Here is a 115,343-nt window from a genome sequence, read left to right on the forward strand (position 1 = left end):
TTTAAGAACCCTCCCATATCGCAAATACTTAAATCCATTTTTATTCTCCTTTATTTAACTTATATCGGTTAATTTGATAAAAAATTGATAAGGAATTTATCTTGAAAAATACATTGAAAAAATTAAGGAATTTAAAATAGGAATTTCAAGTTTTATTTTTTAGTGATTGTTTTTTTGAATTGAGATATTTTTTAAATTATTTAAGGGGAAGGGAAGGAGACTTGAATTGCGAAGTCGAACCTTGCCTTCCCCTTAAACCCCTTCCCATCCACTGACAACGCTACTACCCAGAAAAATTGCCTAAAACTCATAACCTTTTTATTCGCTTACGCTCATAAAAAGCCAAATGAGTTTTTTAACGGCAATTTTCCATTATTTTTTACTGTAATTTTGTTCACTAACGCTCACAAAATTACTTTGAAATTCTTAGTTTAAATTCTTTTATTTTTGTGATAGAAATTTGTAGAATTTAAAATAGGAATTTGAAATTACGATTTGTGTAATTTCAAATAAGAGTTAAAAAGCTTTTGTTTAATTTTCTTATATTTCCTTGAAAATTAACGCTGATTGTGTTGTTTTCTACATTTGTTACTTTGCCTATGCCAAATAATTTATGAGATACTAAAGCATTTATTTTAAACTCTGAGCTTTCTTCTTTTACTTCTTCTTTTGCTTTAATAAGCATTATCTCGCTTACAAAAATACTTGGATTTGTTAAATCGTATTGAAAATAAAATTTCTTTTTAGCTCTAGTAATTGCTACATATAAAAGCCTTCGCTCTTCTTCAATATCAACCCCGCCACCCATAAAAGCACAAGGCATTTTGCCATTATCACAATCAATCAAAAATACATAAGAAAACTCAAGCCCCTTGCTAGCATGTATGCTTAAAAGATTTATGCACTCATTACTTTCTTTTAGGATTTGCTCTTGTAAGATGATTTTGTTTAAAAAATTAGTAAGTTTAGTAATATCAGCATTAAAGCCACATTCTCTTCTAATAATATCAAAAAACACCGAGCAGTTTTCTTCTCTTGCCTTTACATTATCAAATAATTTATGAACTTCTAAGCCTAATAATTTATTTAAAAATAAAGCAAATTTATCTTGTGTGTTAGTAAAAAGCTCCACAAAATCATTAATTTCTTTATTTTTAAAACTTGCTAGATTATCCTTTAGGCTCTCAAGTAAAGAAAGCTTAGTAGCGTTTGCCTCTAGCTTTTCTAAGGCTTTTTCACCGAACTTTCTTTTAGGCATATTTATGATTTTTTTGAAAGCTAAATTATCATTATGATTAATATAAAGCCTTAAATAATTTAAAAGCAGTTTTATCTCAGCTCTTTCAAAAAACGGCACCGAGCCTATCACTTTATAGGGAATATTTTCACTAATTAGCCTAGGTTCAATGAAGTTTGCACTCATATTCATTCTATAAATAATACAAATCTCACTAGGTTTTACATCGTTTTCTATAAGTTTTTTTATCTCATAAACTACTTCATGATAATTTTCAAGTCTAGTAATATCATCATCTATTTTATTATTAGTAAAAAGCTCTTTTCCATATCTTGATTTATTGTTTGAGATTACATTGTTTGCATGAGTTAATATAGTTTTCGTGCTTCTATAGTTTTCTTCAAGTTTTATTATCTTTGCACCCTTAAAATCATCAGCAAAACCTAAGATATTTTGCACCCTTGCATGGCGAAATGAATAAATGCTTTGATCATCATCGCCAACTACTACTATATTTTGATGAGCCGTGCAAAGTAGCTTTAATAATTTTAATTGAGCTAGGTTTGTGTCTTGATACTCATCTACCATTATATAAGAGTATTTTTCGCTAACTTTTTTTGCAGTTGCAAGGTTTTGCTTTAAAATATCGTGCGGTAAAATGATTAAATCATCAAAGTCAATTAAATTATCTCTAGTTAAAATTTCTTCGTATTTTATATATATTTCGTGATTTGTATTTGCTGTTTCAAATTCCAAAGTATTTTTTACTTCTTCTATATAAGCAAGAGCTTTTCTTGTTTCATCGTTTAAAAATTCTCTTTCTTCTTTTAAAATTTCTTTATCTTTTTTATCTTTTACTAAGAAATTAATATCATCTAGCCTAATTTTATCTAAGACTAGGCTTTTTATAATGTCTTTTTTATCATCAGTATCAATTAGCCTATAATTTTTTCTTCTACGCCCATCAAGTAATTCTATATATTCACTCAAAAACTCCATTCCAAAGCTATGAAATGTGCTAAGAGTTGGCAAATTTCCACTAAAGCCAATATCATTTAGCATTGAAACTGCTCGCTCTTTCATAGAAGCTGCAGCTTTATTTGTAAATGTAAGGCTTAAGATTGATTCAGGACTAATTCCAACTTCACTTATTAGATAAACTAATCTACTAATCATAGTTTGGGTTTTACCTGTTCCAGCACCTGCTAAAATTAGCAAACTTCCATCTACAAAAGTAGCCGCCTCTTTTTGAGCGGGATTTAGTTTATCTAAATAACTCATTCACAAAACTCCTGAACCATTTTTGAAATTTCATTTATACCTAATTGCCAAAACTCATCACTATTTAAATCAAGACCAAAAAGAGCAACTAATTCGGCTGGTGATTTAGAACCCCCACTTGCTAAAAACTCAGTATAAATATCCACAAAATTAGGGCATTTTCCACTCTTATAAAGTCCAAATAAAGCTAAAACTAATAATTGCGCATAAGAATACGCATAGCAATAAAACGGCGAATGTATAAAATGCGGAATATAGCTAAACCAATATTTATATTTTTTGTGTAATTTTACGCTAGAGCCAAACATTTTTTGCCCTTCAGCTAACCATAAATCGCAAAGCTCATCTACACTTAATTCGCCTTCGTGATTATGTAAAGCAATTTCGAAATTTGTAAAATTAATTTGTCTAAAAAATGTTGCGAAAATATCTTCAATTTTACTTGCTAGAAGTGCTTTTTTCTCCTTTGCACTAAGCGTATCTTTAATAGCGTCATAAGTTAGCATTTCAGCAAATACACTAGCAGTCTCAGCTGTGGTTAATGGAGTGTTTGCATTAAAATATCCAAGCTTTTGCCCAGCTAAACTTTGATGAATTAAATGTCCTAATTCATGAGCTAAGGTAAATAAATCTCTTCTATTATTTGTATGATTTAGCATTACGAATGGTTGTGGATTTATACCATAGCTAAATGCTCCACCACGCTTATTTTTAGCTGGATATACATCAAGTGCATGATTATCCAAAGCTTTTTGCATAATATCAGCAAATTTTGGACTAAATTTATTAAATGTATCTTTTACAACTTTACAAGACTTTTCAAAATCCCAATCATTGCTAGCGTCAGAGTAAAGCGGTGCGTATCTATCATAATCTTTTAGCTCTTTTAAGCCTAGAATTTCACGCTTTTTATTATAATATTTTTCTACTAAATGATAATTGCTTTCAGCAACTTTGATTAAACTCATAACGCTTTCATCACTTATTTGATTGCTTAAATTCCTTGCTCTTAAAGGATTTTCATATCCTCTTAATTCGCATTCGGTTTTGTGATGATTTTTAATCATATTAAAAATAAAGCTTAGAGTTTTGATATTTTTCTTAAGTCCTTTTGTAAGTGCGTCGGCAGCTCTTTTTCTTAAAGCTCTATCAGGACTATAAAGTTTGCTTAGCAATTCTTCTTCGCTAATTTTTTCTAAATCAAGCTTAAAAGTAATATTGCTTAAATACTCATCAAATAATCTTGAAAAGGCTTCATTTCCATTTACGCTCATTTTCATAAATATTTGCTCGTTACTCTTGCTTAGCTGATATTTTTTGCTCTTTAGCCAGTTATTTAGCATATATGAGTATTCGTTACTTTTGTTTGCAATTTCTTGTGCGTTTTCAAGTTCACAAAACTCAATTTCAAAAAATACTAATTTTGAAGAAATTTTCGTACAAATTTCGCTTATTTCTTGCAAAAATGCTCCGTTTGAGCTATCTTTTGCAAAGTTTAAATAAGCATAAGCACCAGCCTTGCTAAGTCCTTCGTAAATATTTTCTAATTCTTTAATTCCTATTTCAAATTCCACGCATTCGTTAAGCTTGTTTTCATATTTACTAGCAAAATCATCGGCTCTTTTTTCTAAATCTTTTAAATTATCATATAAGTCTTCTTTATTTTTATAAATTATGCTTAAATCCCATTCCATTTTAAACCCTACTTAAATCTATTTGTGTATCAGAGCAAATCGCAGAAAATAGCACATCAGTTGAGCTATTTAGTGCAGTTTCAACGCTATCTTGAATAACACCTATTATAAAGCCAACTCCAACTACTTGCATAGCAATATCATCGCTTATTCCAAATAACGAGCAAGCAAGTGGAACTAAAAGTAAAGAACCCCCAGCAACCCCACTAGCCCCACAAGCAGCAAATGCAGCTAAAAAGCTTAATAATAATGCCTGAGTAAAGCTTACATTAATTCCTAGAGTATGCACAGCCGAAAGTGCTAATATAGCAATGGTTACAGCTGCTCCTGCCATATTGATGGTTGCACCTAGTGGAATTGAAACTCCATATAATTCTTTATCTACATTTATTTTTGAGCAAAGTGCCATATTTACAGGAATATTTGCAGCCGAACTTCTAGTAAAGAAAGCATAAATTGCAGAATGTTTTAAACAAACCCAAACCAAAGGATAAGGATTTTTCTTAGTTACAAAAAATACTATTAAAGGATTTATTACAAATGTTACAAATAGCATAGTGCCAACCAAAACTACTAATAACATCGCATAATTTGCCATTGTTTCAATTCCTGTTCTTGCTATATTTGAGCTTACAAGTCCAAAGATTCCAAATGGTGCTAAGCGAACAATAAATGCTACGATTTTAATAGTTCCTTCGTTAATATCTATAAAAACTCTTTTTACTTCTTTTGAACAAGTCTTAAGTGCAATTCCTGCTGCAATTGCCCAAGTTAAAATACCTATATAATTTCCGTTAGCTAAGGCTTTTACAGGGTTTTCAACCATACTAAATAATAAATCTTGAAATACTTTAATAACACTACTAGGTGGGATCAAATCAGTATTTTGTGGGATTTCTAAAATTAGTTTTGTAGGGAATAAAAATGACGCTATAACAGCGCAAACAGAAGCTAAAAATGTTCCTATTAAATATAAAATTATAACTTTTTTAATTTTCTTTGTTCCATCTCCGTATTCTCTAGTAGAAATCGCACTAAGCACTAAAATAAATACTAAAATGGGAGCAATAGCTTTCAATGCACCTATAAAAAAATTACCCAAAAGTGAAGTAAAATCAACCAAACTAGGAACAAAAATTCCAACAATAACACCTAAAATAATGCCTATTAGTATTTGCACTATTAAATTAGTGCTTTTATACCTTGTAATAACTGAACTTAGCATACTCATAAACTCTCCTTAAAAAGGAAAAAATATAGCAAATCACTCTTACAAAACATTAACTATAAAGGCTAAAATTAAGCAAAAATTTATTATAAAGGATAATAAATGTATTTATTTACAAGTGAAGTAGTTAGTGCGGGTCATCCTGATAAATGTGCTGATATCATTGCTGATAGCATAGTTGATTTGCATATAAACTATGATAAAAATGCTCGTGTAGCAAGCGAAGTATTCGTAGCTGGTAAAAATGTAATAATCGGCGGAGAAATCAAATCAAATTTAAAAGTTAGTCAAGAAGAATACGAAGAATTAGTAAAAAACGCTTTAATTAAGATAGGTTATAAAGAAGATTCATATTTTAGCAAGGCTGAGTGCTTACACCCAAGTGATGTTAAAGTGCAAGTTTTATTAAACGAACAAAGTAATGATATTAATCAAGGTGTTGATCAAAAAGACGGCGAAATAGGAGCAGGAGATCAAGGTATGATGTTTGGCTTTGCTAGTAGTGAAGCGCCTGAATTTATGCCTGCTGCAATTTATTATGCAAGATTAATTTGCAATAAAGTTTATGAATACGCTCTAAATAATCCGCATGAGTTTGGAGTTGATATTAAAACTCAAGTTACAATTGATTATGAGAGCAAAGAAAATTACGAAAATTGTAAGCCTAAAAAAATCCATACAATAGTAGTTTCAGCTCCAAGTGTGAGCTCTTTAAGTCTTGATGAGGTTCGCACAAAAATTATGAGTTTAATAGAAAACTCAGGCTTGCCAAAAGAATTATTTAATAAAAATGATTGCATTATTTATATTAATCCAACGGGTCGCTATGTAAATCACTCAAGCCTTCATGATAGTGGTCTTACAGGTAGAAAACTAATAGTAGATAGCTTTGGTGGGTATAGCCCAATAGGTGGCGGAGCACAAAGTTCTAAAGATTATACTAAGGTTGATAGAAGTGGGCTATATGCTGCAAGATACATTGCAAAAAATATCGTAGCAAGTGGCTTAGCTAAAAAGTGCATAGTGCAAATTAGTTACGCAATAGGTATTGCAAAACCAACAAGCGTAAATGTTGATTGTATGGGAACAAATACAAGTGTAGATGATAATATTTTAAGTGCATTTGTTGAAAGCAATTTCGCTTTAACTCCTAGATGGATTAAAGAAAAATTTAGATTAGATGAGCCAAGCAAAGCAGGATTTTCTTATGCTGATGTGGCAACTTACGGACAAGTTGGCGTTGCATCATATCCTTGGGAAAAGCTTGATAGCGTTGAGATTTTTAAAAGTTTAGCGAAATGAAAGTAGGAGTTGTTGGATTAGGTGCAGTTGGCAGTGCAGCTTCTTTTATGATTGCAAGTTGCAATATAGCAAACGAACTTTATTTGTTTGATAAGATTCAAGGTCTTGCACTTGCAAGTATGCAAGATCTTGAAGATTCGTTAGAATATACGAATTCAAATTCTAAAATAATTGCAGCAAATAATTTAAGCGAATTAGTTAAATGTGATGTTATTGTTCTAGCTTATACAGCTTGTATTGAGCCTGATAGAACGCTTGAGCTTAAGGCAAATTATGAACCTTTAAAAGAAATCATTAAAGGTTTAGATGGTTTTAAAGGTATTTTTGTAATCGCTACTAATCCAAACGATAGCATAGTTTATTATGCTCAAAAATTAAGCAAAATTGATGCTACAAAAGTAATAGGAACAGGAACTACCCTAGATAGTGCAAGAGTAAAGATTGAGATAGCAAAAAGAACTAATGTTTCGTATAAAAATATAAATGCTTATATGTTAGCAGAGCATGGAGATACTCAGTTTTTATATGCTAGTAATGCTAGTATTGCGGGTAAAAATATAAGCGAATTTAATTTAAATTTAGAAGAAATTGAAAATAAAGCTCGTTTTAAAGGCGGAGAGATTTTTAAGGTTAAAGGCAAAACGGAATTTGGAATAGGAAGTACGATTGCAAGAATTATTAAGGCTATTAAAGATGATGAGAATTTAATCACTCCTTTAAGTTTCGTTCAAGGCAATTTAGCTTATTCTCGCCCTGTTATTTTAGGCAAAGGTGGGATTAAAAAAGTTCTTGATTTAAACCTAAGCGAAAGCGAAAAAGAAAAGTTAGAAATTTCAAAAAACTATATTTTAAAAACCATAAACTCAGTTGTTAATTTTTTATAATTTTTGTTTAATATACCTTTAAGATATTAAAGGGGTTAAAATTGTTAGAAAACGAAACTAGAACAAAATATATTGACATAAAATTAGAAAACGCTGGGTGGCTTAGGGAAAACATTAAGAAAGAGTATTATTTCACCGATGGTAGGATACTAATCGGCGGTAAGCGTGGGGCTAGAAAATTCGCTGATTATTTACTACATCATAAAAACAACAACCTTGCAATAATAGAAGCCAAAAGGATAGGCAAAAGCTGCCTTGACGGCTTACAGCAAGGCAAAGAATATGCCAAAATCCTAAATATCCGCTATGTATATTCAACCAATGGGCGTGAGCTTTATGAGTATGATATGCATTTATCAAAGGGCGAATTTATAGATGAATTCCCAAGCCCTGATGAACTATACCAAAAAACCTTTGGCGAGTTAGCAAAGCAAAACCTTTTAAGCCAAAAAGAGCTTGTAGTAGAAAACAAACAGCTAAGATATTATCAAAAAATAGCCGTTGATAGCGTGATAAAAGGCATTTTACAAAACAAATCAAGAATGCTTCTAACCCTAGCCACAGGCACAGGCAAGACCACGATAGCCTTTGCGATAGTTACAAGACTACTTAACGCTGGATGGAACAAAGATAGCGCCAAAAGAAAACCAAAAATCCTTTTTCTATGCGATAGAATAAGCCTAAGAAATCAAGCCTTAGGAGAGTTTAACCCCATAGAAAATGACTGCGTTAGCCTAGAATCAAGCCAAAAAGACGGCATGATAAAAAGTGCAAATGTGTATTTTGGCATATATCAAAGCCTAGCAAGTGAAGACAAAAATTACAATGAGTTTTATACTAAATTTCCAAAAGACTTTTTTGACCTTATAATCATTGATGAGTGTCATAGGGGTGGAGCGAACGAAAACGGCTCATGGCAAGAGATTTTAAAATACTTTGAAAGTGCAACCCAACTAGGCTTAACAGCCACACCAAAAAGAGATGATAATGTGGATACTTACAAATACTTTGGCGAAAGTATCTATAAATACAGCCTAAAAGACGGCATAAACGATGGATTTTTGACCCCGTATAAGGTAAAAAAGCTAAGCACAAGCCTAAGCGATGGCTATATTTATAGCACTGGCGATATAGTAAAAGGAGAGCTAGAAAAACCATGCTATAAATTTAGCGAGTTTGAAAAAAACATAAGCATACCAGCCTACAACGACCTAGTAGCAAGGCTAATCCTAGAAAATATGGAAGATTCTATGGATAAGACCATCATCTTTTGTGCTAATCAAAAACACGCAAGTGAAATAAGACACTACATTGATAAACACAAAAGCGTAAATCACAACGACTATTGCGTAAGGGTTACTAGTGATGAAGGTAAAATCGGGCTTGATTATCTAAACCTTTTTCAAGACAATGACAAAGCCTACCCAGTGATACTCACAAGCTCAAAAATGCTAACCACAGGAGTAGATGCTAGAAATGTTAGAAATATAGTTTTGCTTTCAAACATCGCATCTATGGTAGAGTTTAAACAAATCATAGGTAGAGGAACTAGAGTTTATAAAGGCAAGGATTTTTTCACGATAATTGATTTTACTAACTCAACCGAGCTTTTTTATGATAGCGAGTGGGACGGCGAGATGATGAGTGATGAGCCTATCAAGCTAAAGCCAAAGAGCAAAGAAGAAAAAGAACCGAAAGAAATCTCAAAAAAGCCAAGCAAAGATAAGCCAGTGGTATATCTTGGCAAATACCCAAGACTAGAAAAGGTAGAGACAAAATACATCCTAAATGATGATATCCCACTAGATACAAAAGAGTTTTTAGAAGCAGTGCTAGGCAAAGTTAGAGCAGTCGTAGCAAACGAGCAAATGCTAAGGCAAATTTGGAGTGAGAAAAAAAACTAGGCTTGAGTTTTTAAAGACTTTAGAAGCAAATGGCATAAGTGATGAAGACCTAGAAGAGCTAAAGCATATACTAAATGCTGATGATTGTGATTTGTATGATGTGTTTGCTTATCTTAGTTTTGGGGCGTTTAAAAAGAGCAGAAAGGACAGAGTGCAAAGTCTTAAAAATACGGAGTTTATAAAGGATATCAAAGATGATAATGCTTTGGCTTTTATGAATTTTTTGCTTGATAAATACGAAAGATTTGGCATAAAAGAATTTGACGCAGGACTTGGCACCTTGCTAACAAATAGCACGCTAGATAAGGACAAAATCGCACAAGGCTTTGGCTCAAAAGAGCTACTCAAGGCAAGTTTTGAAAAGCTCCAAGAAGAGCTTTTTAGGGTATAAAGGAGATTAAATGATAAAGCAATTTAAAGAAATTAATTTTGGTTCTTATAAAGATTTTAAATGGAAATGGACTGATGAAAAATATAATTTTAATAAAATAAATATTATTTATGGTCGTAATTATTCAGGCAAAACTACCCTTTCAAGGATAGCTAGAAGTTTTGAACTTAAAAATATTCATAAAGACTTTGGCGGTTCTAGCTTTAAAATATCTTTAGAAAATGGTGAAATCACTGAAAAAGATATAGAAAATCACTCACTAAACATTAAGGTTTATAATAGTGATTTTATAAAGGACAACCTAAGCTATTTATATGATGACAATGGAGATATAAAAGGATTTAAAACTTTAGGAGAAAAAAATACAAATCTACTTAAAGAAATAGAAGAATTAGAAAATAAGCTTGGTAAAAAAAGCTCTAATGAAGAAAACGCAAGTGGTTTGTATTTAGAATTAGAAATTTTAGAAAAAGAATACGAATTGGTGAGCAATGATTTAAATAAAAAGAAGAATGATTTAGAAAAAGCATTAACAGATAAAGCAAAAAATATTAGTGCAAATCGATATCTTGTAGAACATGGTAAAACATATAATAAGCCAGATTTAAAAAGAGAATTAAAGTATGTCTTAGAATATTATATGCAAACAGATTTATTGAGAAAAGTTATCGATATTAAAGAATTGGAAAATTTATATGATAAACTAATAAAACAAAATAATAAGTATAAAAAAATAGAAGCGCAACGGCAAGTAAGTTCTGAAACAACAAAACAAAAAAATAAAGAATTAGAATATATTATTAATGAAATTAATGTTAGCTCTATTGGTAGATATATCAAGATTAGCTACAATTATGATAAATTATTATCTGAGTTAAAGCATTTGATGAAAAAATTAAAAAACAACTCTTTTACTATAAATAACATTGAAAAAGAAGAATTAATAAGAATAATTAAATATGAAAAATTAGAAAAAATTGATTTTAAAATTAATTTTAGCAATGAAGTATTTTCAAAAATTTTAGAAAAAGTAAAATTATTATTATCTACAAAAATAATCGATCACTTTAATATAACTGTTGAACTTAGAAATTGGTTAAAAGATGGAGTTGCAATACATAATAACGATAATAATATGTGTAAATTTTGTCATAATAACCTATCAAAAGAAAGATGGGGTGAGTTAGAAAATATTATAAATTTTAAAATAGAAGAAGTTCAAAAATTGCAAAATTCATTAAAAAATATTCAAAATAAAATTAATAAGTCAATGCTTAATGAAGAATATCTATTAAATAAACTTACAAAATATAATTTTTATTCTCATTTACAATTAAATTTTGAAAAAAAGGTTAAAACATTACAAACACGAATTAAAAAGTATAATAAATCCCTTACCTTAATAAAATCAAATATAGAAAAAAAATTAAAAAATGTTTATGAACCGATAATTTTAAACAACATATTTGATAACACAAAAGGTGTATTTTCTGTTTTACAACTTATAGATAAAATATGCAATACAAACAATATGTATGGAGAAAACTTAGAAAAAGAAAAGTTAAAAACTTTTGAAGTTTTGCGATATGAAGAAATAATACAATATTATTTTGATAGTAAATATGGAATAAAAATAATAGATATAAAAAATCTTGAAAATAAAAAATATAGATTAAAGAATAATATTGCTACAGTTAAGGAAAAAATAAAAGAACAAAAAAATGAAATTAAAGCCAAACAAAAAATTCTTTCTCACCTTGATTTGTCAGTAAAAAATATAAATAAATATTTAAAATCATATTTTGGACATAATGCTTTAGAAATTGAGATTGGAGAAGATAGTAATGAAAGGCAAACTTTTACTATTTTAAGAAACAAAAAACCAGCAAAAAACCTAAGCGAAGGCGAATGTAATTTGGTAGCTTTTTGCTATTTTATAGCGATTTTAAAAGCGGAAGATAATACCTTAAAGCCTATAATTTGGATTGACGACCCTATCTCAAGCCTTGATAATAACCATATCTTTTTTATTTTTTCTCTTATAGAGAATGAGATAATACGAAAAGAATTTGATAATCAAATATTTATATCTACTCATAATTTGGAATTTTTAAAATATTTAAAAAGGTTAAAGAAAAGCAAACCTAAACAAAACGATGAAGATAAAACCGAATATTATTATCCACAATATTATTTGATTGAAAAAAATATTCATGAAGATATAGAAACAAGTGAGATTAAAAAATTGCCTAAATACTTAGAAAAGTACACAACAGAATTTAATTATCTTTTTGAACAAATTTATAATTTTAGATATATAAATGATGTAGAAAATGAAGATTTAGAAGCTACTCTTGTTTATAATTTTGGAAATAATCTAAGAAAATTCCTTGAAATTTATTTATTTTTTAAATACCCAAATAATTTTGAAAGCTTAGATAGGGAACAAATTGAAAGATTTATTCACGATACATATCAAAATGATAATCTTGAAAGAAGTCAAAAAATAATAGCGAGTATTATAAATAGATATCAAAATGAATATTCACATTTAAGAGATATGTTAGATAGAGGGATGCAACCTATTGATATAAAAGAGGCTAAAGAAATAGCTAGTTTTCTTTTAAAAGTAATGAAAAAAAATGATAAGAAACAATTTAAAGCCTTAGAAAGAAGTATAAGTAAAGCAACAGTTGGAACAGAAAATAAGTTAGAACAAAAAGGTGATAAATGACAAAATTACCGAATGGTTGGGAAGTTAAAAAGCTTGAAGAAGTTGCCACAATAGTAACGGGCAACACTCCAAGCAAAAAGAACTTGGATTTTTATGGCAATGATTATCCATTTTTTAAGCCTAGTGATTTTGATAGTACATATGAGCTTACAACAGCAGGAGACAATCTTTCATCATTAGGCTTTAAAAACGCTAGACAATTACCACCAAAAACCATACTTGTAGTATGTATAGGCTCGCTTGGTAAGGTTGGGCTGACTAGGGTTCAAGGTAGTTGCAACCAACAAATAAACGCAATAATCCCAAACGATAATTTATTATCAGAATATGTTTATTATTTTTGCATTTCACCTAGCTTTCAAAAAACAATGTTTTTACAAGCACCTAAAACCACCTTACCTATTTTAAATAAAAAAGAATTTTCAAAGCTTACAATAACATTACCACCATTAGAAGAGCAAGAGCGTATCGCAAAAGAGCTAGAAAGCAAAGCAAATACCATAAAAGAGCTAAAAGAGCTTTATACAAAAAGGCTAAAAGATTATGAAGAGTTAAAAGAAAGCTTACTAGACTTAGCCTTTAAGGGTGGGTTGTGAGTGGAATTTAAATCCGTAATTTAGCTTAAATTTCGTTTGTTTGGAAGTGGAATTTGAATTAGGAATTTCGTTTGTTTATAATTTCAAACAAGTTACATTTGAGTTAAAAATACACGAAATAAATTTTAAGCTTGATATGTTAAAAAATCTCGTAATTTTTAACATAAAAGCCTAATATGTTAAAAAATTAACATATCAAAAAGATATAAAAGGACAAAAATGCAAAACAAAATAGACCAAATAACAGACATTTTAAGGCGTGATGATGGCATAAGTGGGGCTATGCATTATACGGAGCAAATTAGCTGGATACTATTTTTAAAATTCTTAGATGATTATGAAAAAGAGCTTGAAGAAAAGGCGTTTTATGATGATAAGGAGTATGTAAGCATACTGGAAAGCAAATTTGCGTGGAGCAGTTGGGCAGCACCTAAAAAAGAAGATGGCACACTAGATACCAAAAACGCCCTAAGCGGTGATGATTTGACTAATTTTGTAAATAATGAACTTTTTGTCTATCTAAAAAGCTTTAAAAATAACGATGATTTTAAAAGCATTGAGTATAAAATCGGCGGTATTTTTGAAAATATTGACAACAGAATAAGCAGCGGACACACGCTAAGAGATATCATAAATATCATTGATGAATGTAGCTTTAGCAAAGATGATGATGCGTTTGCATTAAGCCTAGTGTATGAAAAGCTTTTAAAAGATATGGGGAGTGATGGGGGAAATAGTGGGGAGTTTTATACCCCAAGACCACTTATAAAAGCTATCGTTGAAGTGATAAACCCAAAGGCAAATGAGCGTGTGTATGACCCTGCCTGTGGTAGCTGTGGATTTTTGTGTGAGAGCTTTTTGCATGTGATGAGAGATAAAACAAGCCTTAGCAATGATGAGATAGATTTTATGCAAAATGACGCCTTGCACGGCAAGGAAAAGACCCCGCTAAGCTATGCAATGGGTGTGATGAATATGATTTTACACGGCATAAAATCTCCAAATATCATCAAAACAAACACGCTAAATAAAAAAATCACCGATATAAGCGAAGATGATAGATATGAAATAATCCTAGCAAATCCACCATTTGGTGGCAAAGAAAAAGAGCAAATCCAAAACAACTTTTTAGTAAAATCAAACGCCACTGAGCTATTATTTTTACAACATATCCTAAAAAGCCTTAAGATAAATGGCAGATGTGCTGTGGTAGTGCCTGAAGGAGTGCTGTTTCAAAACTCAAACGCTTTTACTAGTGTAAAGCAAGATTTGGTAAATGAGTATAATTTAGAGTGCGTTTTAAGCCTTCCTAGCGGGGTGTTTTTGCCTTATAGTGCTGTAAAGACTAATGTGCTGTTTTTCTCGCTTGGTAAAAGGTTTTTAAATGATAGTGATGAGGTGTATTATTATGAGCTAGTGCCACCTTATAAACTCACTAAAAATAAGCCTTTAGAATATGAGCATTTTAAAGATTTTCTAGCTTGTGTTAAAGAGCGTAAAATCACTGATAATTCTTGGCTTGTAAGTAAAAGCGAACTTGCTAGTAAAAACTATGATTTAAGTGCAAAAAATCCAAACATAAAAGAAGAAAAAGAGCTAAGAAGTGTAGATGAAATTCTAAGCTCACTTAGCAAAAACCTAGAAAAATCAAACGAACTTTTAAAGAATTTGAAATAGGAATTAAGATGATTAAAAAAGACTTGATTATATTTTCTAATTTAAGGCAGATAAAAGATTATATAAAAAATCTTAAAAATGATGGTTTTTTTGCGACTACGATTAGCATTAATGAATTTTTTCAAGATTACGCGATAAATGATAAAAGAAGAGCGACTGAAGTAGAGCAAATCATCGCAATGAATAGGGCTTGTAATAAAACTAAAGATTATAAAAAGCTTAATTTTTCAAATGATTTTTTAAGTTTTTTAAAAAATAAAGAATATTTATTCTCATTTTTTAGCGAATTAAATAGCCAAAAAGTAAGCATAAATGATTTAAGAAATAATGATTTATATAGCTTTTTTGATGAATATTTAGACATTTTAGAAGAGTGTTTAAAGCATTATAAAAATGAACTAGATAGCCAAAATTTATATGATGATATAACGATTAATGAGCTTAGACCTAATTATTTTTTATTAAATCAATTTAAATCAATTACCTTTTATTTAAACGGCTTTTTAAAGCAATATGAATTAGAGTTTTTTGAAAAGTTATCAAATGAAACTAATGTAAAAATCATCACAAATATAAGCGATTACAACGCAAATTTATTAAAAAAATCTTTTAAAATAGACTTTAAGCCAAATCATACTTATACTTTAAGCTTTAATAATTCTTGGCAAATCTTAGAGCAAACTGGGCTAAATTATAATAACACTATAAAAACTGCTTCGTTTAAAAGCTCAATTTATCAATACATTTATGCACTTAGTTTAATTTCAAAATATTATCAAGATGATAAACAAATCGCACTTATTATGCCAGATGAAAGTGTTGCAAGTAGCTTAAAAGCTCTTGATATTCATAATTATTTAAATATAGCAAGTGGGCTAAACTCAAACGAAATCGCACAAAAACTAAATGCTATTTTAAACGAAGATGAAATAGCAACTTTACAAAAAAAATTGCTGGGTTGTATTGAGCTTAATAAAAATGATTTTGATAAATTAAAAGAACAACTATTAAGCCTTAGTAAAAACGCTGAAGTTAAAGAAATCTTAAAAAATCGCTTAAATGAAATAAAGCTTTTAAATGATGAGTTTAAATTAGACTTTTCGCAAATTATAAAACTACTTGACGCTAATAACATTAAAATTTCTCATACAAACGGCGGAAATGTTGATGCTCTAGGAGTGCTAGAAAGTCGTGGAATGAGTAAGGATATAGTAATCGTTCTTGATTTTAACGATGATTTAGTGCCAAAAAGAAGTGTGAATGAAATGTTTTTAAACAACGCAGTTCGCACAAAGGCTGGGCTAATTAGCTATGCTGATAGAGAAAATTTACAAAGACATTATTATAAAGAGCTTTTTAATGCTAAGGAAGTTTTTGTTTTATACCTTGAAAACGAAGAAAAATCACCTGCTAGAATGCTAAAAGATTTTAATTGCCAAAAACAAATCGTAGATGAAAAAGGGCTTATAGAGTCGTTTTTAAAGGCATTTAATGGCAAAACAAAAGCAAATGAAAACATACTTGAGCCTGATTTAGAACTTATAAAAAATCATGATTTTTTTGCAGAGCCACTGAGTTTTTCAAGATTATCATGCTATTTAAACTCGCCTTATGAATATTATTTAAAGTATATTTTAAAATTAAGCGAGCCAAGTAATTTAAACGAAAAAGCAGCAATCGGGCTAAAGGTTCATGAGTTTTTTCAAAATGCTGATTTTAAGAATTTGAAATCGGAATTTGAAAAAGAGCTAAAAGATAATTTAAGCCCTATTGATTATGCTTTAATATACGATAATTTAGATGAAATCGCGTATTATATTAATAATAATCAGCCAAGTGCAAAATGTGAAGAAAAAATCTCGGGTAAAATCGCAAACATTAATGCCTACGGGATTGCTGATAGAATAAATGATGAGCTAATAATTGATTATAAGACTTCAAACAAGCCAAACTCAAGTAAAAATCATGAAAAACAATTAGCATTTTATGCAATGCTTTTAGATAAGCCTTTAATACAAACAGCTTTAATTTATCTAAAAAGCACTCGTGGGGCTGTGCTTGAATGCAATAGATTTGATAAATTATCTAAAGAAATTGAAAACGATATCGCAACGCTAAAAGATGGCTTTATTTTAGATAAAAACGAAAACGCTTACGGCTATTATCATCTAATAATCAATAAAAAGGACAGAGCATGAAACATATCGCATTATCAGCAAGTGCTGGAAGTGGCAAGACATTTACCTTAAGTATTAGATATATTGCTCTAGTTTTAAGTGGTGCTAGTATTAATGATATAGTAGCTCTTACATTTACAAAAAAAGCTGTAAATGAGATGAAAGAAAGAATTACAAATGTATTTTTAAATCTTGAAAATAGAGCTGCTGAACTAAAAGTTTTGCAAGATTCATTAGGCTTAAGTGCAGAGCAAATCATAAATACACGAAATAAATTCTTAAAAAACTTTAAAGAAGATGAGCTTAGGATTTATACTTTTGATAGCTTTTTTTCTAAGATTTTAAGGCTTTTTGCAACTCATGAGGGCTTAAGCGTTGATGCGGAATTAATTGATTATTTAGACATTAAAGAAGAGTTTTTAAAGTCTTTAGATACAAATGAAGCCATAAAATTAGTAAAAGACTTAAAAGATTTTAATATGAGCTTAGGAGATTTTTTAAACTGGCTTGAGAGTTTATATTTAAATTACACAGGCGAAAAAATCATAAATGATATAGAAATTATTAGCCCTTTTGATGAGTTTTTAAGGCTTAAAGATAATTTTACTGGAGCGAATAAAAAAGTTGATGAATGGCTTGGCAAAATTACGGATTTAAATTCTTTACTTTCTAGCTCACTTTTAGACGCTAGTAAATCAAATGTGCAAAAAGCCCTAGATTTGCCAACTTTTGCAGCTGCTTATGAAGAATTATTATCAATCGTTGCTAAATATTACGGCTTTTTAGAAAGCAATCAATTAAAATTATGCTTTAATTACTTAGATAAATTTAGCGAAGTTGCGAAAAACTATCATAAAGAGCAAAATATTTTAAGCTTTAGTGATGTTGCGATTTATGTTCATAAAATATTGCAAAATAAGGATTTAAAAGACCTTTTTTATTTTAGACTTAACTCAAACTTAAGCCATCTTTTAATAGATGAGTTTCAAGATACTTCAGTTATTCAATATGAAATAATTAAGCCTTTGGTTGAAGAAATAGTGGCTGGAATTGGCATAGATGATAAGCAAAAAAGCTTTTTTTATGTAGGAGATAAAAAGCAATCAATTTATTCATTTAGGGGTGCTAAGCAAGAAGTATTTGATTTATTTCACAAAAACAAAACCTATAATATAACCTTGCAAAATCTTGATACCAATTATCGCAGTAAAAAAGCCATAGTAGAGTTTGTAAATAATAATTTTAAAAATCTTTATGATGATTATTACGAGCAATTAGTTGCAAGTAAAGAAAACGGAGCTGTAAGCAAAATAATCACCGAAAATTACTTAAGTGATGTTTATAAAAAAATTGCAAGTTTGCTACAAAATGGAGCAAAATTAGATGATATTTGCATACTTACAAGAGATAATGCAAATGCAAATGAAATAGCTAATTTTTTAAATGAATTTGGCTTAAAAACTAATGTAAATAATAATTCTTTGTTGGTTTCAAAAATGAGCGTTAGGGTTTTAATAGAATTTGCTAAATACTCTCTTTTAGAAGATGAAATTTATGGCTATTTTGTAAAGTCTGTGCTAGGCAAGGATTATTCAAAGCTTAAAATTGATATTACAAAAAGTGCTTATGAGATTTATAACGAAATAATCACTCATCTTGATTTATGTAAAGATGAATATGTTTTAGAGTTTTTAGATGATATTAGCTCTAAAGATTTTTTAGATACTATTTTTAATCTTAGCAGCAAACTTGCATCAAGCAATGAAGCAAAAGGCATAAATATTATGACAATTCATAAGAGTAAAGGCTTACAATTTGAGCATTTAATCTGCGTTCATTTAAGTAAAAATGCTCCACATGATACAGGGCTTAAAATTGAATATGATTTTTCTAGCCACAAATGGTATGGCTTTAAAAAAGACGCTAGTGCTATTAGAAATCTTAGATGTGTATATGATAAAGATTATGCAAAAAAGCTTGAAATTTATGAAAACACGAAAAAAAATGATGAGATAAATACCTATTATGTAGCTTATACAAGAGCGATTAGCTCACTTTGTATCGTTATGAATGAAGGAGCTGGGCTTAATGGGATTAATTATGCTGAAATTACTAATGAGAGCTTAGATGATGATTTGCTTAATTTTAGATATAAAGAAAATGAAGCAAGTGTTATAAATATCAGCTATGAGTTTAATCCTTGCGTGCCACTTCAAAATGTAAAGGCTAAAGAGTTTAGCACTGATGCGATTATGCTAGGAAACGCATTTCACTATTTTTGTGAATTAAGCGATTTTAATGATGAAAGTTTAAATGAGTGCTTAAGACTTGCATATAATAAGTTTAATCAAGTGGATTTTGATAAATTAAAAAAACTTTGCGAAGATTTGCTTAAATGCGTGGAGTTTAAAGAACTAATCAAAAATCATAATTTGGTTAAAGAATATAACTTTTTGTATGAGAATAAAGTGAATAGAATAGATTTATTAGCTATTAGTGATGATGAGATTAAGATAATTGATTATAAAAGCTCATTTTTTAATAAATCTTATGAAAAACAGCTAAAAACTTATGAAAGCTTTATAAAAACTAATTTTTCTAATCATAAAATTAGCTCTTATGTAGTGTTTTATGAAAATGAAAGTTTTAATATAAAAAGAATTTGAAATTCCTATTTCAAATTCTTTGAAAGTTCTTTAATAGCAAGAGAAGAAAGCATTAGCCCCATTGAGCCTGTCATTCCCATAAACGAGCCTAAACCTTGACACATAGGCTCTTCTTCACTATAAGTCATTTTAAACTTACCTTTAAACTTGCGTTTTTTAAGCTCAAGTCTAACAGCTTTAGCTAAAGCACACATTTTGGTTTTATCCCAGTTAGCAATTTTTATTTTTGTAGGATCAATTCTTTTTGCAGCTCCACCAGAGCTAATAAATTTAATTCCTTTTTCATAGCAAATTTCAGCCAAATCACACTTAGCCTTAACATCATCAATACAATCAATCACTAAATCAAATTCTTTATCCTTTAAAAACTCTAAAAAGCTTTCTTTAGTAATTAGTAGCTCATAACAATTTGCATTATAAAACTTAGCAAAAACACTAGCTTTACTAAGCCCTGTATTTTCAGAATGTAGTTGGCGGTTGCAATTTGTTATATCAAAATAATCCTTATCAATTCCGCTTACATTAATCCCAACTCTAGCAAGTGAGCTAAAACACATTCCACCAACGCCACCAAGCCCACAGATTAAAACTTTTTTATTTGTTAATTCTTCGTAATTTTCGGCAAATAAAAGCCTTGACCTTGTATATTTATCATTCATTTTCTAGCCACTTCTTAACTTTTTTTATTTCTTTTTTTGCTGTTAGGTTTAGCTTTATTGGGGTTATACTTGCATAGCCACGTCTTACGAAATCAATATCATCATTACTTGCTTTTACCTTGCTTAAATCATACAAACTATCTAGCCAATAATATTCTAAGCCCCTAGGATTTTTTTGCATTTTGCTTGAGAATACATATCTCATTTTACCCATTTTACAAACTTTATAACCTTTATAATCACTCTCGCAACTTGGATAATTTACATTTAAAAATCTTCTTTTTTTAAGTGGATTCATCTTAAGTAATTTTAAGATTAATTTAACGGCAAGTTTGCTTGAACGCTTAAAATCTACTTCTTTTTCGTAAAGTTGTGAAAAAGCAATAGCATTTACTCCACATAAAACGCTTTCCATACAAGCAGCTGCCGTGCCTGAATAAGTGATATCTTCGGCTAGATTTGCTCCATTATTAATCCCACTTACTACTAAATCAGGCAATTTGTCCTTAAAAATAGTGCAAAATGCAAGATTTACGCAATCACTCGGAGTGCCATCTTTTAAAGCATAATAATTTTTCTTCATTTTTACAAAGCTTAGTGGGTGATTTAGGGTTAGCGAATGTGCGCATGCACTTTTATTAGACCAAGGAGCTACTACAAAAACTTCTAAATCTTTAATTTTTTTAAGCCTTTTTCTAAGAGCAATAAGACCTGCTGCGTCGTATCCATCATCGTTTGTAAGAAGTATTCTCATATTTTACCTTTTCATATCAAAATCTATAAATAAGCCTATTTTTTTATTATTATTTAATAATTCTAATCTATATCTCATAGTGCTTAATAAGCATGAGCTTACTACAAAAATGCTTTCATAATCACCATTTTCTAAGCGTATAAAATCAGCTTTTATTACTCCCATATCCATATTAAGCCCGTATAAATTAAGGCTTAGATTATCGTATTTAGGTAAGCCTTTAATTATTAATTTAGATTCTTCCATAAAACGAATAGGGCGGTTTAGTATCTCAAAGCTAATTTGCTTTCCTTTAAAGCTAACTTCACAAATATCTTTATTTATAGAGCATTTAAGTGGAGTATTTAAGTAATTTTCATCAATTTTTTCATCATTACAAGCAATAAAAAAAAGTGCTATTAATATTAAAAAAGCTTTCATTTTTTACTCCTAAAAACTGCAACTAAACTAAAGATTAGCAATATTAAAACACTAATTATTAGCCACATAGGTGAATTGAAATTACTTTGTTCTCCTGCATAAGAATGCTTGCCAACTAGATAATAATTAACCCCAAAATAAGTCATTAAAATTGAGCCAAAACTCCATAAGCTAAGCAAACTTTTAATAAGTTCTGATTTTAATTTTAAATGAACTAATATTGCATAAATTAAAATACTAATTAAAGACCAAGTTTCTTTAGAATCCCAGCCCCAGTATCTTCCCCACGATTCATTCGCCCAAATAGCGCCTAAGAAATTGCCACAAACTAATAATAATAAACCTAAAAGATTTGCTAAATGCATTTGAATTAGTGCTTTTTCGTAAGGTCGTTTTATGATAATACAAACTAATTTTACAAATGCAATCAAAGCACTCAAAGCAAAAAAGCCATAAGAAGCTGTAATTAAGCTTACATGAATGCTAAGATAAGGGGAATTTAAAACAGGAATTAGGTTTGTAATTTGTGGATTTATATCGTTTAAATGAGCAGTCATTAATACAGCAACGCTAAGTAATAAACATAAGCTTAGCAAGAGATTTTTTCTAAATACAAGTCCAGCAAAAACAGAGCTTAAAGCAATATAAATTAAACTCTCATAAGTATTGCTAAGCGGAGCAAATCCAGCCACAAAACCCCTTGTAATGATTAAGGCTAGATGAATTATAAAAAGAACTAAGCTTAAATAAAATATGATTTTGCTTTTATTACTTATAAAAAATAAAGATATGAAAAATAATATCAAATAAGCTAAACATAGATTATAAAAAACATCATATTTATTAAGAAATATTTCAGCTTTTATTTGATTTTCGCTAGGTAAAAAATCTTGCATTTTTTGAAGATTTTTGATTTTTTCTAAAGCAATATTAGCTTCATCATAATTGTTTGTTTTTTTAGCAATTAATAATGCGCTTAAATAATCATTTACAAGCTTTTGATTTTCTAAGCTTACATTATTTGCAAATGGGCTTTGCAAGTGATTTTCGTTTGGCAATATTTTGAATAATTCTCCTGTGAAAATTAAATAAAGAATATTTACGCTTTCATCAACTCTAATTAAGTCTTTATCATAATCATTAAAATTTGCTTCGCCTTTTGCATAAGTTTTTTTAAGCTCATCTTTTAATTTATAGCTTGAGCCTTCGTAAAAATCGCTAAATTTTGCTTGTTTTTCGCAGTTTAAAAACTCTCTTAATTTAGGATTTTTTACCTTTATTAATCTTGCTTCATTTACATAATTAACATCACTAATTAGCCTAAAAATCTCGCTACTTGCATTAGATATATCAGGACAGCCTATTTTATTGCATAAATTTTTTGAATATGAATAAAATGGCAAAAATCTGTCATTGTAATCTTGAATAATTAAAGTGTTTAAATTATCTATATGATTTGCTCTTAAATTAGTGCTAAAAAATACTAAAAATACTAAGCTTAAAGCCTTAAAATAGCTTATGGTTTTTTTGCTAAATAGATTTAAAAAGCAGCCTAAAAATAATAAAAAATATCCTATATAAGTAGGGGTTTTGCCTAAATCTTTATTCGCACTTAAAATTGAGCCCTTTAAATCTTCATCGTATGAATGCTGAAAATACCTAATGCCTTTATAATCAAGCACTTTATTCATAGCGATTTTTGTATGAATGTTTTTATCTTTATCAATTATTACAATTTCGCTCTCATAATCTTTTGGACTATTGCTGTTTGCATAAGTTATTAGATTAAATCTTTTTAGATAAATATCAAAATCAAGCTTTAAGCTTTCTTGGCTCCACAATATTTCATAATCATTTATTTTAATACTATCATTTAGAGCTAGGATTATATTTTCTTTTGATGATCCTATTTTAAATTCCACTTTAATTGCTTGTAAATTACCCCCACTCATACTAAGAGCGTCTTTTGAATGAACTAAATAATTTAAAGCAGAAAATGAAAAATCATCTAAAGTATATATTCCATCTTTTAGCTTAAAATCAAAATCAAGAATTTGATTTAGGAATTTGATTTTTTCATTTGTAGCTACATAAAACTCATTATCTTTAATATAAAAATTTACATAATTATTTAAGCTTGTTTTATTAAAGCAAAAATTAGTTTTGCCAACTAAAAGACAATCATTATAATTAATCTCAACATCGCTATATCCACTTGCGAAGTTAAATCTTAATTTTAAATAACTTGGGTCGTTTAAATTATCGCTTTTTACTTTAGTAAGACCTGCTTCATTACTAAAATCTAAAAACTTTAAACTAGCATTATTTAGCTTTAGGCTTTCGTTTAAATTATCCGTGCTAATTATTTCATCATTATGTTTTAAGATTAATTTGGTTTTAGTGCTTTTAATCTCGTTAGCTTTATTATCAACTCTTAAATGAATTACCCCTTCAAAGCCAAAAAAATGTGTAAGCACTGCACCTATAAAAATAAAAATAAAAGAACTATGTATTAAAAATAATGAAAGATTTTTATAAAGTTTATATTTAAATATACAAAAAATTGTGCTTAAAAATAACAAAATCATAATTAAGTAAAAATACCAAGCATTATAAATCAAGCTATTTGCATAAGCTGTGCCATTTTTGCTCTCAGCAAAAGTTGCAATCATACACAAAAATGCGAATATAAACATATAAAATAAACTAAATTTTAAAGAAAAAATCTTATTAAAAAACTTCATAAATTGCTAACCTTATTTTTAAAATCTTTATTAGTTGATAAATTTTATTATCTAAACTTAAATTATTATTTTATAATAAAAGCCTTAAAAAATAGAAAAATTACAAAATTTTATTTCATACTATTTATATCTTATTTTAAATTTATAAATTATATTTATTTTTTTAAGTTTTTTTAAGAAAGCTTTAAATGAAAATGGACTAAACTTTAGTTCCAAAATATTTTTTAAGGAGAATGTTATGAAACGATTATTGGTGCTTAGTGCCTGTATTAGCTCAATGCTATTTGGTGTTACGCCGCAAGCTGATGGTATAGAACCTAGAACTCTTCATGATTATGTAAATCAAGAAACTGATTTTATAGAGTTTTTAAAAGATCGTCACCCTATGTTTAAATACGAAAAAGAAGGCAGATTAGTAGGAAAATATTCTATTTCAAATCGCCAAGAAGAATTCGTAGAATTTGGTGGTGCAGCAAACTATGAGAAAGACAAAGGTCATGGTGCTTCAATTACATATCGCTTAGGTATGGAAAGTATTTTAGATTATCCAAACAAATTCGTTGGTCCTAAAAAATGTGGAGAATGCCACCCTGCACAATATGAAGCTTGGCAACGCTCACGCCACTCAAAAGTTATTCGCTTTCCTGATGAGCTAGAAGAAGCAGGAGGAGATCCTAAAAAGCCTATGTATGGAAGTAGCGAAGCTACAATTTTACCTAAGGGTGTTGAAGCTGATGATGTATTCGTTATCGTAGGAACTCCTAGAACAAAATATGGTTTTATTGATAAGTGGTTGGTTCGTGGAACTTATCACATTGAAGATGGAAAATTAGCTGATGGAACAGGTAAAATGGTTGCTGGTGGTAATCAATTCTCACGCCTTTGGGTTGAATCACTTACACCTGAAGTAGCGAAAAAAATAGCTGAATTTTCTCCAAATTTCCCTACAAAATTAGAAGATTTTGGCAAACAAACTTCAAGCGTTTGGGGAATTAACTCTTATGGTTCTACTTATAAAGAAAAGATGATGTTTCAACCTGCATCTGCATATTGTGAAGTTTGCCATAGCTTTAAATTTGACTTCAAATCTAAAGAAGAGTTTTTAGCAGCAATCGGTAATAAAGATGAACTTAGAAAACACGCAATTTCTAAAGGAATTAGCTGTGAAGAATGCCACGGAGCAGGAGCTCATCTTTATGGAGCAAGAGGTGCTGGTATGCCAAGTAACTGCGAAAGATGTCATCAAAGATTTGCTTATGATAGTGAAGACGCTAAGATTGATCCAAGAAAGCCATTTAATAGCTACTTTAAATCAGCATGTCCATCTTGTGGAACAGAAGGCTCACAAATGTATAACACAATGCACTATGATAAAGGTATGAGATGTTCAACTTGCCATGACCCACACGAAGTTACAGCAAATGATTGGAAAGACCCATATACAAAAGTAGGGCTTAAGAAAACTTGTAGTGATTGCCACGAAACTCAAGCTGATATGTTTAAATACGGCGGAGCACACTCAAAGGATAATTGTACAGGTTGTCATATGCCAAATATGATGAGTTGTGAAAACTTTGCAAGCGTTCAAAACCCTGATAAAGGTGGATTTGATAATGTTCGTGCAAGCCATATTTGGAAGATTTATGTAGATAAAGACGCAAAAACTCTAAATCCACCAGCAGGCAAGCCAAGAGACCCACAAAATACTAAGGGTTGGACAATTGCTAGAAAAGATGGAAAATTCTTCGTTGATTTAATGTGGAGTTGCGGAAGAACTAGCTGGAGTGATGTAAATCTTGTTGGGCCTGGTGCAAGCGGATGCCATAGTGCAGTTCAATCAACTTTACCAAAAGAATTACACTTTACAGACCAAGAGCAAATCTATGATAAGGTTATGGAGTGGCAATTACCTGTTAAAGAAGGATTTAAAAAACTTGAGCTTGCAATTCGCAAAATTGATAGAGAACAAGCAAAAATGGATAATTTAAGCACAAAAGTTAAAGCTGAAATTATTCTACTTACAAAAGAAGCAAGAACAATTTATGAAAAAATTGAAAAAGACGGCAGCTGGGGTGTGCATGGTCCAAAATATGCTCTTAAATTAATAAATGAAGCATTAGTTTATGCACAACAAGCTCAAGATTTATTAGATGGTAAGAAATAAAAGGCTAGGGGTTTTCCTAGCCTTCGTGAAAGGATAAAATATGTTGTTAAGACTTATTTTTGCCATCTTTTTAAGCTTTAACCTTTTTGCATCAGAAGGCGATTTTGCAGTAGTTGATGGGGTAATTCCCATATCTATGGCTGATGTAGAAAAAGAATTAGGTAAAAAAGATGTTTATATATTTGATGCAAACACAAAAGAAGAAAGAATAAAATACGGCTATTTAAAAGGCTCTATTTTTATTAATACTCCTGAATGGGTAAGTTTATTACCTAGCAATAAAGATGCTAAGATTATTTTTTATTGTTTAAATAGAATGTGTTATGCAAGCTCTGATGCAGCTTTAAAAGCACAAAAATTAGGCTACACAAATGTTCGTGTAATGCTTGATGGAATTGAAAGCTGGATTCTTAGTGCAAGACCTATTGAAAAAGGCGGAATAAAACCACTTGTAAAAAGCTATGATATAAATAGTTGGCATGAAGGTAGTGAAGTTAGTAGTTTTAAAGATGAGTTACATAAAAATCTAAGATTTGGTAATCTTCCTGCTTGTAGAGATTGTCATGGTGATAGTGGAAAAATCAATGAATTAGCAAATGATAAAGATAATGTAAATAATAACTGCTCAAGCTGTCATAAAGAAGTAAAATCTGAGTTTAGCGGAAGTGTTCATGATAAAAGAACAAATCCAAGAGAAAAATCTCCATCATGTTCGGATTGCCATAATGTGCATGATAAACAACAATTAACTTCTTTAGCTGTTAAAAAATTAAGCGATGTTAAATGTGGAAGTTGCCACGAAAAAGAACAAAAGCATTATCATGAAACATTCCATGGTAAAGCTATGGTTTTAGCACAAGATGGTGAGAGTAAAAAAATAGCTGCTTGTTTTGACTGCCATGGAGCACACAATATTCATAAACCTGAAGATAAAAAATCAACGCTTTATGGTGAAGCAAAAATCAAAACTTGTGAAAAGTGCCATGAAGGTGCTAATGCTAACTTTAGTGATTTTATAGCTCATGCTGACCATACAGATAAAGAGAATTTCCCATTACTTTATTGGGCTTATGTATTTATGACAGGGCTTGTAATTAGTGTATTTGCATTCTTTGGCTTACACACGTTCTTGTGGAGTATGAAACTAATTTATATGAGTATTAAATATAAAGATGAGTGGCGTGCAGCAAAAGAAAAAATGCATAAAGATAAGGTAAATATTAAACGCTTTAGCACATTGCATAGAATTCAACATTTCTTCGTAGCTTCAAGCTTCTTAGGACTTAGCTTTAGTGGTTTACCACAAAAGTTCTATACAGCTCCTTGGGCGCAAACTATGATTGATATGATGGGTGGAATTGTAATGGCTACTAAGATACACCACTTTAGTGCATTTATTATGATAGCAGTGTTCTTAAGCCATATTGCTGAAGTAATTTATAATTCTTGGATTAAGCGTGACGCTATTCGTGATGCTAATGGAAAACTAAGCTTTAAATTATTCTTAGCAAAATTATTTGGACCTGATAGTTTAATGCCTAGAATGCAAGACTTAAGAGATGTTGTAGCTCACTTTAAATGGTTTATTGGTAGAGGCGAAAGACCTAAGTTTGATAGATTTACTTACTGGGAGAAGTTTGATTATATAGCAGTATTCTGGGGTATGTTTATTATAGGATTTAGTGGGCTTGTATTATGGTTCCCTGTTGAATTTACAAAGATTTTACCTGGCTTTATGCTAAATCTTGCAACGCTTGTGCATTCTGATGAAGCACTTTTGGCTACTGGATTTATTTTTGCAGTTCACTTCTTTAATACTCACTTTAGAGCTGATAGATTCCCAATGGATATGGTTATATTTAGTGGAGAATTAACAGAAGAAGAATTAAAGCACGATAGACCTGAATGGTATGCAAGGCTTAAGGCTAGTGGAAAATTAGAGAGCCTTAAAAATGAAAGCAATTCTTTTGCTAAGTATTTTTATTTTGCAAGAGTTGTTGGATTTTTAATGCTATTTACTGGACTAATTTTTCTGTTCTTGATAATTTATGCATTTGCAGATATGTTGATAGGTTGAGTTGATGAAAAATAAAGATGCTAATATAATTTTAAGTTTTATGGCTTCTTCTTTAGTTACTGCAGCACTTATTTTAAGTGCTTGCGGTAACGAGAAAAAAGAGCCTGAAATGGTGGTTAAGGATTTTGTGCTTTTATGTGAAGCTGGAAAAATGAATGAAGCTTCAAAACTTCTTGCAAAAAAGAATAATGTAGATTATTTTAAGAAGTTTCAAGATAAAGGTAAGGATATGATTTTTATAGATTATGATTACAAGGGTAATGATGATACTATTGAAATGAGCTTTACTAAGAAGAATAAAAGTAGCGAAATAGCTGTGGTACAAGTTGATACAAATTATAAAATACAGCAGCATAAATTCAGTAAAGATGTGATTTTACACAACGAAAACGGCGAGTGGAAAATCTACGAATACCCTTCGCTATATCCTGTAAAGGTTAAATAGGAATTTCAAATTCCTATTTCAAATTCTTAAAAAAACTTTGGAATTTGAAATAGGAATTAGGATTTTTAATAAATTATTTAATCATTATAAAACTTCAAGCTTTTGGTATAATCTTTCAAAAACAAAGGTTTAAAATGAAAGATATTATAAATGAATTAAAACAAGTTTTTGAGTTTGAAAGAGAGATAAACGAAACTAATATAGCATTAGATGAAACTCAACAAACACTCACAATAAAAAATATTGCGATTTTAAAAATATTAAACATTTATAAAAACAAATATAGATTTAATTTTAGTAATACAACTTTCAAAGTAAATATACTTGAAATACTGCAAAAGTACAATATGGATAAAATTAAATTCCTAGATTGTATTTTTTTAAAAGAAAATCAATTTCTAATAGAAGAAAACGATCAAATTAATTTTGATATTGAATTTTTAAATTGCAAATTTAATGATAATTTTAGCTTATTTGGTTTGAAAATTCAAAATGAAATAAGTTTTGAAAATTCTACTTTTAAAAGTGAAATAAAGAAAATAAATATTAATTTTGAAGAAATTGATTTTGCAAATAATGTAATTTTTAAAAATACTAAATTTTACGGAATTACAAAATTTTTAGCTTGTAATTTTGAAAAAGATGTTGATTTTAGTAAAACATATTTTTACGATGAACTAATAGTATCAGCTTGTGAATTTAAAAAATATGAAAAATCTTGCCTAAATTTCACAGATTCTAATTTTTATAACCAAGTAGAATTTTCAGATTGTAAATTTTATAATGATGTAAAATTTATTAATTTAGAAAATGGTCAAGAAAGCAATATTGATTTTAATGATTTTGATATTTCTCACAGTATATTTTTTGCTAATTTAGATTTTACAGAAACAAAATTTTATCAAAATATTAGTTTTGAAAAGTGTCAAATAAATGAAATAAAAGGTCTCAATAAAACTTACTTTTACGAACAAGTTGGGTTTGAAAATTGCAAATTTAATAAAAATATAGATTTTAGTAATTCTAAATTTAAAAATTTATTTTCATTAAAAGAATGTAGTTTTAAAAGTCTTGCTAATTTTGAAGAATGTACTTTTGAAAAAGATGCTAATTTTGAAAAGGTTATTTTTTATTCTCATGATATTGACTATGAAGGTGTTGTAAATCAAACAAGATTTACAAAAGCTACTTTTATGGGAAAAGCTGATTTTACTAAAGTCTCTTTTAATACTAGACCAAGTTTTAGTAAGACAAAATTTATAAAAGATGCTATATTTAATAGCATACAGCCAAGTCATCATATATATTTTAAAGATTCTGAATTTTTTGAAAATGCTGATTTTAAAAATATTGAAAAGCTAAACCACTCTTATTTTGATAGGGTAATTTTTCACAAAAATGTTGATTTTACAAATACTAATTTTATTGATTATGTAAGCTTTACTCAAGCTAGCTTTAAAGGTTCCGCATATTTTAATAATGCTATTTTTAAAAACTTTATAAATATGTCAAATTGTACTATAGATGATGTTGTAAGTTTTTATGATGCTAAATTATATTATACACCATATCTATCAGGTGCAAATATAGATAAAAATGCTAGGTTTAATCTAATGTATATTAAGCAAAATCATAAGATTGATATAGAGCAAGCCGTTGATGAATATATGGAAAATCTAAAAGAAGATAAAGAACACATTAGAAAAAACAAAGAATATGGCAAAATAGAAATAGCTCAAGGTTTTAGAGAGAGTTTTCGTATACTTAAAAGCTATTTGATAACTAACCATAATTTATTAGAAGCTTCATTTTATAGGGTAAATGAGTTAAAAGCAAAAGAGCTTGAAATGGATTTAACCAAATATAAATTAAGTCTTAGTGAAAAATTAGAAAAAAGATTATTTCAGTTATATAAAATAACTAGCAATCATCATTCAGATTTACTCTTAATAGTATTTACTACTCTTAGTGTAATAGGTGGGTATTATTTATTTAGTATTGCAGTAGAAAGTTGTTTTTTTGGTTTTAATTGTGATATTATAAATATAATTAATTATGGGTTTTATTTTTTAGTATCTATTGTATTGTGTTGTATTGTTTTTGCTTTTATTGAATGTTATTTTAATATCAAAATTTGCCTATATGGAATTAAGCGTTATGTGGTTTTTGCACTTATTGCTAGTTCATTGTGTGGAATAATTCAGGCACCAAGCATTATCACTCCATTTATAGGAGTATTTTCAGATAATGCCAAAAATTATTTTTTAAATAAAGCCATAATTAATCTTGAAGATTATCAATCTATAAGTATTGCAAATAGGCTAAATCCAACGGCAATTTATCTAAACGAAAGTCAAGCTAAAAAAGATTTATTAGCTAATAAAGACATAATAAAAGAAGATGAACTTATTTTAAATGCTTATAATGAAGCTTTACTAAAAGGTAAAAATGCTGATGAGTTTATGAGTAGAATTAATATAATTTATTATATTCTTATGATTTTATGTTTATTTTCTTTACAAAAAACAGCTAGAAAAAACTCTATAATTCCTAATTAAATTCCTATTTGAAATTCTCAAATAGGAATTGTGATTTTTAGCCGTCTGCGTTGATTTTTGCTATTAGTTCGTTTAAAACTTTTTCGGCATCTTCGTGAGATACTTGGCAAGTGCCTGCTGCTTCATGTCCGCCTCCGCCGTATTTTAGCATTAGCTCTCCGATATTTGTTTTGCTAGTCCTATTAAATATGCTCTTACCTGTTGCATAAACCATATTTTGACCTCTAAAGCCTAAGATTTTATGAATAGAGATATTGCATTCTGGATAAAGCGCATAAATCATAAAGCGATTGCCCGGATAAATAATTTCTTCTTTGCTTAAATCTAATACAACTAGATTTTTATATACTTTTGAGCATCTTTTTAATTGTTCTTTAAATTCATTTTCGTATTTTTTATATAAATCACTTCTTTCAACAACATCAGGTAATTTCATAATATCATCAATTTTGTGATTTTTGCAATAATCAATTAAATCCATCATAAGGTTATAGTTGCTTATTCTAAAGTCGTGAAATCTTCCAAGACCAGTTCTACTATCCATTAAAAAGCTTAAAAATTCCCAACCTTTAGGCTCAAGCACATCTTCCATTAAAAATTGTGCGCTATCAGCTTTATCAACTGCAACCATCATATCATCCCATTCTTTAGGGAATTCTACGCCTTGTTTAGTGTAATAATCATACACAACTCTAGCAGCACTTGGTGCATCAGGTATTATAATATGATTATCAGCCTTACCATTTCTAATACTTTCGCTTTCATGATGATCAAATACTAAATGTGCATTAGGGCAATACGGCAAGTTTGTTACTATATCATTGCTTGTAATTTCTATTGTGCCATCTTGCATATCTTTAGGATGAACGAATTTAATATCGCTAATTAAATCCATATGTTTCAATAATACAGCACATACAAGTCCATCCATATCACTTCTAGTTATTAATCTATATTTATTCATTATTTTTCCTTTGCTTTTTGATTATTTTTAAATATTTTATGCTATTTGATTGCATTTGTTTTACTTCATAATAGCAATGTTCGTCTTCACAACGCTCTTTTTCACTAGGAACATGCCCTAAGCGATTGAATATATATCCGCCTATGGTTAGCTCTTCTAATTCATCATCGTATTTTATATCAAGCAATTCTTCAACGCTTTCAATATCAAGCCTTCCATTTACGATATAAATATCATCGTTTATTTTTCTATAATCTTGTTCTTTTTTATCGTGCTCATCATTAATATCACCTACTAATTCTTCAATAATATCTTCCATAGTAAGCAATCCTGCAGTTCCGCCGTATTCATCCATTACTATTGCTGTATGGATTTGCTCTTTATTCATTTGAACTAGAACCTTTGAAATACTGATATTTTCAGGAACAAAAAGAACTTTTCTAACACATTCATTTAGGTCTTTATTTTGATTATCTAATAAATCTCTAATATGAATCATACCTAATACATTATCTTTACTAGCATCTATGAAAGGAAATCTAGTGTGTTTATAATCATGAACTATTTTTATATTTTCTTCATAAGTATTGCTTTTGTTTAAGCATATCATATCGCGTCTTGGAGTCATAATCTCTTTAGCTACAATGTCGCTAAAATCAACTGCATTTTGGATAAGTTCAGTTTCAAATTCATCTAAAACTCCACTTTTTTGGCTTTCACTTGCTATAAATTTAATTTCTTCTTCAGAGTGAGCTGCGTGCTCGTTTGTTTTTATTCTTAACATTTTTAAAATTGATAAAGATAAAAAATCAAATGTAGCAATAAAAGGTGCAAAAATTATTCTAAATAAATAAAGTGGTCTTGCTATCCATAATACAACGGTTTCAGTCTTTGCTATCGCTATACTTTTTGGAACAATTTCGCCTAAGACAACATGTAAAAGCGTAATTAATATAAAAGAAATAACAACAGAAACACTATGAATTGCGATAGGATTTACATTAAAATTAGATAAAAGTTTGTTTAATAAAACTGCAACAGAACTCTCGCCCAACCAACCAAGAGCAAGTGAGCTTAAAGTAATTCCTAGCTGAGTAGCTGATAAATAAGTATCTAAGTTTTTATACATTTCTAAAGCTAATTTAGCGTTAGTTCTTCCTTGATTTACAAATTCTTCTAGCTTACTTTTTCTAATTTTTACAATGCTAAATTCAGATAATACGAAAAATCCATTTAAAAAAACACAAAATAATGCTAAAAACAGCATTAAAGCTGTATAACTGGGGTCCAAAAAATCTCCTTTTTTCAAAATAAAAACAAAAATTATAAACTCACAAGCTTAAAAATAAGTAAGTAAGATAAATAAAGCTATTTTTTAGATAATTTGCTTAGGAATTTCATTTAGGAATTTGAAATTCCTAATTTAAATTCTATAAATCAAACATATGATTTAAAGGGCCTCTTCCAGCACCTAATTTTGGTGCGTTTTCCATAGCGTTTTGAGTATAAATTTTTGCATTTGCAACTGCACTTAATTTATCTAAGCCATTTGCTAGATTTGCAGCTATTGCAGCGCTTAGAGTACAACCTGCTCCGTGGTCGTTTGAAGTTTGCAAGTTTTTACCACAAAGTTCGTGAAAATCTTTTCCATCATAAAAATAATCTACTGCTAAATCAAAATATTTTCCACCTTTAGCCAAAACGCTTTTAGCTCCTAAATCAATTAGTTTTTTAGCTGAATCTTTTAATTTTTCTTTTGAATCAATGCTAAATCCGCAAAGAAGTTCAGCTTCAAGTTTATTAGGTGTTAAAACATCGGCAAATTGTATGAATTCTTCTACATATAATTTAAAATCTTCATCGCCAATTAATCTAAACCCACTTTTTGAAAACATAACAGGGTCAATTACTATATTTTCTGGCTTAAATTCTTTAAATTTTGCAGTGATTAATCTAATTAAATCAGCATCTCCCATTAAACCTGTTTTAAGAGCTTTTGGTCTTATATCATTAAAAACTGCATCAAATTGAGATGCAACAATTTCTTTATCCATAACACAAGCACCATAAACACCTTGAGTATTTACAGAATAAACACCTAAAACCACTGCCATTCCAAAAGTTTTATGCATTGTAAAAGTTTTTAAATCAGCCTCAAGTCCGCTACCCCCACTGCAATCACTACCTGCAATCGTTAGAACTGGATTTAACATATAAGCTCCTTAATATGAATTAGAAGCGAAATAATACTTAAAAATTTATAATTTTATTATAATATTTGCCTTTTTTATTAATTTTTTAGGAACAAATATGTTTAACATTGATATAAACTTATTTTCATACATTAGCGTTAGGGCGTTTTTAGCTTTTTTATTGTCTTTTTTTATGACTTTAATTATTATGCCACTTTTTATTTCTTGGGCAAAAAACATAGGTGCAAATCAACCTATCTTAAGTGACGCTCCAAAAACTCATCAAAAAAAGTGCAATACCCCTACAATGGGTGGAGTGATATTTTTAGGCTCAACACTTCTTTCAAGCCTTATTTTTGCTACTTTTAATGTTTATAGTATTTCTGCGTTTTTGTGTTTAGTGTGTTTTGGTGCGATTGGAATTATTGATGATTTAGGTAAGGTTTTAAAAAAGGCTAATAAAGCAGGGCTTAAACCACGCTCAAAAATGCTTTTAATGATAATTGCTTCATTAATTACCTTACTTCCTATTATGATTTTTAGTGATTTTAGCACGGAACTTTTCGTTCCTTTTTATAAATATCCAATAATAGATATGAAATATTTTGCTCTAATTTTTTGGATTTTGGTATTAATTTCAAGCTCAAATGCCATTAATCTAACCGATGGTCTTGATGGCCTTGCTTGTGTTCCTAGTGTGTTTTCTTTATTTACATTATCTGTGTTTTTATATCTTAGCTCTAATGCTGTGTATGCTAATTATTTATTATTACCTAAGGTTAGTGGTGCTGAAGAATGCGTTGTAATTGCACTTGCATTAATTGGTTCTTTACTAGGCTTTTTATGGTATAACTGCCATCCTGCGCAAGTATTTATGGGAGATAGCGGTTCGCTTACATTAGGGGCTATTGTTGGGTATTTAGCGATTATTTCAAAGAATGAAATTTTACTTATATTAATAGGTTTTGTTTTTGTGTGCGAGACATTAAGTGTTATTTTACAAGTTGGAAGCTTTAAGATTTTTCATAAAAGAATTTTCAAAATGGCACCTATTCATCATCATTTTGAGCAAATCGGTTGGAGTGAGAATAAAATAATCGTTAGATTTTGGCTGATTGCGTTTTTATGCAATGTATTTGCATTAATTACTATTAAATTAAGGTGAGATTATGTTATCAATGTTTGGGTATGGAAATGTTGCTAAAGCAATTACTAGCACTTACAAAAAAGGCGAGTGGAATATATATGATGATAAATTTAGCGTAGCTAGTGAAGATGAATTTGGCAATAAACTTTTGCCTGTAAATGAGTTTAATCCTGAGCTAAGTAGCATTGAAGTTGTAAGTCCTGGAATCGCACCTAATCATATTTTATGCAAAAAGGCAAGAAATCTTACAAGCGAGATTGATTTTTATAATGAAGCATTAGGGCTTAGTATTTGGGTAAGTGGAACAAACGGTAAAACTACAACAACTGAGATGATAGCTCATTTATTAGATATTGAAGCTGGAGCAAATATAGGAAAACCTTTGGCTTTAATGAATCTTAAAGCACCTTTAGTAGTGCTTGAGATGAGCTCTTTTGCTCTTCATTATACTAAGGTTGCAAGACCTGAGCTTTATGTATTACTTCCTATTTGTGATGATCATATAAGTTGGCATGGAAGTTTTAGCAATTACGAAAAAGCAAAGCTTGATTTGATTTTTAGAATGAATAAAACTGCTAGCGTAATAGTTCCTAAAAAATATGAAAAATATTTAGAGAATGCAAAATGTATTAAATATTTTTATGAAAACTCAAGCGATTTAGCAAAAACTTTTGATATTGATTTAGCTAGATTAAATTATAAAGAGCCGTTTTTATTAGATGCGTGTTTAGCATTAGCAGCTACAAAAATAATTAGTAGTGAGATTAAATATGATAAATTAAGTTTATTTAAAATCGGTCGTCATAGGGTTGAGGTATTTAAAGATAGTAAAAATAGAACTTGGATTGATGATAGCAAGGCTACAAATATTTCCGCAGCACTTGCAGCGATTAATAGTTTCAAAGAACCCCTGCATTTAATTGCAGGTGGGGATGCTAAAGGTCAAGATTTAAATGAGTTTTTTAAATATTTACCTAAGAATACAAAGCTTTATTTAATAGGAAAGACAGATTTTAGCGACATTGCAAAGGCAAACGGATTTAATCCTATTAGAACGAATTTAAAAGAAGCTGTTGCTTTAATATATAAAGATTTAAAAATAGATGAAATTGCATTATTAAGTCCTGCGTGTGCAAGCTTAGATGAGTTTAGCTCATATGCTGAGCGTGGGGATTTATTTATAAAATATGTGAAAGAGCTTGATGTTTAGTTTTTTAAGACTTGCAAAAAGTGCTTTAATAAATAGCGATTATGAAATAAAAGAAAATAAATTAATTTATAAGAATAAAGAATTTTTATTGCAAGATGAATTAAAAAATCCTAATAATACTTATTTCGTAGTTGCTATTGATAGAGTAATTTTATTTAAGAATAAAGATGAAGATAATTTTAAAAATGCAAAAGCAAGGCAAAAAAGAGCAATTTTTATTACATTTACAATATGCCTTGCGCTTTTTATAGCATTATTTTTCACGGAATTTGAAATAGGAATTTCGTTTTTAACAATTGCAAGTATCGTGGTTTTTATACTTTCTATTTTAAATTATTCATTTTTAAAACAACAAATTTTTGCTTTAGAAAATATTTTAAGCAAAGTTTAAGAATTTTTGCATATAATTCAAGCTTTTACTTCAGGTGGTTGGATAGCTCAGTCGGTAGAGCAGCAGACTGAAAATCTGCGTGTCGGCAGTTCGATTCTGCCTCTAACCACCATTTTTATTTTTCCCCATTTTTTATTTTTAATCTTTTTTATTTTTTTCTAAGTATTAAATATTTTTCTTTATACTCCTGCAATGATTAAGGCAAAAAAGAAATTCGGACAAAATTTTTTAAAAGATGAATTAGTAAAACAGCAGATCATCCAAGCGATACCCAAAGATTTAAAGTCAATTTTAATTGAGATTGGGCCTGGCTTAGGTGATTTAACTGCTCCTATACTTAAAAGTGGTTTTAAGCTCACTAGTATTGAAATAGATGATAGTTTGATACCTATTTTAAATGAGCGTTTTAATAAAGAGATTTTAAGTGGAGATTTTACATTAATTAATGCTGATGTTATGAGCGTGAAGATTAGTGATGAGCCTTATTTTATATGTGCTAATTTGCCGTATTATATTAGTTCGCAAATTATCCTAAATGCTTTGTTTGATGATAACTGCACAGGTATGCTTGTTATGATTCAAAAAGAGCTTGCTGATAGATTTTTTGGCGATGATTATTGTGCTTTAAGCGTAATTACTGAATTACTTTGTGAAAAATCACTAGTTTGTGAAGTACCGCCTAGTGCTTTTGTGCCTATGCCGAAAGTAAATTCAAGCGTAATTAAGCTTATTAAAAAGCCAAGTTTAATGGATAAAAAGGATATAAAAGGCTTTAATGCTTTTATAAAAACAGCCTTTAATCAACCTAGAAAAAAAATGCTAAGCTCATTTTCAAATAAAGAAAAAGTAAAAAAAGCATTAGATTTATTAGGAATAAACGAAAATGTAAGAGCTCATGAGGTATCGGTTAAATCATTCTTAGAAATTTTTAAATTACTAAAGGATGACAATGAGTATAGATGAATTAAATAAGACAAAAATAGCTAGAAGTTATGAAAACGCAGAAAATGAAGATGAACTTTTAGAAGAATTAGAAGAAGAAATTGACGAAAAAAAATCAAAAAAGAAGAAAAAACGCAAGAAAAAAATCTTACCAGCTTCTTTAAAAGGTGATTTAGATTGGCAAAAAGCTTTAGCTGAATCAATGAAAGCAAACGAAAAAGCTCAAGAAAAAAGATTAAGCCCGTGGATTAATTATAAAGGTAATGCTAGCGTGAAATTCACTCCACTTGGTGGGTTAGGTGCAATAGGTGGAAATATGAGCGTAATTGAATATGAAGATGAAGCAATTATCATTGATGTTGGAATGAGCTTTCCTGATGCCGATACTTTAGGTGTTGATATTGTAGTGCCTGATTTTTCATATATTAGAAAGATAAAAGATAAGGTTAAAGCTGTATTAATTACTCACGCTCATGAAGATCATATCGGAGCGATGCCTTATTTTTATAAAGAATTTGATTTTCCTATTTATGCAACTCCGCTTCCATTAGGAATGATTTCAAATAAATTTAGCGAACACGGACTTAAAGATAAGTGCAAATTATTTAGACCTATAACAAAGCGTGAAATATATGAAATCGGCTCATTTAAGGTTGAGTTTATTCATATAACACATAGTATTATTGATAGTTGTGCTTTAGCTATAAATACACCTGCAGGAACTATCATTCATACAGGAGATTTTAAGATAGATCACACTCCAATAGATGGCTATGCGAGTGACTTACATCGTTTAGCTTATTATGGCGAAAAGGGAGTTTTATGTCTATTTAGTGATAGCACTAATAGTTACCGCGAAGGTGTAACTAAGAGTGAAAGCACTGTGGGGGCTACATTTGATTTAATTTATTCACGCTGTAAAGGTCGTGTGATAATGAGTACATTTAGCTCAAATATTCACAGAATTCATCAAGCGATTTCTCAAGCTCTAGTTTATAATAGAAAAGTTTGTATTATAGGCCGTTCAATGGAAAGAAACTTATTTACAGCAATTGAGTTAGGTTATTTAAAATTTGATAAAAAGATTTTCATAAGTGCTGATGAACTTGATAAATTCCCTGACGAAGAGATTTTGATCATTACTACTGGCTCACAAGGTGAGAGTATGAGTGCATTATATAGAATGGCAACAAGTGAGCATAAACATGTAAAGATTAAGCCAAATGATCAAATAATAATAAGTGCAAAAGCAATTCCAGGTAATGAAGCAAGTGTTTCAGGTGTGATTGATTTATTAATGCGTCATGGAGCAAGTGTTGCTTATCAAGAATTTAGCGAAATTCACGTAAGCGGACACGCAGCTGCTGAAGAGCAAAAATTAATATTAAGATTAGTAAAACCTAAATATTTTCTACCTGTTCATGGAGAATATTCTCATATTAGCAAGCACAAAGCTAGTGCTATTGCTTGTGGTGTAAATGAAAGAAATATTTATTTATTAGATAACGGCGATCAAATGGAAATAAGCTGGAATAAATTAAGAAAACTAAAGAGTGTTAAAACAGGAAAGACTTATATAGATAATCAAGTAGATAGAGAAGTTCAAGATGATTTATTAAATACTAGAAAAAATCTAGCAGAGCATGGAATAGTTCAGCTAAATCTTCATATAAATATGGGTGCAAAAACTCTAAATCACGCACATATTATAAATTTTGGTCTTGTATCAAATAAACTAGCTCAAGATTTTGGAACTGATGTGAGTAATTACATTAAATTATTCATTGCAGATGCAAAAGAAGGCATTATGAAAGACAAAAAAGCTTTTGAGCCAGCACTAAGAAACGCACTTAAAAAGTATTTCTTTAAAAAGTATAAGAAATATCCATATTTATTATTAAATATACATTAAGGATAAATTATGCTAGAAATTGCAAAAAACATTCTAAAGCGAGAAGCTTTCGCTTTAGAAGAAGCGGCTTTAAGTTTAGATGAGAGTTTTATTAAAATTGCTAATTTAGTTAATGATTGTAAGGGCAATTTAATAGTGGTTGGAGTTGGTAAAAGTGGCATAGTTGGACGCAAAATTGCTGCTTCATTTGCTAGTTGTGGAGTAAAGTCGTTTTTTATTCATGCAAGTGAATTAATGCACGGAGATTTAGGAAATATTTCTAAAGAAGATTTAGTAATTTTAATTTCATTTAGTGGAAAAAGCGAAGAAGTTTTAAAAATTATTCCTTTTTTAAAAGATAGAGCTTGTACTTTAATTAGTATTTCACAAAGTAATTCTCCACTAGCTAATTCATGCTTATTTAATATCGCAACAAATTGTAATGAAGCAATCACAAACCTACCTGCACCAACTAGTTCAACAACTCTAACACTAGCTTTAGCAGACGCATTACTAGCTTGTGTAATTGCTTTAAGAGATTTTAGTGTAAGTGATTTTGGTATAAATCATCCTGGTGGAGCTTTAGGTAAGAGATATTATGTAAAAGTAAGTGATTTAATGCATAAAAATAATCTTCCTATTATTAATAAAGACGCTAATTTAAAAGAAGCAATTTTATGTATGAGTAAGGCTAGTTTTGGTTGTGCTTTAATAGTTGATAATGAAAAATTACTTGGATTTTTAAGCGATGGAGACTTAAGAAGAGCAATGGCAAAAGAAGATTTTTCTTTAGAACAATTAGCCTTAACATATGCAAGTAAAAATCCTAAAACAATAATAAAAACAGAGCTAGCTCACAAGGCGTTTTCTTATATGAAAGAGAACAAAATATCTATTTTAGTAGTTGTTGAAGATGAAAAAATAATAGGTTTATTACAATTATTGGATGAGTGATGAGACTTAATAAATTTATTGCACACAATAGCAAATATTCAAGAAAAGAAGCTGATAAGCTAATTAAAGAAGGTTTAGTAAAAATCAATAATAAAGTCGTTTTAGAAGATTGGAGCGAAGTTGAAGCTAGTGATAAAGTTTTTGTAAAAGGTAAAAGAATTTATAAAAAAAGCGAATTTAGCGTAATCGTATATCACAAAGATAAAGGCGAATTGGTAAGTCATAAAGATGAGCGTGGAAGAGCTTTGATATTTGATAATTTACCAAGAGATTTTAGACATTTTAATCCTGTTGGAAGACTAGATTACGCATCTACTGGGATGCTTTTATTAGTTGATAGTCCTGTGATAGCTGATTTTTTAATGCAAAGTAACCTAGAGCGTGAATATTATTTGAAAATTAAAGGAACAATCACAAAAGAAGTAATCAATGCTATGGAAAATGGGCTTGAAATTGTAAATAGCTTAAAAGGAGCACACCCAAAAAGCAAAATCACAAATCTTAGCCTAAAGCCATTTTTAGAATACGAAATATTTGGAAGTAGTGGCGGATATACAAAGCTAAGAGTTATAATTGATGAAGGTAAAAATAGAGAGTTAAGACGTTTTTTTGCTGAGTTTGATTTAGAAGTTGTTGAGCTTAAAAGAGTAGCTTTTGGTAGAGTTGATTTAGGTGTTTTAAAACCTAAAAAATATAGATTTTTAACTAATAGCGAGTATGAAGACTTAAGAAGCTTTTTAAAAGAAAATAAGGTATATTACTAATGAAAAATTTAGAGAATTTGTATCAGGAATTTAAAGAATTAAGACATTTTATTCATCAAAATCCAGAACTAGGATTTAATGAGCTAAATACAGCAAAATTAGTTGCAAATAAGCTAAAAGAATTTGGATACGAAGTTTATGAAGGCATTGGAAAAACCGGCGTTGTAGGAGTGCTTAAAAAGGGTAACTCAGCTAAAAGCATAGGTCTTAGAGCAGATATGGACGCACTTAGTATTAATGAATGTAATAATTTTTCTTATGCAAGCAAAAACGGCTGTATGCACGCATGCGGGCATGATGGACATACTGCAGGGCTTTTAATGGCTGCAAAGTATTTAGCAAGTGCTGAATTTAATGGAACACTTAATTTATTTTTTCAACCTGCTGAAGAATGCTGCGATGAAGAATTATTAAGTGGTGCAATGAGAATGATAAAAGATAAAGCATTAGAACGCTTTAGGGTTGATTATATTTATGGAATTCACAATATGCCAAGCTCTCAAATGAAAGGCTATGAAAACAAAAAGTTTTTTATGAAGCGCGGCGTTATGATGGCTGGAGTTAGTGCTTATAGGGTTGATTTTATAGGTTTAGGCGGACATGCGTCAGCTCCACATTTATGTAAAGACCCAATAAGTGTTGCAAATAATTTCGTAAATGCTTTATATACTTTTAAATCTCTTGAATTAAAAGATAGTGTTTTAAATGTTACAGGCTTTTTAGCAGGAACAACAAAAGCATTTAATATTATTCCAAATGAAGCAACTGTTATGATAAATGTAAGAGGGCTTAGCAATGATGAGCTTAGCTTTATTCATAAAAGAATTAACGAAATTGCAAAAGGAATTGCAGCAGCATTTAATTTAGAAGTAAATGTTAAAAGAGCAGAAAATATAAAAGCAACAATAAATAATGATGAAGCTTACGACATTGCAAAAAATGCAGCTATAAAAGCATTTGGTGAAAATGATTGTGAGTTTAATCATCCGCATTTAATGGGTAGCGAAGATTTTTCAGCATTCTTAGATGAGGTAAAAGGAACTTATGCTTTCATAAACAATGGCGATAGCGCGAACCTTCATCATCCTGAATATGATTTTAATGATGAAGTTTTATTGCTTGCTAGCAAGTATTTTTCTACTTTAGTTTTAGACTATTTAAAAGATTAAATTCCGAATTCAAATTCTTGTTTTTAAAATAAGAATTTGAAATAGGTTTTTATGAGTTAAATTAAATAAAATATATTAAAAATTTTAAGTCTTTGTGATTAGATTTATGAATTAAAGATTATCTTATTAGAATTTAAAACTTATCAAAAAGATTTAAAATAGTATTTTTGTAAAAGCAAAATTACTAATCATAGATGAATTAGAAGTTGGACTTAATAAAAATGCTATAAAAAAATTTATAAAACACTGCCAAGCTTATGAAAATTCTATGATTTTAATAAGCCATGTTAAAGAAATTGCAGAAGGAATTTGTAATAGGAATTACGAAATCATAAAAAAGGTTTAAAATGTATAAAAAAGCTTTCTTATCAAACTATGAATTAGATAAATTTAAGGTTTATACAAGTAGTGCAAATAGTAGATTTGAAGTAAGCAAAAGATTTAAAATTAAAAAACTTAAAAATGTGGATTTTTTATTTAATTTAAGTAAGGTTGTAAATGATACAAAAGAATTAAAATTAAGCGTAATAAATGGCGAAATAGTAGAATTTAATGTCTTAAATCCTGCGTATGTTTTAGAAAAAAACCAAGAGATTGTAAATACCTTTACAAATTATTCTAGTAATTATGAAGAATTTGTAAGAAATTATGAAAAAGATTATGAATTATTTTTGCAATCACCTTTAGCTTTTAGCTTAAAACAAAGTGATATTAATTGTTTTTATGTATCAAGTTTTAAGGGTTATTTTGATTCTTTTTCTTTGCATTTAAAAAATGGCTTTGAGTTTTATCAACCTATATTTACAAGTTTAAAAGATAGTGAAGAATTAGTAATTTACGCTAATTTTCATCATGCTTTTTTTGACCTTGCAAAGGCTAAAAAATTTTATGATTATCTTGCTGAATTATTAAAATGAAAATAATTATTAATAATAAAATGCTTTAATGCTTGCTTTTATTATTAATTAAGGAGAACTTATGTTTCGTTTTAGTATTGCAGTAATTTTGCTAATGGGGGGGGGTGCTTATGCTAATGTTGAACTTGATTTAATAAATGTAAAATCAAATTCCATTGATGAGTTTAGCATTCAAAACAAAAACACAACAAGCACAAGAGATATTTTAAGAAATCTTCCTAGCATTTATTTAGGTGGGACAAATAATTTAAATCAAAAAATATTTATGCGTGGAATGAGTGATAGGGCAGTAAATATTAGCATAGATGGAGCAAGACAAGTTGGAAATAACTGGCATCACTCAGCTGATTTAGTCGTTGATACTGATATTTTAAAAGCAATTGAGATAAATACTGATAATTTAAATATTATTTCTTCATCTTTAGCAGGTAGCGTTAAGTTTAATACCTTAAATGCACTTGATTTACTTGAAGCTAACGAGCATTTAGGAGCAAAGATTAAAACAAGCTTTGCGAGTAATAATAAAGAATGGCAAAAAAGCTTGCAAACTTATGGCAAAAGCGACAATGGCTTACATTTATTAGCTTATATAAATCATAAAAACCATAGCTTTTCAAAAGACGCTTTAAAGCACGAAAGCGGTGGAAAAGGCAATAATTTAAGCTATCTTTTAAAGGGTGGATATACTAAAGATGAGCATAATTTAAATATAAGTTATGAAAATGTTGAATATAAAGGCGATTATCCATTAGTACCTGAATGGGCTGGAAGTGTTGCTTATGATTATTATCAAGGAGCTAACTTAATTAGTGCAGGAACAAGGGCGTTTGATTTGATTAATCAAGAAATGAGAAGAAATACCTTTGTGTTTGATTATAATTATGATTTAGATGAATATATAAATCTTAATTTTAAGACTTATTATACAAATAGAGCGCTTGAGCTTGATAACTGGAAGCAAAAAAATCTTTTAAAAGAAGATGTTTTAGAATATTTAAAAGGTGGAGTTAAAACTTATGGATTATATCTTGATAATAAAAGTGAATTAAAAACATTTGATATTTCTCATCTTTTTACTTACGGGCTTGAATATTTTAATACCCAAAGCTATGTTAAGAATAATTATTATAAATATAATTTAAGTAAAGATATAGCAATTTATGAAAAATTCACACCAGCTTCAAATGATATCTCTCAAACTCTTTCAGTATTTTTACAAGATAAGATGAGTTTAGGAGATTTTGATTTGATTTTAGGAACTAAGTTTAATAATTATAAAATCAATACAATTGCTAATTTAAATCAAGATAGAATAAAGCATAATTTTAATTCAATTGATTATGCTGCAAGACTTAAATATAATTTTTCTAAAGATTTTTCAATTTACGCAGGATATTCTAAGATTTCTAAAGGAATTGACCCACTTGAAATGATTGTTTTGCGTGAAAATAGAGCAAAGCTAAAAACAAATGAAGATTTAAAATACGAAAGCGGTTATGGATATGAGTTTGGGCTTGACTATCTTAAAGAAATAAATGATTTTACTATGGGTGCAAGTGCAAAATACTATAATAGATTTTACAAAAACCTAATTAGAGAAGAGACTAAAAGAATTGGCGAAGCAGGTGGATATTATACAAGGCTAAATGGTGGAAAATATAATATTTACGGAGTTGATTTAGAAGCAATTTTTAGCTACAAGCAGTTTAAATCAAGGCTTGGTTATTCAAGAGCTAGAACTTATGATGAAAAAGATAGTTTAGTAAGAGCTGGATATGCTTTAGCTTATAGTGATGCAGGAGATAAATATACTTTAAACCTTGAATATTTATATCAAAATTTTATTTTTGGATATGATTTAATTTATTTTAGCTCTATTTTAGTAGATGATTATATTAAACCAGCTTATGCAAAGCATGATTTTTATGTAAATTACGAAGTAAATAAAAATCTTGATTTAGGTTTTAGTGTTAATAATATTTTTAATAAACTATATTTTTCACACTACAAAAGAAGCTACAAAAGTGCTAAAAGCGCTGATTGGGAAGCTGGAAGAGACTTTAGATTTAGCATAAGTTATAGATTTTAAAAGGCATTTATTTGCCTTTTATTTTCAAGAATTTGAAATAGGAATTTGAAAAATGAAAATATTAGCTATTTTTAAAATATAATAAGCTTTATTTTCTTTGAAGGTGCAAATTGTTTAAAAAATATTTAATTTTATTACTAAGCTTATCTTATATTTTTGCTTTAGACATTGATGAGTTTGATGAGATTACAACTCCTATTAAAACCAGCGAAGAAGTTAATAATAATGGCACTATAAGTAGCGATAATAATGAGCTTTTAGGAACTTTTAATAATAATTATGGAGCTATTTTGCACGGAGATAACTCTATATTTAATATAGTAAATAATGATGGCTTTTTTGAAGGCTCAGGTCATAATATAAATGAATTTATAAATAATGGATATTTTTTAAGCTCGGATACTATTATTAACAATACTTTTACAAATACTTATGATGGCATTGTTGAGGGTAGTGGTAATGATTTTGCAAATACACATAATTTTGGCTTAATTTACGGAGATTTTAATACTTTTAATAATTTTATAAATTATTATGATGGTTGGATTTTCGGAGATAATCTAACTTTTAATGGAGAAGTTTTAAACGAATCTAATAGTTTGATATCAGGCAGCAATCTTATCTTTAATGGTAAGGTTACAAATAGTGATAATTCTTATATTTTTATAGGTAGTGGTGCAGAATTTAATGAAGTAGTTAATGAATCGGTAATTGATGGTAGCAATATTACTTTTAATGGCGAAGTACATAATAATGATACTATCAACGGCGATAATTTAATCTTTAATGCGACTTTAAATAATAATTTAGAAAGCACTATTTCAGGTGAAACTATGGAGTTTCAAAAAGTCTTTAATAATTCAATGATATTAGGAGATTATGTTAATTTTAAAGACGTAGTTGAAAACTATGAAGAAGGTTGGATAATAGGAAATGAAATAACCTTTACAAGTCCAACTATTAATAAAGGCGATATTATAGGAGCAAGGCTACATTTTCAAAATAGTCTAGAAAATCATTTAAATCTTGATTGTATGTATTCAGATTTTCAAGAAATAAAAAATTATGATAATTTTAGCGCTTATAAAAGTCATTTCGCAGGTAAGATTACTCAATTTAATAATGCGTATTTATACGCAAATGCTTCATTTTTTAGCAATGATTTAGATGGTGGAGATTATGAGATTGCTTATAGTAAGGTAGTAAATAATTCTATAAATGCTAGAAATTTTTTAGCAAGTCATACTTTGCTTAATTCAACTAATATGAATTTTGATAGCTTAAATGTATTGGATAATTCTCAAGTTTATGGTGGTTTTAGAACTAAAAAACTATATGCTAAAGATAGTGAGTTTGTAGTGTATTTTAACGATGGTTTTAGCGGTTCTATCGTAGTTACCGAAGAAATAAATGGAGAAAATAACTCAATTAAAATTCTTAATTACGACCCAAGCACAGGTTTTTATCCTATATTATTAGCTAAAACTAATAAAGATATTATGAATGATTTTTCGCTTTACACTATAAAAGGCTTTAGTGTTTTTGGTTTTGATAAAGAGCTTGTAGCTAAGATTAATCAAAACGGAGCGTTTTTATTAGGTATAGGAGATTTTAATTCTTTAGGAATTAGTGATATAAACGAATTATTTAAAGATGAATATAAAAATATTTTTGAAAATGTTAGCAAAGATAGAATTTATGCTTTTGATTCAGCCTTAAATAAAGTTGGCGTAGATAGAAAAATAATAGCAAATATTAAGGACAAATTTTATAAAAACGAATTATTAAATTACGCTATTTTAAGGCTTAATTTTGATGATATTAATAAAGATTCTTTTAATTACGAATACCATAGTGGCGATATAAACGATGATAATTATCAAATGACTTTATTAAAGTTTAATAAATTTAATGATTATTTTAATGTTAATAATAATTTAGGATTTTTCTTATATAAGCTTGATACGCAAAACACTTATCACAAAATCAAAGGTGGTGGAATATACGCTAATTTTGATTTTAAAGATTATTATATAAACACAGATTTTAAATATAGCGAACACACAAATAAAGTAAATCTTGATGATTTTGGGATTTTAGATAGTAAATATTTTCACGCTAATACAAAGCTAGAATTTGGTTTAATATACGACAATCTTATTATGTTTAAACCAAATATCGCAATGATTTTTGAGTATTTTCCTAAGACAAAGTTTAAAAATAAAGATATAAGGGTTAAATTATTAAAACAAAATAATTTATATTATAAACTAGGCTTTGATTTGATTTATCAAACTTATGATTTTGATTTAGCTTTTAGCTCAAATTATTATCAAAAACTTTCAAAACAAAGAGAAATGATTTTAAGAGATGGATATTCTAAAGAAATCTTAGAGCTTAATAAACATAAATCTTTAGAATTAGGTATCAAAACTCACTTTTTATTAAAAGATAATTTGCATATTTATTTTGATTTATCAAAAACTTTATTAAATAAAGATTTTGATTCTTATTCATTCAGAGCTTCGCTTGGATATAGCTTTTAATTTTAAGAATTATGAAATAAGAATTTGATTTGAAATTCCGAATTCAAATTCTTTTGTTTTTTTAAAGGGTAGGGCTTATTATGTCAAAATGCAATTGAAATAATAAATTCCAAAAGAATTACGAAATAGGAATTTGATTTTAAGTTGTGCTAATTTAACAAAAGCTAATTTTATTTATTCGCTTAATAAATCACAAGAATACTTATCTCCTAGCTTACAAGCTTTTTTAAGATATTCTTGCCTTTTATTGTTGTTATTTGTCATTTGAGCTAGGTTATAGCAAGATATTGCTAAATTATTTTCACAAGCTTTTGTAAAGATTTGCAATGCCTTATTACTATCCTTTGCAAAACCTATGCTATTTGTATATAAATAGCCTAAATTATTGCAATATACCAAATCACCATCATGGCATTTTGTCATTATATTCATTTTATCTTTTTGTGATTTTGGATAGTATTTGCCTAATCTTAAAGCTTCGGCTTGATTATCTTTATTCATAGTATAAACAAGCATCAAAATATCGCTTTCGTTTGCTAAGCTTGAGCCTAAAAAGGCTAAAGCTAAGATAATTTTTTTCATCAACTTACTCCTAAAAGTTAATAATTATTCCTTGTTTGTTTTTTGCTTACATTCTAAGCATTCTAAAAATGTTCCTTTTTTAAGCTCTTTAATAATCATAGTTCCACCACATTCACATTTTTCTTTAGCTAATGGATATGAGCTTATAAAATTACACTTTGGATAGTTGCTACATCCATAAAATGCTCCACGCTTAGAAAATCTTTGCACTAAATCCCCACCACATTTAGGGCAAGGAACTTCTAGCTTTACTACTTCTTTTTTTGGTTTTTCTTCTTTCGTTTCGTTTGCTGTTTCGTTTAAATTCCTTGAATATTTGCATTTAGGATAGCCACTACAAGCTATGAATTTGCCAAATCTTCCTTCACGAATTAATAATTCTTTGCCACAATCAGGACAATTCTCGCCTAATTTTTCAACTTGTTTTTGACTTTGAATGCTTGTTTTTCCATCATTTATTTTTGTAATAAATGGCTCATAAAATTCGTTTAAAACTTCATCTAAATCACGCCCATGGGTTGCAATCTCATCTAAACGCTCTTCCATAGTGCTAGTAAATTTAGCATCTACAATTTGCATAAAATGCTCTTCTAAAAATTCTATAATTTTTTCACCTTTTTCACTAGGAATTAGCTGTTTTTTCTCAACATTTACATAATCTCTATCTATTAAAAGGCTTGTTGTAGGAGCGTATGTAGAAGGTCTTCCTATGCCTAATTCTTCAAGCTGTTTAATAAGACTTGCTTCATTGTATCTTGCAGGTGGTTCTGTATGAAGTGTCTTTACTTTAGCACTTTGTAAAGTCATTTCATCGCCTTTATTTAAATTAGGCAATATTTTATCTCCACTAGCATCATCATTAAGTTTTAAATGCCCATCAAATAGCACTCTTCTTCCGCTTAATTTAAACTTAGCCTTATCGCTTGTGATATAAATAGTATTATTTTCTATCCTTGCATCAGCCATTTGAGTCATCAAAAATCTATCATAAATTAGCTTATATAATTTATATTCATCTGGTTTTAAATACTCTTTAGCAATTGCTGGAGTAAAGGCTGTATTAGTTACACGAATTGCTTCGTGAGCTTCTTGAGCGCCTTTGTTTTTTGTCTCATAAACTCTTGCTTTGCTTGGAACATATTCTTTTCCGTAATTTTTGTTAATTTGTTCTCTTGCAGCCTTAATTGCTTCTTCGCTTAAGTTTAAACTATCTGTTCTCATATAAGTTATAGCACCCATAAAACCTGCATGAGTTTGAACGCCTTCGTATAAAGTCTGTGCTAACATCATTGTTTTTTTCGGTGAAAAGCCTAATTTTGAGCTAGCAGCTTGTTGAAGTGTTGAGGTCATAAAAGGTGGTTTTGGGCTATCTTTACGCTCTTTTATATTTACTTCATCTACGCTAAATCTAGCACCTTTAATGTGTTTTAAAATCTCATCAGCTAAGGCTTTATCAGTTAGGCTTGTTTTTGCTATTTTTTTGCCTTCATATTCTATTAATTCTACTTCTAAATCTTGTTTAAATTTAGTATCAAGTTCATAATATTCAATGCTTACGAAATTTCTAATTTCACGCTCTTTTAATACGATTAATCTTAAGGCTGCACTTTGAACTCTTCCAGCACTTAGCTTACTAGCAACTTTGCTTGATAGCAAGCCACTTAGTTTAAAGCCCACAATTCTATCTAGCATACGCCTTGCTTGTTGGGCATTTACGCTGTTTAAATCTATTTTTCTAGGGTGTTTTATAGCGTTTAATATAGCATCTTTTGTAATTTCGTGAAATACAATTCTATCATAGCTTAAAACATCGCCGCCTAAGATATTTGCAAGATGATAAGCAATTGCTTCTCCTTCTCTATCTTCATCAGTTGCAAGTAAAACTTTTGCACCTTTGCTAAGGCTTTTTAGCTCTTTTACTATACCTGCATGAGTTTTGCTTATTTCATAATCAGGCTCAAAATGTCCATTTTCTATACTAATTCCAAGCCTATTTTTAGGTAAATCCCTAATATGACCTTTACTAGCGATTACTGAGTAATCACTGCTTACAAATTTTGAAATTGTTTTTGCTTTGCTAGGTGATTCTACTATTATTAGGGTATTACTCATTTATTCTCCTTTTATTAAAACATTAGCGTATTCATCATAAAGTCTTCTATACTCATCGCCAAGTTTTACAATATTTTCGTTTTTGCTAATGTATTCTAAATCTTTTAACACTACATAATTTTTTAAAAAATTATTCGCATTTTCTTTATTTAAATATGTTTTAGCAAGATTTAAATAAACTTTTAAAAACTCATTAGCAAATTCACTAAATCTATTTAAATCTACTTCTACTAAAGTATTTTCGCCTAATTTTAAAACTTCGCTTTTAAATAAAATCTCTAAAAATATAAGCCCTTCGCAATAATAAGGCTCTATTTCTTTAGTGCTTTTATAAGCCATTAAAGATATTGCACGGCTTGTAATATTTGCTAAAAGTGGCTTTTGGTATTTTTCATCTAAGTTATTTAAAAAATCATACACCCCACCAGCACTAGCTTTAAATTCTTCAATATTTTTAAATACTCCATCTTTATTCATAAGGCTTTCAGTATCGCTATCTATAAAGAAAATATGTCCTGCTTCATGTCCTATTGTGCTAATTTCATAAATCTTTTTCCATAAAAACTCATCATCTAAAACGCTTTGCGTATAGTCGTTGTAGTCTTTGCTAAATACTTTTTGATTTAGCATAGTTTTTGGTTTTGATTTTGCTTTTTTATAGACAAAATCTAAAAATGCGAAGATTTTTTTGCCATAATTTGCCGATACAAATTCATCATTTGGCACAACTTGAGCTGAAAATAAACCATTTAGCTCAGCTCCGTAATAAATCGCAGGTTTGCTTATATGAAGTTCTATTTTATTTAGATTTGCAAGGCTAAGATTTAATGCACTTATACAATTTATATTGCTATCTTCATAGATTTTATTTAGGCTTGTCTTCATTTTATTTACAAAGTTTTCATTATTAAAATTATATGAATCATCAATTCTAATATCCCATTCAATAGCAACCGAGTGAGTGAAAGCATCTTCATAGTATTCTAAGAAATGTCCTACTTGAATAAAGTCTTTTACCCCCATCCAAGTAATCTCAGCATCTTGAAAAGGCTTAAGATTTAATTCTTTACTCATTAAAGCATTTTGCAAGGCTTTAAGATATTTTATATAAGGCTCATTTTTGTGATTTTTAGCAAAAAATTCATTAAAATATTCATTAATTTTTCTAAACTCATCGCTAAAATACTCAGAGTATGGTTTTAGTTCTGGTTTAGTGTCTAAATTAATAGCAAGTGCGTAAATCCTAGTTGCGATTTCGCCTTTTTCATCAAGATAATAAAGCTTATTGTTTTTAATAAAATCATAAGGATTTTCTAAGCTTTTAAAAAACTCATTATTTTTATTAATTACTTCATTCCATTTTGGCTGAATACTATTAAAAATAAGCCCAATTTTATGCACTAAATGTAATAAATCTATATAAAACTCATTTAAATAAGGGCTTAGATTTGTGATTAATTCTAAATGTCTTTTTTCATAAAATTCTTTTGCTATTTTATAAGCTAAGTTTTTTGCCTTAGTTAAATTAATATTATTTTTCTTGCAAGTATTTTCATAATTTGTAGTGTTTAATTCAATAATTCTTAATAAGAAAGAATTAAAGTTTAAATCATTATTTTCTAAGCCTAATTCATCTAAGGCGTTATTTATTATTTTGCTTAATTCATGTTCGCTTGTGTTTTTTAGATTATATAAATTAAATAAGTTTAATTCGTGATTTTTTATAATTTCACTTAACATTTCTTCTCCTTTTTTTCGCATTTTGCCAAAAATCTTTAAATGTGGAACACACTTTGCTATATGTTATAAATTATTTTGAACAAGGATAAGAAAATGGCAATTTCACCTATGAATAATACAATGAGTAGTGTAAGAACTGACATATCAAAACAAAATGTTGATAATTTAACCAAAAAGCAAAGAGATGCAGGATTTAGCTTAGATAATACAACCCATACAAGTGATATTAAAAAGCAAGAAGCAGAAGCTAAAGCTTTAAAAGAAGCTGATGGAACAAACCCTAATGCTAAGATTTCTCAAGAAGCTTTTATGAGATTATTGCTTGAAGAATTAAAACATCAAGACCCAACAAGCCCTATGGATAGTGATAAAATGCTAACTCAAACAAGCCAATTAGCAGCACTTGAAACCCAAGAAAAAACTAATAAAACAATGGATGAGCTTGCAAAAAGAATGGAATTGCTTAGCAATAGCGTTGGAATTGGAATGATTAATTCAGTTGGTAAAATGGCAATACTTAAAAAAGATGGCTTTACTCATGATGGTAAGGCAGTGGATTTACCATTTAACTTATACTTTCCAAATGGTGCTCCTAGCGATGTAAGAATTGGAGTATTTAATGATAAATACGAACAAATTGATGGTTTTACTATAAGTAAAGACCATATTATAAAAGGAAATAACAATTTCTTGTGGGATACAAGATATGAAGATGGAACTATTAGAGAAAAGGGCGAATTCAAATTCCTTGCAGAATACGAAGATGAAAATGGAAATATAGTAAAAATTCCTAGTGGATATTTTAAAATAGACGGCGTTACCTTTGAAGATGGCAAGGCATATTTGAATGCTGGAGATTTACAAATAAGCTTTGATGAAGTTAAACAATTTCAGGATGAAAAACTATGATGCGTTCACTTTATAACGGAGTTAGTGGGGTAAAAACACATAGCTTCGGAATGGATTTGTTAGCAAATAATATTGCCAATATTAACACAGTAGGCTACAAGGCTGCTATTCCTGAGTTTAAAGATATTTTTTATCAAACAGGAGTTGATGTTGGTGGGCTTAATAATTTTGGAGCAAATCAAGTAGGACTTGCTGCAAGTGGTCTAAGCTCAACTTTTTCTCAAAAGCAAGGATTTTTAGTAGCAAGTCAAAATACCTTTGATGTTGCTATTGAAGGAAAAGGCTTTTATGGCATAAAAGATTATGATGGCAATACTTATTACACTAGAAATGGTGCTTTTAACATTGATGCTGATTATAATTTGGTTGATAGTTTTGGAAGATTTGTGCTTGGCACTATGAATGCAGGTTTTAATGCAAGTACTATGAATGATAATATTAAACAAATGTATGGAAATATTAGCTCAAACGCTGGTTATACAATATCAAATAATGATTTAAATATTAAACTAAATGAGCCAAATGCACAAAGCCCTATAAAATTGCCAAAAACACTTTTTATGAATGCAATTGCAACTACAAATGTAGATGTTAAGGCAAATCTTAGCAATGAATTTAAAGAAGTAGATGAATATACAGAAATTAAAAATATTGAGCTTTTTGCAGAAAATAATAAAAGTACTTTTAAAGCAAGTAATTTAGAGCCAAATGCAAGAATATTTTTAGAAGTTGATAGAGGAAGTGGAAGCGAAACTATTGAAGCTTATGCAAATGAGTTTGGGGAATTAGAAAAACAAATTAGTGGAAATGTAAAAAGCTTTAGTGCAAAGCAAGTAAAGAGTGTAAAGGTAGGAGCTATTAATAAATTTGACATAGCAACTTATGATGCAAATGGAAATATAAGAAAGATTGATTTGCAAATTCAAGCGATAAAAGATTTAGATTTTAAGGCTACTGCTGTGTTAAAAGATGCTAAAGGAAATGTTTTAGAAGAAGTAAGTGGAAATATTATTTTTAATCCTGATGGCTCTTTAAAAATCAATGAACTAACAAATATAGGTGGAATTAATCTAAATCTAGGAACAGCAGGTGGGGATAATAAAGGCGGTTATGATGGATTAACCTGCATTGATAATGCAAAAATAGAGCGTTATGTATCAGCTGATGGCTATCCTGCAGGTATTTTAAGAGATTACAATATTGATGATAGGGGAAATATATTAGCAAACTTTACAAATGGCAAATCTCAAGCTGTTGCTAAGTTTGCAATATTTAATTTTATAAACGAGCAAGGTCTTCATAAAAATGGCGAAAATGAATTTAGCACCACTCCTGATAGTGGAAATGCAATATTTTTTAAAGACGCAAATAATGATGTAATTAATTCATATAAGATTAAATCAAATTATTTAGAGCAAAGTAACGTTGATTTAGGCACAGAACTTACTCAAGTTATTGTATTTCAAAAAGCCTATGAAGCAAATGCTAAAAGCATTACGACAGCTGATCAAATGTTAAAGCGTGCAATTGAGATGAAGAAATAATTAAATTTAATGCTCATAATTAATAATAATTGTTAAAATATTAAAGTTTTTATAAATTAATCCGATATTAATTTAAATTTAACAAAGGAGAAATTATGAGTATTAGTTCGGTTAGCTCAAGTGGCTTTACAATGCCAAAAAGCGTAAAAACTCAAGATGATGCAAGAAATGCAATAAAAGATAATTTAAAAAATATAGGAATTGACTTAGGAGATAGGGACTTAAGTAGTGTTAGTGGTAAGGATATTACTAATGCTTATATAGCACAAAGCATGCAATTAAGTTCTACTCAATTTAGCGTTCAAGGAAATATCGCAAGTTTTTCAAAAAACGAAATGCAACTTAGCACTTTCTTAGGAACTTTAGGCAAATTAGGAAGTGGTTTTGAAAATTTACAAGATTTAACACCTGAAAAAGCAAAAGAATTAATTAGCGAAGATGGCTACTGGGGAAGTAAGCAAACAGGCGATAGAATAGCTGGTTTTGTTCTAGCTGGTGCTGGAGATGATATAGAAAAACTAAAAGCTGGTCGTGAAGGTATCATGCGTGGATTTAAACAAGCTGATAAAATGCTAGGCGGATTTAGCAAAGGTTATGATGATATTGCAAATGCTACAATAGAAAGAGCTGTAAAAGCAATAGATGACAAAATTGCTGAATTAGGCGGAAATCTAGTAGATATTAAAGCATAATTTATTTTTCCTACTTCTAGTTTAGAAGTAGGGCTTAGGTTTTAAATGTTTAAAAATATCTTCTTAAAAACTTTTTTAAATGTGTTCTTATTAAACTTTAATGCTAATTTAAGCAAAAATGACTTTTTTAAGTTTTGGGGTGTTATTTCTTTAGTATCGCTTTTTATACATGGTTTATTATTAATTGATTATAGTGTTTATATAAAATTTACTGAATTCTACCGATGTTTAGCAGAGATATTAGTTTTTACACTTATTTTTACTCTTATTTATAGGGCGAAAAAGTATAAAAAATTTGTATTTATTTTAATTATATTTTTTCCTTTTATTTTGTTTGCTTCAAGTTATTTTACGGATTGTTATATATGCATATTTTTTGCTTTTTTATTCTTGATATTGTTTTTGAGTTTGCGTGATAATGAAACAAATCTTAATATTAATTTAGGCAAAAAAGAATTAATCATAAGACTTATATTTATTGCTTTAATAAATATATTTTTATTTAAACAAAGCTTGATATTAGCATTTTTTATTATTAGCTTTATTGCAACTCTTATATATCTAATAAAAAATTATAAGAATTTGAAATAGGAATTAGATTATTGTCTATTATCAACACCCCATTTACACATTAAATCAAGTATAGGAATCAAGCTTTCTCCCCTTTTACTCAAACTATATTCAACCTTTGGTGGGATTTGTGGGTATTCGGTGCGAATTATTAAATCATCACTTTCAAGCTCTTTTAAAGCTTTTGTTAAACTCTTAAAAGAAACTCCATCAATTAGCCTTTTAAGCTCATTGTATCTTATAACCTTATGTCTTGATAATAGATATAAAACACTCATTTTATACTTGCTTGAAATTAAGCCTAGTGTATAATAAAATCCACATTGACCTATATATTTTTCTTTTTCCCAGTATTCCATAACACTCTCCTTTTAGTTAGTATCTAACAAAATTATTCGTATTGACTAAAAATTAGGTGTAAATTATAATGTTTTTTCATTTTTTACACAAGGAGATTTTATGAAAAATGTTTTACTTATTAATGGTGCTAAAGCCTTTGGGTTTTCAGAAGCAAAATTAAGTGCAAGTCTTTGTCAAGTTGCATTTGATACTTTGAGTGAAAATGGTTTTAAAGTAGAGCAAACCATTATTGATGAAGGGTATGAGATAGAAGCTGAAGTAGAAAAAATATTAAGAGCAGATATTATTATCTTTCAAGTGCAAGGATTTTGGATGAATGCACCTTGGATAGTTTGGGAATATATTTCAAAAGTTTATTTAAGTGGTGCTGGAAAATTATGGGAAAATGACGGCAGAAGTAGAAACGATGCAAGTAAAAAATACGGCTCAGGTGGGCTTTGTCAAGGTAAAAAATTTATGATTTCTTGGACTTGGAATGCACCTGAGGAGGCATTTACAGATAAAAATCAGTTTTTTGGTGGTGTTGGTATTGATGGAGTTGGTATAAGCATTATGAAAACTCATGAATTTTTAGGTATGAAAGCGCTTAAAACCTTTGCTTGCTATGACGTGCATAAAGAAAATCAAGGCGAAAAATACCTAAAAGAATATAAAGAACATATTTTAAACGAAATTGTAAAAAAGCATTAAATTAAAATTATTAAGCCATATTACTTAATGTTAAATATGGCTTAGTAAGAAAGTTTTAATTCCTATTTTAAGAATTTGAAATAGGAATTTCATTAAACTATAAAGTATTTTTTAGCGTCGTTTTTGCTAAGTGCTTTTGCAAAATATTTTTGCCCTTTAAACTCGCATTCTTTATCATCTGGACTTTTAGCATAAGCAAGTGCAAGCGAGCAGGCAAGATTAATATCATCTAAATTAGCATTATTATCTAATAGAGAAATCGCACCGATTAAGCCTGTTTTAATCTCACTCATTTTTATTTTTTCATTTGCTAATAATTCTAAGATTTTTATACCTTCTGCTTCATCTCTTGAGATTATCATCTTAGCATTATTTGGCAGTCTTAAATGTCTTCCATATCTTAATAATTTTGCATTTTGGCTATCTAAAGTATCGTATTTTAAATAATCTTGTATTTTGTTTTTATAAGCTTGCAAGGTTAGTAAGCACCCACCAGCTGGGCTTTCATAATCGCTGTATCCATAAACATTTGCAAGTTCCATTTGTCTAGTTCTTCCCCTGCCACTAAAATCAAGCAGTTTTTCTCTATCAACCCATCCATTAATCTCAGGTAAAGTTGGTGCAAGTAATTTAGCACTCAAAGGGCGTAAAATCTTATTATCTTTATCTTCGCTAAGTTTTGCAACGCTATTTAATGCTTGTGCTCTTTGGCTCATTGGACGCTGACCTAAAACCTCTCCACTAATTACAAAAGAAGCTCCTAAATCTTCACACATAGAAAGTGCAGTCTTAAACATATAACCATGACAATCAATACAAGGATTTATAGCTTTTCCATAGCCATATTTTGGATTTAATAAAACATCTTGCAAATACGCACTACTAATATCAACTACTCTAAAGCTAGCTCCTGCCATATTTGCACGGCGTTTTAATAATTCAAAATTGCTTCCACCAAATCCCGTATCAATATGAATGGCTTCAACTTCTATTCCTTGTTTTGCAATGGTAGTGATTGCTAACATACTATCAAGACCACCACTAAATAAAGCTAATGCTTTCATTTATTCTCCTAATTTTCTTATATAGTCTTTTAATTTTTCTTTTTCTTCTTCATCTAAGGCTTTATTATGAACTAAGATTAATTCAACCAAACAATGATAAGCCTTTTTTAAACCTTCTTTGCTGTGAATTAATTTTAAGTTTTTTATAATCTCTGCTGCATAGTTTTTAAATAAAGAAGCGTTTAGAATATTAAAACTTGCGTAATAATTAGCTAAATTATTAAAAAAAACTAAAATATTATCAATTTTTTGTGCGTTGCTAAAATTGTTTAAAAACTCAATCAGTCCTGCACTTGCATAGTTCATATTTAAAACATCATCAATTAGTGGATTTTGAAAATATTCTCTTAAAATCAAAACATTAAAATTTGCCTTAGAAATAGCTAGAAAATAAATTATTCTATCTTCTTGAATATTGCTTGTTTTTTTAATTTGTGGTTTTTTTTCTACAACTTTTGCTTTTATTCCATTTAATAGATTAAAATCAAGCCCATAATTTTCGCAAAATATCTTAAGATGAGTATTTGCTAAAAAACTATCAATTGTATTTGTATATTCTAAGACTTTTAAATAAGCTTGTTTTATCAAAAATGGCTCAATTTTACTTATGCTTAATTTGTCTAAATATTCAAGCTCTAATTCTTTTTTGAATATATATTCAATACAAAAAGTAATGATATTTATTGCGTTGTTTAATTCTGATTTTAGCTTTAATTCTTCGTTGTTTTCAATATATTCGCCTGGGTCTTTATATGTTTTTAGCCTTATTACTTCGGCGTTATAGCCGTTTGCACTAAGCAATACACCTGCTTTAAATGCAGCATTTAATCCTGCACCATCTTTATCAAAACAAAGCGATACAAAGCAATCTTTTTTAATTAGTCTTAAATGCTGTTTAGTAAGTGCAGTTCCTAACACTGCTACTGCGTAGGTTAAACCTGCTTTATGTAGGCTAATTGTATCCATATAGCCTTCACAAATTATCATTCTTTTGTGCTTATTAATATCGTTTTTTGCTAAGTGATAAGCATAAAAAATAGTGCTTTTATCAAAAAGAGCCGAAGCAGGGGAATTTACATATTTTGCAGGATTTTGCGGATTTAGTGTGCGTCCTCCAAAACCTATTAAAAAGCCTGTATTATCATAAATAGGAAAGGTAATTCTTTCTATAAAAGAAGCATAAACTCCATTTTCGTTTTTTTTAAGAACTCCTTCATTTAGAGCATTTTCTAAAGGAATATTTGCTTTTTGTAATACTCTTAAAGTATCGTTTGCGCTAGGTGCGTAGCCAAGATTAAACTTAATTCTTAAATCTCTTGTGATTTTTCTTTTTTCAAGATACGAAATCAAATTCCCACGAATATTTAATTCGCTTATATAATAATCATTTAATACCACTAAAGCATCGTTTTTTTGATAGACCTTTGTTTTTTTATCATCTTCTAAAACGAAGTTATACATATTTGCTAATTCTTTTACGGCGTCTATAAAATCTAAATTATTATATTTTTGTAAAAAACTTATAGCATCGCCATTAGCCCCACATCCAAAGCAATGAAAAAAACCTTCATTTTCACGAATAGCCATACTAGGGTTTTTATCAGCATGAAAAGGGCAAACGCACATATAATTCGCACCATTTTTATGCACTGGAATATAATTTGAAATTAAATCAACAATATTAACACTTTCTTTTAATCTTTGAATGCTCTCGTTTGTAATCATAAAAGTATTATATGTATAATTAATTAATTTTTTTTAAAGGATATTTGTGGATTTAATACTTAGCTATTATAGAAATCCTATTTTTGGTATTTTAGTATTAATTAGCCTTGTTTTAATCATTGCACTATCTCAAATCATCTTTGCAAGTTTAAAAGAAAGTCAAACTAATAAAAATATTAAAAAATATCTTGCTAATTTTAACGCACTTGAGCCTAAATATTTAAGCAATTTAAGTTTTGATGAAAGGCTTAATTTAGCAAATGGATTTTTTAAAGCATCAATGTTTTTAGAATGTAAGCAAGTTTTAATCAATTTATTAAATGAATTTAGTAATGATAAAGACTTATTATATCTATTAGCACAATGTGATTTAAGGCTAGGTTTGTTAAATGACGCTAAGCAAGATTTATTAAAAATTTTAAAAAATCGTGCTAGAGATGAAGCAGCGTTGTTAAGTCTTGCTTATATTCACTTTAAATTAAATGAAATAAATGATTGTATAGAAGTTTATAAATGCTTATGTGTTTTAAATGATTATGAAAAGGACTTAGAATTTATAAAAAATTATAAAAACTCTCCTAATTTTTCATATAAGCAAGTAAAAGTAGATGATAAAGTAATAGATGCTAGTTCTATCAATCAATTTTATTTATGCAAATATTGTTCATCGCATTCTTTATTTTACACTCCGTTTTGTTCGCAGTGCTTTAGATGTGATTGCTTACAAGCTAATTTAAGGATAAAAATATGAAAAAAATAACTATATATACAGACGGAAGTTGCCTAAACAATCCAGGAGCAGGTGGTTGGGCTTGGATAAAATTAGATGATGGCAAAATCACAAAAGATAGTGGTGGAGAAAGCTCTACAACAAATAATATTATGGAACTAAGTGCCTGTATCAATGCACTTTCAAGTCTTAATGAAGCTTGTGAAATTGATTTATATAGCGATAGTCAATATGTAGTAAAAGGAATTAATGAGTGGCTTAGTGGTTGGGTTAAGACTGATTTTAAAGGCAAAAAAAATGTTGAATTATGGAAAAATTATTTAGAAGTTTCAAAATCACATAAAATCAATGCAATTTGGGTTAAAGCTCATAATGGCGATACTTATAATGAAATGTGTGATGAATTAGCAAGGACAAAAGCACTTGAGTATGAAAAAGGCGTAATAGTAGAAAAAAAACATTCAAAATACAAAGAGATAGAAGATAAATTAAATTATAAATTTAAAAACGAAGCTTTATTAAATCAAGCACTAACACATAAAAGTTTTGGTAAAACTCATAATGAAAGGCTTGAGTTTTTGGGTGATGCGGTGCTTGATTTAATAGTGGCAAATATTTTATTTAAAGATTTCGGACATTTTAGTGAAGGGGATTTGAGCAAATTAAGAGCTGCGCTTGTAAATGAAAAATCATTTGCAAAAATTGCAAAATACCTAAATATAGGAGATTTTTTACAATTATCAACTTCAGAAGAAAATAACGGCGGAAGAGCAAAGCCAAGCTTACTTTCAGATGCTTACGAAGCAATAATTGGTGCAATTTACTTAGAAAGTGGTTATGAAAAAGCAAGAGAAGTTGGCGAAAAGATTTTAAATGAAGTTTTTCCTAAGATTGATATAGAACTTATAAAAGATTATAAAACAAAGCTTCAAGAAAAAACTCAAGCAATAATGGCACAAACACCAGAATATAAAATCCTTAGCACAAAAGGACCTGACCATAAAAAAGAATTTGAAATAGGACTTTTCTTAAATGATGAATTATTTACAAAAGCCATAGGAAATAGCAAAAAAGAAGCAGAGCAAAGTGCTGCAAAATTAGCACTAGAAAGATTAGAAGATGAATAGTTTTGGAAGTTTTTTAAAATTTAGTAGCTTTGGAGAAAGTCACGGAAAAGCAATAGGCGTTGTAATAGATAATTATCCAGCAGGAATTAAGATTGATATTGATTATATAAACTCACAACTAAAGCTAAGACAAGGTGGCGGAGCATTTAGCACTCCTAGAAAAGAAGTCGATGAGATAAATATAATTAGCGGAGTATTTAATGATATTAGCACAGGTGCTCCAATTTGTGTACTTGTAGAAAATAACAACACTAGAAGTAAAGATTATAAAGAGCATTTACGCCCTGCTCATGCTGATTTTAGCTATTATGCAAAATACGAGCATTTTGATTATCGTGGTGGTGGTAGAAGTAGTGCTAGAGAAAGCCTTGCAAGGGTTATTGCAGGAAGTTTTGCAGATTTAATACTAAAAGAATTTAATATAAGAACTTATGCAAGTATTTGTGGGGTTGGTGGAGTTAGTTTAGATGAGTTTAAATTTAGCGAAAATGATTATAAAAACGCTTTAGCTAAAGACTTTAACGCCTTAGGTGATGATTTAATAAAAGAATTATTTAAAGATGAAATCATAAAAGCAAAAAATAATAATGATAGCGTAGGTGCTAGTGTAAGTGTTGCTGCATTTGGCGTAATGGCAGGGCTTGGAAATGGGCTTTATGATAAGCTAGATGCTAGAATTGCAAGTGCATTTATGGGGCTTAATGCTGTAAAATGTGTTGAAATTGGAGCAGGAAGAAAGCTAAGCTCAATGAATGGCTCTTTTGCAAATGATGAGATTTTAGGTGTTAGCAATAGCGAAAATCACACAAACACTACAAGTAATATAGTGAAAAAATCAAGTAATTTTGTATCATTTAAAGAAGCAAAGGCTAATATAAACAAGCCTTTATTTTTACATACTAGACATAATTTTAGCGGCGGAGTTGTTGGTGGGATTAGTACAGGAGAAAATATTTATATCAAGGCTCATTTTAAGCCAACTCCTTCAATTTTTAAAGAACAAACTATGCTAAATAAAGATTTAAAACTTATTAAAGATAGCATTCATGGAAGACATGATCCTTGCGTTGGAGTGCGTGGGGCTGTTGTTTTAAAATCAATGTTAAGCTTTATAATAGCTGATTTTTTAATGTTAAATTCGTGTGCTAAAATAAGCAACCTTAAAAAAATCTACAAAGGAGAATAAATGCCAGTAATTAATATAAAACTAGCAGCACCAATGCCAAATAAAGAAAAATGCGAAGAAATCATAAAAGATTTAACCGAATATTTTGAAACAAAATTAGGCAAAAAGCGTGAAAGAATAGTAATAATGCTAGAAGAAATCCCACAATCTCACATAGGTTTTGGTGGAAGAAGCGTTGAAAATATCAATAATGCTGATTTTGTGAATAATTACAAATTAGAAGATAGATAAAATTCCCTATTTTAGGGGAATTTCTATGCAAATTTTACTTTCTTTACTATTTGGATTTTTTATTTTTATCGGTGTTTTTTTAGAATTTTTTTATTTTGTATGGAGGGCTTTTAAGCTTTTTGATGCTGCTTATCCTTTAATATCTTTAGCGATTTTTACGATTTTAATTTTATTAATTATTAAAATAATTAGAAAAATTAGCTTTAAAAAATTTTTACTCATTAGTATTGTAATCATTAGTTTTGAAGCGCTTTTTGTTAGAACTATCGTTGATTATTCTAGTTTTAATGATTTTAGTTATGTTTTAAAGAGTAGTTATGAAAAAGATTTGCTTGGATATTGTGTAAAAGATAATGAGATTTTAAGTAAAGATGAGCTTTTAAGAAGAGGAATTAATGATTTAATACATAAAACAAAAATTTATTATAAAAATATAGCTAATAAATATGAAAAAGATAGGGTTTATTTTTATACCCTTGATGAGGTTAAGAGTTTTGATGATTTAAAATTATACAAATTAGAAAAATTAAATCAACATAAATTAAATACTAAAAATTATTTAGAAAAACTATTAGAAAGACCATTGTTTTTATCTACTCCTTATAGGTATGATATTGTGTTTTTTTATGAAGGATTTAAGATAAATAATGGATATTTAGAGTATTTATATACAAAAACAGATAGTAGTTTAGCTTATAAATTCACTGATAAACTTGAGATTGATAATTGTGGTAATGTAAATAGAGCTTATTTAGAAGAGCCTTGTTTTGATTTCTTTGGTTGTAAATATAGATATAATTTATAGAATTTAAAATAGGAATTTGATTTGAAATTCCGAATTCAAATTCTTTTTTAAATAATCCTTAATTTATTAATTTTTTGTATAATGTAAGTTTTTTCAAAAAGGAGCAAAAATGGCAGATTTAGATAAAGAATTAGAGGTTTTGTTTAAGGACAATACAGATGATTATTTAACCTATGAAATGATAGTTAAGTTATTTAAAAAAGCTCCAACAGCAGCAAATATAAAAACTATTAAAAATCTAGTAAAAGAATATAATGTAAATCTTCTAAGCTCAGCAGAAATTGCTAAAATGAGAAATCTAAAAGAAGCAAAAGAGCGAGCAAAGCAAAGAGAATTATTAAGAGAAAACGAGCTTGAGGGTGATTTAAGCAAGGATTATGATTTAAGCGAAATCAGTAGAAGTGAAAGCCCTGTTAGAATGTATCTTCGTGAAATGGGTCAAATTGATTTATTAAGCAAAGAAGAAGAAGTAGAAATTAGTAAAAGAATTGAGCTAGGAGAAGATATAATCATTGATGCTTTTTGTAGCGTTCCTTATTTGATTGATTTCATACTTGATTATAAAGATGCTTTAATTAATCGTGAGCGTCGTGTAAAAGAGCTATTTAAAAACTTTGATAATGACGAAGAAGAAAACGAAGAAGAATTAGAAGAAGATGAGCTTGAAGATGGCGATGAAGAAAGAAAGCCAGCAAAATCTTTAAAAGAAGATAAAAGAGCAATCAAAGTAATAGAAAGCTTTAAAGCTTTAGAAAAAGCTAAAAAAGAATGGCTAAAAAGCTCACATAAAGAACAACTTAGCAAAGATGAATTACAAAATCATATAAATATTGCGTTTAAGAAAAATATTTTAAAAGAAAAATTATTAGCACTAGGACCAACTTCTAAGCTAATTAATGAAATTGTAAAATCTATGGAAACTGTTTTAAAAAGCGATGTAGATTTTGATAAAGAATTAAAACGCTTAGAATACCGCTTGCCTATGTTTAGCGATGAACTAAAAGAAAGACATAAAAAAATCTTAGATAATATCACAAATCTAAGCAAAGAAGAAATCGCTGAACTTGCACTTGAAAATACAATGGTAAGCACATATATGGAAATTAAGAAATTATTCCAGACAAAGGAAGCTAGCGAAAATTGCTTTGATATGGATAAAGAAAGATTAAAAGAGATTTTAGAGCAAATTAAGCGTGGTAAAAATATTAGCGATACTGCAAAAGGTAAAATGGCAAGATCAAACTTAAGATTGGTTGTAAGTATTGCAAAACGCTATACTAATCGTGGTTTAGCATTCTTAGATCTTATTCAAGAAGGAAATATCGGTCTTATGAAGGCTGTTGATAAGTTTGAATACAAGCGTGGATATAAATTCTCAACCTATGCAACTTGGTGGATTAGACAAGCAATTAGCCGTGCAGTAGCTGATCAGGCTAGAACTATTAGAATTCCAATACATATGATTGATACTATTAATAAGATTAATAAATTTAGCAAAAAGCGTGTTCAAGAATGTGGAAAAGAGCCAACAATAGATGAAATTGCTAAAGAAATCGGAATGAGTGAAGATAAGGTTAAGCAAGTTATGAAGATTGCAAAAGAGCCTGTTAGCCTTGATGCTCCTGTTGGAAGTGATGATGATGGAAGATTTGGCGATAGCGTAGAAGATAGAAGTAGCATTAGCCCACTTGAGCATATCTTAAAAGAAGATTTAAAAGAGCAAATTAACGGAGTTTTAGAGCAATTAAACGAGCGTGAGAAAACCGTTATTAAATTACGCTTTGGCTTAACAGAAGACGAAAGTGATAGAACGCTTGAAGAAATAGGAACAGAACTTAAAATTACTCGTGAGCGTGTAAGACAGATTGAAAGCACAGCGATTAAGAAATTAAAATTCCCTAAATACGGAAAACAATTAAAAGGAGCTAGCACATGAGTAAATATGAAATATTTAATGTAAATTGCTCTCATTGTGTAAATAAAATTAAAAATGAATTAGACAATGTTAGCTTTAGTGATGATTTAAAAACAATCATAACCGATCATGATGAAGATGAATTAAGAGAAATCTTAGAAGATTTAGGCTTTAAACTAGGAAAGAAATTAGATTAAAATTAGGCTTTTTATAAGCGCTTGCTTATAAAAAGCTATTTAATAAATATTTATAATATTTTTATAATATTTAATTTTTATTTAAAAAATAAGGAGATATTATGAAAAAATTATTTTTATTAAGCTTATTTGGTGTTTTTGTAATGGCAAATGAAGGAGAAGCTATTGCGAAAATTATAAAACAATATCAAGTAGAGTGTGCAAGTGGAAATGGTGCTTCTTGTGATAAATTAAGCAAAATTCATAATTTTCTTATGAATAATCAAGATTTTTTTACAAATAATCAAAACAATTTAGCAAGCCTTGAGAAAGATTGCAATAATAAAAATTATAAAGTTTGTGAAGAATTAGGCGATAAATACTATATGGGAGATGGTGTTAATACCGATCTTGACAAAGCGCTTTTATATTATAATAAAGCTTGCAAAGGTTCAGTGGCTTGCAATAAAGTAAATGCTACAAAAAATGCAAAGCAAAGAATAGAAAATATCGTAAATAATTATTATCAAAATCAAGCAAATACTAATAATCAAAACTCTTATAATCCAAACGATATAAGCTCAAAAAACACTTATGACCCATATAATACTTATTATGTTAGAAATGGCAAAAGATATATGCTCCCATCAACTTGCCCTATGGGAGCTGATAAAGATAAAGCTTATATGTATGCGATAGAGTATTTAAAAGTAGGAAATGGCAAAGAAGCTAAAAGATGCCTTTTAAAAGGTTGTGATAGAAAATATTCTCCTTTAGCAAAATCTTGCACGAAGTTAGGAGATATGCATTTTAGTGGGAATGGGGCTGAGTTTAGCTATGATTTGGCTTTAAAATATTATAAAAAAGGTTGCGAATTAGGCGATAGCTATGCTTGTTTAGGAACTAAAAAAGTTGCAGACGCACTAAAAGAAGAAAAAGAAAAAAATAAATATGAAGTAATAATTAAAAAATAAAACCTAAGAATTTGAATTATGATTTATAATTCAAATTCCTATTTCAAATTCTTATAATTTTTATTTCTTATAAACTAGGAATTAAAACGCAGATTAAATTAGCTAAAATTAATAAACTTTACTTTAGGCAAAAAACTTACAAATAGCTAAAATAATTTTATTTAAATTTATTTGAAGATTTATTCAAAATAAAAGCAAGTAATAATAATAAAATAAATTAGCAAAAAGCCTTAAAAAATCATATACTAAAAATACCTATAAATATCCTTGAAAAACAAAGATATTTTAATATTTTTAGTTTTAAATTCCTAATTCAAATTCTTTTTGTTTTAGCACTCAATTTTCTTTAACATAGGTAGCTTAATGTTTTTATTTTTTAATAATTCTAATGTTAGTTTTGTATGAAAATTATCATAATTTATCTCGTAAAAAACAAAAGCACCATCTCTACTTGCAATTAATAATTCCGCATCTTTTAAAATCTTTAAATGCCTTGAAATACGAGATTGTATCATATCAAAACTCTCACATATCTCACAAACGCAAAGCTTTTTATGAATGTCTAAAAAAGCTATTATTTTAAGTCTTGTTTCATCGTTTATCGCCGCTGTGTAATTTAACAAATCTTTCATCTTAGTCCTTAAATCTATTTTTATTTATATTAACAATTTTTACCAAAAACAACATTAATGGCACTTCAACAAGCACGCCAACAACACAAACTAAGGTAGCAAAAGAGCCAAGTCCAAACAAAGCAATGCTAACTCCAACAGCAAGTTCAAAGAAATTTGAAGCACCTATTAAAATACTTGCTGAAGCTATTTCAAATGGTAGTTTTAACTTTAGTGATAAATAAAATCCTACTAAAAAAACAATAAAAGTTTGAATGATTAAAACTATTGAAATAAGAACTATCAAAATAGGATTATTTATGATATTTTGCCCTTGAAAAATAAAAATAGTTATCAAAGTTAGCAAAAGCCCAAGCATTGTAAATCTATCAAAACTAGGCAAAAATGATTTTTCGTAATACTCTAAACCTTTTTTCTTAATTACTTTATGCCTTATAAAAACGCTTATAAAAAGTGGTAAAAATACATATAAAATTGTAGATAAAATTAGCGTTGTAAATGAAATGCTAATATCACTCCTATTAAGTAAAAATGAAGATATAGGCACAAAGGCAAACAAAATTATCAAATCATTACTAGCAACTTGTATCAAAGTATAATTAGCATTTGCACGAGTTAGCTTAGCCCATACAAATACCATAGCGGTGCAAGGTGCAACCCCAAGCAAGACAGCACCAGCTAAAAATTCATAATAATTTTCAAAATTATAAATATACTTAAAAAATAAAATCGCTACTAAATACATCAAAAATGGTTTAAAAAGCCAATTTATAAACCAAGTTAAATATAAACCTTTTGGATTTTGAAGGCTATGTTTTAGACTTGTAAAATCAATTTTTAAAAACATAGGTATTATCATAACCCAAAGCAAAATTAGCATTATAAAAGATATATTTGCGTATTCTAATGATTTTAAAACATTAGCAAAATTAGGCATAAGATAGCCAAGCAAAGTGCCAATTATCATACATATAATCACCCAAAAACTTAAGTTTTTTTCAAAAAAACTAATATCATTTTTCATCTAAAACTCCTATGTTTTTTAAAAATTCATTGATTTTTTTGTCTATTTCATAAATTGTTTTAATAAATTCTTTTTCATCATATTCACTAGGGTCAGCTACTCCAAAATCAAGCCTTGCGATATTATGCTTTAAGCTAGGGCATTTTACATTACACCCCATAGTTATCACATAATCAATATCAGTAAGGCTATCAATTAGCTTTGATTTTTCTTTGCTTATATCTATATCAAACTCGCTTTTTAGATATTTAATAGCCTTAGGATTAATAGGCTTTAAAGATGTTCCTGCTGAATAAAACTCAATTCCTTTTAAGCCTTTTGATTTTGCTAAAGCTTCAGCGATTTGGCTTCTGCAAGAATTATGCACGCAAATAAAAGCTACTTTCATAAAAATTCCTTAGTAAAATAAATAAAGCAATATCCCAAAAACATTTGCCATAGCAAGAACACTAAGTATAAATATAATCATCATGCGAGTTTTAAACATTGATTTTAAGAGTATAAGTTCTGGTAAAGAGCAGCCGCCACCAGCAATCAAAAAGCTAAAAAATATACCGATAGGAAACCCAACATTTATTAAAGTTACTCCTAGTGGAATAATCAAGCAAGTTTGTATATAAAGTAATAAACCAACAAAACTAGCTAAAAATATACCATAAATTCCAAAACTAGATAAATAATCTTTAATAAACTCAACAGGCATAAAATTATGCAAAAAAGCACCTATTAACATACCAAATAATACATAATAAAAAATATCCTTATATGATTTTAAAGATTTGTATAGACATTCATATAAATTAAGCTTGACATTTTGATTGAACTGAAATTCTTTAGTTATAATATCTTTTAATAGCAATCTTGCAGGTATTAAACCTATTAAATAGCTTATAATAAATACAAATATAACTATATAAATAATGTAATAAAAAGTTATGCTAAAACCAAATGCACTAAGTAGCATAGTAATTAGCATAGGATTAATTAATGGCGAAGTTAGTAAAAAAGCACTAGCTACTCCGTGATTAATATTGTTTTTAATTAAAGAATTAAAAACAGGTATAGTTGAACAAGAACAAAAAGTAGTAATTGAGCCTAAAAATATTGCTATAAAATATGAAAAAACATTATTTTTTAAATATTTATTAAAGCTATACCTTGAATTAATATAAAACATAATCATATTGATAAAAATAAATAAAAAGCTTATTTCAGCAGTTAAAAACAAAAACTCATAAAAAAATGAGAGTAATTTTTCGCTTGTAAATTCCATAAAAAATCCTTTAAAATAATTTAATTTTGAAAATATATTATAAAATTCTAAATATCAAGATAACTTGATATTTAGAATAATCAAAGAATTACGAATTAGGTATTAGATTTAAAATGTTTTAATACCTGTGAATTATAAAATCTAATTTTAGCTTAAACAAAAGTCTAATTCCTATTTCAAATTCCTTTGTTTTTAAAGGGTAGGGCAGAAGAATTTAAAATAGGAATTTGGTTTGATAATTCGTGTAAGTTTTAAAAATTGTTAAGCATTTAATTCATAAAATATTCATAACTTAGCTTAGAAAGGGTTAAAAATACTATTGTTAAAAAGATTTTTTTAATTGATGTGCTTTTATATTTTAGAACAAACTTAGCTCCTAAAAATGCTCCAAATATCCCACAAGCAGCCATTTTAAAGCCAAGCGAATAATAAATATTAAAATCTATTATAAATACAAGAAGAGAAATCATTCCGCTTGCCATACATAAAGCTTTTGCATTAATACTAGCTTGTTTTATATCTTGTCCTATTAGACTAATGCTAGCAAATATCCAAAACGAACCCGTAGCAGGCCCTAAAAAGCCATCATAAAAGCCTATTAATAAGCCAAATAATGGATAAAATAATTTTTCGCTCATTATTTGTTTTGCTTTAATTGAGCCTAGTTTTGAATTAAATATAGAATAGATAAATATGGCTAAAAGTGTAAATAAAATAATCGGTTTTAATGGTTCAGGATTTATTATGATTAAAACTCTAGCACCAATTATTCCACCTATTAGGCTAAAAATTATGCCTAAAAATAGCTTTTTAAACTCAATATATTTAAAAAGCGTAGAAAAAGAACAAAGCATTGCAAACATTGCTTGAAATTTATGCGTGCTTATTGCAAGTTGCTCTCCTAATCCAAAGGCTATTAGCATGGGAATTATAATAAGACCGCCACCACCGCAAATAGCGTCAATAAATCCTGCAAAAGTAGCTGAGATTAATACGATTATTTCTTGAATTAGGCTAAGATATGGCATTTTTAATAAGCTCGTTTAAGGCTTTTTCATCATTAGTTTGTGATATTCTATAAAGTGCAAAATCGTATTTTAAAGGATCATTCGGACAAAATTCTCTTAAAGCCTTGCTTAGCTCAAGCATACATTTTTGATCGGCTTGTTTTCTTGTAATTAGCCCTAATTTTAAGCCCATTTTATGTGTATGTGTATCAAGTGGCATTAATAAATCAGCTGGGTTTATCTCATTAAATAAACCTAAATCTAAATTATCATTTCTTACCATCCAACGATAATACATGCAATATCTTTTATAAGCACTTGTTTTATTTACCTTGCTAAAGAAAAACTCATAACCAGCACTTCTATAATCATTTAAAGAATAAATTTCATTAATAAAGGCATAAATTACATTTAGTAATTTATTTTCTTTGCTAGATTTGTATATTTTATGGCTAAAGTCTTTTATGCTTGTTTTTTCTTTAAACCTTTTTAAACTTATAAAAATCTGTGCTACATCTTGTGAGTTTTGAAATCTATATAAATTATTAAGTTCTTTAATTTCATTATCACTTTTATCAAGTAGTGAAAAATCAAGTTTTTTTAAAAATTTAACAATAGCTCCTGCATTTCCATAAGCAAATAAAGCACAAATAAGTGCAATAAATTCTATATCTTTATGATTTATATTATCATAAACAACTTGTAATGGGTCAGGATGAGAATAAAGGTTATCTAAAGTATTTTTAACACTTGCTGCTTCATCTAATAATTGTTTTATCATAATTTTTCTTTTAGGCTAGTTATTTTTAAATACGATTCTTCAAGCCTTTTTCTAGTGATTTTACCATCATTTACAGCTTTTGTGATTATATCTACTACATAGCTTGCTGTATCTCCGTATTTGATTTTTGATAATCCAAAATACAATATATCAACACCTGCATTTATACTATTTATTATTCTTTCACTAAAGTCAATATTATCTAAATCTCCACCTAAAATATCATCACTTATAATAACGCCTTTATAAGCTAAATCATTTTTTAAAATATTTATGATTTTTTTTGACATTACTGCTGGATTTGTATCTAGCATAGGATAAATTTTATTTGAGATCATGATCATATCTACTTTATTTGTTTGTGAAAAATCATAAAATGGCTTCAAAAAGCTTATTTTATAGTCTTTTACTTCTTTTTCTAAGTAATTCATATCGCCAGGAAATGTTTTTGCTGATACTAAAATATTGCTTTGTCTAAATGCGTCTGAATATTCTCTTGCATAAATACTAAGCTTATCTAATAAATTATTTGTAATTTGAGTATTTACTCCAAGGCTTAGATTTAGGTTTAACCCTAGTTCTTTTAGGTTTAGTGCTGTTTTTAAGTAGCTAAGTCTTGCATCGTTTATATTAAGTGTTTGATTTATAAAATCAGGCTCTTTAAAATACATAAAATCATAATTTTTATCTAAATCTTTATAATCAATTGCTAAAAATAATGGATTTACTATCGCTATATTTTTAAATCTTTTTATTAGTTTTTTTGCTTGTTCTGTATCGGTAAAATTATTTGCTCTAAATACAATACCGCCTAATTTTCCTAAGCTTGCTTCTTGACCTAGCTTTCTTATTGTGTATTCTTTAATGTCTTTTCCATTAAAGCCTATCATAATCATTTGCCCTGCTAGTCTTTGTGTACTTATGTTTGATAAATTTGAAGAATAGCCTATGCTTATTGCAAATATTAATATTAATAACTTTTTCATCTTTTAAGTAAATCTTGTAAGCTTATTTTTACATCTTTTCCATCTAAAATTAATGATATTTCATTTGCAATAGGGCAATAAATATTATTAGTTTTAGCGATTTTACACACTGATTTTGTAGTGGCAATTCCTTCGGCAACTTCTTGTAACTCCTTATATATTTGCTCTTTTGAATACCCTTTTGCAAGCATTAAACCAACTCTATAATTTCTAGAAAGTGTTGAGCTTGCAGTTAAAAATAAATCCCCAGCCCCACTAAGTCCTAAAAATGTATTATCTCTTGCTCCAAAAAATTTACCAAATCTAGTAATTTCAATAAGACCACGAGATATTAAAGCAGCTCTTGCATTATTGCCTAGTTCTAATCCATCACAAATCCCACTTGCAATTGCTATTATATTTTTATAAGCACCACAAATCTCTGCACCGATTACATCAGTATCTGTGTATGTTTTAATAAAGTTTGGAAAAAAGGCTGCAAATTCCTGATTCAAATTCTCATTAATTCCACTAATTACTAAAGCCGTTGGTAAATTTTTGCTCACTTCGGCTGCAAATGATGGACCTGTTAAAACACATATATTTTCTTTATGAAAAAATTTTGAAAATATATCATGCAAGAACATATCTTCATAAATACCTTTTGATGCGATTAAAACTTTATTGTTATTTATATTTGCGAAATTAGTCTTAAGATAATCATAAGTTCCTTGAGCGCTCAAAGCAAATACTAAATATTCGCTTTTTTTAGCTTCATCTATACTTATATAATCTCCATCTTTTTTATTAAAAGGACAAATATTTACTTTATTATTAAGTGAGATAGCATGAGCTATTGCGCTACCCCACTTACCTGAGCCTATTACGCTAATCATCCAAGCTTAGCCTTTAAAAGCTCATTTACTTTTGCAGGATTAAAGGCACCTTTTCCTTCTTTCATTACTTGACCTACAAAGAAACCAAATAATTTATCTTTACCTGATTTATATTCTTCTACTTTATCTGTGTTTTTAGCTAGAATTTCATCAATGATTGCATTTATTGCACCATCATCACTAACTTGTTTTAAGCCAAGTTTTTCAATACATTCACTTACGCTAATATCATTTTCAAATAAATATGCTAAAACATCTTTTCCTGCTTTATTTGAAATTTCTCCGCTATCAATTGCCTTGATTAAATCTGCTAATTTTTCTTTACTTACAGGAGAGTTTGTGATATTTAATTCACCTTTTAAAAGTCCCATAAGTTCTACACTAAGCCATGTGGTGCTAAGTTTAGCCGAGCAACCACTTTCTATTAAATATTCAAAGAATTTAGCCATTTCAAGAGAACTTACTAAAACCTTTGCATCATCTTCTTTTATTCCGTATTCACTCATATAACGAGCTATTTTTTCATCTGCTAATTCTGGAATTTTTACATCAATCATCTCTTTAGTAGCTAATACAGGTAATAAATCAGGGTCAGCAAAATATCTATATTCAGCTGCTTCTTCTTTACTTCTCATAGATTTTGTTACAAGTCTTGTTGTATCAAACAATCTTGTTTCTTGAACTATTTCGCTTTCGTATTTACCATCCATCCAAGCTGCTATTTGTCTTTCTTTTTCGTATTCAATAGCTTTTTGAATAAATCTAAAACTATTTAGGTTTTTAATTTCTACTCTTGTATAAAATTTCTCATCACCTTTAGGGCGAATTGAGATATTTACATCACATCTAAATGAACCTTCTTGCATATTTGCATCGCTAATATCTAAAAATCTTATAATAGAATGAAGTTTTTTAAGATATGCAACTGCTTCATCTGCACTTCTGATTTCTGGTTCGCTTACTATTTCTAAAAGCGGAGTTCCTGCACGATTTAAATCTACTAAAGAATTATCATTTTCGTGAATATTTTTACCTGCATCTTCTTCTAAGTGCGCTCTTGTAATTCCTATTGTTTTTTTACCAAAATCGCCTTCAATTTCAAGTTTTCCACCTTCTACAATTGCTACATCAAATTGAGATATTTGATAAGCTTTAGGTAAGTCAGGATAAAAATAATTTTTTCTATTAAAAATACTTACTTCATTTATTTTTGCATTGATAGCTTTACCAAAATATATTGCCTTTTGTAAAGCTTCTTTATTTAATACCGGTAAAGCACCTGGTAAAGCTAAACATACAGGGCAAACATTAGTGTTAGCAACTTCTCCAAAACTTGTTGCGCATGAGCAAAAGATTTTAGTTTTTGTGTTTAGTTGTGTATGAACTTCAAGACCGATTACTACTTCAAATTCCATTAATGCTCCTCATCAAGTGCAATAGCACCTGCAATATATACATAAGTAAGTATCATAAATACGAATGTTTGTAAGCAAGCCATAAAGGTTAATAGAAAATATGGTGGAAGTGGTGCAACGAATGGAACTAGAGTTAAGATAACTCCTAAGAATAAATCATCACCTTTTATATTTCCAAATAAACGGAATGATAATGAAACAATACGAGAAAAGTGTGAAATCACTTCTACAACAAACATAAGTGGAGAAATAAGTTTAACAGGCCCTAAGAAATGTTTAAAATATTTACAAACTCCTTGAGTTTTTATACCTTCATAATGATAGTAAAAAAATACAATAACAGCTAAAGGAAGTGTTAAATTTAAACTAGCACTTGGAGCCTCAAAACCTGGGATAATTCCTATCATATTGCTAACAAAAACAACAAGACCTAAAGTAGCAATTAAAGGAACATATTTTAAAGAAGCTTCTTTTGAACCTATTGTATCTTTACCCATATTTAATACGCCTTCTAAGAACATTTCCATGATATTTTGAACACCTTTTGGAACTAATTGCATTTTAGAAGTGGCAGCTTTTGCTAGAACTAAAATTATTGCAAGAACTAAAACTAGATGAATTAAATAAGCCATTTTAATATCATCAGTAATAAATTCGCTAAACAAAAATAAACTATCGTGCATTTATTATCCTTAAAAATTGAAAGTAATTCCTTGATTTTACAAAAGCTCCTTTAGTAATTGGTTAATGTTTTTGTAAAAAATATGGAATATGATTTGCTTTATTAAACATATTTATAATAAGGAAAATTTATGCGTTTTATAGTTTTTATTTTTGTGTTTTGTGGCTATCTTTTTTCAACTTCTATAAAAGATGTTGCAAATATTGTTGGGGTAAGAGATAATGAATTAATAGGATATGGTCTAGTTGTAGGTCTTAATGGTAGCGGAGATGGTTCTAGTAGTGAATTTACCATTCAATCAATTGCTAATATGCTAGGTTCAATGAATATAAAAATAAGTCCTGATGATATCAAAAGTAAAAACACAGCAGCAGTTATGATAAGTGCAAAGTTACCTGCATTTGCTAAAGCAGGGGATAAAATAGATGTGAATGTGGCTTCTTTAGGAGATGCGAAAAGTCTTAAAGGTGGCACACTTTTACTGAGTGCTTTAAAGGGTGTTGATGGCAATATTTATGCTTTAGCGCAAGGAGCTTTAAGTATTGATAGTAGTGGAAAAGGTGCTAGTATGACTAATGCAAAGATTACTAATGGAGCTAGTATTGAGCGTGAAGTTGGCTTTGACTTTAGTAATCAAAATATGATAACTCTTAGCTTAAAACAAAATGATTTTGCATTAGCTAGCAAGATTAAAAACTCAATTAATAAAGCATTTGATTTAGATATTGCAAGAGCAACCGATGGTAAAACAATAATAATAGAGCGTCCTGAAGAAGAAAGTGCAGTTGATTTTATAGCTAAGGTTTTAAGTCTTGATGCAGGCGAAGTGAATGCAAATAGTAAAATTATAATAAATGAAAAAACAGGAACTATTATTAGTGGAATTGATGTTGAAGTTAGCCCTGTTTTGATTTCTCATGGAAATATTACAATTAAAATTGAGCCAAAAAGACCTTATGAGTTAAAAGATAATGAAGTTGATTTAAAAGATGGAAGTGTAATTGATACGAGTGCAAATATTTTAAGAATTGCAAACGATAAAATAACTCTTGCAAACATTACAAGAGCTTTAAATAAATTAGGAGCAAGTCCTGCTGATGTTATTACTATTATTAAAAATCTAAAACAAGCAGGTGCTATTAATGCTGAATTGGAGATTTTATAATGGATTTGTCAAAAATATATGAAAGTACTTATAAAAATACTTTACCTAATACAAATACTTTAATAAAACTAAGTGAGAATGAAAAAAGCGATTTTGCTAATATTTTAGAGAAAAAAACAAATGAATTAGAGAAGAAAAAGCATTTTGATATAGCAAATAATTTAGAGTTTAAGACTCAAAATATTGATGAAAAATTATTAAGAGAGCAAACCGATGCTTTTGAAGCTTTTATGATAAAAAATGTTTTAGATATTAGCTTAAAGATTGAAAATCCTTTGTTTGGCAAAGATGCAGCCGATGATATTTATGGCTCTATGTATAATGATGCTATGAGTAAGGCTTTAAGCGGGGGGCTTGGCTTTTCAGAAATTTTATTTAATTTTTTAAAAGAAAGACTATAAAGATTTTTAAACTTTGTCCGATATAGTAGAAAATATTATTAAAAAAGGTTGAAAGATGTTAAACTCAGTTAGTTCATCTATGGCTTATTCAAGTCAAGATATTTTAAAACCTAAGTTAAGTAAAAGCGAGAATGTTGATAACAAAAGCGATGTAAAACAAAGCTCTCTTAGTCCAAAAGCAGCTGCAATTGCAGAGCAAATTGCTAATGGAACTTATAAAATAGATTTAAGGGCTACTGCAAACGCTATTTTAAATGAGTTAAGCTGATGATAGAAAAAAGATTAAGCACTGCAAATAATTTATTACTAACTATCATCAAGCTTACAGAACAAGGAATTGCAGATATAAGGGAAGCTAGAAAAGATAGATTAGATAGCCAAAATAAAGAAAAATTAGATGCTTTAAATGCTTTTTTAAAAGAAAAAAAAGCTTTGGATATGGCATTATTAGATTTAGCAAATAAAAATAACGGCAACTTAACTGATGTTTTAAGCGAAAAAACTAATGATTTATTACAGCAATTAAGATTTAATTTAAATTATTTATTAGCAAAAAATAAAGAATATGCAAGATATGTATTATCAGTAAAAGAATTTTATGATTCTATGCTAGAAGAAATGTTAAAAGACAGCATAGAAGTAAATGGCTATAAGCAAGAATACAAAAATACTTCAACTCTAAATCAAACTTTATAAGATAGGAATTTCAAATTCCTATTTCAAATTCTTTAAACAAATATCATGAATTTAAAATCAATTTCTTAATTTAACTACTTGTTATTTTAATTGCTTTTATCTTGATTAAAAGATAAGGTTTATTTTTAAAATTTTACGCGAATTTAAAAAATCAAATTCTAAATCCAAATTCTTTAAAACTATTTGAAATAATCTATTTTTAGTAAGTAAAAGCAAAATATTAGAATTAAATAAAAAATTAAAATATTTGGGTTTTTATATATCAAAAATAAAGAGAATTTGAATTAGGAATTTGGTTTTTAAATTTTTAAAAAGCTAAAAATATTATTGAGTTTTAAATTCAATTTTTATTCAAACATTTGTAAGATTAATATTTTAATAAATATATTATTGTAATAATACAATTTCAAAGATAGTTTTAATTTCCTAATTCAAATTCTAAAAGAATTTGAATTAGGATTTTGTTTAATGACAAGCTGGGGTATTTGAAGTTGGTTGAATACTAGAATTATCAGCCTTTGCAGTGTTTAAAAACTCAATTAATTTAAACGCAGCTTCTTCGTATCTTTTAGCTACAACTGAGTTTGGCTCGCACATTGATACAGGCTTGCCACTATCTCCACCACTTCTAATAGATAAATCAATAGGAATACAGCCTAAAATAGAGCAATCATATTCATGAGCTAAATTAAGTGCTCCACCTTTACCAAAAATCTCATGCTCAATCTCGCAATTAGGACATATAAAACCACTCATATTTTCAACTATTCCTGCAACAGGTATGTTTAATTTAGCAAACATATCCATAGCTCTTCTGCTATCATCAAGGCTTACAGCTTGTGGAGTGCTAACGCAAACTCCTGCACTAACAGGCACGCTTTGAGCTAAAGTAATTTGCGCATCACCAGTTCCAGGAGGCATATCAAGCAATAACACATCAAGCTCACTCCAAAGAACATCGCTTAATAATTGCTCAATCGCTTTCATAACCATAGACCCTCTCCACATTAGTCCTTGTCCTGCTTCAATTAGATTTCCCATACTCATAAGCTCAATTCCATAAGCTTTAATAGGGCGAAGTTTATTGCCTACTACTACTGGTTTTTCATCTTCAGCTCCAAGCATTCTAGGCATATTAGGTCCATAAATATCAGCATCTAATACTCCAACTTTTTTGCCTAATTTTGCTAAGCTTAGTGCTAGATTTAGAGTTGTTGTGCTTTTGCCAACACCGCCTTTTCCACTACTAATCATTACAAAATGCTTAATTTGTGGAGCTAGATTTTTGATTTTTGGTCTTTTTATTTCTGGCTCTTCTAGTTTTGGTTGAATGATTTTAAGCTCTAGTTTATAATTATTATTTCTTGCTATTGCTTCACATTCGTTTCTTATAGCGTTTGCAACTTCAATGCTAGTAGCTGGAATTTCAATATCCATTAAAATAATATCGCCTGCTAATTCGCATTTTTTAACAAAGCCAAAACTTACAATATCCTTTTGAAAATTAGGATATTTTACATTTTTAAATAATTCAATTATTTGCATTATTTCTCCTTTTTTACTTTTATGCTAACAAAAAAAGTAAAATAATAAGATGAGATTTGTATTTTTATTGATTTTAAGTATTTTTGTAAAAGCTAGTGAAATTAGTGTTTGTTATGTGAGCGAAGATTATAAGCGGCTTGATACTATGTTCGGGCATTTATTTTTAGCATATAATAATAAAGCTGTTAGTTTTAATTTAAACAGCGATTTAAATGTTAAAGATAATTTATTAGCGCTTTTTGGTGTAGAAGGAATTTTACAAATTTTGCCTAAAGACAAATTAGTAAAGTTTTATGAAGATGATAAAAGATCTGTTGAGTGCTATCCACTAAATTTAAATGATAGCGAAGAAGCTAATTTATCGGCTTTATTTTATGAAAGCGACACTCTTGATACTTATACATTTTTAGGCAAAAATTGCTCATCAGCCTTAAGTGAATATGCAAAAAAATATGATGTTAGTTTAAAAAAAAGTTTAATTCCTTTAAGATTTGTTTCGCTTAATACTAATAAAAAAATTAATTTTTATAAAGCAGCTTTATTTTATGAGTATGATGGTTTTAATAGTTCTAATTTTTTAATTACTTTGCTAAGTTTAAATGATAAATTATCTCATAGTTTAAATTTATTTTCTTTTAATAAAAACTATTTTTCTCCTATAAGTATAAGTGAATTTAATAATTTTAGCTACGAATTTGAATTAGGAATTAGATACAAAAAGGCTAGAACTTTTGCTAATTTTTTCTTAGGATATTCTTACAATGGTTTGTTTGTTGGGGCTAATAATTATGGTTTAGCTCTTGGCTTTGTAAAGGATTTTAGTAATTTTGGAATAAAGCTTAGTTTTGATAAATCTCATATAAATTTTAATTCATATTATGATTATAAAAATTATCGCTTAAGCTTAATTGCTAATCAAAATTACGCTAAAATCGGGCTTATATATTCATTTTAAGGAAATTAATGAAAAGCGTTGCAGAAAATAAAAAAGCTAGATTTGAATACAGCATTATAGATACTTATGAATGTGGCTTTGTATTACAAGGTAGTGAAGTTGTAGCTATTAGACACGGCAAAATAAACTTAAAAGATTCTTTTGTAAGAATTATTAAAGGCGAAGCTTGGCTACTTGATTCACATGTAGGACATATGAATACTGATAATAAGTATTTTTCGCACGAAGATAGGCGTGCTAGAAAACTACTTTTAAAAAGAGCAGAAATTGATAAATTAATAGGTAAAATCAGCACCGATGGTTATACTTTAGTGATATTAAATTGCTATTTTAAGCGTGGAATTTTAAAAGGAACTCTAGCTTTAGCAAAAGGTAAAAATCTTCACGATAAACGCCAAAGCATTAAAGAAAGAGATTTAAAGCGAGAAGCTAGAGAGTATTATTAATTAACTCTTAAATATTAAACTAAAAAACATTTATATTATAAGGGAAACGATGAGAATTTATTTTGCAAACGACCATGCAGCAACTAAACTAAAGTTTGATTTGATTGATTATTTTTCTAAAGATTATGAATGTATAAATCTAGGTTGCGATAGCGATGAGAGCGTTGATTATCCTGATTATGCGAATAAGTTAGCAAATGAGCTTAAGAATAATCCTAATTCAATCGGAGTTATAATTTGTGGCACAGGAATAGGAATTAGCATAGCAGCAAATCGCCATTCGCACATCCGTGCAGCACTTTGCCACTCTAAAGAATACGCACAATTAGCAAGAGAACATAATGATGCTAATGTTATTTCACTTGGAGCTAGATTTATTGATTTTGACTTAGCAAAAGAGCTAATACTTACTTTTATTAATACGCCTTTTCTAGGTGGAAGGCATGAAATTAGAGTGCGTAAGCTAGGAAATTGAATGCTATTTATATGGATGGTAATTACTGCTTTAGTTTGTATTTGCATATATTTTATTGTAATGACTTATTATTATAGGTCTTTGCTAAATAAAGAAAGAGCTTCAAAAGAGTTTTTAAAGACAAATTTTGACGATACTGAAGTGGTTATGAGAAAGCTACAAACCCAACTCCAACGATCACTTGGAAACATTGATGTATTAAACGAAGAATTAGACAAGGTAAAAAGCGAATTAACAAGCTTAAGAACAAGAAATTCTCAATATCGTTTAGAAAACAATAAATTAAACGCAAAAATCAAAGAATTAGAAGCAAAAATTGAAAGCTTACTATAAGGAAAAACTATGGAAATAGAAAAATTATTAAATCAAAAGATTAAAAGATATGCAAACTATCCAAAAGAAGGCATAATCTTTGCTGATATTACTACACTTTTAGCAGATAATGATGGTTGGAATATGCTAATTTCTCATTTAAAAGAAAAATATAAAAATGAAAGCTTTGATTTCATTGTAGGAGCTGAAAGTCGTGGCTTTATATTTGCAGCTGCTTTAGGTGCTGTTTTAAATATTCCTTTTGTTCCTATTAGAAAGAAAAATAAGCTTCCTGGAGATGTAATTAGCGTTGAATATGATTTAGAGTATGGAAGCGATAAAGTAGAGATGAAAAAGGACGCATTTTTAGGCAAAAAAGATGTAAAAGTTCTTTTTATGGATGATTTATTAGCAACTGGAGGCACTAGTATTGCCTGTATGAAATTATTAAAATTAGCTGGTGCAAGTGAAATAAAAAGTTGCTTTTTAATAGATATAAATATAGGTGGCTTAAAGGCTCTTAAAGAATATTGCAATGATATTTATTGTGTTATAAAGGATTAGCTATGGATATGATTTTAGAATTTTTTTCTTCGTTTTTTGCTGATCCTGAAGGGGTTTTAACGGCTTTATTTAGAGATAAAATCGTTCTTGCTAGTATTATTATATTTTTATGGTGCACGCTTGAAGGAGAAACTGCATTAATCTTAGCAGGTCTTGCAGCTCATGGAGAACATATTCATATAGGGCTTATTACTTTTATTGCAGGTTGTGGTGGTTTTGTTGGAGATCAAGTGTATTTTTATATAGGAAGATATTCAAAAAATTATATTAGAAAAAAACTAAAAACTCAAAGAAGAAAATTCGCAGTAGCTCAAATATTACTTCAAAAATATGGCTGGCCTATAATATTTATTCAACGCTATATGTATGGTTTTAGAACCGTTATTCCTATGAGTATAGGGCTTACTAATTATAGTGCTAAGAAATTTGCAATTATTAATTTTATTTCAGCTCAAGTTTGGGCGGCTATTACTATTTTTACGGTTTATATTTTTGGAGAGCAAATTTGGGCTATTATAAATTGGGCTAAAAACCATTGGTATTTAGCAGCTATTTTAATAGTTGGATTTTTATGCTTAATTTTATATGCGTTTAAAAGTTTAGAAAATAAATTATTAAGTAAGAAAGGTAAAAAAAATGCAAATAGTATTTAATGATACAAATACTGATTTTAAAGTTTGTTTTATACAAAACAAAGATTTAAGTAAATTTGATGATGATGAATTTTTTAAGATAAATGATTATAAAGGCGTTGGAAGTATTAGTAATTTAGCCAAAAGAACACTTTATATAGGGCTTAGCGAAGAGCAAACTTATGCAAGTTTAATAGCTAGCGTAGGAAGTGCTATTAAAACTATTAAAAACTTAAATATAAAAAGCCTTAGTATTGAATACTTAAATATAGGTTGTGAGTTTTATAGTGCTTATGCGATTATTTATGGGGTTTTAGCAGCTTTATATGAGTTTAATAAATATCAAAAAGAGCCAAAAAATAGCAAAATTGAGCTTATTAGTCTTTTAGTAAATGCTAATGATGATATTAAAGAAGGCGTTAGATTAGCTGAAGTTTTAGCAAACGCTTGTGAAGATGTAAAAAATATCGTAAATGAAATTCCAAGTACATACAATCAATTAAGCTTTGAGCAAGACGCTTTAAAACTTGCTAAAGAATTTGATTTAGAATGCAATATTTATAGTGATGATTATATGCAAAAAGAAGGAATGAATGCGTTTTTGGCAGTAAATCGTGCAAGTGCTTATCCAGCAAAGCTAATTCATCTAGCATATAAACCTAAAAATGCAAAAAAAAGAATTGTTTATGTAGGAAAAGGACTTGTATATGATACAGGTGGGCTAAGCCTTAAACCAGCTGATTATATGCTAACAATGAAAGCTGATAAGAGCGGAGCTGCTGCTGTTTTAGGTATTTTAAAAGCTGCAAAATTGCTTAATTTAGATTATGAAATTCATGGAATATTAGGTGCAGCACAAAATTGCATAAGCGAAAAATCATATATGCCTGATGATGTAGTAATTTCAAAAGAAGGTGTAAGTATTGAAGTAAGAAACACAGATGCTGAAGGAAGATTGGTTTTAGCAGATTGCTTAAGTTTTGCACAAGATTTAAAACCTGATTTATTGATAGATTTAGCTACTTTAACAGGTGCTTGTGTAGTAGGGCTTAGCGAATATACAAGTGGCATTATGGGCTATAATGAAGAGCTTCAAAATGAGTTTTATGAAAACTCAAAAAGAAGTGGCGAATATACTTGCGTTCTTCATTTTAATCCACATATTAAAGAATTAATTAAGAGCAAGATAGCAGATGTTAGCAATACAGGTAGCTCAAGATATGGTGGAGCTATTAGTGCTGGAATGTTCTTAGGTGAGTTTATTAGAAAAGAATATAAAGATAAATGGTTGCATTTAGATATAGCTGGACCTGCTTATTTAGAAAAAGCTTGGGGAGAGAATAGTTATGGTGCAAGTGCAGCAGGAGTTAGAATGAATATTATTAATTTACTTAGAATGGCAAGGAGAAAATAATGGGTCTTAGTGTAGGTATTGTTGGACTTCCAAACGTTGGTAAAAGCACGACTTTTAACGCTTTAACAAAAGCAGCAAACGCTCAAGCAGCAAACTATCCATTCTGCACAATTGAGCCAAATAAAGCAGTTGTAGAAGTTCCTGATCATCGTTTAAATGAACTTGCAAAAATAGTAAATCCACAAAGAATAATGCATTCAATGATAGAATTTGTTGATATTGCAGGACTTGTAAAAGGTGCTAGTAAGGGCGAAGGTCTAGGGAATAAATTCTTAGCAAATATTCGTGAAACTGATTTAATTTTACATATAGTAAGATGTTTTGATGATGAGAATATTACCCATGTTGAAGGCGGGGTTGATCCTATTAGAGATATTGAAATTATAAATCTTGAATTAATCTTAGCTGATATTGAACAGCTTAATAAAAAGCTTGATAGACTTGCAAAAGAAGCAAAAGCAAATCTTAAAGGTGCTAAAGAATGCCTTGAATTAGCACAAGATTTATTAAAGCACCTTGAAGATGGAAAAATGGCTAGTGAATATGCTAATCGTGATAGCGAAGCGTTTTTAACCTTAAATAAAGAATTAAGATTGCTTAGTGCAAAAGAAGTAATTTATGGTGTTAATGTAAGCGAAGATGAATTATTAGATGATAATGACTATGTTAAAAAAGTGCGTGAATACGCAGCAAAATCAAATCATAGTGTTATGAAATTATGTGCTAAGCTTGAAGAAGATTTGGTTGGAATGGATGATAATGAAGCTAATGAATTTCTTAATGAATTAGGCGTTAGCGAAAGTGGTCTAGCTGCTATTATTAGAACTTCTTTTGCTAAGCTTAATTTAATATCTTACTTTACTTGTGGTGTGCAAGAAGTTCGCTCTTGGACAATTCATAAAGGCTATAAAGCTCCAAAAGCTGCAAGTGTAATTCATAATGATTTTGAAAAAGGCTTTATTAAAGCTGAGGTAATTAGTTATGATGATTTTATAGCTTGTGGTGGCGAAGCTAAAGCTAAAGAAGCAGGAAAATTACGCTTAGAAGGTAAAGATTACGAAGTAATTGATGGCGATATTATGCATTTTAGATTTAATGTTTAAGGCAATTTTGCTTTAAACATTTTTTAAATTCCTAATTCAAATTCCATATTTAAAATTAAAATAATTTTAAGGTATTAAAATGAGCCTTTAAAGGGTGGAAGATGGAAATATTATTATTAGAAGATGATTATATTTATGCAACAAGCATTTGTGAGTATTTGCAAGATTTAGGCTTTAGTGTAGATGTTTTTAGCGATGGCGATTTAGCCTGTAAAACAATAGCAAATAAATTCTATCATTTATACATTTTAGATGTTAAAGTGATTAATACAAGTGGATTTGAAGTTTTAGCTTATATTAAGAGTTTAAATATTGCAAGTCCAGTTATGATGATGACTTCAAGAACGGATATTGCAAGTATTAAAAAAGGTTATGAATTAGGGTGTAATGAGTATCTTAAAAAGCCTTTTGAATTAGATGAATTAAAATATCGTGTAAAAGAATTATTAAAACAATTTTTTCACACTAATAATCAAATAATAAAAATAGCAAATGATTTTACTTATGATTACTTGAATAAAACTCTTAGCAAAAATAATAAAATAGTAGAGCTAACAAATAAAGAAATTAATTTAATTGAGTATTTATTAGGCAATAAATCAAGCTTTGTAAGTGTTCATAATATATATGAATATGTTTGGAATAATGAAGTTTTAGAGCAATCTGATGTAAGCGATGTAAGGGTTTATGTAAAAAGAATTAGAGCAAAAACAAGCGATGATTTTATAATCTCACAAAGAGGTTTAGGATATAAAATTAATGTCTAGACAAGCATTACTTATTACCTTAATCATCATAATTTTTTCTTTACTTTCTGTTGGGATTTTAAAATTAAGCGTAGCAAATGATAAAAATACGACTTTATTAGAATTAGTTGCGTTTTCTAATAAAGAATTTGGCGATTTAAAAGATGCTAAAGTTTGTATTTTTAATGATGAAGAAGTTTTAAGTTGTGAGTTAAATATCAATGAAATAAGAGAAGATTTCATATACAAATGCCATAATTCTTATCTTTATTACAAGTATCAAAAGAAAATCAATGGCAAAAATTATTATGTAGTTTTAGGAAAGCCTTGTGTTTATAATAAGAGCTTGGTTAATACTATTATTGTTTTTGGTGGTGGAGCTTTTATATTATTTATCTTAATTTATCTTGTTTATAAAGATAATATTAAGAGCCTAATTTGGTACAAGAATACTATAAATACATTTTTTTATGATGCAATGCATGAGCTAAAAACACCGCTTGGAGTTGCACTTTTAAATACTGATATGTTAGAAGAGAGTAAATATCAAAAACGAATAAAAGCAGCCTTAAATCAAATGAAAACTACTTATGATGATGTAGGATTTTATATAGAAAATCCAAATGCTAAATACCCTTTAAAGAACATTAATTTTTCAGTATTTTTGAAAAATAGAATAAACTTTTTTATGACAATTGCTAGTTTAAAAAGCGTGGAATTTGAATTAGGAATTAGCGATGATTTATTTGTATTAATTAGCGAAGTAGAATTGCTAAGATTAGTAGATAATAATCTCTCAAACGCTTTAAAATACACTAAAGTTAATTCAAAAGTAAAAGTAATTTTAGAAAAACAAGATAATAAAATGTATTTTATCATTCAAGATGAAGGAATCGGCATTAAAGACACTAAGAGAATTTGGCAAAGATATGCAAGAGAAGATTTAGCTCAAGGTGGTTTTGGGCTAGGGCTAAATATTGTAAGAAATATTTGCAAAAAATACGATATTTTATATGAAGCTTATAATTATGAAAAAGGTGCTATTTTTAAATATACTTTTAAAGCTTAATTTTAATAAATTATAATAATTGATAAATTTTTTAAGGCTTAGTTATGAAAAGAATATTTTTATCTATTGCTTTGGTTTCAAGTTTGTATTCTTATGAATACACAACTAAGGTTCATCCTTTTGGAATGTATTTAGGAGCTCATAATTCAAAACAGCATACCGATATAGATTTAGCAGATTGTGTTGTAAATAATAACAGAAACAATAACAATGGCAGAGGTGCTTGCTTTCAACTCTATCAGATATTTAATATAGATGATCATTTTAATAGAACTGATGCTGATGATGAGCAAAGAATTATTATAAATTGGGGTTTTAACTGGGATTATGCTCAAGCTAAGCTTGATTATCAAAGATATATTGTAAATAATTTCGGTAGTTTTAATGGAGAAAAATCATCTCATCATACAGATTCAAGAAGATTTAGAGAAAATGTTTTTTGTGTAAATTATCAAGATAAAGTAGCAGGAAAAAACCACAATCCAAGTGATTATCAAGATTTTATCTCTCATCAAAAATCAAATCCTTATGTTATTGATCCTTATAAAAATACTGAGCTTGATTTTTCTATGAGTTCATATTTTTATGATGAATCATATATTCAAGATGTATTTAAAGAATTTAAAGTAAATACAACAGGTAAAATTATAGTTTTAGCAAGTAGTTTAAATTCTCCTTTTAGTTTTTATTTAAGCGAACAATTAAATGATGGTGAAAAAGGAACAGATGCTTATAGGTTCGCAAATAATTATCTAGGTTATCAGCATGGTTCGGTTACTAATTATGATAGCGAAAGACTTTATAATGAATTCGTTAAGTTTATGGCAAGTAAAGGCTGTAAAAAAAATTATGATAATTCAAAATACGCAAGTAAAATTCCTATGACTTTAGATGAAAACGAAGTAGGTTCTACGCTAAATGATAATGCTTATTATACGAACGATGAATGTGCTAGATATTCAGAGCAATTTTTCTTAAAAAATAATGCTTTATATTCTCCTAAAGAATTTATAAAAGGTAATGCAAAATGGGGATTTTTAGCTAATCAATATTTTATAAATCATCAAGCAGGCTTAGGTAAATGCTATACTTTTAATACTGAGTATTATGATGGTTATGATTTTTCTTCTTATGGTTATTACAATGATAAAAATCTATGGAAGTCAAATGAGAGTAAAACTTATGATTTAAAGGCTTTAAGGCTTAGAAATTTTATTTATAATAACAATAAGGTTTTAGATAATGCCAGATTTTCTAAACGCTTTTCTCCATTTAAGGATACAAACTATGAAAGAGTAGTTTATAGTATTCATAAAACTAGAAATGGAATAGAAAACGAAAAAGCTATTTATAAAGAAGTAACAAATTCAAGAGATTGTATTATAAAGATTGCACCTGGTGTTTTTGATTTTGCAAAAGACTGCAAAAATACAAAATATAAAAAAGATGGAATGAAGCAAAGAACAGGCATTATGCCTATGGATATTGATGGCAAACAAAGAATTAGCGAAAGATTGTTTAGCCTACACTTAAGACCTACTTCATTTAAAGAAGAATATAAATATTATAAAGATAATGCTAGAAAATTTATAGCTTCAGTTGGAGATATATATGCACATTTAAAGTATCCTAAGTATTTTACAGCAGATGAGATTGTAAGATGGGGTAAAGAATATGGAGATGGTAGATTTCCAGATGATAGTTTGATAGGTTTTTATAAAAAGAATCCAGTAATAAATGCTAATTTTAAATTCTTATTTTATCCAGACGCTGATAAAACAGAAATTTATTTTACACCAAGTGATAATAAGCCAGTTGTAAGTTTTAAAGTAGCAGATAAATTATATCCATTATTTAATAAGCTGCCGAATATTCATATAAAACCTTTAAATAATAATCATGAGCTTGAGAAAAGATATGATTATACTAAGACAAAAGATGGAAATTTTACTAAATGCTGTGATAAGGATTTGAGTAAATATTATATAGATTTAAATGTTCAAATTAGCACATTAACAAAAAAATCAAATGCTTATGAGATTAAAAAAGCTTATCCTAATGTTGTTTATAAAGAAATAGATTTAGATTATTCTAATGAAGAATTACTTGAATATTTAGTAAGAAGTATTAGATTTAATTTAGATGAACCAGCGCTTATAAAACTATCAGTTGAAAGAATTTATGATAATGATAAAAGACCTATGTTTGAAAGAGATAGTAATAACATAATAAAAGGAATAAGCGAAGAAAAAGCCTTTATTCTAACAGATGAAGAAATTATTCAAAAGGAATTTAATTTCGGAAGTATTTGGAATGATAAAAACACAAGACCTAGCATTAAAGATTTAAACGATAAGAAAGCAAAAATTGCAAATGATACTTATACAAGGGTTGCTGGAAATAATGTTTATATAGGTTTTACTCATGAAGCTGATAGAACAAGGGTTAGCTTTTATTCACATACAGCAAGTAGTGATGATAGCAAAAGAACTAAGATATTAGTTTATGATAAAGATGATGTTAGAGTAAATCCTGACAATCAAAATATGGGAGATTTTGTAATAGAATTTATTAATGTTGGAGCAGGACTTCACGATATATGTTATGAGCAAACCACTATGCAAGGAGAAGTTTTAAATAATACTTGCAAAAGCTTCATAGTAAGACCTGCGAAAATTACTATAAGTGATTTTTCTACACAAGCAGGAAATGGTTTAAAAGGCAAAGCTCCTATTAGTAATTTTAAAGCTAGTGTATTAGATTACAATAATAATCCTTTAGTTTTAAATATAGGTATAAAAGAAGCAAAATTAAATGTAAAAGATAGTTCTAATAAGCCTTATTCTTTTGATTTAGAAACAAAAGATTATTATAAGGTAAGTAAGAAAAATCCTATTGTATTTAACAATAGTGGTAGTAAATATAATTTTGATATGGTAATCGCATATCCTTTAGCTGGTGATGGTCTAATTACATTTACTGATAATGATTATGTAGGAAGCGATATAACAAATAAGAAATGTAATAATATAAGCTATTCAACTAATTTAAAATATTTAAGTGATAGAGAAATTGATAAAACTTATAATTTAGTTGCAAACGATGGTAAGATTGCTTGTCATATTCCTATAATCTCTAGTGAGGCTAGTTTTACTAGTAAATCAACCACATTATTAGATGGTATTAAAACTTCTGAAGGTTTATCTGATGCGGTATTGTTTTCTGATGAGGTTGTAGGATTTAGTGAGTTTGAAAAATGCCTAGGAATTAATTGTGATTTTACTCATTCATTAAATATTCCTTTAAATATTAAAAACAAAGGCTCAAGCAATAAAGATAGCTTAGAGTATGTTTATAAATATTTTGATAAAGATATTGATGTAGAGTTTGATTTAAAATTTTTAGACAATAATGACACACAAGCTAGTAAAAGATATAGAGTATTTACAAATAAATTAGCTTTAAAAGATATTAATATCTTAAATCAAAATATAACAATGATATTAAGTGCTAATAAAGATATTTTAAATAAGCTTTTTGATACAAAAATGAAAGCCTTAGATGATGATGTAAATATTAAATTAAATACTTTAAGTAGTGTTGCTAAAGATTATGAAGCTAATGAGAGTGATTTAGAATTTATTACAAAAATAGGCTATACGAAATTTCAAGAAACAAAAGATTTAGCACCTAGTAAAAATATATTATCAAAACCAAATGTAAATGAATTTAGTCTTAATAGTAGTAGTGCTATTAGGGTTGATGGTGGAGATTGGGTGAGTTTTGGTAAGGATTATTCGTTTATTTATGCTTATTCTTTATATAAGGATTTAAGAGCTCCAGTTAATTCAAAAATAATAAACATCAATCCGACTAATTTGGATTTAAAATATACGGATAAAACTGGTAATGCAAGCACTCTTTATAATAGTAAGGTTAGTAAAGGACATTATTATTTAAAACCTGTGGTTGATATTGTAAATGAGATTAGTTTTAAGAGCGATTATAATTCTAAGATTACTAAGCTTCCTAATGGTGTTGTTAGTGTTGAATTAACAAGCGATAAAGATAAGAATGAATATGTAAAAGATTTAATTAGAACTTATTCAAAAAGCGAAGTAAGTTCTGATAATAATTTTAGTATTGAATATACAAAAAAATAAAATATTTAGGAATTTCTTTATTGAAATTCCTAAATCAAATTCCTATTTCAAATTCCAAAATTAATAATTATTTATTTTTAAATCATATTGATTAAAAATATTTTAATTTTATTTACATTATAATAAATATCTTTTTTATTTTTATTTTATATATAAATTATTTTTAATAATTGCCGATATATAAGAAATAATTTTTCACAAAGGTTATAAAAATGTTTTTAACTAAGAAATTTTTATTTAATAGTTCTTTATTATGTTTATTTTCTGTAAAATCTTTTGCAGTTGCTGATATGCCATTTTTTGAAAACTGGCTAGAATTTTCATCTGAGGAAGAGTTAGCAAAATTTTATAGTAGGACAAGTGATAATTTTATTAAAATCACTAATGATTTGACAGGCTTTAACGCACAACTTAATCAAGATTTAACAAAATACTTTTGGGGTGCTAAATATGTTCCTTTTATAGGTGGTCAATACGAAAGCTATACATATCAAGATATAAAAGCAAATATGCCTATATTTTCAAATCTTGATGAAACAAAAAAATATGTTTATTTTATTGATAAAAAAGATGGAACGAATACAATTTTTGCTAATTTAGAAATTGGTGAAGTAGATGTTAATACAACTCCTTTATGGGATTTTGATACAGCTATTAATTATGATTATTTTTATGGTCTTGATGGTGCATACAATGGTGTATTACATTATGATACTGTTGGAATGTCAGCTTCTGATTTGGTAAGCGTTAGTAATTCAGTAGTTTTAGTTAATGAAGCAATGACTTCTTATGAAGTAAATAATTCAATAGTTGATTTTAGTAATGATTTAGCTAGTTTAAGCAGTATGAAACTAAATAATTCTTATATGAATTCTAATATAGCTAACGGAGCTGAAATTGAGAATTTAAGTGTTGATAATAGTTATGTTGATGGTAATTATTCGGGTTATGGAGAAATTAACGCAACAAATTCGGTTTTTACCGGAGAGCTTAAAGGCTATTCTAAAGCTAATTTTAATAATGTTATAAGTAGTGGTTTGATATTTGGATTTGATGAATTAATTGCAACTAATTCAAAGCTATCAAACATAGAAGAAGTAAAAAGTCTAAATCTAAGCAATAGTATTTATCAAATAGATATTACTAAAAATACTTTTCAACCATTGTTTGTGAGTGAAAATACAAGTGGAGATAACAATACTTTAGAATTTTTAAATGTTGTATCAAATAATGTTATTAATTATGATTATTTTAAAGACCAAATGCAGCTTGCTATTCTTGCAAAAGGTATGAATAATATTAGCGAAACATTTTTTAATAATTTTATAGCTTATCAAGATGATTTAATTACTTTAAATGTAGATAGAAATTATATTGCGACAAGCAATACAGCTAGTGAATTAATATATTATATTAATAACCCTGTAAAAATTAGCGTTCCTGCTGTTAAGATTGAAGATACAGCTACAAAAAATCCAATTAGTATTCCTGCAACTAAAATTGAAGACACAGCTATTAAAACTCCTATTACACTTCCAAATGAAGAAACTAATGCTAATCCTAACATAGATGAGTCTAATGCTTCTAATCAAGAAAACATTCCAGCAACTAAAATTGAAGATACAGCTACAAAAAGTCCAATTAGTATTCCTGCAACTAAAATTGAAGACACAGCTATTAAAATTCCGATTGATAACACACTTCCAAGTGAAGAAACTAATGCTAATCCTAGCATAGATGAAATTTTAGTGCCTTCTAGTAAAGATGAAGAAATTATTAATGACAATACACAAGATAACATTATTTATGATGATTTAAATAATGATTTAGATACTGATGTGATTGATTATAATACAGATAATGGTTTTGCTATTACTTTAAGCGATGAAGAAATAAGAGAGCTTAGCAAATTAAGTGATGAAGAATTAAAAGCTTTTGGTTTTACAAGAAGTGAGATTGATGAAAAATTAAAAGAAATTGAAAGTAAAACAATAGCATTTAACGATATTATAAAACCTACACTAAATGATAAAACTAGCTTAAAGCTTGATGAATTAAATGCGTTTTTAAATCTTAATTTTTATGATATTAGCACATTAAATAAAAGAGCAATTAATCTAAGAAATGCAAAAGTTTTAAATGGCGTTTGGACTAGAGGTAGTGGAGCAAGAACTAATTATAATAAACAATTTGCATTCAAAAGCAATGATTTTTACTTAGGTGCTGATAGATTAAATAATTTAAATAATTATGATTTATATTTAGGAGCATTTTTAAGTGCATCTTATAAATACTCAAGCACAAAAGGATTTATTAAGCAAAATGGCTTTGGCGGTGGTCTTTATGCTACTTTATTAAGCGATAGTTTTTATTTAGATGCAATTTTTAGTTACACAAATGTTAAAAATCAATTAAATGATGATGTATTAGGCGATTTAAAAGCTAAGAATAACTTATATAAACTTAGTTTTGAGAGCGGATATAAGTTTGGAGATAAATATTATTATGAACCAAGTTTAAAATTAAACCTTGCATATAGCGATAAATTAAACTTTAAGAATAGCAAATTAAGCCTTAATAAAGATTCAAAATTATTTGCAAATATTGAAGCAAGAATGAATTTTGGAGCAAGTTTAAATGAATATATAAATACTAATTTAGCTTTAGGTTATTCTTATGATTTAACAAAATTAAGCGATTTAGACATTGATATTTATGGTTTAAAATTTGCTAAGAACAATAAAAAAGATAAAAAATTCTTAGTTAATTTTGGAACAAGCTTTAATATAACTAATAATTTAATGATTATTGTAGATTACGAGCAAAGTTTTAGCGGAATTTACAATACTTCTCACAATATTAATTCATCTTTTAGATATACATTTTAAGCTTTAAATCCTTAGGATTTAGAGCTTTTTTGGTTAATGGCTAATTTGCCTACTATTTAAATATATCGTATTAATTGCACTTTTAATTTCACAAATCTCATTAACCCTGCCTTGTTAGACTGAAAAAACAAGGAGATAATATGAAAATTAAAACAAGTTTTTTACCCGCTGTATTTATTCCAAGTATTATTTTTATTGTAATTTTAGTTTCATTAAGTGTGTTTTTGCCTACACAAACAAGTGAGTATTTAACATATTTAAAAGGATTAATTTTTGCTAATTTTTCTTGGTTTTTTATATTAAGTGTAAGTTTTTTTGTAGCATTTATGCTAATGCTTGCTTTATCTAAATTTGGAGATATAAAGCTTGGAAAAGATGATGATGAGCCTAGCTTTAGCTTTTTTTCTTGGCTTTCTATGTTGTTTGCTACTGGAATGGGAGTAGGGCTTATGTATTTTGGAGTAGCCGAGCCATTAATTCACAAGCAAACTCTTAATTCAAGTGATAAAGAAGCCTTAGTTCATACTTTGTTTCACTGGGGTATTCATCCTTGGGCTATTTATGGTGTTTGTGCTTTGGCTATGGCTTATTTTGGCTTTCGTTATAAAATGCCTTTAACTTTAAGAAGTGCTTTTTATCCATTTTTAAAAAACAAAATCTATGGCTTTTGGGGAAATGTTATTGATATATTAGCCCTTATTGTAACCGTTTTTGGGATTAGCACTACCTTAGGATATTCTGCAAGCTCTCTTAATGCAGGTTTATTTAAATTAGGCTTTTTAAATGATATTTCTTTTAACGAACAAGTTTTAATTATATTAATCGTAGTTTCTTTATCTACAATTTCTGCAATCACAGGAGTTAAAAAAGGGCTTAAAGTATTAAGCGAACTTAATTTAGTTTTAGCTTTTTTATTAATGCTTTTTGTTTTATTTTGTGGTGATTTAGTAAATCTGCTTTCAAATTTTAGCTCAAATCTAGGTATATATTTTTCAAATCTTGTAGAGCTTAGTTTTAAAACCTATGTATATGATAAATCTTATATTCCTTGGTTTAATTCTTGGACTATATTTTATTGGGCTTGGTGGCTTAGTTGGGCTCCTTTTGTTGGTTTTTTTATCGCCAAGATTTCTCGTGGTAGAACTATTAGAGAATTTATTTTCGGAGTATTAATTGTCCCAACTACTTTTAATATCTTATGGTTTAGCGTATTTGGTAATTTTGCTTTAGAATTTAGCGATAAATTAGGAGCATTTACTAATAGTACTGAAAGATTATTGTTTGAGTTTTTAGAGCTTTTACCTTTATCAAATATTAGTGCGATTTTAGCTTTAATTGTGCTTTTGTTATTTTTCATAACTTCTGCTGATAGTGGAATTTTCGTGCTTAATTCATTAGCTAGTGCAGGTAAGGAAAAGCCTTATAAATGGCAAAGCGTTTTATGGGGAATTAGTTTAATTGCTATTGCTGTTTCACTTTCTTATTCTGGTGGTCTTGATAGTATTTTAAGTGTTACGATGATTGTTGCTCTGCCTTTTGCTTTAATGCTTGTTTTAATGTGTGCTTCTTTATTAAAAGGACTTATTGTAGATAGTAGATATTTTGGAGCAAAAGTAAGCAAAGCAAGTGTGTATTGGAATGGCGATTTTTGGGAGCAAAGGCTTGAGCTTATTTTAAAACAAACTCAAATTAAAGATATGAAAATATTTTTACAAGATTTTGTAAGACCTGCAATGGCTAAAATAAAGGCGAAATTAGACGAACAAGGCTTAAGCTCTTTCATAGAAGAAAATAAAGGCAGCATACAATTAATAATCAAAAAAGAATTATCAAAAGACTTTATTTACGGAGTAAAAATAATAAAGCATGAAGTAAATAAGACTTTATTAGATGATGAAAATTTGCCGAATGTCTCAAAAGAATTTGAATATAGACCTATGACATTTTTTGGAGATGATAGATTAGGTTATGATATAAAATATCTTAATGAAAAAGAAATAATAGTAGATATTTTAAAGCATTATGAAAGATATTTAAACCTTTTAGATGATAGTGATAATGAGATTTTTACAATTGATTCTAAATAATAAAATTAATTAGGATTTATTTAATTTAAATCCTAATTCCTATTTCAAATTCTTTGAAAAATTGAAAGAATTTGAAATAGGAATTTGATTTTAATAAAATAGATTTTAAAGAACAATCAAAAAGCTTTTCGCAAGCAAAGAAGTTTAGCTTATAGTAAAATCAAAAATATACAAAAGCAATTTTAGATTTTTAAAGTTATTTGCTAAATAAATAAAAGCTAATTCAATTTTTTTGATAAGCAATAAATGGAAGCTATAAAACTAAAGCTATTGTTTTAATAATTTAATGAAATTCCTAATTCAAATTCTTGTATTTTTAAAATAAGTTTTTGGAACTTAAAATAGGAATTAAAAAGATTTAATCATTTAAATTGCGAGAAAAATCTCGCAATTTATTATTTAAAGTTTAGATTTTTTATATCTTCATCAACTTTTTTCATAGCTTCTGTTGGAAGGCTTGCTGTTGGTGGTTTGTGATCTAGCTTTTCAGGAGCTGCTGGAATTGTTGCCTCTTTAGTTAGCTCAATTTTTACTCCGTATTTGCTTAGCTCATTAGCTAAAGTCATTTGACCTTCACGAGCTAATTCTTTACATTGACCTATAATTCTCATAGCTTCTTGTGGTGAGTGGAAACCATAGCTGTTTTCACTAAATGCAAAGTCCCATCTAATATGAGTTTTTCTATGAGCATAAAGTGATTTTTCAAGTGCTTTTGAAATCGCATCTTCTTGTGCTTTACCTTCTAAGCTAGCAAACTCAGGATGCTTAGCTAATTCACTTCTTGCTGTTTTGATATCTTGAATTAATGCCATTAAGTTATTTTCACATTGTCTTAACTCATAAGCGTGGCGATTTTGAATACTTGCAATTCTGTCTTTTAATTGTTGCTCACTTTGTGGGTGGCAAGTTTTGCAAGCTGCATTTATGTCAGCATAAGGAGTTTGGATAGTGTGATTTGTAACCTTATTTGCCCCATCTCTTTTATATGGCATATGGCAATCCGCACAAGTTACACCGCTTTTTGCATGAACGCTACTTGAATAAAGCTCTGCTTCTGGGTGTTGCATTTTAATAATCTTTGCTTTTGTATCTTTTTGAATGTAATCTTGTGGATACTCACCATTAGCAAATTTCTCATCATAGTATTCATCAAAGTTTTCTATTTTGAATGCTTCGTCTTTTTTCCATTTTGTCCATGGGAATACTAATGTAGAATCTTTTCCTTCAAAATAATATTCAACGTGGCATTGCTCGCAAACATAGTTTCTCATTGCTTTTCTATTTGCTTTAATACCGCTCTTAGCATCAGCTTCATATCCTCTTAAAACCATTGCGTTAATGAATGCTGGGCGAGTTACACGAAGACTCATATCTTCAGGGCTATGACAATCCGCACAAGTTGAACCCATGTGAGAACCATGAATTCCATCTCCATATTTTTCTTCAACTTTTTTCATAACATCAAAATAAGGAGTTGAGTTCATTTTTGTCCAAGCATTTTTCATAAGCTGACCTTCAGCTCCCATTGCATCAAAAAATCCCATAGGTAATTTTGAAGCTTCTACTGGGTCATTTCTAAATTCACTTAATTTATCACTTCTATAAATAGCAGTTACAAAGCCTGAGTGGCAGTTAATACATGCGCCTGGTTGGCCTTTGAATGCTGGTAAGCCGTGTGAGTTTAGATATTCTTTATTATTTCTTTTTGTTTCCATTTGATCAATTTGTGAATAATAATGAAGTCTTGGCTTAGAATAATCTACTGCAAACGCATAACCATTCCAAAATGTTGTTGTAACAGGCCAGCGAATAATTTTACTATATGGTAAGCTTCCACCGAATGGAGTTTCGAAATTGATATCTTTCATAGCTAAAAAGCCATCAAGTTGAGCTGGGAAGTTTCTACCCCATTTAGCAAAATCTGGTTCTTCATCGCTAATTTCAAAAGTTTTTAAAGGTTGAGTTTTGCTCTCGCCTTTATGTTCTGCAATATTTGTATTTAGTGCAAATAAACCTGCACCACCTAAAGCAGCAATCACAATAGCTGCAACATAAGTTGTTTTTGACATATTTTCTCCTTATTAATTATGTAAATGACCTATTGTTCTATGACAACTAAGACAATCAAGCGGCTCACTACTAATGTTAGTAGTCGCATTAATTGCGTTATGTGCGTAATCTTTGTGGCAAGTTGCACAATTACGATTAACATCTTCATGTGTCATCTCTGTAGGTTCTAAATTAGGTGGATTTCCTCCTACTGTAAAATAATAGCCGTGTTTTAAACCATGATAAGCTTTTTTAGTCCAGTAAGCCATAAAATCGCCTTGTGGTAAGTGACAATCAACGCAACCTGCATTGCTTGAATGCTCTCCTTTAGCCCAACTATCATATACATCTGTCATGATATGGCATTTGCTACAGGCTTCTGGCTTGCTAGTCATCATTAAAAAGCCATCTGCTATTATAAAAGTATAAATTCCACCACCAATAAAAATCCCTATGAAAATACAAAGGGCTAATAAAAGTTTGTTTGTTGGTTTTTTCATTTATACACCTTGTAAAGATTTGTAACATTAATTTAACATATAGTTTCTTAAAAATAATTGATAGAAATTAATAATATTTTTTAATTTTAAATTAATAATAAGTAGTAAATATCGTTAATATAGTGTTTTTAATCTATAAAATTGTTTATAAATTTTAAAGTTAATATAAAGTTGATAATATTACTTGATTTGTTTTAAAAAAATAAATTAATCTTAATCAATAAGTTTTTAAGGCAAATGAATTAACCTATTGACACAATATTTTTAAGGAGAAATTATGCAAAGAAGAGAGTTTTTAAAAAGCACAGCAATCGCAAGTGCTGCAGCTTGTGTAACTCCTAGTATGGCTTTAGCTAATAATGAAGCTAATGGTTGGACTTGGGATAAATCTGTTTGTAGATTTTGTGGAACAGGCTGTGGTATTATGGTAGCTACTAAGAATGGCAAAATCGTAGCTACAAAAGGCGATCCAGAAGCACCTGTAAATCGCGGTCTAAACTGCATTAAAGGATATTTTAATGCTAAGATTATGTATGGAGAAGATAGATTAGTAACTCCACTTTTAAGAGTGAATGCTAAGGGTGAATTTGATAAAAAAGGAAAATTTGCACCAATTTCATGGCAAAGAGCATTTGATGAAATGGAAAAACACATGAAAAAAGCTCTAAAAGAGCAAGGTGTAAATGGTATAGGAATGTTTGCAAGTGGTCAGCATACTATTCAAGAAGGTTATGCTGCTGCAAAGCTATTTAAAGCAGGATTTAGAAGTAATAATATTGACCCAAATGCAAGACATTGTATGGCAAGTGCTGTTATTGGCTTTATGCAAACATTTGGAATTGATGAGCCTGCAGGCTGTTATGATGATATTGAGCTTACAGATACTGTTGTTTGCTGGGGTTCAAATATGGCTGAAATGCACCCAATTTTATGGAGCCGTGTAAGCGATAGAAAATTAAGAGATCCTGAGCGTGTTAAAATCGTAAATCTATCTACTTATACAACAAGAACAAGCGATATTGCAGATATTGAAATTATCTTTACTCCAAGCTCTGATATTGCGATTTTAAACTACATTGCAAGAGAAATTGTTTATAACAATCCAAAAGCAATTGATTGGGATTTTGTAAAAAATCATTGCGTATTTACAACAGGATTTGCTGATATTGGCTATGGAATGAGAAATAATCCAAATCACCCAAGCTTTAGTGAAGCAGAAAAAGACACCGTTGCTAAAGAAAACTCAATAATTTTAGATAGCGAAGAAGCAACTGCATTAAGTCATTTAGGTGTAAAAGCTGGTGATAAATTTGAAATGAAACACGCAGCACAAGCAGCACTTAACTGGCAAATTCAATTTGAAGATTTCAAAAAAGCTCTTGAGCCTTACACACTAGATTATGTTGCAAGCGTAGCTAAGGGAAATCCTGATGAAGATATAGAAGAATTTAAGAAAAAACTAAAAGCTTTAGCTGATTTATATATTGAAAAAAGTAGAAAAGTAGTAAGCTTTTGGACAATGGGCTTTAACCAACACACTCGTGGTAGCTGGGTAAATGAACTTGCTTATATGGTGCATTTTTTACTTGGCAAACAAGCAAAACCAGGTGATGGAGCATTCTCTTTAACAGGTCAGCCAAGTGCTTGTGGAACAGCTAGAGAAGTTGGAACATTCGCACACAGACTTCCTGCTGATATGGTTGTAGCAAACCCAAAACATAGAGCAAAAAGTGAGCAAATATGGAAAGTTCCAGAAGGAACAATCAATGGCGTAATGGGTAATCACTTTATGCAAATGATGAGAAACCTAGAAGATGGTAAGCAAAAATTCGCATGGGTAATGGTAAATAATCCATGGCAAAATACAGCAAACGCAAATCACTGGATAAAAGCAGCTAGAGAAAAAGATAATTTCATAGTAGTAAGCGATTGCTATCCTGGAATTAGTGCAAAAGTTGCTGATTTAATTTTACCAAGTGCTATGATTTATGAAAAATGGGGAGCTTATGGAAACGCTGAGCGTAGAACTCAACACTGGAGACAACAAGTTCTTCCAATAGGCGAAGCTATGAGTGATACATGGCAATTATTAGAGCTTAGCAAACGCTTTAAATTAAGCGAAGTTTGGGGAGAAGTAAAAGTTGATGAAAAGACTACTTTACCAAGCGTTTTAGAAAAAGCAAAAGCAATGGGTTATAAAGAAGATGATACTTTATATGATGTATTATTTGCTAATGCTGATTGTAAAGAAATTTCACTAGAAAGCGATAGTATGAAAGACTGGATGAATAGTGAAGTTAAGGGCGATAATAGAAATGTAAAAGGAAGTGATGGCAAGGTATTTAAGGGTTATGGCTTCTTTATTCAAAAATATTTATGGGAAGAATATAGAAAATTCGGAGCTGGTCACGGACACGATTTAGCTGGATTTGAAACTTATCATAAGGTAAGAGGCTTAAGATGGCCAGTAGTTGATGGTAAAGAAACTCAATGGAGATTTAATACCAAATATGACTTCTACGCTAAAAAAGCTAATCCAAATAGCGATTTTGCATTCTATGGAGATTTTGATAAATCAATTAAAAGTGGCGATTTAAAAAACCCAACTAGTGAAGAAGCAACTGCAATTACTAATAAAGCAAAAATCTTCTTTAGACCATTTATGAAAGCGCCTGAGCGTCCATCTAAAGAATATCCGTTCTGGTTATGCACAGGTAGGGTTTTAGAGCACTGGCATAGTGGAACAATGACTATGAGAGTTCCAGAGCTTTTCCGTGCAGTGCCTGAGGCAATGTGTTATATGCATCCAGAAGATGCTAAAGCTTTAGGAGTTGAGCAAAGAGAATTAGTATGGGTTGAATCTCGTCGTGGCAAAGTAAAAGCTCGTGTAGATTTAAGAGGTAGAAATAAACCACCTAGAGGACTTGTTTATGTTCCTTGGTTTGATGAGAATGTTTATATCAATAAAGTTACTCTTGATGCAACATGCCCGATATCAAAACAAACTGACTTTAAAAAGTGTGCAGTAAAAATCACTAAGGCTTAAGAGTTATGAGAAGGCAGTTTTTTACGAATACAATTAAAATTGTAGCAGTTGGTGTTGGAGCTTTTAGTATTTTTAAATTAAATGACACGCCAAAAAGCGAAAGTAAAATAGAGCTTAAAAAAGGCTTTTTCTTACGCCCACCAGGAGTAAAGAATGAAAAGCATTTTTTAGCTAATTGCATTCGCTGTGCTAAATGCGTAAAAGCCTGTCCTTACCATACTTTAAGTTTAGCTAGTGCTAACGATGTTGCAAGTAATGGAACGCCAAAATTTGTTGCAAAAGAAATTCCTTGTTATTTATGCGATGGCTTGCCTTGTATAAAGGCCTGTCCAACTGATGCACTTGATAAAAGTATTAATAAAATATCTTTAGTTAATATCGGTCGTGCAATAGTAGATGAGAGTTCTTGTGTGGCACATTTTGGAATACAATGCGATGCTTGTTATAGAGCATGTCCTTTTATAGATAAGGCTTTAAGGCTTGAATATAAAAGAAATGAAAGAACGCAAAAACACGCAATGTTAGTTCCTAAAGTAGATTATGATTATTGTGTTGGCTGTGGATTGTGTGAAAAAGTTTGCATTACCAAAAAACCTGCTATTGTTATTTTACCTACTAGTTTTATTTTAGGTGAGAGAAATGATAATTATGTTAAAGGTTGGGTTAGTGGTGATGACGAGAGATTAAAAAATATTGATACAAGCAAAAAACACGATGATAAAAAAGCTATAAATTACCTAAATGATGGAGATTTTTAATGAAAAATAAGTATTTATTATTAAGAAGAATTACTCAAATTGGTATTTTAGCTTTATTTATGTTGCCAAGCTGTGATTTTATTTTAAAAGGAAATTTAAGCTCATCAATTTTATTTAATAGCATAAGTTTAAGCGATCCTTTTGCTTACTTGCAAATATTTTTAGCTAGTTTTAGTCTTAATTTTGGGCTTTTTATCTCGGCATTTTTGGTTTTTATAATTTATGCCTTGTTTTTAGGTCGTGCGTTTTGTGCGTGGGTTTGTCCTATTAATTTGATTACAAATCTAGCTGGTGTAATTAGACAAAACTCTAACCTTAAAAGCTCAAAAATAACTAATTTTAAACAAAATACTAGATATTTTATTTTGTTTAGTATTTTGCTTTTATCTTTTATAGCTCAAGAACCTGTGTTTGAAAAATACTCTCATATAGGAATAGTTACTAGAGGGATTATTTTTATGCAAAGTTCAGCGATTTTTGTAGCTATTATTATATTTTTACTTGATTTATTTGTGCAAAAAAACTTAGTATGTTCTCATCTTTGTCCTTTAGGTGCGTTTTATAGTTTGATTTCAAAATTTAGTTTTTTAAAAATAAATTATGATTTAAACAAATGCACAAAATGTATGAAATGCAAAACAATTTGCCCAGAAAATCAAGTCCTAGCAATAATTACTAAAAATAGTGGAGATATTAGTAATTCTGAGTGCATTAAATGCGGTAGATGTATTGAAGTATGCGATGATGATGCACTTAACTTTAATTTAATTAACTTTATGAAAGGAAAAAAATGAAAAAAATATTTTTAAGCCTTGCAGCGTGTGGTATGATGTTTGCAGCAAGTGTAAGTGATAGCGAAATTGGTTTAAGAAAACATTCTTTAGAAGATGAAAAAAGCCTTGAAATTAAAAATTTCACATATTCAGAAAAAGAAGCTGGAGAAGCTCAAAGATTTGAAAGAGCATTTCTTAATGCTCCACCACAAATCCCACACAATGTAGAAGACTTTTTGCCTATTACACAAGATAATAATATGTGCCTTAGTTGTCATGATTTAGGTGCTGATAATGAGCGTGTAAAATTAAGCGATGAAGAAGCAACACCTATGCCAGCAAGCCATTATTATGATTTAAGAAATGAAAAAAAGCTTGATGCAATATCACAAGCAAGATATAACTGTGTTCAATGCCACGCACCACAAGCAAATATTGATAGTGGTATTAAAAACACATTTAAACCTGATTTTGGTAAAGATGAATTAGGCAAACATCGCTCAAATTTATTAGATGTAATCAACGAAGGTTTGAAATGAAAAAATTGCTATTACTAATAGCAAGTCTAAGCTTAGCAAATGAGCTAAGCTTAGATAAACTTAGTGCTAAAAATTATGATTGTTATATAAATTATATTAATAATGATTATATTGCTTGTGATAATAGTGTTTTTAAAAATGATAATAAAGAATTTGAATTAGGAAGTAATGTTATTTTTATTGATGATTATAAGGGTTTGGTTTTAGCGATTAGCTCAGAATTTGGGGAAAAAACATTAAACATTTATAAAGATAACCAAATAAAAAGCAAAAAGATTTCAAGCGATATTAATAAGGCGTTTTTATATAAAGATATGATTATTTTAACTTCACTTGCAAGTGAGATAATATTTCTTGATTTAGATTTTAAAGAAATAAAAAGAGTTCATTTTTCAAATGCAAGCATAAATGCAGCAAGTATTAATAAAGATAAAGCAAAAATAGCATTAGGATTTGAAAGCGGCAAGATTGTTGTGTATGATTTAAATAATCATACTTATATTACAAAAGAAGTGCATAAGGATAATATTTATAATGTTGATTTTAAGGCAAATAAAATAATCTCTTGTGCAACCGATAGAAAAGCTATTATAAGCGATGATGAACTAAATCTTATTGATACAATAGAAAGTAATAATTTAATTTATAATTGTGCTATTAGTTCAAATGGCTTAGTAGCATATTCTTGCGATGTGGATAATAATATTTGTGTAGGCGATGAAAAGATTAATATAGGTAATTTATATCTTAATTCAATTTTGTTTAAAGAAGATACTTTAAGATTAAATGCTTATTCAAAAACTTTATATGAAAAGGATTTTAAATGATTTCTTCTCTTGTAGTTGTTGCTAAAGATGAGTTTGTTGATGAAATAAAAAATGTTGCTAATGCTAGTTTAGAGCAGGTTATTGAAGATAAGTTTATTGTATTAATTGAAGCTAATGATTTTGATGAAACTTTAGCAACCTTTAATAATGTTAAAAAACTTAGAAGTGTTATTGATGTTAATATGGCTTTTAGTGAAGTTGAAGAATTTAATTTAGAAATAAACGCACAAAGAATGGCTGATAAAGTAAATGCTTTAAGCAAAGCAAAAGAGATTGAATACTACGGAAACATATATAAAAATTATTAAAAATCACAAGAATTTGAAATAGGAATTTGATTTTAAATTCTTGTTTTTAATTTAATAAATATTTGTTTTATTTATTAAATTAATATTAGTTTTTATTAAGAGTTTGATTGTTATAATCCGTCTTTAAAATTTTTCTTAAGGATACTTCATGGATGCAAGTTCAATAATGCTACTAATAGGAAATAAAATCTCAAGCACTCACAAGCTAATGCTAATTGAAAAATTAAAAAATACAGATGAAAATAAGCTTAGTAATATTTCTTATTTATCTTTTAAAAGTCCTATTTTAGCTCTTGTTTTAGGTTTGTTTTTTGGTGGTTTAGGAGTTGATAGATTTTATCAAGGAAACTATATTTTAGGTGCTATAAAATTAATTATTTTTATATTATGTATTTTTGGTCTTGGTATATTTATTGGGCCTTTCTTTTTCTTGTATATTTTAATTGATTTATTTTTTGTATATAAAGCAGTTCAAAAAGATAATTTTAATAAAATCTTAAAAGCTGTTGAATAATTAGGAAAATCCTAATTATTCACTAAATATTCATCTAAGCTTTTTTTAAATTTTTTGCTTAGTTTTTCATATAGCTCGTTAAATTCTTTTTTAAAATCATCATTTTGCCAAGCTTTTAAAAAATTATTTTTATGTAAAATTTCTTTTTTATTTTGGATATTATCAAGGTAAAACTCATCATATAAAGAATTAAAATATATTTTCAAATATTTTCTTAAAAGCTCTAAAGCCATAAAATTAAAAATCAATATAGGCTCGTTTATTATTTCTTTTATGTTTTGTATGAATTGCTCTTTTGTTTTTTCATAATGATTTGATACTAAATAACAAGGATGAGATTTAAGATTTTTATAAAACATATCATAAAGACTAATTTCTCTTAAATTTATGATATTTTGCTCATCATCAATATTTGCAAAAAACGGATAAAGCTTACAAGCAAGTGGGCGAAAATCGCAAAGCCCTTTTAAATCACATTCTAAAAAGCATAAAGTTATTGTTTTACTACAATTTAATTTATAATCTATTGATGCTAGAAATTTTAGTTTAGTTTTATTTTTTATATATTCGTATTCGCTTTTTAACATAGGAATTACTACATTATAATCCTTATTAGCATTGCAACAATGCCCGTTGCAATGCCTAAAGCAATCTTTAAAATATACGATTTCTAAGTTTTCAAGCTTTTGATAAAAATTCATTTATAGCTGGTTTTATATTATTTTGCATGAAGAAAAAGTGATTTCCATTAAATGTTATTAGCTTTGAATTTTTGATTAAGCTATTCATTTTTTGACCTATTTTTAGGGTAGTTGCAGTGTCTTTATCTCCCCACAATAATAAAGTATTTGTATTTATTTTACTAATTTCATCGCTAAAATCTTCATCAACTACATTTTTAAATGTTTGATACATTGTATCGCTTAGATTTGCACCATCTTTACTAGCTAATAATTTTCTAATATTTTTAAAGCCTATTTTATTTAGTGTTTTTGCTAGAATTATTTTGCATTTTGTCTTAAAGCTCTTAGGCAGTTTTAGTCCTGCACTTGCACATAAAATCAAAGCTTCATAATCTTTTTTGCTAGCCATTAGACAAGCGATTTTACCCCCAAATGAATGCCCTAATAAAATATCTACATTAATTCCTAATTCATTTAAAAAATCTTCGCTAAGCTTTAAATAATCTTGTGAATTAAAAGCATATTTTGGCTCATCACTTCCACCAAAACCTGCAAAATCTAAAAATATCATTTGCTTACAATGCGGAGTTAGTGCCTGAGTGAAAAACTGCTCCATTAATTCTTTATTAGCTCCCCAGCCGTGCATTATTAAAGCGTTTTTTTCTCCTTCGCCTTTTTTTACTAAATAGCTTAAAGATATGTTATTTACATTAATTTTTGCCATTTTTTTTGTCCTTATAAATCGCTTCTAAAATTACAAGAGCATTTTGTAATTTTTCATATTCATTTAGATTTAGCATAACGCATTGAAATTTATTATTTTTTACTACGAAAACCTTTTTATTTCCTTCAATTTTTTTCAAAATCGCCGAAAAATTACGCACCACTTCAGTAGCTGAAAAAATCTCATCTTGACTAAATTTCATAATAATCCTTTTTGCTTTTTATTCTAAAAGCAAAAACTAATCCAAAGGAATTTAAATCAGGAATTTCAACTACGAAATTCTTATTTTTATAATATTTAGTATTTAAAATCTAACAACTATAATTTCAATTACTTCATCATCTTTTAGCTCAAGCCTAATATTAACGCTTTTACCTAAAAGTATTTTATTAAAATAAAAATATTCGTTTTTTGCTTTAAAATCAAATTGACTTAAAATCTCTTTTATCTCATCATCGTTTTTACCTTTTAACTTGAGATTTATATCATCTAATATGCTTTTGTTAAGCACAATGCAAACTCTTTCAAGGTTGCTACACTTTAGCTCTGATTTTAAAATCCTTGTTATAAGCTCATTTGCTTGTTTTAAAAAGTCATCATAATACCACCAAGCACAAAGTATAGCCATAATTAAAGCTAAGTATTTTTTAAAATAAATTTTATAGTTTTTATACACTCTAGCTAGGTATAAATACACAAAACCAAATATAGCAAATGGCATGATATTTTGAAGAGTATCGATACTTTTATGAACGCTTTTATCATAAAGACAAAAATTATAAATAATTTTAATTAGGCAAATAAAAGATATAAAAAATGCAATATGTTTTAATAATAAATAAAACCTATCTTGCATAAATACATCGCTATCTAAATCACCTTTAGCTATTAAAAGATAAATCTTAAAAAATACAAAAGCAAATATAAAGCAAGGAATATAGCTTATACCCCCTAAATAAAAAGCTATTAAGAATAAAAACCAAGCTAGATAAAAAAATATATTTTTTAAAATTACATTAGTTTTTATTAAAAGACTTTTTAAAGTCATTTTATTATCCTTATAGCTTCTTATTAAATTCCATTTAAATTAGCGTTAAAAATATATGGAATTTGAAATAGGAATTACGAAATTCCTATTTTCTAAAAAAGCTTTGCAATATGCAAAAGCTAAAAAGTGAGCTAAAAAATAGCATAAAATTAAGCAAAAAAGAAGCTGTAAAAAATACGCTAACAAAAGCTAAAGCAAAGAAAATTAAAGCTATTTTAGCAAGTGATTTACTAAGGCAAATCGCACCTATTAGATTAAGAATTAGCACTAGCATTTAATCTCCTTAAAAGTAAAAAAATCGCAATTAAATAAATAATATTAAAGCAAATCGTTACATTTGTATAATTGCTAAACATTGCATCACAAAGCAATAAAACTGCAAACAAAATTACTGAAATTAGTTTTAAAATCTTTGTTTTATTTGCATATACAAAAGCTAGTATAAAACTAAGAACAAATGCTATATAAAAGCTATTTTGCTCTATCATTTGTCTATTTATTTCTGCATTATCTAATACTTTATTTACTATAAAATAAACTAAAGTAGCATTAACACAAGAGCTTAAAACGCTGTAAGCTAGAGCTTTTAGCTTGATATTTTCTTTTCTTTTTGCAGCACTCATTAGCATTGATTTGTATATAAAAGCACAAGCTAAAACGCCGCAAATACTAAGCATAAGATTTAATATAAAAGGAGCAAAATGCACCCTATGGGTATTAAAGAATAATTCGTTTAAAAATCCAAAGAAGTTCATACTCTTAAGGCCTGATTTCTCGCTTAGTTTTTCGTTGATTTCGCCTGTTGCTGAGTAGACTAGAATATTGCTATTTTTTGTGTTTAAATCATAAAATGGAGTATCGTTTTTGTGCTTTGTGATTAAGATACTTTTGTTTGGTTTTGATAAAACAATGTTTAAATCATTTGTATTTAGTCTTGTTTTAGCATCTTCACTGGCTTTTAAAATCGCTTTTATATCAAAATCATATTGCGCTAATTCGCTAGATTTTGGTGTATTTTTAACCTTTACTTCTTTGCTTGAACTAAATAATTTTTCTATATCTTTTAAGTAATTAAGTCCTATACCACTAATGCTAAGCCAAGCTAAAAATATTCCTATAAATACACCGCTTACAATGTGAAAATTGTATAAATTAGCGAAATTATTTTTACTATTAAATTTGTAATTAAACTTTTTATTCCAAATAAAATAACCACTAACAACTAAAATAAACATTCCTAAAGCAAGTATAGAAATAAAGGCTTCAAAAATACTTTTTAAAACGCCTTGAGATGGCAATAATTTATAATGCATTCCCACTAAAAATTTACTGCCTAAGGTCTTGTTTTTAGCGAAATTTTCTTCATCAAAATAAGCGATATTTGTTTTTCTCTCGCCCTTGCTTGAGCTAGAATTATAGTAGCTTATCTCATAAAGATTTGAATAATAAGGCGGTGTTTTAATCCCTATAAACTCGTAATTATCATAAGTTTTTAAAGCGTAATCAAGTGTTTTTTCTAAATTACTATGGCTTTCATTTTTTATTGATTTTGATAAATTTGCTTGCATATAATAATTAATTTCATCTTTAAAATATGCACTTGTCCCAAAAAAACAAATAAAAAATAAAAACCAACAAGTAGCTAAACCAATATAAATGTGTAGATTTCTTAAAGTTTTCATAATTCTCCTAAAATGAAAGGAATTTCAAGCGAAATTCCTATTTTAAATTCTTAGTCGTCTAAGATAGTTTTTGTAACAACGCCTTTGCTGTCAATATAAACTTTATAGTTGTTACTAAATTTTAATTTGTAGCCATTCCATTCTTTTTCTATTTCCATAAGATTTGCACCTTTTTGGCTTTCTTTTGCAGCTTTTGTAAGTTCTGGTAAGATTGTGTCTGGAATAGGGCTGTATTTTGCATCAATTTCTTTTAACTCGCCTGATTTAGTAAAATCAAGTTCTGTTCCATTGTTTAGCTTGATTTCATAAGAATCCCAGTCTTTTTCAGCTTTTGCGATATTTTCATTTGCATAATGAGTTTTAATAAAATCTTTTATATTTTGCGGTAACTCGCTTGGATTTATTAAAGAATCAGCAAATAAACTAGCAGTAATTGCACCTAAAAATAATAATTTTTTCATACTAAACTCCTTAAAAAAAATTAAACTACAATATTAACAAAATAAAGTAATTTTGATTACTATACCCCCCCCCATACTTAAATTATGCTTAATTTTTCTTCTTTAAATAAAAATATAGAGAGATTGATATTAAAAACATTATAAAGCTTAGTATTTGTCCCATAGATAAGTTTAAAGCAATAAAGCCTAAATTAAAATCAGGTTCTCTAAAAAACTCACAAACAAATCTAGCAATGCTATAAGTTATCCCATAAATACAAATTAATTGCCCATTAAACTTAATATTTTTAGAAAAATACCAAATCACTAAAAATGTTAAAATTCCTTCTGTAAATGCTTCATAAAGTTGGCTTGGATGTCTTAATTCATTTCCAACATAAACACCCCAAGAAACATCGGTAATTCTGCCAAATAGCTCGTGATTTAAAAAATTTCCTATTCTTCCAAAAACATAGCCCAAAGGAACTGATAAAGCTACTAAATCTAGTATTTTAAACATATTTTTTTTATATTTTTTAGCATACAAATATGTAGCAATCAAAGCACCAAATAATGCTCCATGATAGCTCATTCCTGCAATTCCTATGAATTCTCCGTTGCTAAATGGGTTAAACATTTGCCAAGGATTTAGCAAATAATACGCTCTATCATCGCTATATACTAAAATATAACCTATCCTTGCTCCTAAAATAATGCCTATTTCAATCCATATAAAATAATTTTCTATTTCTTTTTTACTAAAGCCAAATTTATGAGCATTTTTTTGCCCTATGTATAAAGCTATTAAAAGTGCTGCAATATAACAAAGCGCATAATAATGTATTTTAAACATTCCTATGCTAAAAGCAACTCTATTTGTGTTTTCGTAAAAATGTTGCCAAAATTCAAGCATTTATCTTATCCTTTTTTGTAGAATTTGAATTAGGAATTTTAAAATCCATTTAGCTTTTGACAAGCGATTTTATTGCCTAATTTACAAGATTTTTCTAAGAATTTTTTACTTAATTTAAATTTTGATAATTTTAAATATGAATTAGCAGCTACAAAACAAGCTTCTTCATAGCCTTTATCGCAAGTTTTTTCTAAGATATTAAATGCTGTTTTTATGTTGTTGTTTTCGTAATGAACACTGGCTTCAAATATACAAGCATTATAAAAGCCTTTATCGCAAGCTATTTTAGAGTATTTTATAGCATTTTCTTTATCTAAAAAACCTTTATAATATCTAGCTGTTGCATAACATGAGTTTTGGTTGTTTTCGTTATCGCATTGATTTTTTAAGATTTTTAGAGCTTTTGTTGAGTTTTTTTCATAATCAATCACTAATTTAGTGCATGCTAAATCAAAATGATTTTGACAAGCAAGTCTTAAGGCGTTATATTTGGTGTATTCATTATCGCTAAAAGTTGAGATTATATAACATGCTGCCATATTTTTTGCTTTGCATTCTTCGTTTATATATTCTTTTGCTTCTTTTATATATTTAATCTTGCCAATATCTTCTAAATTATCACAACCATTAAAATCATTCTCGCTACATGATTTTATGTTTTTAAAATACCCATTTACTTTTGCTAAATCAAGTGCTATTTCAGCTTCGTTTGCAAATAAAAATATAGAAAATATTAAAAAAATTATCTTTTTCATATACGCTCCTTTGTGATGAAGTTTAATAAATTATGGATAATTTTAATTAATTTCAAAAAAAATTAAAATTTTAAGGAAGATTTTAGAAAATTTTAGATTGAATAACGAAAATTATTTTTAAAAGGAGTTTTTAAATGAGTGTTTTACCATTTTTTCTAACGAACAATTTATTTACAAGCTTCTTCTTCCATCATGCCTTAGGGCATTAATACTTCATATTTTTTTAATCATTTTTAATTTTTTATATTTTTTTTTATTTTTAATTTAAAGGAATTTTTATGTTAACAAACCCAGTTTTTATAAGCATTTTAATAATGCTTGGACTTTGTATTTTAAGATTTAATGTATTTTTAGCCGTTTTGGTGTCTAGCCTTATTGCTGGACTTATGAGCTATAATTTTGATAGCAATTTTTTAGTAGCAATTTCAAGCTCAATGATAGCCCTAAAAGATATTATGAATACTTTTATAAAAGGTATGAGTGGTAACTTGCAAACTTCTCTTAGTTATGTTTTAGTGGGTGCTTTAGCTGTTGCGGTATCTAGGACAAATCTAACTGCTTTTTTAGTTAATTTTATTAGCAAAAAAATGTCTGATAAAAAGGTTTTATTGCTTTTTTCACTTGCGATAATCTCAAGCTTTTCACAAAACTTAATTCCTATTCACGTAGCATTTATTCCGATTTTAATCCCACCAATGCTAAGTCTATTTAATAAGCTTAAAATTGATAGACGCGCAATTGCATGTGCTGTTACATTTGGACTTACAACTCCATATATGACTTTGCCTGTTGGATTTGGTCTAATATTTCAAGATATTATCACTCAATCTTTAAACGCTAATGGAGTAAATGTAACTCAAAGCGATGTTGCTGGTGTTGTTTGGCTTATGTTTTTTATAATGTTTTTTGGGCTTTTAGCTTCTTTTATTTATTATAGAAAACCAAGAGCTTATAAAGAGCTTGAAACAAAATATGAAAACTTAGATGAAGTAAAGTTTGGCAAAAAAGAAGCAATGGTAATGATAGGTTTATTAATCACTCTTACAACTCAAATATTTGTAGGTTCTTTACCGCTTTCTGCTTTGCTTGGATTTTTGTTTATTTGTGTTAGTGGTGGGATTGAATATAAAAAGATTGATGAAGTATTTTTGGGTGGTTTTTCTTTAATGGGTTATGTAGCATTTATTATGCTAATTGCTTGTGGTTTTGGAGCTGTTTTGCAAGGCACAGGAGCTATTAAAGAGATAGTTGATTTTACTTTAAGTATCACTACAAACAAACTTGCAATTACATTTGGAATGATGTGCGTAGGACTATTAATAACTCTTGGAATTGGTAGCTCGTTTGGGACGGTTCCTATCATTGCTACTTTATTTGTGCCAATTTGCACTGAACTTGGTTTTAGTGCTGAAAGCATTATTTTTATCATTGCTTGTGCTGGTGCTGTTGGAGATACAGGCTCACCTGCAAGTGAAGCTACACTTGGAATTACAGTTGGACTTAATGCCGATAAACAAAGCGATCACATAAAAGATGTATGTATTCCTACATTTATATTCTATAACATTCCTTTAGTTGTAGGTGGTGCTTTAATAGCTTATTATTTATAAGAATTTGAATTCGGAAATTCCGAATTCAAATTCCTTAAATTTTTATATCATTTATTTGCTTTTCTTCATTTAAGTTTATTATTTTATATTCTTTAAAACTGATGTTTTTTAAATTAACTCTTTTAATACTAAAATCATTCATAGTTTTATAATAAAACTCTAAATTAGATAAATCACTAAGGCTGCTCCATTGTGTAGCACTTAAAATATCTTTTGGAATATATTCTTTATGCTCGTTTGAAAACTCAACGCCTATTGGAATATCAAAATTATTTAATATATGAAAAGCTGTAAAAATACTATCTTTTGTATTTAATTTAGGCATAGTTTTAAGATAAAAGAATGCTCTTACAAATCTTGATGGCGGTGTAATATCTCCAGGCAAACCAAGAGCTGCAGTTCCTGCACCAAATGAAGAAATTTCTTGATTATTTACATTAAAATTATTTGCATTTCCTGCTCTTAAATTTACATAATTATTTAGGTTTTTGATATGCCAAGGATAATCAGGAGAATTAGTAATAACTCCTACTTTATTCTCATAAATCATAATTTTGCCATTTTCAATGATTTCAATAACAATATTAGCTCCAGTGCTATCAGCTACTCTAAAATGCGCTGTCGGTAAAGCGTTGTTGTCTTTATCGTAAGCAATATTTACTATTTTTATGTTTTTAATGTTTTGTTTTACCTCTTCTACGCTTTTAAAATTGCTTAAAATATAGCTTACAAGTTGCAAATCTACTAAGCTTTTTGATTTATATTTTTTATTATATTTTTCTAAGCTTCCATAATTTGGAAAATAAAAAAATCCCGCATTAAGCCCAGCTTCATTTAAACCTTCTGCGATAAATCTTTCATTAATAACGCTAATTCCTACGAAATTATATTTACTTTTCCAACTAATTCCTGTTTCTTTTGTATTTGGTAAAAGCGAA

At 28.6% G+C, this 115,343-nt stretch carries 99 protein-coding genes, 1 tRNA gene and 2 pseudogenes (1 of these 102 running past the window's edge); 64 read left to right on the forward strand and 38 right to left on the reverse strand.

The features are described from left to right. Nucleotides 1–505 precede the first annotated feature (505 nt). From AC1B00_RS03515 to sstT, 3 genes are read right to left on the reverse strand one after another with little or no spacing between them, the layout of a single operon-like run. Entirely contained in the window at nt 506–2,518 is a 2,013-nt protein-coding gene (locus tag AC1B00_RS03515) for an ATP-dependent helicase (RefSeq protein ID WP_488848145.1), read from the reverse strand. After that, entirely contained in the window at nt 2,515–4,212 is a 1,698-nt protein-coding gene (locus tag AC1B00_RS03520; RefSeq protein ID WP_488848147.1) for a M3 family oligoendopeptidase, read from the reverse strand. Before AC1B00_RS03520 ends, AC1B00_RS03515 begins: the two co-directional genes overlap by 4 nt. 1 nt (nt 4,213) lies before the next feature. After that, a complete protein-coding gene (gene sstT, locus AC1B00_RS03525; protein WP_488848256.1) occupies nt 4,214–5,437 on the reverse strand; it encodes a serine/threonine transporter SstT in 1,224 nt (407 codons plus the stop codon). 105 nt (nt 5,438–5,542) lie between these two features. Here sstT and metK point away from each other — a divergent pair, with 105 nt between their 5' ends. The 8 genes and pseudogenes from metK (at nt 5,543) to AC1B00_RS03565 (ending at nt 19,771) form a co-directional block, all read left to right on the forward strand. Further along, nucleotides 5,543–6,742, forward strand: a complete 1,200-nt coding sequence (metK, locus tag AC1B00_RS03530; protein ID WP_488848149.1) for a methionine adenosyltransferase — start codon at nt 5,543–5,545, stop codon at nt 6,740–6,742. Further along, nucleotides 6,739–7,626 (forward strand): lactate/malate family dehydrogenase, encoded by an 888-nt coding sequence (locus AC1B00_RS03535; protein ID WP_488848151.1) that lies wholly within the window; start codon nt 6,739–6,741, stop codon nt 7,624–7,626. Before metK ends, AC1B00_RS03535 begins: the two co-directional genes overlap by 4 nt. A gap of 23 nt (nt 7,627–7,649) precedes the next feature. After that, nucleotides 7,650–9,921: pseudogene (gene hsdR / locus AC1B00_RS03540) on the forward strand (EcoAI/FtnUII family type I restriction enzme subunit R). A gap of 10 nt (nt 9,922–9,931) precedes the next feature. Beyond that, nucleotides 9,932–12,655, forward strand: coding sequence for an AAA family ATPase (locus AC1B00_RS03545; protein WP_488848152.1), 2,724 nt, complete (start codon nt 9,932–9,934; stop codon nt 12,653–12,655). Further along, nucleotides 12,652–13,251 (forward strand): restriction endonuclease subunit S, encoded by a 600-nt coding sequence (locus AC1B00_RS03550; RefSeq protein WP_488848153.1) that lies wholly within the window; start codon nt 12,652–12,654, stop codon nt 13,249–13,251. The genes AC1B00_RS03545 and AC1B00_RS03550 overlap by 4 nt, the downstream gene beginning before the upstream one ends. 219 nt (nt 13,252–13,470) lie before the next feature. Next, nucleotides 13,471–14,928 carry a type I restriction-modification system subunit M gene (locus AC1B00_RS03555; protein ID WP_488848154.1) on the forward strand — a complete coding sequence of 486 codons (1,458 nt, stop codon included), beginning with the start codon at nt 13,471–13,473 and terminating at the stop codon, nt 14,926–14,928. An 8-nt stretch (nt 14,929–14,936) separates the two neighbouring features. Next, entirely contained in the window at nt 14,937–17,126 is a 2,190-nt protein-coding gene (locus tag AC1B00_RS03560) for a RecB family exonuclease (protein ID WP_488848155.1), read from the forward strand. After that, on the forward strand, nt 17,123–19,771 hold the full coding sequence (locus tag AC1B00_RS03565; protein ID WP_488848156.1) for a UvrD-helicase domain-containing protein: 2,649 nt from the start codon (nt 17,123–17,125) through the stop codon (nt 19,769–19,771). The genes AC1B00_RS03560 and AC1B00_RS03565 overlap by 4 nt, the downstream gene beginning before the upstream one ends. A 5-nt stretch (nt 19,772–19,776) precedes the next feature. Here the strand turns inward: AC1B00_RS03565 and AC1B00_RS03570 are convergent, their stop codons facing one another. Genes AC1B00_RS03570 through AC1B00_RS03585 form a run of 4 tightly spaced genes read right to left on the reverse strand, consistent with a single transcriptional unit; the run spans nt 19,777 to nt 24,348 of the window. Then, nucleotides 19,777–20,430 (reverse strand): tRNA threonylcarbamoyladenosine dehydratase, encoded by a 654-nt coding sequence (locus AC1B00_RS03570; protein WP_488848157.1) that lies wholly within the window; start codon nt 20,428–20,430, stop codon nt 19,777–19,779. After that, the gene (gene surE, locus AC1B00_RS03575) at nt 20,423–21,184 is read right to left on the reverse strand and encodes a 5'/3'-nucleotidase SurE (protein WP_488848158.1); all 762 of its coding nucleotides are present in this window, start codon (nt 21,182–21,184) and stop codon (nt 20,423–20,425) included. The genes AC1B00_RS03570 and surE overlap by 8 nt, the downstream gene beginning before the upstream one ends. A 3-nt stretch (nt 21,185–21,187) precedes the next feature. Further along, nucleotides 21,188–21,604: a hypothetical protein gene (locus tag AC1B00_RS03580; protein WP_488848160.1), complete on the reverse strand. Its 417-nt coding sequence runs from the start codon at nt 21,602–21,604 to the stop codon at nt 21,188–21,190. Further along, complete coding sequence (locus tag AC1B00_RS03585; protein WP_488848162.1) at nt 21,601–24,348, reverse strand: cytochrome c biogenesis protein; 2,748 nt, start codon at nt 24,346–24,348, stop codon at nt 21,601–21,603. The genes AC1B00_RS03580 and AC1B00_RS03585 overlap by 4 nt, the downstream gene beginning before the upstream one ends. A 238-nt stretch (nt 24,349–24,586) precedes the next feature. Between AC1B00_RS03585 and AC1B00_RS03590 the strand changes: the two genes are divergently transcribed. The 4 genes from AC1B00_RS03590 to AC1B00_RS03605 all read left to right on the forward strand — a co-directional run bounded on the left by AC1B00_RS03590 (nt 24,587) and on the right by AC1B00_RS03605 (nt 31,592). Continuing rightward, nucleotides 24,587–26,512 (forward strand): cytochrome c3 family protein, encoded by a 1,926-nt coding sequence (locus tag AC1B00_RS03590; RefSeq protein ID WP_442862381.1) that lies wholly within the window; start codon nt 24,587–24,589, stop codon nt 26,510–26,512. A 40-nt stretch (nt 26,513–26,552) separates the two neighbouring features. Beyond that, on the forward strand, nt 26,553–28,589 hold the full coding sequence (locus AC1B00_RS03595) for a rhodanese-like domain-containing protein (RefSeq protein ID WP_336610939.1): 2,037 nt from the start codon (nt 26,553–26,555) through the stop codon (nt 28,587–28,589). A gap of 4 nt (nt 28,590–28,593) precedes the next feature. Beyond that, nucleotides 28,594–29,034 (forward strand): hypothetical protein, encoded by a 441-nt coding sequence (locus AC1B00_RS03600; protein WP_239817301.1) that lies wholly within the window; start codon nt 28,594–28,596, stop codon nt 29,032–29,034. Nucleotides 29,035–29,168: 134 nt separating this feature from the next. Beyond that, on the forward strand, nt 29,169–31,592 hold the full coding sequence (locus AC1B00_RS03605) for a pentapeptide repeat-containing protein (RefSeq protein ID WP_488848164.1): 2,424 nt from the start codon (nt 29,169–29,171) through the stop codon (nt 31,590–31,592). Nucleotides 31,593–31,629: 37 nt separating this feature from the next. On the opposite strand, the gene AC1B00_RS03610 is transcribed toward AC1B00_RS03605, so the two are convergent. The 3 genes from AC1B00_RS03610 to thiD all read right to left on the reverse strand — a co-directional run bounded on the left by AC1B00_RS03610 (nt 31,630) and on the right by thiD (nt 34,769). Beyond that, entirely contained in the window at nt 31,630–32,556 is a 927-nt protein-coding gene (locus AC1B00_RS03610; protein ID WP_488848165.1) for a DHH family phosphoesterase, read from the reverse strand. Next, nucleotides 32,549–33,823 (reverse strand): hemolysin family protein, encoded by a 1,275-nt coding sequence (locus tag AC1B00_RS03615; protein WP_239818546.1) that lies wholly within the window; start codon nt 33,821–33,823, stop codon nt 32,549–32,551. Before AC1B00_RS03615 ends, AC1B00_RS03610 begins: the two co-directional genes overlap by 8 nt. A gap of 163 nt (nt 33,824–33,986) precedes the next feature. Further along, nucleotides 33,987–34,769 carry a bifunctional hydroxymethylpyrimidine kinase/phosphomethylpyrimidine kinase gene (gene thiD, locus AC1B00_RS03620; protein ID WP_239817298.1) on the reverse strand — a complete coding sequence of 261 codons (783 nt, stop codon included), beginning with the start codon at nt 34,767–34,769 and terminating at the stop codon, nt 33,987–33,989. 97 nt (nt 34,770–34,866) lie between these two features. Between thiD and mraY the strand changes: the two genes are divergently transcribed. The 12 genes from mraY to AC1B00_RS03680 all read left to right on the forward strand — a co-directional run bounded on the left by mraY (nt 34,867) and on the right by AC1B00_RS03680 (nt 48,768). Then, nucleotides 34,867–35,913, forward strand: a complete 1,047-nt coding sequence (gene mraY, locus AC1B00_RS03625; RefSeq protein ID WP_488848166.1) for a phospho-N-acetylmuramoyl-pentapeptide-transferase — start codon at nt 34,867–34,869, stop codon at nt 35,911–35,913. 4 nt (nt 35,914–35,917) lie between these two features. Next, nucleotides 35,918–37,105, forward strand: a complete 1,188-nt coding sequence (gene murD / locus AC1B00_RS03630) for a UDP-N-acetylmuramoyl-L-alanine--D-glutamate ligase (RefSeq protein WP_488848167.1) — start codon at nt 35,918–35,920, stop codon at nt 37,103–37,105. Beyond that, a complete protein-coding gene (locus tag AC1B00_RS03635; RefSeq protein WP_488848168.1) occupies nt 37,098–37,496 on the forward strand; it encodes a hypothetical protein in 399 nt (132 codons plus the stop codon). The genes murD and AC1B00_RS03635 overlap by 8 nt, the downstream gene beginning before the upstream one ends. Before the next feature lie 36 nt (nt 37,497–37,532). Beyond that, nucleotides 37,533–37,608: transfer RNA gene (locus AC1B00_RS03640), tRNA-Phe, on the forward strand. Between the two features lie 80 nt (nt 37,609–37,688). Next, entirely contained in the window at nt 37,689–38,459 is a 771-nt protein-coding gene (gene rsmA, locus AC1B00_RS03645) for a 16S rRNA (adenine(1518)-N(6)/adenine(1519)-N(6))-dimethyltransferase RsmA (protein ID WP_239817294.1), read from the forward strand. After that, nucleotides 38,446–40,350 carry a ribonuclease J gene (locus AC1B00_RS03650; RefSeq protein WP_488848170.1) on the forward strand — a complete coding sequence of 635 codons (1,905 nt, stop codon included), beginning with the start codon at nt 38,446–38,448 and terminating at the stop codon, nt 40,348–40,350. The genes rsmA and AC1B00_RS03650 overlap by 14 nt, the downstream gene beginning before the upstream one ends. A 9-nt stretch (nt 40,351–40,359) precedes the next feature. Beyond that, a complete protein-coding gene (locus tag AC1B00_RS03655) occupies nt 40,360–41,283 on the forward strand; it encodes a KpsF/GutQ family sugar-phosphate isomerase (protein WP_239817292.1) in 924 nt (307 codons plus the stop codon). Continuing rightward, nucleotides 41,283–42,047: a pseudouridine synthase gene (locus tag AC1B00_RS03660; protein WP_488848172.1), complete on the forward strand. Its 765-nt coding sequence runs from the start codon at nt 41,283–41,285 to the stop codon at nt 42,045–42,047. The genes AC1B00_RS03655 and AC1B00_RS03660 overlap by 1 nt, the downstream gene beginning before the upstream one ends. Continuing rightward, a complete protein-coding gene (locus tag AC1B00_RS03665; protein WP_488848257.1) occupies nt 42,038–43,216 on the forward strand; it encodes an amidohydrolase in 1,179 nt (392 codons plus the stop codon). The genes AC1B00_RS03660 and AC1B00_RS03665 overlap by 10 nt, the downstream gene beginning before the upstream one ends. A gap of 347 nt (nt 43,217–43,563) precedes the next feature. Continuing rightward, nucleotides 43,564–44,133: a CatA-like O-acetyltransferase gene (locus AC1B00_RS03670; RefSeq protein ID WP_488848173.1), complete on the forward strand. Its 570-nt coding sequence runs from the start codon at nt 43,564–43,566 to the stop codon at nt 44,131–44,133. 61 nt (nt 44,134–44,194) lie between these two features. Further along, nucleotides 44,195–46,222, forward strand: a complete 2,028-nt coding sequence (locus AC1B00_RS03675; protein ID WP_488848176.1) for a TonB-dependent receptor — start codon at nt 44,195–44,197, stop codon at nt 46,220–46,222. A 110-nt stretch (nt 46,223–46,332) separates the two neighbouring features. After that, nucleotides 46,333–48,768: a hypothetical protein gene (locus AC1B00_RS03680; RefSeq protein ID WP_488848177.1), complete on the forward strand. Its 2,436-nt coding sequence runs from the start codon at nt 46,333–46,335 to the stop codon at nt 48,766–48,768. A 174-nt stretch (nt 48,769–48,942) separates the two neighbouring features. Here the strand turns inward: AC1B00_RS03680 and AC1B00_RS03685 are convergent, their stop codons facing one another. From AC1B00_RS03685 to ciaB, 3 genes are read right to left on the reverse strand one after another with little or no spacing between them, the layout of a single operon-like run. Beyond that, nucleotides 48,943–49,350 (reverse strand): tetratricopeptide repeat protein, encoded by a 408-nt coding sequence (locus AC1B00_RS03685; RefSeq protein WP_488848178.1) that lies wholly within the window; start codon nt 49,348–49,350, stop codon nt 48,943–48,945. A gap of 24 nt (nt 49,351–49,374) precedes the next feature. Next, complete coding sequence (topA, locus tag AC1B00_RS03690) at nt 49,375–51,462, reverse strand: type I DNA topoisomerase (protein WP_488848179.1); 2,088 nt, start codon at nt 51,460–51,462, stop codon at nt 49,375–49,377. After that, entirely contained in the window at nt 51,463–53,202 is a 1,740-nt protein-coding gene (gene ciaB, locus AC1B00_RS03695) for an invasion protein CiaB (RefSeq protein ID WP_488848181.1), read from the reverse strand. A gap of 93 nt (nt 53,203–53,295) precedes the next feature. Between ciaB and AC1B00_RS03700 the strand changes: the two genes are divergently transcribed. The 4 genes from AC1B00_RS03700 to AC1B00_RS03715 all read left to right on the forward strand — a co-directional run bounded on the left by AC1B00_RS03700 (nt 53,296) and on the right by AC1B00_RS03715 (nt 56,938). After that, nucleotides 53,296–54,111, forward strand: a complete 816-nt coding sequence (locus AC1B00_RS03700) for a flagellar hook capping FlgD N-terminal domain-containing protein (protein WP_488848182.1) — start codon at nt 53,296–53,298, stop codon at nt 54,109–54,111. Further along, nucleotides 54,108–55,655, forward strand: coding sequence for a flagellar hook-basal body complex protein (locus AC1B00_RS03705; protein WP_488848183.1), 1,548 nt, complete (start codon nt 54,108–54,110; stop codon nt 55,653–55,655). The genes AC1B00_RS03700 and AC1B00_RS03705 overlap by 4 nt, the downstream gene beginning before the upstream one ends. Nucleotides 55,656–55,750: 95 nt before the next feature. Next, nucleotides 55,751–56,347: a hydrogenase-4 component G gene (locus tag AC1B00_RS03710; RefSeq protein ID WP_488848184.1), complete on the forward strand. Its 597-nt coding sequence runs from the start codon at nt 55,751–55,753 to the stop codon at nt 56,345–56,347. Between the two features lie 45 nt (nt 56,348–56,392). Next, entirely contained in the window at nt 56,393–56,938 is a 546-nt protein-coding gene (locus AC1B00_RS03715) for a hypothetical protein (protein ID WP_488848185.1), read from the forward strand. A gap of 8 nt (nt 56,939–56,946) precedes the next feature. On the opposite strand, the gene AC1B00_RS03720 is transcribed toward AC1B00_RS03715, so the two are convergent. Further along, complete coding sequence (locus AC1B00_RS03720; RefSeq protein ID WP_488848187.1) at nt 56,947–57,276, reverse strand: winged helix-turn-helix transcriptional regulator; 330 nt, start codon at nt 57,274–57,276, stop codon at nt 56,947–56,949. A gap of 100 nt (nt 57,277–57,376) precedes the next feature. Between AC1B00_RS03720 and AC1B00_RS03725 the strand changes: the two genes are divergently transcribed. Continuing rightward, a complete protein-coding gene (locus AC1B00_RS03725) occupies nt 57,377–57,967 on the forward strand; it encodes an NAD(P)H-dependent oxidoreductase (protein ID WP_488848188.1) in 591 nt (196 codons plus the stop codon). Between the two features lie 92 nt (nt 57,968–58,059). Here the strand turns inward: AC1B00_RS03725 and AC1B00_RS03730 are convergent, their stop codons facing one another. After that, nucleotides 58,060–59,031 (reverse strand): argininosuccinate synthase domain-containing protein, encoded by a 972-nt coding sequence (locus AC1B00_RS03730; RefSeq protein WP_488848189.1) that lies wholly within the window; start codon nt 59,029–59,031, stop codon nt 58,060–58,062. After that, entirely contained in the window at nt 59,032–60,756 is a 1,725-nt protein-coding gene (dnaG, locus tag AC1B00_RS03735; RefSeq protein ID WP_488848190.1) for a DNA primase, read from the reverse strand. It abuts the gene before it with no gap. 46 nt (nt 60,757–60,802) lie between these two features. Here dnaG and AC1B00_RS03740 point away from each other — a divergent pair, with 46 nt between their 5' ends. From AC1B00_RS03740 to AC1B00_RS03780, 9 genes and pseudogenes are all read left to right on the forward strand, one after another. Continuing rightward, nucleotides 60,803–61,507, forward strand: coding sequence for a tetratricopeptide repeat protein (locus AC1B00_RS03740; RefSeq protein ID WP_488848191.1), 705 nt, complete (start codon nt 60,803–60,805; stop codon nt 61,505–61,507). Next, nucleotides 61,504–61,893: pseudogene (gene rnhA / locus AC1B00_RS03745) on the forward strand (ribonuclease HI); the annotation flags it as partial. The gene AC1B00_RS03740 and the pseudogene rnhA, both read left to right, overlap by 4 nt. Before the next feature lie 36 nt (nt 61,894–61,929). Then, on the forward strand, nt 61,930–62,613 hold the full coding sequence (rnc, locus tag AC1B00_RS03750) for a ribonuclease III (protein ID WP_239818545.1): 684 nt from the start codon (nt 61,930–61,932) through the stop codon (nt 62,611–62,613). Next, nucleotides 62,606–63,799, forward strand: coding sequence for a chorismate synthase (aroC, locus tag AC1B00_RS03755; protein ID WP_488848193.1), 1,194 nt, complete (start codon nt 62,606–62,608; stop codon nt 63,797–63,799). The genes rnc and aroC overlap by 8 nt, the downstream gene beginning before the upstream one ends. Beyond that, a complete protein-coding gene (locus AC1B00_RS03760) occupies nt 63,800–64,030 on the forward strand; it encodes a tautomerase family protein (RefSeq protein ID WP_239817256.1) in 231 nt (76 codons plus the stop codon). 25 nt (nt 64,031–64,055) lie between these two features. Next, nucleotides 64,056–64,835: a hypothetical protein gene (locus AC1B00_RS03765; protein ID WP_488848195.1), complete on the forward strand. Its 780-nt coding sequence runs from the start codon at nt 64,056–64,058 to the stop codon at nt 64,833–64,835. Nucleotides 64,836–64,944: 109 nt separating this feature from the next. After that, nucleotides 64,945–66,771: an RNA polymerase sigma factor RpoD gene (rpoD, locus tag AC1B00_RS03770; protein ID WP_239817281.1), complete on the forward strand. Its 1,827-nt coding sequence runs from the start codon at nt 64,945–64,947 to the stop codon at nt 66,769–66,771. Then, nucleotides 66,768–66,947 carry a heavy-metal-associated domain-containing protein gene (locus tag AC1B00_RS03775; protein ID WP_239817280.1) on the forward strand — a complete coding sequence of 60 codons (180 nt, stop codon included), beginning with the start codon at nt 66,768–66,770 and terminating at the stop codon, nt 66,945–66,947. Before rpoD ends, AC1B00_RS03775 begins: the two co-directional genes overlap by 4 nt. A 101-nt stretch (nt 66,948–67,048) precedes the next feature. Continuing rightward, nucleotides 67,049–67,900, forward strand: a complete 852-nt coding sequence (locus AC1B00_RS03780; RefSeq protein ID WP_239817279.1) for an SEL1-like repeat protein — start codon at nt 67,049–67,051, stop codon at nt 67,898–67,900. A 329-nt stretch (nt 67,901–68,229) separates the two neighbouring features. On the opposite strand, the gene AC1B00_RS03785 is transcribed toward AC1B00_RS03780, so the two are convergent. The 10 genes from AC1B00_RS03785 to AC1B00_RS03830 all read right to left on the reverse strand — a co-directional run bounded on the left by AC1B00_RS03785 (nt 68,230) and on the right by AC1B00_RS03830 (nt 76,576). After that, nucleotides 68,230–68,532: an ArsR/SmtB family transcription factor gene (locus AC1B00_RS03785; RefSeq protein ID WP_488848197.1), complete on the reverse strand. Its 303-nt coding sequence runs from the start codon at nt 68,530–68,532 to the stop codon at nt 68,230–68,232. Between the two features lies 1 nt (nt 68,533). Then, the gene (gene arsB, locus AC1B00_RS03790; RefSeq protein WP_239817277.1) at nt 68,534–69,556 is read right to left on the reverse strand and encodes an ACR3 family arsenite efflux transporter; all 1,023 of its coding nucleotides are present in this window, start codon (nt 69,554–69,556) and stop codon (nt 68,534–68,536) included. Continuing rightward, nucleotides 69,546–69,944: an arsenate reductase ArsC gene (locus AC1B00_RS03795; RefSeq protein ID WP_239817276.1), complete on the reverse strand. Its 399-nt coding sequence runs from the start codon at nt 69,942–69,944 to the stop codon at nt 69,546–69,548. The genes arsB and AC1B00_RS03795 overlap by 11 nt, the downstream gene beginning before the upstream one ends. Before the next feature lie 9 nt (nt 69,945–69,953). Then, complete coding sequence (locus AC1B00_RS03800) at nt 69,954–70,829, reverse strand: permease (protein ID WP_239817275.1); 876 nt, start codon at nt 70,827–70,829, stop codon at nt 69,954–69,956. 269 nt (nt 70,830–71,098) lie between these two features. Continuing rightward, on the reverse strand, nt 71,099–71,857 hold the full coding sequence (locus AC1B00_RS03805) for a sulfite exporter TauE/SafE family protein (RefSeq protein WP_488848198.1): 759 nt from the start codon (nt 71,855–71,857) through the stop codon (nt 71,099–71,101). Further along, nucleotides 71,844–72,617, reverse strand: coding sequence for a TIGR02757 family protein (locus AC1B00_RS03810; RefSeq protein ID WP_488848199.1), 774 nt, complete (start codon nt 72,615–72,617; stop codon nt 71,844–71,846). Before AC1B00_RS03810 ends, AC1B00_RS03805 begins: the two co-directional genes overlap by 14 nt. After that, complete coding sequence (locus AC1B00_RS03815) at nt 72,614–73,603, reverse strand: glycoside hydrolase family 3 N-terminal domain-containing protein (RefSeq protein WP_488848201.1); 990 nt, start codon at nt 73,601–73,603, stop codon at nt 72,614–72,616. Before AC1B00_RS03815 ends, AC1B00_RS03810 begins: the two co-directional genes overlap by 4 nt. Further along, nucleotides 73,600–74,478 (reverse strand): NAD(P)H-dependent glycerol-3-phosphate dehydrogenase, encoded by an 879-nt coding sequence (locus AC1B00_RS03820; RefSeq protein ID WP_488848202.1) that lies wholly within the window; start codon nt 74,476–74,478, stop codon nt 73,600–73,602. Before AC1B00_RS03820 ends, AC1B00_RS03815 begins: the two co-directional genes overlap by 4 nt. After that, nucleotides 74,475–75,893 (reverse strand): Asp-tRNA(Asn)/Glu-tRNA(Gln) amidotransferase subunit GatB, encoded by a 1,419-nt coding sequence (gene gatB, locus AC1B00_RS03825; protein ID WP_239817250.1) that lies wholly within the window; start codon nt 75,891–75,893, stop codon nt 74,475–74,477. The genes AC1B00_RS03820 and gatB overlap by 4 nt, the downstream gene beginning before the upstream one ends. After that, nucleotides 75,893–76,576 carry a F0F1 ATP synthase subunit A gene (locus AC1B00_RS03830; protein ID WP_239817249.1) on the reverse strand — a complete coding sequence of 228 codons (684 nt, stop codon included), beginning with the start codon at nt 76,574–76,576 and terminating at the stop codon, nt 75,893–75,895. The genes gatB and AC1B00_RS03830 overlap by 1 nt, the downstream gene beginning before the upstream one ends. Before the next feature lie 129 nt (nt 76,577–76,705). On the opposite strand from AC1B00_RS03830, the gene AC1B00_RS03835 reads away from it, so the two are divergent. The 4 genes from AC1B00_RS03835 (at nt 76,706) to AC1B00_RS03850 (ending at nt 78,837) form a co-directional block, all read left to right on the forward strand. After that, complete coding sequence (locus AC1B00_RS03835) at nt 76,706–77,740, forward strand: flagellar basal body P-ring protein FlgI (RefSeq protein ID WP_239817248.1); 1,035 nt, start codon at nt 76,706–76,708, stop codon at nt 77,738–77,740. A gap of 149 nt (nt 77,741–77,889) precedes the next feature. Next, entirely contained in the window at nt 77,890–78,141 is a 252-nt protein-coding gene (locus AC1B00_RS03840) for a rod-binding protein (protein ID WP_239818544.1), read from the forward strand. Nucleotides 78,142–78,196: 55 nt separating this feature from the next. Continuing rightward, nucleotides 78,197–78,409 (forward strand): flagellar biosynthesis anti-sigma factor FlgM, encoded by a 213-nt coding sequence (locus AC1B00_RS03845; RefSeq protein WP_488848203.1) that lies wholly within the window; start codon nt 78,197–78,199, stop codon nt 78,407–78,409. Next, the gene (locus tag AC1B00_RS03850) at nt 78,409–78,837 is read left to right on the forward strand and encodes a flagellar biosynthesis protein FlgN (protein WP_239817246.1); all 429 of its coding nucleotides are present in this window, start codon (nt 78,409–78,411) and stop codon (nt 78,835–78,837) included. The genes AC1B00_RS03845 and AC1B00_RS03850 overlap by 1 nt, the downstream gene beginning before the upstream one ends. Before the next feature lie 465 nt (nt 78,838–79,302). On the opposite strand, the gene AC1B00_RS03855 is transcribed toward AC1B00_RS03850, so the two are convergent. Beyond that, nucleotides 79,303–80,382, reverse strand: coding sequence for an Mrp/NBP35 family ATP-binding protein (locus AC1B00_RS03855; RefSeq protein ID WP_488848205.1), 1,080 nt, complete (start codon nt 80,380–80,382; stop codon nt 79,303–79,305). A gap of 49 nt (nt 80,383–80,431) precedes the next feature. On the opposite strand from AC1B00_RS03855, the gene AC1B00_RS03860 reads away from it, so the two are divergent. The 13 genes from AC1B00_RS03860 to AC1B00_RS03920 all read left to right on the forward strand — a co-directional run bounded on the left by AC1B00_RS03860 (nt 80,432) and on the right by AC1B00_RS03920 (nt 97,236). Next, the gene (locus AC1B00_RS03860; protein ID WP_488848206.1) at nt 80,432–81,337 is read left to right on the forward strand and encodes a lipoprotein N-acyltransferase Lnb domain-containing protein; all 906 of its coding nucleotides are present in this window, start codon (nt 80,432–80,434) and stop codon (nt 81,335–81,337) included. A gap of 8 nt (nt 81,338–81,345) precedes the next feature. After that, complete coding sequence (gene smpB, locus AC1B00_RS03865) at nt 81,346–81,783, forward strand: SsrA-binding protein SmpB (protein ID WP_239817243.1); 438 nt, start codon at nt 81,346–81,348, stop codon at nt 81,781–81,783. A 49-nt stretch (nt 81,784–81,832) separates the two neighbouring features. Next, a complete protein-coding gene (locus AC1B00_RS03870) occupies nt 81,833–82,258 on the forward strand; it encodes an RpiB/LacA/LacB family sugar-phosphate isomerase (RefSeq protein WP_239817242.1) in 426 nt (141 codons plus the stop codon). Then, the gene (locus AC1B00_RS03875; protein ID WP_336610898.1) at nt 82,259–82,591 is read left to right on the forward strand and encodes a hypothetical protein; all 333 of its coding nucleotides are present in this window, start codon (nt 82,259–82,261) and stop codon (nt 82,589–82,591) included. A gap of 9 nt (nt 82,592–82,600) precedes the next feature. Next, complete coding sequence (gene apt, locus AC1B00_RS03880; protein ID WP_488848207.1) at nt 82,601–83,134, forward strand: adenine phosphoribosyltransferase; 534 nt, start codon at nt 82,601–82,603, stop codon at nt 83,132–83,134. Between the two features lie 2 nt (nt 83,135–83,136). After that, a complete protein-coding gene (locus tag AC1B00_RS03885; RefSeq protein WP_336610896.1) occupies nt 83,137–83,787 on the forward strand; it encodes a DedA family protein in 651 nt (216 codons plus the stop codon). After that, nucleotides 83,771–85,180 carry a leucyl aminopeptidase gene (locus tag AC1B00_RS03890; RefSeq protein ID WP_488848208.1) on the forward strand — a complete coding sequence of 470 codons (1,410 nt, stop codon included), beginning with the start codon at nt 83,771–83,773 and terminating at the stop codon, nt 85,178–85,180. Before AC1B00_RS03885 ends, AC1B00_RS03890 begins: the two co-directional genes overlap by 17 nt. Next, nucleotides 85,180–86,283, forward strand: a complete 1,104-nt coding sequence (ychF, locus tag AC1B00_RS03895; RefSeq protein WP_336610894.1) for a redox-regulated ATPase YchF — start codon at nt 85,180–85,182, stop codon at nt 86,281–86,283. Before AC1B00_RS03890 ends, ychF begins: the two co-directional genes overlap by 1 nt. Before the next feature lie 101 nt (nt 86,284–86,384). After that, entirely contained in the window at nt 86,385–87,050 is a 666-nt protein-coding gene (locus tag AC1B00_RS03900; RefSeq protein WP_488848210.1) for a response regulator transcription factor, read from the forward strand. Further along, nucleotides 87,043–88,098, forward strand: coding sequence for a sensor histidine kinase (locus AC1B00_RS03905; RefSeq protein ID WP_488848211.1), 1,056 nt, complete (start codon nt 87,043–87,045; stop codon nt 88,096–88,098). Before AC1B00_RS03900 ends, AC1B00_RS03905 begins: the two co-directional genes overlap by 8 nt. Before the next feature lie 44 nt (nt 88,099–88,142). Continuing rightward, nucleotides 88,143–92,261, forward strand: coding sequence for a hypothetical protein (locus tag AC1B00_RS03910; RefSeq protein ID WP_488848212.1), 4,119 nt, complete (start codon nt 88,143–88,145; stop codon nt 92,259–92,261). Between the two features lie 212 nt (nt 92,262–92,473). Continuing rightward, nucleotides 92,474–95,149, forward strand: a complete 2,676-nt coding sequence (locus AC1B00_RS03915; RefSeq protein ID WP_488848213.1) for a hypothetical protein — start codon at nt 92,474–92,476, stop codon at nt 95,147–95,149. A 140-nt stretch (nt 95,150–95,289) separates the two neighbouring features. Then, on the forward strand, nt 95,290–97,236 hold the full coding sequence (locus AC1B00_RS03920) for a BCCT family transporter (RefSeq protein ID WP_488848215.1): 1,947 nt from the start codon (nt 95,290–95,292) through the stop codon (nt 97,234–97,236). Between the two features lie 395 nt (nt 97,237–97,631). Here the strand turns inward: AC1B00_RS03920 and AC1B00_RS03925 are convergent, their stop codons facing one another. Further along, entirely contained in the window at nt 97,632–99,305 is a 1,674-nt protein-coding gene (locus tag AC1B00_RS03925; RefSeq protein WP_336610858.1) for an ammonia-forming cytochrome c nitrite reductase subunit c552, read from the reverse strand. A gap of 12 nt (nt 99,306–99,317) precedes the next feature. Beyond that, nucleotides 99,318–99,785, reverse strand: a complete 468-nt coding sequence (nrfH, locus tag AC1B00_RS03930) for a cytochrome c nitrite reductase small subunit (protein ID WP_336610859.1) — start codon at nt 99,783–99,785, stop codon at nt 99,318–99,320. A gap of 277 nt (nt 99,786–100,062) precedes the next feature. Between nrfH and napA the strand changes: the two genes are divergently transcribed. From napA to AC1B00_RS03965, 7 genes are all read left to right on the forward strand, one after another. Next, nucleotides 100,063–102,831 carry a periplasmic nitrate reductase subunit alpha gene (gene napA, locus AC1B00_RS03935; RefSeq protein WP_488848217.1) on the forward strand — a complete coding sequence of 923 codons (2,769 nt, stop codon included), beginning with the start codon at nt 100,063–100,065 and terminating at the stop codon, nt 102,829–102,831. A 5-nt stretch (nt 102,832–102,836) separates the two neighbouring features. Continuing rightward, nucleotides 102,837–103,589 carry a ferredoxin-type protein NapG gene (napG, locus tag AC1B00_RS03940; protein WP_336610861.1) on the forward strand — a complete coding sequence of 251 codons (753 nt, stop codon included), beginning with the start codon at nt 102,837–102,839 and terminating at the stop codon, nt 103,587–103,589. Beyond that, nucleotides 103,589–104,383: a quinol dehydrogenase ferredoxin subunit NapH gene (gene napH / locus AC1B00_RS03945; protein ID WP_488848218.1), complete on the forward strand. Its 795-nt coding sequence runs from the start codon at nt 103,589–103,591 to the stop codon at nt 104,381–104,383. The genes napG and napH overlap by 1 nt, the downstream gene beginning before the upstream one ends. Further along, complete coding sequence (locus AC1B00_RS03950; RefSeq protein ID WP_488848219.1) at nt 104,380–104,901, forward strand: nitrate reductase cytochrome c-type subunit; 522 nt, start codon at nt 104,380–104,382, stop codon at nt 104,899–104,901. The genes napH and AC1B00_RS03950 overlap by 4 nt, the downstream gene beginning before the upstream one ends. Continuing rightward, nucleotides 104,898–105,728: a WD40 repeat domain-containing protein gene (locus AC1B00_RS03955; RefSeq protein ID WP_488848220.1), complete on the forward strand. Its 831-nt coding sequence runs from the start codon at nt 104,898–104,900 to the stop codon at nt 105,726–105,728. The genes AC1B00_RS03950 and AC1B00_RS03955 overlap by 4 nt, the downstream gene beginning before the upstream one ends. Next, nucleotides 105,725–106,036, forward strand: coding sequence for a chaperone NapD (locus AC1B00_RS03960; RefSeq protein WP_488848221.1), 312 nt, complete (start codon nt 105,725–105,727; stop codon nt 106,034–106,036). Before AC1B00_RS03955 ends, AC1B00_RS03960 begins: the two co-directional genes overlap by 4 nt. A gap of 148 nt (nt 106,037–106,184) precedes the next feature. Next, a complete protein-coding gene (locus AC1B00_RS03965) occupies nt 106,185–106,550 on the forward strand; it encodes a TM2 domain-containing protein (RefSeq protein WP_336610865.1) in 366 nt (121 codons plus the stop codon). Nucleotides 106,551–106,561: 11 nt separating this feature from the next. Here the strand turns inward: AC1B00_RS03965 and AC1B00_RS03970 are convergent, their stop codons facing one another. The 4 genes from AC1B00_RS03970 to AC1B00_RS03985 all read right to left on the reverse strand — a co-directional run bounded on the left by AC1B00_RS03970 (nt 106,562) and on the right by AC1B00_RS03985 (nt 109,005). Beyond that, nucleotides 106,562–107,251 carry a hypothetical protein gene (locus AC1B00_RS03970; RefSeq protein WP_488848222.1) on the reverse strand — a complete coding sequence of 230 codons (690 nt, stop codon included), beginning with the start codon at nt 107,249–107,251 and terminating at the stop codon, nt 106,562–106,564. Further along, complete coding sequence (locus AC1B00_RS03975) at nt 107,229–107,957, reverse strand: alpha/beta fold hydrolase (protein WP_488848224.1); 729 nt, start codon at nt 107,955–107,957, stop codon at nt 107,229–107,231. Before AC1B00_RS03975 ends, AC1B00_RS03970 begins: the two co-directional genes overlap by 23 nt. Then, nucleotides 107,944–108,162, reverse strand: a complete 219-nt coding sequence (locus AC1B00_RS03980; protein WP_239818543.1) for a type II toxin-antitoxin system Phd/YefM family antitoxin — start codon at nt 108,160–108,162, stop codon at nt 107,944–107,946. Before AC1B00_RS03980 ends, AC1B00_RS03975 begins: the two co-directional genes overlap by 14 nt. A gap of 99 nt (nt 108,163–108,261) precedes the next feature. Then, nucleotides 108,262–109,005 (reverse strand): hypothetical protein, encoded by a 744-nt coding sequence (locus tag AC1B00_RS03985; RefSeq protein WP_488848225.1) that lies wholly within the window; start codon nt 109,003–109,005, stop codon nt 108,262–108,264. Between the two features lie 110 nt (nt 109,006–109,115). Here AC1B00_RS03985 and AC1B00_RS03990 point away from each other — a divergent pair, with 110 nt between their 5' ends. After that, on the forward strand, nt 109,116–109,283 hold the full coding sequence (locus AC1B00_RS03990) for a hypothetical protein (RefSeq protein WP_239817220.1): 168 nt from the start codon (nt 109,116–109,118) through the stop codon (nt 109,281–109,283). Here the strand turns inward: AC1B00_RS03990 and AC1B00_RS03995 are convergent. The 4 genes from AC1B00_RS03995 to AC1B00_RS04010 form a co-directional block, all read right to left on the reverse strand. Continuing rightward, on the reverse strand, nt 109,260–110,687 hold the full coding sequence (locus AC1B00_RS03995; RefSeq protein WP_488848226.1) for a PepSY-associated TM helix domain-containing protein: 1,428 nt from the start codon (nt 110,685–110,687) through the stop codon (nt 109,260–109,262). The genes AC1B00_RS03990 and AC1B00_RS03995 overlap by 24 nt on opposite strands. Nucleotides 110,688–110,737: 50 nt before the next feature. After that, nucleotides 110,738–111,148 (reverse strand): PepSY-like domain-containing protein, encoded by a 411-nt coding sequence (locus AC1B00_RS04000; RefSeq protein WP_239817218.1) that lies wholly within the window; start codon nt 111,146–111,148, stop codon nt 110,738–110,740. An 88-nt stretch (nt 111,149–111,236) separates the two neighbouring features. Continuing rightward, nucleotides 111,237–112,040 (reverse strand): prolipoprotein diacylglyceryl transferase, encoded by an 804-nt coding sequence (gene lgt / locus AC1B00_RS04005; protein ID WP_488848227.1) that lies wholly within the window; start codon nt 112,038–112,040, stop codon nt 111,237–111,239. A 38-nt stretch (nt 112,041–112,078) separates the two neighbouring features. Further along, entirely contained in the window at nt 112,079–112,795 is a 717-nt protein-coding gene (locus AC1B00_RS04010) for an SEL1-like repeat protein (protein ID WP_488848228.1), read from the reverse strand. A 272-nt stretch (nt 112,796–113,067) separates the two neighbouring features. On the opposite strand from AC1B00_RS04010, the gene AC1B00_RS04015 reads away from it, so the two are divergent. Further along, nucleotides 113,068–114,405, forward strand: a complete 1,338-nt coding sequence (locus AC1B00_RS04015; protein WP_488848258.1) for a Na+/H+ antiporter NhaC family protein — start codon at nt 113,068–113,070, stop codon at nt 114,403–114,405. Nucleotides 114,406–114,439: 34 nt separating this feature from the next. Here the strand turns inward: AC1B00_RS04015 and AC1B00_RS04020 are convergent, their stop codons facing one another. After that, a protein-coding gene (locus AC1B00_RS04020; RefSeq protein WP_488848230.1) for a linear amide C-N hydrolase crosses the window boundary here: on the reverse strand, nt 114,440–115,343 show its 3' portion. Its footprint extends 167 nt past the window's final position; only the last 904 of its 1,071 coding nucleotides appear in the window; its start codon lies beyond the right edge, outside the window; the stop codon is at nt 114,440–114,442.

Source organism: Campylobacter sp. DY7 (assembly GCF_057802535.1).

Bases quoted from the DNA above. Each gene is read 5' to 3' on its own strand.
- napH (WP_488848218.1), top strand. From the start codon at position 103,589: ATGAAAAATAAGTATTTATTATTAAGAAGAATTACTCAAATTGGTATT.
- AC1B00_RS03675 (WP_488848176.1), top strand. From the start codon at position 44,195: ATGTTTCGTTTTAGTATTGCAGTAATTTTGCTAATGGGGGGGGGTGCT.
- AC1B00_RS03670 (WP_488848173.1), top strand. From the start codon at position 43,564: ATGTATAAAAAAGCTTTCTTATCAAACTATGAATTAGATAAATTTAAG.
- AC1B00_RS03585 (WP_488848162.1), bottom strand. From the start codon at position 24,348: ATGAAGTTTTTTAATAAGATTTTTTCTTTAAAATTTAGTTTATTTTAT.
- gatB (WP_239817250.1), bottom strand. From the start codon at position 75,893: ATGGAATTTGAAGTAGTAATCGGTCTTGAAGTTCATACACAACTAAAC.
- AC1B00_RS03785 (WP_488848197.1), bottom strand. From the start codon at position 68,532: ATGAAAGATTTGTTAAATTACACAGCGGCGATAAACGATGAAACAAGA.
- AC1B00_RS03955 (WP_488848220.1), top strand. From the start codon at position 104,898: ATGAAAAAATTGCTATTACTAATAGCAAGTCTAAGCTTAGCAAATGAG.
- AC1B00_RS03885 (WP_336610896.1), top strand. From the start codon at position 83,137: ATGGATATGATTTTAGAATTTTTTTCTTCGTTTTTTGCTGATCCTGAA.
- AC1B00_RS03560 (WP_488848155.1), top strand. From the start codon at position 14,937: ATGATTAAAAAAGACTTGATTATATTTTCTAATTTAAGGCAGATAAAA.
- AC1B00_RS03655 (WP_239817292.1), top strand. From the start codon at position 40,360: ATGCTAGAAATTGCAAAAAACATTCTAAAGCGAGAAGCTTTCGCTTTA.
- AC1B00_RS03580 (WP_488848160.1), bottom strand. From the start codon at position 21,604: ATGAAAGCTTTTTTAATATTAATAGCACTTTTTTTTATTGCTTGTAAT.
- AC1B00_RS03555 (WP_488848154.1), top strand. From the start codon at position 13,471: ATGCAAAACAAAATAGACCAAATAACAGACATTTTAAGGCGTGATGAT.
- metK (WP_488848149.1), top strand. From the start codon at position 5,543: ATGTATTTATTTACAAGTGAAGTAGTTAGTGCGGGTCATCCTGATAAA.
- rsmA (WP_239817294.1), top strand. From the start codon at position 37,689: ATGATTAAGGCAAAAAAGAAATTCGGACAAAATTTTTTAAAAGATGAA.
- AC1B00_RS03900 (WP_488848210.1), top strand. From the start codon at position 86,385: ATGGAAATATTATTATTAGAAGATGATTATATTTATGCAACAAGCATT.
- AC1B00_RS03795 (WP_239817276.1), bottom strand. From the start codon at position 69,944: ATGAAAGTAGCTTTTATTTGCGTGCATAATTCTTGCAGAAGCCAAATC.
- AC1B00_RS03890 (WP_488848208.1), top strand. From the start codon at position 83,771: ATGCAAATAGTATTTAATGATACAAATACTGATTTTAAAGTTTGTTTT.
- AC1B00_RS03910 (WP_488848212.1), top strand. From the start codon at position 88,143: ATGAAAAGAATATTTTTATCTATTGCTTTGGTTTCAAGTTTGTATTCT.
- AC1B00_RS03975 (WP_488848224.1), bottom strand. From the start codon at position 107,957: ATGGCAAAAATTAATGTAAATAACATATCTTTAAGCTATTTAGTAAAA.
- AC1B00_RS03700 (WP_488848182.1), top strand. From the start codon at position 53,296: ATGGCAATTTCACCTATGAATAATACAATGAGTAGTGTAAGAACTGAC.
- AC1B00_RS03970 (WP_488848222.1), bottom strand. From the start codon at position 107,251: ATGAATTTTTATCAAAAGCTTGAAAACTTAGAAATCGTATATTTTAAA.
- surE (WP_488848158.1), bottom strand. From the start codon at position 21,184: ATGAGAATACTTCTTACAAACGATGATGGATACGACGCAGCAGGTCTT.
- AC1B00_RS03990 (WP_239817220.1), top strand. From the start codon at position 109,116: ATGCAAAAGCTAAAAAGTGAGCTAAAAAATAGCATAAAATTAAGCAAA.
- nrfH (WP_336610859.1), bottom strand. From the start codon at position 99,785: ATGAAAAAACCAACAAACAAACTTTTATTAGCCCTTTGTATTTTCATA.
- AC1B00_RS03780 (WP_239817279.1), top strand. From the start codon at position 67,049: ATGAAAAAATTATTTTTATTAAGCTTATTTGGTGTTTTTGTAATGGCA.
- AC1B00_RS03730 (WP_488848189.1), bottom strand. From the start codon at position 59,031: ATGAAAGCATTAGCTTTATTTAGTGGTGGTCTTGATAGTATGTTAGCA.
- AC1B00_RS03835 (WP_239817248.1), top strand. From the start codon at position 76,706: ATGCGTTTTATAGTTTTTATTTTTGTGTTTTGTGGCTATCTTTTTTCA.
- AC1B00_RS04010 (WP_488848228.1), bottom strand. From the start codon at position 112,795: ATGAAAAAGATAATTTTTTTAATATTTTCTATATTTTTATTTGCAAAC.
- smpB (WP_239817243.1), top strand. From the start codon at position 81,346: ATGAAAAGCGTTGCAGAAAATAAAAAAGCTAGATTTGAATACAGCATT.
- AC1B00_RS03925 (WP_336610858.1), bottom strand. From the start codon at position 99,305: ATGTCAAAAACAACTTATGTTGCAGCTATTGTGATTGCTGCTTTAGGT.
- AC1B00_RS03605 (WP_488848164.1), top strand. From the start codon at position 29,169: ATGAAAGATATTATAAATGAATTAAAACAAGTTTTTGAGTTTGAAAGA.
- AC1B00_RS03590 (WP_442862381.1), top strand. From the start codon at position 24,587: ATGAAACGATTATTGGTGCTTAGTGCCTGTATTAGCTCAATGCTATTT.
- napA (WP_488848217.1), top strand. From the start codon at position 100,063: ATGCAAAGAAGAGAGTTTTTAAAAAGCACAGCAATCGCAAGTGCTGCA.
- AC1B00_RS03685 (WP_488848178.1), bottom strand. From the start codon at position 49,350: ATGAAAAAAATTATCTTAGCTTTAGCCTTTTTAGGCTCAAGCTTAGCA.
- dnaG (WP_488848190.1), bottom strand. From the start codon at position 60,756: ATGATTACAAACGAGAGCATTCAAAGATTAAAAGAAAGTGTTAATATT.
- AC1B00_RS03810 (WP_488848199.1), bottom strand. From the start codon at position 72,617: ATGATAAAACAATTATTAGATGAAGCAGCAAGTGTTAAAAATACTTTA.
- AC1B00_RS03535 (WP_488848151.1), top strand. From the start codon at position 6,739: ATGAAAGTAGGAGTTGTTGGATTAGGTGCAGTTGGCAGTGCAGCTTCT.
- AC1B00_RS03660 (WP_488848172.1), top strand. From the start codon at position 41,283: ATGAGACTTAATAAATTTATTGCACACAATAGCAAATATTCAAGAAAA.
- topA (WP_488848179.1), bottom strand. From the start codon at position 51,462: ATGAGTAATACCCTAATAATAGTAGAATCACCTAGCAAAGCAAAAACA.
- AC1B00_RS03545 (WP_488848152.1), top strand. From the start codon at position 9,932: ATGATAAAGCAATTTAAAGAAATTAATTTTGGTTCTTATAAAGATTTT.
- ychF (WP_336610894.1), top strand. From the start codon at position 85,180: ATGGGTCTTAGTGTAGGTATTGTTGGACTTCCAAACGTTGGTAAAAGC.
- mraY (WP_488848166.1), top strand. From the start codon at position 34,867: ATGTTTAACATTGATATAAACTTATTTTCATACATTAGCGTTAGGGCG.
- AC1B00_RS03565 (WP_488848156.1), top strand. From the start codon at position 17,123: ATGAAACATATCGCATTATCAGCAAGTGCTGGAAGTGGCAAGACATTT.
- AC1B00_RS03915 (WP_488848213.1), top strand. From the start codon at position 92,474: ATGTTTTTAACTAAGAAATTTTTATTTAATAGTTCTTTATTATGTTTA.
- napG (WP_336610861.1), top strand. From the start codon at position 102,837: ATGAGAAGGCAGTTTTTTACGAATACAATTAAAATTGTAGCAGTTGGT.
- AC1B00_RS03710 (WP_488848184.1), top strand. From the start codon at position 55,751: ATGAGTATTAGTTCGGTTAGCTCAAGTGGCTTTACAATGCCAAAAAGC.
- AC1B00_RS03855 (WP_488848205.1), bottom strand. From the start codon at position 80,382: ATGCAAATAATTGAATTATTTAAAAATGTAAAATATCCTAATTTTCAA.
- AC1B00_RS03725 (WP_488848188.1), top strand. From the start codon at position 57,377: ATGAAAAATGTTTTACTTATTAATGGTGCTAAAGCCTTTGGGTTTTCA.
- AC1B00_RS03715 (WP_488848185.1), top strand. From the start codon at position 56,393: ATGTTTAAAAATATCTTCTTAAAAACTTTTTTAAATGTGTTCTTATTA.
- AC1B00_RS03635 (WP_488848168.1), top strand. From the start codon at position 37,098: ATGTTTAGTTTTTTAAGACTTGCAAAAAGTGCTTTAATAAATAGCGAT.
- murD (WP_488848167.1), top strand. From the start codon at position 35,918: ATGTTATCAATGTTTGGGTATGGAAATGTTGCTAAAGCAATTACTAGC.
- AC1B00_RS03820 (WP_488848202.1), bottom strand. From the start codon at position 74,478: ATGATTAGCGTAATAGGCTCAGGTAAGTGGGGTAGCGCAATAGCTCAT.
- AC1B00_RS03615 (WP_239818546.1), bottom strand. From the start codon at position 33,823: ATGCTGTTTTTAGCATTATTTTGTGTTTTTTTAAATGGATTTTTCGTA.
- AC1B00_RS03860 (WP_488848206.1), top strand. From the start codon at position 80,432: ATGAGATTTGTATTTTTATTGATTTTAAGTATTTTTGTAAAAGCTAGT.
- AC1B00_RS03775 (WP_239817280.1), top strand. From the start codon at position 66,768: ATGAGTAAATATGAAATATTTAATGTAAATTGCTCTCATTGTGTAAAT.
- AC1B00_RS04000 (WP_239817218.1), bottom strand. From the start codon at position 111,148: ATGAAAAAATTATTATTTTTAGGTGCAATTACTGCTAGTTTATTTGCT.
- AC1B00_RS03650 (WP_488848170.1), top strand. From the start codon at position 38,446: ATGAGTATAGATGAATTAAATAAGACAAAAATAGCTAGAAGTTATGAA.
- ciaB (WP_488848181.1), bottom strand. From the start codon at position 53,202: ATGTTAAGTGAAATTATAAAAAATCACGAATTAAACTTATTTAATTTA.
- AC1B00_RS03965 (WP_336610865.1), top strand. From the start codon at position 106,185: ATGGATGCAAGTTCAATAATGCTACTAATAGGAAATAAAATCTCAAGC.
- AC1B00_RS03905 (WP_488848211.1), top strand. From the start codon at position 87,043: ATGTCTAGACAAGCATTACTTATTACCTTAATCATCATAATTTTTTCT.
- sstT (WP_488848256.1), bottom strand. From the start codon at position 5,437: ATGCTAAGTTCAGTTATTACAAGGTATAAAAGCACTAATTTAATAGTG.
- AC1B00_RS03765 (WP_488848195.1), top strand. From the start codon at position 64,056: ATGCAAATTTTACTTTCTTTACTATTTGGATTTTTTATTTTTATCGGT.
- AC1B00_RS03595 (WP_336610939.1), top strand. From the start codon at position 26,553: ATGTTGTTAAGACTTATTTTTGCCATCTTTTTAAGCTTTAACCTTTTT.
- AC1B00_RS03875 (WP_336610898.1), top strand. From the start codon at position 82,259: ATGCTATTTATATGGATGGTAATTACTGCTTTAGTTTGTATTTGCATA.
- AC1B00_RS03845 (WP_488848203.1), top strand. From the start codon at position 78,197: ATGTTAAACTCAGTTAGTTCATCTATGGCTTATTCAAGTCAAGATATT.
- aroC (WP_488848193.1), top strand. From the start codon at position 62,606: ATGAATAGTTTTGGAAGTTTTTTAAAATTTAGTAGCTTTGGAGAAAGT.
- AC1B00_RS03600 (WP_239817301.1), top strand. From the start codon at position 28,594: ATGAAAAATAAAGATGCTAATATAATTTTAAGTTTTATGGCTTCTTCT.
- AC1B00_RS03830 (WP_239817249.1), bottom strand. From the start codon at position 76,576: ATGCACGATAGTTTATTTTTGTTTAGCGAATTTATTACTGATGATATT.
- arsB (WP_239817277.1), bottom strand. From the start codon at position 69,556: ATGAAAAATGATATTAGTTTTTTTGAAAAAAACTTAAGTTTTTGGGTG.
- AC1B00_RS03950 (WP_488848219.1), top strand. From the start codon at position 104,380: ATGAAAAAAATATTTTTAAGCCTTGCAGCGTGTGGTATGATGTTTGCA.
- AC1B00_RS03985 (WP_488848225.1), bottom strand. From the start codon at position 109,005: ATGACTTTAAAAAGTCTTTTAATAAAAACTAATGTAATTTTAAAAAAT.
- AC1B00_RS03995 (WP_488848226.1), bottom strand. From the start codon at position 110,687: ATGAAAACTTTAAGAAATCTACACATTTATATTGGTTTAGCTACTTGT.
- AC1B00_RS03550 (WP_488848153.1), top strand. From the start codon at position 12,652: ATGACAAAATTACCGAATGGTTGGGAAGTTAAAAAGCTTGAAGAAGTT.
- AC1B00_RS03570 (WP_488848157.1), bottom strand. From the start codon at position 20,430: ATGAATGATAAATATACAAGGTCAAGGCTTTTATTTGCCGAAAATTAC.
- AC1B00_RS03720 (WP_488848187.1), bottom strand. From the start codon at position 57,276: ATGGAATACTGGGAAAAAGAAAAATATATAGGTCAATGTGGATTTTAT.
- AC1B00_RS03520 (WP_488848147.1), bottom strand. From the start codon at position 4,212: ATGGAATGGGATTTAAGCATAATTTATAAAAATAAAGAAGACTTATAT.
- AC1B00_RS03870 (WP_239817242.1), top strand. From the start codon at position 81,833: ATGAGAATTTATTTTGCAAACGACCATGCAGCAACTAAACTAAAGTTT.
- AC1B00_RS03805 (WP_488848198.1), bottom strand. From the start codon at position 71,857: ATGCCATATCTTAGCCTAATTCAAGAAATAATCGTATTAATCTCAGCT.
- lgt (WP_488848227.1), bottom strand. From the start codon at position 112,040: ATGCTTGAATTTTGGCAACATTTTTACGAAAACACAAATAGAGTTGCT.
- rpoD (WP_239817281.1), top strand. From the start codon at position 64,945: ATGGCAGATTTAGATAAAGAATTAGAGGTTTTGTTTAAGGACAATACA.
- AC1B00_RS03610 (WP_488848165.1), bottom strand. From the start codon at position 32,556: ATGAATAAATATAGATTAATAACTAGAAGTGATATGGATGGACTTGTA.
- AC1B00_RS03800 (WP_239817275.1), bottom strand. From the start codon at position 70,829: ATGGAATTTACAAGCGAAAAATTACTCTCATTTTTTTATGAGTTTTTG.
- AC1B00_RS03515 (WP_488848145.1), bottom strand. From the start codon at position 2,518: ATGAGTTATTTAGATAAACTAAATCCCGCTCAAAAAGAGGCGGCTACT.
- thiD (WP_239817298.1), bottom strand. From the start codon at position 34,769: ATGTTAAATCCAGTTCTAACGATTGCAGGTAGTGATTGCAGTGGGGGT.
- AC1B00_RS03815 (WP_488848201.1), bottom strand. From the start codon at position 73,603: ATGAAAAAGTTATTAATATTAATATTTGCAATAAGCATAGGCTATTCT.
- AC1B00_RS03850 (WP_239817246.1), top strand. From the start codon at position 78,409: ATGATAGAAAAAAGATTAAGCACTGCAAATAATTTATTACTAACTATC.
- apt (WP_488848207.1), top strand. From the start codon at position 82,601: ATGGAAATAGAAAAATTATTAAATCAAAAGATTAAAAGATATGCAAAC.
- AC1B00_RS03920 (WP_488848215.1), top strand. From the start codon at position 95,290: ATGAAAATTAAAACAAGTTTTTTACCCGCTGTATTTATTCCAAGTATT.
- AC1B00_RS03760 (WP_239817256.1), top strand. From the start codon at position 63,800: ATGCCAGTAATTAATATAAAACTAGCAGCACCAATGCCAAATAAAGAA.
- AC1B00_RS03705 (WP_488848183.1), top strand. From the start codon at position 54,108: ATGATGCGTTCACTTTATAACGGAGTTAGTGGGGTAAAAACACATAGC.
- AC1B00_RS03960 (WP_488848221.1), top strand. From the start codon at position 105,725: ATGATTTCTTCTCTTGTAGTTGTTGCTAAAGATGAGTTTGTTGATGAA.